This is a genomic window from Bradyrhizobium hipponense, from assembly GCF_008123965.1.
Classification (GTDB): domain Bacteria; phylum Pseudomonadota; class Alphaproteobacteria; order Rhizobiales; family Xanthobacteraceae; genus Bradyrhizobium; species Bradyrhizobium hipponense.
The window spans coordinates 55459-166146 of sequence record NZ_VSTH01000018.1; the positions used below are offsets into that span (position 1 = coordinate 55459).

Here is a 110688-nt window from a genome sequence, read left to right on the forward strand (position 1 = left end):
GCAATCGGTTTATCGGCAACGAAGTTGTCGACGCCTCTCGAAAAGGGCAGTTGCTGCAGCATAGCGAAAGCCTACTCGCAGGAACGTATCAGCTATCGCCACAAGATGGGCACATTTCTCTCTTTTCCAGTTTCTTATCTGGAGCCAATCACTGTGAAATCATTCCTTCTTTTGTCTGTCGCCCTCGCCGCGACGACCTTGGTCTCGTCACAAGCGGTTGGGCGAACCATTTCCGATGAGCAAATGATGAAGCTGGATCTCGGGGCCCGCGTCGAACAACGCTGCAACAGGCGCGCGATGGGTCTTGTTGGACGCGAGCACCGGGGCTTCCACCCGGACGAACTCGTTGCCTACGCTTACGGCGATCCTCGAAGCTCAGGCGCCGTTGTTGATGCGTCAGGAGCGGCTGTCCGGAGCGGCAACGCCTGGTATCACCTCGCCTATTCGTGCCAGACCTCAGCCGATGGCCTCAAGATCGAACGGTTCAAATACTCGCTCGGCGGTGCCATCCCCAAAGGCGATTGGGCCGAACATTACCTCGTTGCACCTTGAGCCTACGTTGTGAAACGCCGGTTGACGCGTTTCTCCTGGTTAGGGCCGGTCGTGTTCGGGCTGGTAGCGGCGTCGTGGCGCTGCGTTTGCGATTGATCTCGTTCTGCCGCTCACCATGCGCAAGCATAGCCCTAGTCCGACGCATTCTGCCTAAAGAACCTTCTGGGATGCCGCAGAGTGTCGGTCGTGGCTCGACGGCCGCTCGTGGGCAAGCAGGGTCGACATGAGCACATTCGAGTGGTACAAACACCAAATCTTCCGTTGGGTTAAATCGTTGATTTTGTTGGAGTTTGGTGGATTGATGTCCAGTCCGCCCCTGGGCACGACAGCTCTTCTAAGAGCCCGATATCAAAAGCAATTCAGTAATTTCAACGGCTGTGGGCAAGCGCCACGAAGCCCGATGCCATGCACGCCACGCGCCGCTCGGGCGTCAACTGCAAGTTCGCGTCAGTTGTGTTGCTTGTCATCGGAGGCGCGGGTTGATCACCAACGATCGAAAGGAAATGGCCCGCTTCGACGGGCCATTTCTGTGCGCAGCTTGCTGCATGATCGGGCTCACCAGTAGGGATCTACAACGACATCCGTCGCGTAGCGGTATCCCGAATAGGGCGCCAGTGGCGCGAGGTGCGAATATACAGGGGCGGGCACATAGGCGGGACGGCCTACCACAATGCGCTCGCGCACGATCGCTGGCGGCGCAACGAAAGGCGTGGGCGCGATGTACGCGCTGCCCGGGGCTACTACCACAGGGTAGGGCTGAACATAAGGGTCGACATATAGCGCCTGCGCGGACGCTCCGGTAGCGCCGATGCCCAATGAGCCGGCTATTGCAAGGCCGGCAATCGAGAGCTTGTTCGCCGTTGCTGTCATATTCCGCAACTCCTTTGCTTCTTTTTGCGACCTCCATCCGAAACCAACAGTGCGCATCGTGGTTCCCGGTTCCGCCTTGTTATTCCAAGGTTATTGAGTGTCATCTTGTTGTGGCAGCCTCGCTGCCAGGATCGGCCAGGATGTCTCGGCAGGAGAAGTCCAGACGGCACCAGTCGCGACGGCTTACGCTGCTGAAGTCAGCCACGACGCTTCAGCTGGTCGGCCGCGGCGCGTCTCGCCGCTATTGCCATCCAGTCCCGCAACAGTCCCTTGTCCTCCCTTGAAAAGGAGGCTCGCCGCTTAAGATCCTCCAGCGTCTCACCGGGATGGCATCGCTCGAAATCTTCGCGGATCAACGTCTCAAGGTAAGCCCGTTCCTCTTCAGAGACTGAGCGGAGACCGTAATAGGAGTTGGTCGGCATGATCGGCCGCCACGATCAGGCGGTCAGGTATTGCGATATGTCGCTGATGGTGAGGCCGGTCAGGTCCTTCGCAATTTCCGCGACGACGCGCTTTTCAACTGCGGGAGAATATGATCGGCGCAGGTCCGCGAGCGTCCGCGGCGGCGCTACAATGACAATCCGCTCCAAATGTGACTCTTCCAAAACGCGATCCAGGGCGCTGGCGACCGTGCGGGCGAACCGTTGTTTCCCGATGTTGTGCCAGTCGGTCTGCTCCATCGCGCTGCGGTTCGGCTCGGTGCCAGACAGCGCTCGTCCCGGCCTGTCTGATCCTTGTTCATGGGTCGGCGGGTTCTCATCTTCAAACACCTGCAGGACTTTCAGGCGTGGCTCTAGGCCGGTCCCTTCATTGAGGAGAAAGAGAGCCTTGCGGCCGTCTCCGACAAAAACAACTGCGCGATGTGGCAGCCTGATGTACGGCTTTCTGTTCGGCATGAACGCCTCGCGAACTTCAGCTTTCGATCGCGCGCCGCGAAGGCGCTGTCGCGATTGCGGGCTAGACTTCCAGATGGCGTGCACTCGCACCGACATCCTTCTTCTTCTTGATCTATTTGCCTCCCATTCGTGACGGCTCCCCTGTTATCGGCCATGCAAGTCTCCCTGCTCATGGACAATAACCGTGAGGGGGCGAGGTCTGTTCCGCCACCCTCAGACCCCGCGTTACTGGCGGCCGAGGGCGTCTTGAAATTCTTCACGCCGTTCCCACATCTCCGGCCGTCGAGGATCGGTTTGCCCAATCTTGACAGAACGGATGTCCGGCATACGAATCGAGGTGGCTTGGGACCCATCTCGCTTAAGCCACCTCCTGAAGAAAGGTGAAGCCATGGCGCGCCGGCTAGAGGGCGGTCTCGGCGGCGACACGCTTTATGATTTCCTGGACGGGTGGGATCCAGACGACTTCTTGTATCCCGCCTACGCATTCGAGCACCGATCTCACGTCGTTAGTGATCCTGACCTGACGCTCAGTGAAGATGGGGCAATTCTTGCGTCGTCGGCGTCGGATGCCCGCGCGCCAGAGGATATTCCTCACCTGCGCCGCTCTCCCGGCGGCAAGCGGCCGGTTCTGTTCTATGAGGGTGATGGAGGCTCTCCGCGCCTTGGACAAGCAGGTCATCTACCGCGAGGCCGCTGGCGGCGATAAGGCAAGTTGGGACCATGGCCGAGCCACGTGATTACTACGAGTTGCTCGGCGTTCCGCAGGACGCCGACAAGATGGCGATCAAAGACGCCTTCCGACAACTTGCGCTCAAATACCATCCAGACCGCAACAAGGAGCCGGGCGCGAGCGAGCGCTTCAAAGAGATCGCTCAAGCTTATGCGGTCCTGAGTGATCCCAAGACACGGGCCGAATACGATGCCCGCGGCTATGCCGGTGTCTCGGGCTTCTCGTCCGAAGATCTGTTCGGCGGGATCAATTTCGACGACATTTTTGGTGGGGTCGGATTCGATTTTGGCAGTCGAAGTGTGTTCGATCGGCTGTTCCAGCATCGCACTACGGCGCGCCAAGGCGAAGACATCGAAATCACCGTCACCGTCCCACTCGAGCGTGTGTTGACCGGCGGAGCAGAAATAGTTCACGTGAAGCGGCCTGCCACCTGCCAAGCTTGCAAAGGGTCAGGGGCCAAGGTCGGCACAAAACCGCGAACCTGCAACAAATGCGGTGGCAGCGGGCAACGCGTGCGCAGCCTAGGCAAGCAGGGACTTACCTTGCGGCAGATTATGACCTGTCCGGACTGCGCGGGCAGCGGCACTATCCTCGATAGTCCGTGTCCGGAGTGCAGCGGCATTGGGCAAGTCGTGCGCAATGAAGCAATCACAGTGCGGATCCCTGTGGGGGTAGAGGACGGCATGACGCTGCGCGTGCCCCGCCGTGGGCAGCCCGCCGACCAATTAGGATTGCCGGCCGGCGATCTTTTTGTTGTCATTCGCACGGCTGACGATCCGCGTTTCGAGCGTCATGGACGTGACCTCTATCGGATCGAGACAATTGATGTGGTCGATGCCGTGCTCGGGACGGATATTGAAGTTCCCACACTTGAGGGTCGAGTTCCGGCCAAGGTCGAACCGGGTACGCAACCCGACACGGTCCTGCGTCTGCGCGGTAGGGGCCTGCCGCAATTCGGTGGCGGTGCCCGTGGGGACCTCTACGTGCGCGTACATGTCCACATCCCTCAACGCCTATCCGATCAACAGCGGCGCCTGTTTGAGCAATTGCGGGCGACCGCGAATCGCAAGCCTTCTTCGGCCTAATTAAGCCTGCGCCGGATCGGGCCGCTCAAGCAGGTCGCATTCCGTCGTTAGAGTTAGACACAGCGCTTGCCGATATAAACGCCTCAGCGCCACTCCACCTTATCGATCTTATAGGCCCTGGCACCGCCGGGCGTGATGACCTCGACGAGCGCGCCTTTGGTCTTGCCGATCAGCGCGCGGGCAAGCGGCGAAAAGACCGAAATCTTACCTCTCCTTGCGTCGGCCTCGGACTCGCCAACGATCTGCCACATCCGCCGCTCGCGCGTGTCATCGTCGGTCAGGGTCACAGTGGCCCCGAACTTGATTGTTTGGCCAGAGAGCCTCGATACGTCGATCACCTCCGCACGCGCGAGCTTGTCCTGTAGCTCCGCGATGCGCGTCTCATTGAGCTCCTGTTCGGATTTGGCGGCTTGATAGTCCGCATTCTCAGGTAAGTTGGTGTCGTCCGCCTTGGCATCCTGGATGCGTTCGCCGATGCGCGGGCGCTCGATCTTGATACGGTGCCTCAGCTCGTCTTGCAGAGATGCGTAGCCGTCGGCTGTCATCGGCAGCCGCTCAATCGGTGCTTCAATAGCCTTGTTCATTGGACTGCGCACCTACTCTGCAGGGGACGCAGCCGGGCAATCGTTGGCCTCGTTTCGCTCAGGCTGGAGCATTGCGCTCTCCATGATCATCCTCCTTCCGCATATTTGCTGACGGCACAACTTCAGGTGAAAACGCTCCGAGTGGATGTTCTTGTACCTTCGGGACGCGCACCAGGCCCGATCTGACTGGTAAGACGATTCTTTGTCCATCAAGCTCGCGGTAAATGCCTTTGGTGAACAGCGAGTGGTAAACGCCGATGTAATCCCCGGCCATCCGGCTGGCCGAGAAGCGTTCCTCGAAGCGCCGGCGCACATCGCGACGATTGAGCGCGATCACGCGCGGAACTGCGTTGACCGCTTCATCAACGGTGTCAACGACAACCCCTGTCGCCCCCGGCTCCACAATCTCCGGAACGGAACCGCAGCGGAACGCCAGAACCGGCGTGCCACATGCCATCGCTTCGATCACGACAAGGCCAAAGGGCTCCGGCCAATCGATCGGAAACAGCAGGGCCGCTGCGTCCCCGAGGAATGCACCTTTGGTGCGCTCGTCGATCTCCCCGACATACTCAACATCAGCTCCATCCAGGAGCGGCGCGATGACATCGTGGAAGTAGTGTTCATCCGCCTTGTCGATCTTGGCGGCGATCTTGAGTGGGATGCCGCAGGTCCGCGCGATCTTGATAGCGAGATCGGGTCGTTTTTCAGGACAGATCCGACCGAGAAACGCGAGATAGCCCCCGCGCGGATCGAGCGTTGGTCGATACAGATCGATGGGGACGCCGTGGTGAATCGTTGCTACGAAATTCGCGGTCGCGAGCGGAGCACGCTGCGCATCCGAGATCGAGACCAGCGGCATATTGTCGATCGCCCGATGGAGCGGCTGCAGATCGGGGATATCCAGGCGGCCATGAAGAGTCGTCAGTGTCCGGGCGGCCATCGGCCGAAAGATCGGGAAATGGAAATAGTCGATGTGGAAGTGAAGGATGTCGAACTCGTTCGCTCGCTCCCGCACCCTGTCGAGCATCACCATGTAATGCGGATTGGGGTCGCGAATAGCCGGGTCAAGTCGCAACGCCTCTGGCGAGCACGAGACCAACTCGGCCGAGGTCACGGAATCGCCACTTGCAAACAAGGTGACGCGATGACCCTGCCGTACCAGCTCTTCGGTCAAATACGAAACCACTCGCTCGGTCCCACCGTACAAACGAGGTGGAACACTTTCGAACAGCGGCGCGATTTGCGCGATCCTCATTACTGAGACCCCCAGGCGCACGCGACGATAGCCAGCCGCGCAAACCAACGGGCTGACGGAATGATATGCCGCCGTCGCTCACGGATCTCGCAACCAGGACCCGATCACGATCAAGACGGAGAACGGGCCAGGCCGACGCCCGGCCCGCGTCCTTATCGTCGAGCGGTCACCTGTGGCGGCGTCTGATGCATGAACCATAGCTTCACGCCCGCCAGCAGATTTGCTCCTTGCCTCATGCCGCGATGTCCATGTCACTCATTCCGGCGCCCGGTGACGGCGGCTGGGCTTTCTTCTTTGGCAGCTCGGCGACCATGGCTTCCGTGGTGATCAGCAACCCCGCCACCGACGCGGCGTCCTGCAACGCAGAGCGGACCACTTTGGTCGGATCAATGATCCCCTTGGAAACAAGGTTGGTGTATTCGCCGTCCTGCGCATTGAAGCCATAGGCATAGGTGTCCTTTTCCAGGATCTTCCCGACGACGATGGAGCCGTCCTCGCCTGCGTTACGCGCGATCTGGCGGGTCGGCCAGGCAAGCGCCTTGCGGACGATCTCGACGCCATGGCGTTGGTCGTCGTTCTCCGGTTTCAAGCGCTCCAGTGCCTTCACTGCGCGCAGCAGCGCGACTCCGCCGCCCGGCAGGATGCCTTCTTCGACCGCAGCGCGGGTCGCGTGCATCGCGTCGTCGACGCGATCCTTTCGCTCCTTGACCTCGATCTCGGTGGCGCCGCCCACGCGGATGACCGCAACGCCGCCTGCGAGCTTGGCAAGCCGTTCCTGGAGCTTCTCACGGTCGTAATCCGACGTCGTCTCCTCGATCTCGGTCTTGATTTGCTTGATGCGCGCCTCGATGTCCGCCTTCTTGCCGGCCCCTGAGACGATGGTGGTATTCTCCTTGTCGATTTCAACCTTCTTCGCGCGTCCAAGCATGTTGAGAGTCACGTTCTCGAGCTTGGCGCCCAGATCTTCCGAGATGTAGGTGCCGCCCGTGAGGATAGCGATGTCCTGCAGCATGGCCTTGCGGCGGTCGCCGAAGCCCGGCGCCTTTACGGCGGCGACCTTGAGCCCTCCGCGCAGCTTGTTCACCACGAGTGTCGCCAGCGCCTCGCCCTCGATGTCCTCGGCGATGATGAGGAACGGCTTGCCGGACTGCACAACCGACTCGAGCAGCGGCAAGAGCGGTTGCAGCCCAGACAGCTTCTTCTCGTGGATCAGGATGTACGGGTCTTCCAACTCGACCCGCATCTTGTCGGCATTCGTGACGAAGTAAGGCGAGAGGTACCCGCGGTCGAATCGCATACCTTCCACGACTTCGAGTTCGGTTTGCAGGGACTTTGCTTCTTCGACGGTGATCACGCCCTCGTTGCCGACCTTCTTCATGGCGTCGGCCAGGAAGCGGCCGATCTCGTCGTCGCCGTTGGCCGAGATCGTAGCCACCTGGGCTATCTCGTCGTTTGTGATGAGCTTTTTCGAGTTCTTGCTGAGGTCCTTGACCACCGCCTCAGTCGCGAGATCGATTCCGCGCTTGAGGTCCATCGGATTCATGCCCGCGGCTACCGCCTTGGCGCCTTCGTGCACGATCGCATGAGCGAGCACTGTCGCGGTGGTGGTGCCGTCGCCGACCTGGTCGGAAGTCTTAGATGCGACCTCGCGCACCATCTGTGCACCCATGTTCTCGAACTTGTCTTCGAGTTCGATCTCCTTGGCGACGGTAACGCCGTCCTTGGAGATGCGCGGCGCGCCGAACGACTTTTCAATAACCACGTTGCGGCCCTTCGGGCCGAGCGTCACTCTCACCGCATTGGCGAGAATATCGATCCCGCGCAGCATTTTCTCGCGCGCCTCGGTGGAGAATCTGACTTCCTTCGCGCTCATATTCGTAGCTCCTCAAAGATCCATTGTGTTCTCCCAGTCCGGTGGAGCCATCTGGTCCGCTCCGTGGATCCGGAGCCCGGCCGCTCAATGCGGTGCACCGATGGCTCAGTCGGGGTCAGGCCGCTTTCTTCTTGGCCGCCGGCTCTTCAAGCACGCCCATGACGTCGCTCTCTTTCATGATGAGATATTCGGTCCCGTCGAGCTTGACCTCGGTGCCTGACCATTTTCCGAACAGAACGCGGTCACCGACCTTCAGGTCGATGGGGATCAACTTGCCGGTGTCGTCGCGGCCTCCTGGCCCCACGGCGATAATCTCTCCCTGCTGCGGTTTCTCTTTGGCCGTGTCGGGGATGATGATGCCGCCGGCGGACTTTTCCTCGGCTTCGATACGCTTGACGACCACACGATCGTGGAGCGGGCGGAACTGCATGCATTCCTCCATTCTGCAAGACCGAATTGTCACAATGCCGCGCCAGGGAGGCAAAAGCCCTAGCTCGGGCAAAGATTGTGTAGGAACGCCAAAAATCGGTTTCAAGATGCGACTCGAAAAAAATTGGCACTCCTCTCCCTCGACCGCTGCCAGGTTCATAAGCGACTGGGGCTGCGAGGGGCCGAAGGTCGGAGGTCCGGTTCGGAGATTCCGGGCGGGGTCGGCATGGATTTCCAGGATTCGGCCGCCGGCCCTGGACCTTAGCTGTACGCGCCAGGCCGCCGCTGATATACTTCTCGCCATTGGACGATAAAACGGCAGTTCGCCAACTGTACCCTTGCGACGCCGGCCTTCTGGTCGGATTTCGATCCCGCGCGCTTTCTCGACGTCACGAACTATCAAGCGGCTGCCTCGTCCCCTGCTTATTTTGGGAGATGTACCATGGCTGCATCGGATTGGCGTCTCGAAGGCGAATGGCTGAAGAATTGCAATTGCGCGTTTGGCTGTCCCTGCGACTTCAATGCTCGGCCGACCCAGGGTTATTGCAAGGGATTGGTCGGCATGAGGATCACCAAGGGACATTTCGAGGGGACCAGGCTTGACGGCCTGTGCTTTGCGGTCACTGTCGATTTCCCGGGCGCGCTGCATGAAGGCAACGGCAAAATGCAGCCGATCGTTGATGAGCGCGCAACACCGGAACAGCGCCAGGCGCTGTTTGACATTTTTTCCGGCAAGCATTCTGCCGAGGGCACGCTGTTCCACATTTTCAGCCTGATCGTGACCACGATCCACGATCCGGTCTTTGCGCCGTTCGAATTTTCCTTCGACAAGGACGGACGGGTCGCCAAGCTCGTCGCCAAGGGCGTGTTGGAGACGGAGGTCGAACCGATCAGGAATCCGGTGACGGGTGCTCCGCATCGCATTCAGGTCGTGATGCCCGAGGGTTTCGAGCACCGAGCTGCCGAGATCGCGTCTGCCGATATCCATTCGACGGGGGCGATCAAGTTCGACACCAAAGGGACGCACAGCTCGCTCGCGACCGTGGTGCAGACGCCCGAGGGCGTCGCCGCCTGATGTGGCGCCGAAGCTTAGTCATGGACCGGCGACATCCTGAGCACGGGAAAGGCGATGAGCGGGTATCTGGCGCTTGAACACCTGCTTCGGCGCGACCGCTTGATCGTGGTGGTCGGGACCGCCGCCGTGGCAGCGCTGGCCTGGGCTTATCTCGCCAGCGGCGCCGGCATGGACACCGAGATGATGGCGGACATGCCGGACATGGCACCGATGCCATGGACGCCGCTCTATGCTGCGCTGCTGTTCGCGATGTGGTGGGTGATGATGATCGCCATGATGGTGCCGAGCGCGGCGCCCGCCATCCTGCTCTATGCGACAATCAAGCGGAGGCGGGAGAACACGTTCGGCGCCATGGAGACATGGATCTTTCTCGCCGGTTATTTGCTCGCATGGGCGGGGTTCAGCCTCGTTGCGGTCCTGGCGCAGTGGGCGCTCGAGCGGACCGGATTGTTGTCGATGGCCATGGCAAGTACGAGCGCCAGTCTTGGCGGCACGCTGTTGTTGGCCGCGGGGCTCTATCAGTTCACACCGCTGAAGGGCGCCTGTCTTCGCTCGTGCCGAAGTCCGCTGCTGTTCCTCAGCAGGTACTGGCAGGCCGGCGGAGCCGGAGCACTGCGCATGGGACTTCGCCACGGCAGCTACTGCGTCGGCTGCTGCTGGTTCTTGATGGCGCTGCTGTTCGTCAGCGGCGTGATGAATCTGGCCTGGATCATCGCCATCGCGCTCTATGTCGCCAGCGAGAAGCTGCTGCCGTTCGGCCGATCGCTGAGCTACGCGGCGGGCGTTAGCTTGACCTTGGCCGGAACGATAGTTCTTGCGCGCGCGCTGTGAGAGGCCCAGGCGCTCGCGAAAACCACCGCTGTCGAATACCTTGATGCCGCCACGCGGCTCAAATACAGCTGGCCTCCGTGATCTTACGGGTATTGCGAAGTGAACAATTGAGCGTTCCCCCAACCAAAACTTAAGGCTGTCGCCTCTAGGCTCGCGCGCTGGGATGCCGGAGCGTGCTTGCGGCCGTGCCGTCCCCCGAGAAGTCGAGGCGGAGACGGTCGATGCGGGAGTGTGCAGTGTGATTTTCGCCAGATCAGTTCGCAAGGCGACCAAGACGATTCTGCGGAATGCTCCGCTGCAGATTGCATTGTTCTTCCTGCCGCTGCTCTGGATCGGGTATTTCGCGATCACGTCCTCGGAACGGACCGATGCAGTCGCGCAGGCGCGGTCGCACGGCAACAGCGTCGCGGAATTGTTCGAGGAAAACACCGAACGCATCTTCGAGCGTGTGGATCAGTCGCTGCTGGTGGTGCGAGCACTTTACGCCCAGGATCCGCTGACCTTCCGCCTTAAATTCTGGTCCGACAAGGCCCGCATCGCGACAGGCGACGTGGTTCAGTTCTCCCTGATCGGGCTGGACGGCTATATGGTCGATACCACGACAGGCTATTCCGGTGCGCCGCTCTATATCGGCGATCGCGAGCACTTCATCAACGTTATGGCGCTAGCCGATGATCGTCTCTACGTCGGCAAGCCCGTGCTGGGGCGGGCCTCGCACAAATGGACCATCCAGCTTGCAAGAAAGCTGTTCGACCTCGCCGGGAATCCGGCGGGCGTGGTCGTTGGCTCGATCAGTGTCGACGTCGTCGGCAGGTTCTACGGCACCGCAAAGCTCGGCGACGGCGGAACGCTGGTTCTCAGAAATGCGAACTATGTGGTGCTCGCCGCGCGGGGCGTGGACCAGGGCGCCGTGCTGGGGCAGCGCACGTCGAACCGCGTCGAAGGCGAGCTACGGGACGGCTTCTATGCACAATATTGGAACGAAAACCGCCCTAACCGCAGCGACAGGCTGATCACCGCGCGCAGGTCGCGCGCCTTTCCGCTGATCTTCACCGTCGGCATCTCGGAGCAGGAGATCTATTCCCGCTCCGATTTCAGGCAGAAGATCTATCTGGGCGGCGTGCTGCTGCTGACCTTCATCATCCTGACCGCGACGTTTTTCCGCTGGCGGCGCCAGCAGGCGCTCGATCGCGCCCAGCGCGAGCTGCGCGATTTTGCCAGCAAGTTCGAAGATGCGCTCAGAAATCTACCGCAGGGCTTGAGCATGTTCGACGGCAGCGACCGCCTGATCGCGTTCAATCGACAATGGCTCGAACTCTACGGGCTTGTTCCGGAAGAGATTCGGATCGGCATGGACTTCCGGGAGATTTTCGCAAAGCAGACCGCCGTGCTCGACGTCGAGGCTTACCTTGTCGATCTGAAGAACCGCCTCGTCCAGTCGGAGCACATCTCGAACACAGTGCAGTTTCCAGATGGGCGGGTTGCCTATATCTCCTACGGACGGCGGGAGGGCGGCGGCTGGGTCGCCACCCATGAGGACATCACCCAACGCAAGGCGTCCGAAGACCGAATCGAGAGACTCGCGCATTACGACAGCCTGACCGGCCTTTCCAATCGCAACCTGTTCAAGGAGCGCATCGACAAAGCGCTCGCGAGGTCTCCCCCGCAGGAGGCGTCGTTCGGCGTGCTCCTGCTCGATCTCGACAAGTTCAAAGCCGTCAACGACGCGCTCGGTCACCAATGCGGCGACGCGCTGCTGAAGCAGGTTGCCGGCCGGATCACGGCGCAGATTCGTGACGTCGATATTGCGGCGCGGATCGGCGGCGACGAGTTTGCCGTGATCGTGGCGCCGGGCCGGGCCGCGATGCAGGACGGCGCCGCAAGCCTCGCGGCGCGGTTGGTTCAAGCCATCGCCGAGCCTTATCACATCGAGGGCCATCCCGTCGTGATCGGCTGCAGCATCGGCCTCGCCCTGGTCCCCGAGCACGGCACGCGAGTCGATGAGATCCTTCGCAACGCCGATCTTGCGCTCTACAAGTCGAAGAACGCCGGCCGAAGCTGCTTCCATATCTATTCGGCGCAGCTCAAAGCTGAAGCGGATCAGCGCAACGTGCTCGAGATCGAACTTCGTGAGGCGATCTGGCGCGAGGAGATCGAGGTGTTCTATCAGCCCGTGATCGAGCTCGGCACCGGCCGTGTGAAATCGGTCGAGGCTCTGGCGCGCTGGCACCACGCCACCCGAGGCGCCATTTCTCCTGCCGAGTTCATTCCGGTTGCGGAGTCAGGCGGACTGATCGTCGAACTCGGCAATCAGGTGCTGATCAGGGCGTGCCGTGATGCGATGACCATGCCGAGCGATGTCAAGGTCGCGGTCAACCTCTCGGCCCTGCAATTTGCCGGCACGAACCTTGTCGACACCGTGACGTCTGCACTGGCGCAGAGCGGACTTCCGGAAGCCCGGCTCGAGCTCGAGATCACCGAGAGCGTGTTTCTTGCCGATACCCAGGAAAACCTCAAGACCCTCCAGCGGCTCAAGGGGCTCGGCGTCTCCATTGCCCTCGACGACTTCGGCGTCGGTTACTCGTCATTGTCGTATCTGACGGCCTTCCCGTTCAACAAAGTCAAGATCGACAAGACCTTCATCGACAGGATCGATCGTTGCGAGACCGTCGCAGTGCTGAAATCAATCATGCAGCTTGCGAAGACACTGAAGCTCTCGATCGTCGCCGAAGGCGTCGAGACCTCTGAACAGGTCGGACGGCTCCACTCGCTCGGAATTCCGCTCGGCCAGGGCTTCTTCTTCAGCAAGCCCGTGCCCCTGGCCGACCTGTCATGGCCAAGCCCCGTCCCGCGGCGAAAGCGCCAGAACGCGGCGTAAAATCTGCGGACCGAGGCAGCGAAGAAGCGTGCCGGATGAACCTGCGGAGGTTCTTTGCGGTGTGCGGACTTGGGCCGCGCCCACTCGCGATAACATATCGATATTCAATGGCAGTGCACTCATTGCACGCTTGAGCTGATCGGCCCGTTTGATCGACTACAATCACTGCATCAGCGTACTGTAGTCCGTGGTCGTCCACGAGCACCAGATTGCGCTCGCTGCCGGGACGATGCCCGGCATCATCAGGCTGTCATCGTCCCGTCATTGGTGTTCCATTGATTACTGCTCCCTTCGCCGCGCATCGCAGAGGGTGGACATGCATCTGATCAAGTCAGTTTCTTCCGACCGTCGGTCGATCCTGAAGGGCCTTGCGGCCGCAGCCGTCGCGCCGCTGGCGGCGCCGGCCATGGCGGCGGAGGGTCTGCCGGCGCAGCCGACCGGATCGGCGGCCGCAATCGCCACCGACAAGGCCTATTGGACGGCCGTGAAGGGGCTCTATGCCGTGACGCCTGATGTCGTCAATCTGGAGAACGGCTTCTGGGGCATCATGGCCGAGCCCGTGCGGCGCGAGTTCATCCGCCTGTCCGACATGGTCAACTATCAGAACACCTATTACGCGCGGCAGCGGTCGGGCCTGGATTTCGAGGCCGTGCGGGCCAAGGTGGCGCAGGCGGTCGGCGCGGCGCCCGAGGAAATCGCGCTCACTCGCGGTGCGACCGAAGCGCTACAGCTGCTCATCAGCGGCTACAACAAGCTGAGGCCCGGCGACAGCGTGCTCTACGCCGACCTCGACTACGATTCGATGCAGTATGCCATGAACGCGCTCAAGGCGCGCCGCGGTGTCGACGTGGTCAAGTTCGATGTGCCGGAGCCGGCCACCCGTCAGGCCGTGCTCGACGCCTATGCCCGCGCCTTCGAGGCGAATCCGAGGACCAAGCTTCTCCTCCTCACCCATGTCAGCCATCGCACCGGCCTCATCATGCCGATCACCGAAATCGCCCGCATGGCCAAGGCCAAGGGCATCGACACCATCGTCGACGCCGCTCATTCCTGGGGACAGATGGACTTCAGAGTGGGCGAGCTCGAGGTCGATTTTGTCGGTTTCAATCTGCACAAATGGATCGGCGCGCCGGTCGGCGTAGGCTTCCTCTATATCAGAAAGGACCGCCTCGCCGACGTCGACCGCGACCTCGGCGACGAGGATTTCTCGGACACCGACATCCGCTCGCGGGTACACACCGGCACGGTCAATTTCGCGACGGTGCTGTCGGTGCCCGCGGCGGTCGAACTCCATCAGCAGATCGGTGCTGCGGCGAAACAGGCCCGCCTGCGCTACCTGCGCGACTACTGGGTCAGTCGCGTTCGCAGCTTCAAGGACATCGAGATCCTGACGCCGGATGAGGCCGGCCTGTATGGTGCGATCACGTCCTTCCGCCTCGCCGGCAAGACGAGCAAGGCCGACAACGACGCCACCGTGGCGAAGCTCAGGGACACCTACAAGGTCCTGACGGTTCGCCGGGCGGGCGTTGCCAGGGGCCAATGCATCCGCGTGACGCCGGCGCTCTACACCGAGGAGGCCGATCTCGACCGGCTCGTCGAGGCACTTGCCGCGATCACGGGTACGAAGGCGGGCTGAACCCGCGCGAGGCGGGAGGGAACGCACCTTCCGCGACGCAACAGGAGCGCCAAACGTCCCCTCGTCCTGGGCCGAGCTTTTGAGCCTGAAACGAGAACTGCGAGCCTCGCAGGGCGCGAAAACTCCAAAAATGGACTTGGACCGTCATTTCGCATTACAGTTGTCGAACTAATCCAAGATTGAGAAATTCAGGCTAAGTTCAAGAGCATGACGTCCGTTCGTCTCACTTTCCTGTCCGTCGCGGGGACCACCTTCGTTCTTCTCGCCGCGGCTACCTTCATTTTTGTCAACCCGCGCTCGCTTGTCCGGTCCGCAATCGAGGTTGGAACCTTCTCCTTCGACGGAAAGGAGCAGCCGCTCGAGTCGCCGGAACTGCTCGCCAAGCGTATACCGGCGGTCTATGTGCCGGCCGCTCTTGCGGTAATGGCGAAGACCGGAGCGCAACGATCGGCGCAAGACGCATTCCAGAACTCGTCGGCCGACAGCATCGGTCAGACCGTCAGCATCCAGACCATTGTCGACCCCGCCGCGGCCGACGAAGCCAAGGCGATCCATCAGAAGATCATCGATCAGATCTTGGAGGAGGAAGGCAGGCGCAACGACTTCGTGCGCGACGCCGCCGCCTTGCGGACGGTGCTGCTGAAGCAGATCAGCGATGGAGTGGATCAACAGATCGCTGCCTACGGCAAGTTGCTCGACCGCCTGGATGGACTCTTTCCCGAAACGGAGGGCGCGCTTCGCGCCAGACAGCTCGAACGGGGTTCGGAGCCCCAGCGCGCCGCGACGCAACCCGAAGGGGACAACAAGGCGAGCCCTGAATTTGACGGACGTCGCAAGGAAATAACGGGCTATCTGCAACTGCTGGGGGCCCTGAGCGAGGATCGTGCCCAATCCACCCACGATCTCACGGTGCTACGCGACCGGCACGATAGCCTTGCTTTGGCCCTCCTCGATGCACAGATCGCCGCGAGGGCGTTCAAGAGCACACGGATCATGCTCTCGCCCGAGGTCACCCCGCAACCGGTCGGCGCGAAGCGGCTCTCCCTCCTGTTCATCGCTGCGGTCGCCTCGATCCTGATCGCGTTTGGAGCGATCGCCTTTCTTCACGGCTTCGTCGTCAAGAACTCCTGACTGAACGGCCGGCCACGGTCTCGCGGCCACAATCTTCGCAGATGAGAGCGGCAAGTGAACGAAATCTCGAACCGCAGCCCCATCGAAGCCGACGCGAGCCGCAACGAGGGGCTGGGGCCGGTCTTCCTCATCTACCTGCACGTGGCCGCCTGCTTCGTCTCCATGGTCTATGTCGTGCAATATTATGCGCCGCTCATGCGCCTGACCGCCGCGAACAACGACAGGCTCTTGCTGGCCGCGCTGAGCGGCGCGCCCTTTGCGCTGCTCTCGATCCTATTCGCCATGTGCCGCTTCAGCTTCGGCTATGTCGTCGGCTTCTACCTGTTCACCATGTTGATTGGCTACCTCTGGCTGCTCCCCCTATCCACATTCTCTTACGATCATGCCGTGGCTTATGCCTCCGCATTCGCCTCGGGGATGGCGTTCCTCCTTCCCGCCATGCTGATGTCGATACCGGCCAGGCAGAGGTTTGTTTTGTCAGAGGTCGCCTTTCAAAGGCTGCTGACCTGCATCCTGGTGCTCGCCGCCGCAGCACTCGGAGTCGGCGCGCTCTACAATGTGCGGCTGGTCGGGATCTCTGAGATTTACAATTTTCGCAACCAGCTCGAATTTCCGACCTGGCTCTCGTATGGACTTGGGATCACCTCGAATGTCCTGCTGCCGTTCGCCTTTGCCTTCTTCGTCGTCGACGGCGCCAAGTGGCGGGCCGCCCTGTGCCTGCTGCTGCTGCTCATGTTCTATCCGATTACCCTGTCCAAGCTTTCCCTTTTTGCGCCGGTATGGCTGATCATTCTGGCGGTCGCGTCACGGTCCTTCTCGGCGAGAACCGCGGTGATACTGTCTCTGCTGGTGCCGATCCTGTTTGGCATATTGCTGGCCAGACTGCTCGATCTGAACGCCATCTCGTTTCAACAGTTCATCGCCTATTTCAGCCTGGTCAATTTCAGAATGATCGCGCTGACCTCCAGCGCCCTCGACTTCTACAACGACTTCTTTGCCCATCATGACCTGACCTGGTTCTGCCAGGTGAATGTCCTGAAACAATTCATTGACTGTCCCTACGGCAAGCCCCTCGCGCTTGTGATGCAGGACGCTTACAATGTGGGGAATTTCAACGCCTCACTGTTCGCAACCGAAGGCATCGCATCGGTCGGCGTCGTACTTGCGCCGCTCGCCGCCTTCATTTGCGGTTTGGTCGTGGCGCTCGGCAACTCCGCCTCTCCCGGCCTGCCATCGCGATTTATCCTGCTGTCGGCCGGCGTGCTCCCGCAGATCTTCCTCAACGTCTCCCTCACGATCGCGTTCGTAACCAACGGCGCTGCACTGCTTTTCATACTCTGGTACGTGACCCCCCGGTCACTGTTCGGCAAGCCGGCATGAAAGCCGCGGAACGTGCCCTCGGACCGACCGGGCCTTCGGCCTCGTGATTGCTTCGTAGCGAGGACGCCGGCTGCTGTTTTGGGTTCACCTCATCGTCTCCTGGCCGTCGCTGGCCTATGTGGCCCGGTTCTGTGGTTACACCGGAACGGTCGCCTTGGTGCCAGCATGGTTGCCCACAGCGGCCTTCGCGGATCGTGATTCAAACAGTCCATCCGCGCATGGCTGCAACGCGGGCTGGCGTTTGCGAGTCATAGGTTGGAGCCATATGTCCATCCTCGTGATATTGCGTGTTTCGCGCATCCCCCACGAGGCCCTTGCCCATGCTCCCGATTCCCGCCGACATCTTCACCGAGCCCGACGACGTCTCGCCCGACGGCCTTACCAATCTCGGGCCGCTGCGGCGTCTGGCCGGCGTCTGGCAGGCCGACAAGGGCATCGACATCAATCCGAAGGCGGAGGGGCCGGAGCGGCGGGTGTTCATCGAGCACATCCGGATGGACCCGATCGATCCGCAGGCCAACGGGCCGCAGCTGCTCTACGGGCTGCGCTATCACATCCACATCAATACGCCGGAGGAAGACATCACCTTCCACGATCAGGTCGGCTACTGGCTGTGGGAGCCCGCGACCGGGGTGATCATGCAGACGCTGGCAATTCCGCGCGGGCAGGTGTTGCTCGCGTCGGGCAAGGCTACGCCGGATGACAGAAAGATTTCCGTCACGGCCAAGCGCGGCGACACGGCCTACGGGATCTGCTCGACCGATTTTCTGGAACAAGCCTTCCGCACCGACAGTTACCGCTGCGACATCAGCTTCAACGATGATGGCAGCTGGACCTATCTGATCCAGACCGAGCTCTTTGTGAGAGGCGCGCCGTTCGACCATCGCGACACCAACACGCTCAAGCTCGTTGCGCCGCCCAAGCTCAACCCGCTGGCGGTGATCGTGAACGATCGCGCCAAGAGCGAAGGGAAGGCCAAGGAGAAGGGCGAAGGGAAGGGGCCGGCGGCCTGAGCAGCGGCTGCGGAGGATTGCATGAAACCCTACGTCATCTGCCTGATGGCCTCGAGTCTCGATGGCCGCACGCATCCGAGCCGCTGGCGGCCAAAGGGTACGGGCGCAGACTGGTTCGAGAAGATCCATGACGAGCTCGGCGGCGATGCCTGGGTGATCGGCCGTGTCACCGGCTCGGAGTTCGCCAAGGGCAAGCCGTATCCCGCAACGACCGAGACATTCCCGCGCCAAAACTGGTTCGCGCGGCGCGATGCGAATACTTATGGTGTCGTGCTCGACGCGCACGGCAAGATCGGCTGGGGCCGTTCGGACATCGGCGGCGATCCGATCGTCGTGGTGCTGACCGAAGGCGTGCCGGATTCGCATCTTGCAGGGCTGCGCGGCGAAGGCGTGTCCTACATCTTTGCCGGCAAGTCCGAGATCGACTCCGAGATCGACCTGGCACTGACGCTGGACGTCCTCAATCGCGAGCTCGGCGTGAAGCGCCTGCTGGTGGAGGGCGGCGGCGTTGCCAATGGCGCGTTCCTGCGCGCCGGCCTCATCGACGAATTCAACCTGATCCTCTGTCCCGCGGTGGACGGCGCCAGCGGCGCGCCTTTCGTATTCGACTCGACGGACGCCGACAGCGACCGGCGCGCTCCCCTTGCCGCGATGACGCTGGAGAGCACGCGGCAGCTCGGCGGCGGCGTGCTGCTGCTGCGCTATCTGATCCAGAACGAAGCGGGCCAGTAAAGCGCGGGCATGGCTGACAGGTCAGAGCACATCGTCATCGTCGGCGCCGGCGCGGCGGGGCTGATGGCGGCGCGCGAGCTCGCGCGTGCCGGCAGACGCGTCACCATCCTGGAGGCGCGCGACCGCTGCGGCGGGCGCATCCATCCGTTGCCCGCGGCGCTGTTCGGCTACGCCGCCGATGGCGGCGCCGAGTTCGTTCATGGCGAAGCGCCGGTCACGCGCGGCCTGATGCGCGAAGCAGGGCTATCTCTTCAGGAGATCGAAGGCACGCAATGGAGCTTTGACGGCACAAAGCTCTCGCGCGAGGACCGCGACGATCCGCATGAGGCCGAGCTGCAGGCGGCGCTGAGAGAGTTGAAGGACGACATCACCGTCGCCGATTTCCTGCGCCGCCATTTCGCCGGCAACGACTACGCGCGGATGCGGCATTCCATCGCGCGCATGGTCGAAGGCTACGACGCCGCCGATCCCGAGCGCGCCTCGACGCTGGCGCTGCGCGAGGAATGGATGGATGGCGGGCACGCTCCGCAGGGGCGCATCGTCGGCGGCTACGGCGCGCTGATCGATTTTCTGGCGGCCGAGTGCCGCAGGCACGGCGTTGCGATTCGTCCTGGTTGCGTGGTGTCGGCGGTCAAGCGGGCCGGCGGCGCGGTTTCCGTCCGCTGCACCGGCGGCGGTGTCCACGCCTGCGATCGTGTCATCCTCACCGTGCCGCTGCCGCTGCTGCGCGAGATCGCACTCCCGCAAGCTGCGCGCGATAAGGCGGCCGCCGCCGATCAGATCGGCTTCGGCAATGTCATCAAGATCATGCTGCGTTTCAAGCGGAACTGGTGGCGCGACCGGCGGGCCGAACTCGCGGACATGACCTTCCTGCTGTCGGACGAGATGATCCCGGTGTGGTGGACGCAGCGTCCCTTCGAGCAGCCCGTGCTCACCGGCTGGTTCGGCGGGCCGCGGACGGCGAAGCTTGCGACGCTGGATTCGCAGGCGCTGGTCGACGCCGGGCTCGATTCCCTCGCTGCAATCTTCGGCCTCTCACGCGAGGACATCGCGCGCGATGTCGTGGCGGCCGCAGCGACCAACTGGGCGCAGGATCCTTTCGCCCGCGGCGCCTATTCCTGGGCGACGCCGCAGACGCGCGCGGCGCAGGCGATCCTCGCCCGCACCGACGGCCCGGTGCTGTTCTCCGGCGAGGCGCTCTATCGCGGCCGCGACATGGGCACCGTCGAGGCGGCGCTGGCGAGCGGCTTGGAGACGGCGGGGACAATCATGCACGGATCATAAAAAGGCCCGCAGACTTGCGGGCCTTTCGGTGATCAGCGACAGCCCGTCTTACCAGCGTCCGCCGCCGAAGCCGAACGTCACGCTGGGGCCGCCGCCGTAATAGCCGTACGGCCCGCCGCCGTAATAGCCATGGCGCCGCGGATAATAGCCGTAGCTGCGGTAGCTGCGGTAGTACGGGCGATGGTAGCCGTAATGGCGCCAGTGATGGCGATATCCGTGGCCGTGATGGTACCTGTACTGCGCGCTGATGTCGGTTGATTGTCCGGCCGGCGCGTTCTGCTTGGCCTTTTCGCTGCCGGCCGCGTGAGCCGCGGATCCGCCGGCCAGCGCCGCAGCACCGACAGTCATCGCGACCAAGAGATACTTCATGTCGTCACTCCAGTTGAAACACCAAGCGACAACACATGGGGGCCCGGCGCGTTCCGGACAGAGGGGCGTCGAAACGACGCAGTAACAATTGCGGCTCGCGCGAAATGCTGAACGTCGCGAGAGTTATTGTCGCACCATCGATGTCACCGCGGTTCCGCCATCACCTCGCCGCGAATGCGGCGATCACATCATCCGTGGTCACGATGCGGGCGAACTCGCCGTTGAGGTTCGACAGCGTCATGGCGTGGATCTCCTCGGCGGAATACTTTTCGCCATCGGGCCCGACCCGATCGAACGTCCATGTCGCGTCGCGCACGAGGCGGGTGTCGAAGCCGAGATTGCCTGCCATCCGCGTCGTCGTCTCGACGCAATGATTGGTGGTGGCGCCGCAGATGACGATGGTCGCGATGCCGGCTGCGCGCAGCCGGCTCTCGAGGTCGGTGCCGATGAAGGCGCTGTTGACGTGCTTGACGACCACGGGCTCGCCAGGTGCTTCGCGCGCCTCGTCCTTGACCGCGTAACCGGAGCCTCCAGGGCGAAACGACGAGGTCGGCTTGGTGCCCTCGTGGCGGATGTGGAAGATCGGCGCGCCGTTTTGCCTGAATGCCGTCAACAGATCGGCGATGCGCGCCACCGCGTCGGGATTGTTGCGCCGCTTCCCCGCCGCCTCCCATTCATCGAACGCGCGCTGGACGTCAACGACGATGAGGGCGGGGAGAAATCGTGGGCTGGTCATGGAGGGGGATCTCGACGCTTGTTGAGCGGGATATGCGAGGCGATGACGACAACACGCAATGTCAATCTTCCCTCGTTTCGAGCCGCCATGACAGGTGCCATGACAGGTCCTGTAGCCTGGATGGAGCGTAAGCGTAATCCGGGGCCGCGGCATCCTCTGCGAGACTTTCCCGGATTACGCTGCGCTCCATCCGGGCTACAAGCCTTTACGGATGCGGATCGGGAAAGCCGTGGCGCTCGGAGAGTGCGGCGAGGATCGCATCCTTGTCGGCGATGAAGGTGCGGCCCCGATGGCTGCCGGTCTGGTGCGACGACGTCGCCCCGTCCGCCAGCACGAGCAGCGGCAGCGACTGGTTCGCCTCGCCGAGCAGCGCAATCACCGCCTGCCGCGGCCGCGGCCACGGGATGCGGTGGACGTCGAGCGTTGCGGCTAGCGCCGGAAACGAGGCGAGCACGCCTTCGATCAGCGCACAGTGCCAGCAATAGAATCGGCGGTTCGGAAAGGCCGGGTCTTCGAAACCGGGGCGCAGCAGAAACAAAACGTCGCGTGACATGGGTCTCTCCGAAGCATGGCCGGCAATTCGACGAGCAAACGATGACGTGACGAAAGGACGCCATGACTGGGTCGATCAGTCAACCATGCGGGAGAGGCAGAAGAGGCGCCGTACCTTTCGGCCTCTCAACTCGACGTGATCGGCGCGTCCATCGCACTTGATCCAGCGCAAGCTGCACGGCCGTTCGCCAATGCAATGTCGCCAGCGAAATTCGAACTGAAGATCGAGGCGAGACATGAAGGCGTATTTCATCGGCGGTGGCGTTGGGTCGCTCGCGGGCGCGGCGTTCCTGATTCGTGATGCGCAGCTGCCGGGGCGCAACATCGTGATCTACGAGGCGCAGCCGCTGCTGGGCGGCAGCCTCGACGGCGTCCAGCTTGCGAACGGCGCCTATTCGCTGCGCGGCGGCCGCATGCTCACCACCGATCATTACGAATGCACCTGGGACCTGCTATCGAGTATTCCTTCGCTCGAACGTGCCGGCATGAGCGTGCGCGAGGAGACCGTCGCGTTCAACCAGGAGAACCCCGCGCATTCCCGGGCGCGTCTGGTCGACCGCAACCGCTTCAAGGTCGATGTATCGACCATGGGGTTTTCCGCGCGCGACCGGCTCGAGTTGTTGCGGCTCACGGAGGCATCCGAGGGAAAGCTCGGTGCCAGCCGCATCACCGACTGGCTATCGCCCGGATTCTTCGAGTCCAATTTCTGGTACATGTGGCAAACCACCTTCGCCTTCCAGCCCTGGCACAGCGCGGTCGAGTTGAAGCGCTATTTGCACCGCTTCATGAACGAATTTCCGCGCATCGAGACGCTCGCGGGCGTCAAGCGCACGGCCTACAATCAGTATGACGCGATCGTGCGGCCGCTGACCGACTGGCTGAAGGAGCAGGGCGTGCAGTTCGTGCCGGGCACCCGCGTTACCGACATGGCGTTCGAGCGCGACGGCGAGCGCGTGCGCGTGCACCAACTCGTGCTCGATCGCGGCGGCCGCACCGCCAATGTCGGGATCGAGGATGGCGACCTCGTATTCTTCCAGAATGGCTCGATGACGGACGCATCGAGCCTCGGCAGCATGACCGAGCCGCCGCCGCGGCTGACCAAGGTCGACAGCCAGGGCTGGGCGCTCTGGGAAAAGATCGCCAGGGGCCGTCCCGAGTTCGGCAACCCCTCAGCGTTCAACGCCTCGATTCCGGAATCGTACTGGCTGTCCTTCACGGTGACCTGCCGTGACCCGCGCTTCTTCGACCGGATGGAAGCGTTCTCCGGCAACCGGGCTGGCACCGGCGGGCTCGTCACATTCAAGGATTCGAACTGGCTGATGTCGGTGGTGCTCTATCGGCAGCCGCATTTCGTCGGCCAGCCGGAGGGTGTCCAGGTGTTCTGGGGCTATGCGCTGCATCCGGACCGGGTCGGCAATTTCGTCGCGAGGCCAATGTCCGATTGCGGCGGCGCCGACATCCTGAAGGAGCTCTGCGGCCATCTGAACTTCGATGCGAGCGTGTTCGATGACGCGATCTGCGTTCCCTGCCGCATGCCCTACATCACCAGCATGTTCATGCCGCGGGCTGCGACCGACCGACCCCTGCCGGTGCCCCGGAATTCGGTCAATCTCGCCTTCGTCAGCCAGTTCGTCGAGATTCCCGACGATGTCGTCTTCACCGTCGAATATTCGGTGCGTGCGGCGCAGACTGCGGTCTACCAGCTCATGAAGATCGATCGCCCGATCCCTTCGGTGACCCGCCACGACAAATCGCTCGCGGTGATTTTTGCAACGCTGGAGAAGGCGTTCGCGTAATGGATGCCGCTATTTGAACGGATCCTGGATCGACGGCGCGGACTGCCGGATCCGGCGGACGCTGACCGGCCTGCCGTCGGAGACGAACAGCAGCTCGTACTTCCGGCCTTCGCTGTCGGTGGCCGAGCAGGTGACGTCCGAGACCTGCTTGGCGGCGAAATTGCCGGTCTGGCGGCAAGTTCCGGTGGAGGTCTGCTCGGCCGGTACCGGCAGACCGTCGATCTTGGGCCGGTTCTTGGAGTTGAGCAGCATGCGGTCGATCGGCAGCTCGTAGGAATTGTCGTCGGCCCGCTTGCCGTTCTCGCCCGAGAACGACACGACATGGTTGTCATCGCTGGGATCGTCGACGGCGACCGCGAAATTGACCCGTCCCTTGTCGCCATGGGCGTAGGCCACCGTCTTGCAGGCGAAGCTGCGACCGGCGACCTTCAGCGTCTTGCAGTGGCCGGACATCAGCGCCAGCAGGTCGACGAAGGGGTTATGCAGCACCGGATTGTTGACCGGAATCGGCGTGGAAGACCCGGCAAAACAAGGGCTTGCCAAGACGCTTGCCAAGGCTGTGATCGAGGCGACGAGGGCTGCTGCGAGGACCAGTCGGCAGAGGCGCATCGCGAGGTTCGTATGCCAGAGGACCACGGAACCGGGAAAGTTCCGTCCAACAACGATCGAGCCGTAAATTGGTCGCGGTCCCGTTTGTGTCACCAAGCCCGCCTGGAATACCACCGCGCCCACCTATCGGCGATTCGCCCGAATTGCCAATCTGTCTCGGCAAGCACTTGCCGTGACAGCCGTGTTTTTTTCGTGGCGGAGGCTGCCCAAGACCTACGCCCTTGCAAGTACTAGCCCATCGCCGCCTGCCAGCTCCTATCGCGCAGGGACGGGCGGCGGTGCAGGCGGGCATCGAGCAGGGCGCGGGCGCGCGGCAGCTCGCCGCTACGCATGAGGGCGACGATAAAAGTGTCTTCGATCAATTCACGCTGGGCGTGGCTGCCGCCGATGCGCACCACCTAGCTGAGGATGGGCGCGAGCGTATGCACGCAGGCCGCGTAATTCTCATCGGCAAAGGCTGCCAGGGCGCGGCAGATCGCGGGCACCACGGGGCCGGCCGGCTGCTTGCCATCGCCCAGCCGCTGCTCGATTACGGCAAGCCGCGCGGCGAGCGCCTCGCGGTTTTGCGTGGCCGCCGCGAACAGCGCCATGTGGACGTCGGCGAAGGGCAGGCCCGGCTTCGGAAACAGCCTTTGCGCGGCGGCGTCGGCGTCAAGCCACAGCGCCTTCGGCACGGCGTGGCCGTAAGCGGACAGGCGCCAGAGCAGCGAGGCGCCGTCGGTGATGACGTTGAGCGGCGGCGCCTGCGTGGCCGAGGGCTGAAGCACGTCGGCATAGATCGCCAGCGCCCGCGCGGCATCGCCATGCTCCAGCGCGCCGAGGGCCTGGTGCCATCGGATGTGGCCGTGCAGGATGCCGGCGCGGTCGTACGAAGGGATCCAGTCATCGACGAGGCGGTCGGCTTCGTCGATCGAGCCGTCCTCGAACATCGCATGCAACACGGCATGCGCGGCATGGGCGTTTTCGCGGCGCAGGCCAAAACCACGCTCGGTGACGCTGCGGCCGCGCGCGACATTGCCGTTCTCGGTCATCGCCCAGCCGTACAGGGTGAGGAACCACCAATCTTCGCCGTAGTGATGCGCGACCCTCTCGCACAACTCCTGCCGCGCGCGGTCGTGATCGGCCATGCCGGAGAAGGCGAACAGGCCGAACGCACCCAGCGGCAGCGACAGCACCACGGCATCGCGTGGCCAGCTCCCGACATGCTGTCGCATGGCCGCAATCGCATCGGGCAGCCGGCCCTCGATCGTCAGCGCCAGCGTCTCGACATGCGAGCGCTCGCGCTCAGTGCCGCGTTTGGCGACAAGCTCGCGCGCCAGCGCCGCCTTGCTTCGCGCCAGATCGCCCTGCTGGTAGAAGGCATGCACACGGGCGCGGGCAATGTGTGGAAGCGCGAAATCCGGATCGGCCGCAATGGCGCGCTCCAGCGTCTCCGCCGTGCCGGTCCAGCCTGCGAGCATCAGGTCGACGCCTTCGCGATAGGCCGATGCTGCCTCGTGCGAAGAGGTGGAGAGCGGCAGGCCATAGCGGTCTTCGAGGGCCATCGTCGTCTCCCGCTCTCACGCCGTTCGCGCGCGGCGTCCCTCGATCGGATAAGCCGGATCGTTATAGCCGGGCGTCGAGGGATGACCCGGCGTCACCAGGCGGTCGATCAGCGCCTCGTCATCGGCGGTGAAGCAGTAGTCGAGCGCGCGGATATAGTCATCCCACTGTGCCTCGGTGCGGGGACCGGCGATGACGGAAGAGACGAAGGCGGAGTTGAGCACCCAGGCGACGGCGAGCTGGCCGGCGGTGATGCCTTTCTTCTCGGCGTGGCTCTTGATCTCCTGCGCGAGCCTCAAGGATTCCGGCCGCCACTCCGTCTGCATCATGCGGGTGTCGTTGCGGCCGGCGCGCGTCTCCTTGTCCGGCGCTGCATCGGGACTGTATTTGCCGGTGAGCACGCCGCGCGCCAGCGGACTATAGGGCACGATGCCGAGGCCATAATAGGAGCAGGCCGGAAAGTGCTCGACCTCGGGCATGCGGTTCATCGCGTTGTAATACGGCTGGCTCGCCACCGGCCGGTCGATGCCGAGCCGGTCACAGATGTTGCAGATCTCTGCAACGCGCCAGGCGCGGTAGTTCGAGACGCCGAAATAGCGGATCTTGCCGGCGCGGATCAAATCGCCCATAGCGCGGACCGTCTCCTCCAGCGGCGTCGCGTGGTCCTCCTTGTGCAGGTAGTAGATGTCGATGTGGTCGGTGCCGAGCCGCGTCAGGCTCTCGTCCGCCGCCTGCAACACCCAGCGCCGCGACAGCCCGCCGCGATTGGGGTCGTTGCCCATTTCTTTATTCATGGGATTGGCGAGCTTGGTCGCGAGCACCCAGGCGTGCCGGTTGGTAGCGATGGCGCGGCCGACGACCTCTTCGGATGCGCCTTTCGAATAGGCATCCGCCGTGTCGATGAAGTTGATGCCGGCTTCGCGTGCGTTGGCAATGATGCGCTGTGAGGCGGCTTCATCTGTGGGACCGCCGAACATCATGGTGCCGAGACAGATCGGCGATACCTTCAGGCCGCTGCGGCCGAGCTGGCGGTAGTGCATGGACGATCCTCGATGGTTCGATGGGCGGTAGCATATCCACCTAGCTCCGTCATTGCGAGCGCAGCGAAGCAATCCAGAAATGCGTCCGCGGAAAGATTCTGGATTGCGTCGCTGCGCTCGCAATGACGAGGTCGCGGAAGCGCCGTCGTTGCAACGCCGGACGAAGGAGGGCGCGGCGCTACTCCGGTCCCTTCAAGATCTTGAACACGCCGTTTGCCATCACGACGCAGCGGTCATCCACATTGACCTCGGTGCTCATGAAAATCAGGCTGCGCGTCGTGCGCACCACGCGGGGGCGGGAGATCAGGATGTCGCCGATCTTGCCGGCCTCGACGAAATGGGTGTCGAGCTGCACGGTCGCCATGTATTGCTTGCCGGTCTCGTAGCGGGCGGTCATGCCGCAGGTGCGGTCGGCGAAGGTCATCATTACGCCGCCCTGAACCATGCCGCGGCGGTTGTGGTGCTTGTCCTCGGTCGCCAGTGCGAATTCGTAATGGCCGTCAACCTTGCGCTCCCAGAGCGGACCGATCAGGTGCATGAAGCCTGTGGTCTCGAGGATGGTCCAGCCGTCTGATTTAAGCTTCGCGGCGGTCTTGTCGATCATCTCAAGGTCCATCCCTGCACGCACATCTCTCTTCGTTTCATCAAGCGCGGTCCTGGTGTAGTCAAGCATGATGAGACCTTTCGACGATGCCACCAGACGGAATATCGCAGATGCCTGTGCGGCATTCGCGCGGCTGCCTGACGCGGCCGAACCGTCGACGCTGAAGCGCGCTGCGGTGGTGCTTGCGCTGACTGCATCCGGTGACGGCGACGACACCGCCTTCCTGCTCACGCTGCGCGCATCACATCTGCGCGCTCATCGCGGTCAGTGGGCCCTGCCAGGCGGCCGCTGCGATGCCGGAGAGACGCCGGTCGAGGCGGGGCTGCGCGAGCTCGACGAGGAGCTTGCGCTCAAGCTCACGACCAACGACGTGCTCGGCCTGCTCGACGACTACCCGACCCGCTCCGGCTATCTGGTCACGCCGGTCGTGGTCTGGGCCGCCGACGGCGCCACGATCCGGCCCAACCCGGATGAGGTTGCCTCCGTCCATCGCATCGGGCTCGCGACGATCGAACGCGATGACGCCTTCGACTTCGTCGCCATCCCCGAAAGCGCGCGCCGCGTGGTCCGCTTCCATCATCAAGGGAGTCTGATCCACGCTCCGACGGCAGCTCTGATTTATCAGTTCCGCGAGGTGCTGGCGGGGCGGCCGACCCGCGTGACCGAGCTGGAACAGCCGGTGTTCGCCTGGAAGTGACGATGGTAAACGGCGCGTTAACGTGACGGTTACCGGATGCCTGCTACAAGTGCGGCATGCATCACATCCCGATTCGACGCGCCCTGACACTGGTTCCACTTGCGCTCGTCCTGCTCGCGCCGGCGGCGCGAGGCGGCGACGCCGACGCGCTGCCGCTCGTCCTCAGGAACGCGATGGCGCAAGCCTCGCCACAGGCAATCGCGGACTATCGCCGCAAGCTCGCCGAGTACCAGGAGGCGCGCGCCGCCTTTGATGCCGAGGCCGGCGCCTATTGGAGCCAGATCTCGGAGAAGCGGCGCGGCCGTAATGCCAAGCGGCGCAGCGGACAGCAGGTCACGCTCGACGATTACGTGCTAGAGCACCCGCCGCTCTATACCGGGCCGAAGCGGCCGGTGAACCCGGAGCCGGAGGAAACGCCGGAGCGCCCCGTGCGAAAGCCTATCCCCGTGGTCGCCGATCTCCTGCGCGCGGCGCAGGAGCTCTACGAGTTCATTCCACAGCGGCCGGCGTCCGAGCTCGAGTTCAAGCGTGTCTACGCCCGCTACGCGCTGGCTTCAGGGCTGACGCGCGAGCAGGCGGTGCGGGTCTATGCATTCGAGACCGGCGGTACCGGCAGCTACGACGTGCAGGCGGGAATTGAACATGGCGGCAAGCGTGCGATCTCGACCGCGATGGGCTACAACCAGCTGCTGACCACCAATAGCGTCGAGCTGCTCGCCGAACAGGGCCATGAATTCATCCGCGCGCTGAGCGAGAAGGTGGCGCGAACCCCAGGGCCGGCCCGCAAGACGCTGGAGCACAAGCTCGGCGTTCTGAAGGGCATGGTGGCGCATGCGAAGTCGGTGCCGGATACCTGGTCGGAGCACGAGAAGATCGGCAACACCGCACAGGGCTGGGCCATGCATGCGATGGTACTCGACATCGATGTCGGCCCGATGCTGCAGACCCACAAGCTCTTGACCTCAGTGCTGTTCGCGCGCGCCAAGGGCTACACCCGTCCGCTCACCGCGGCCGAGCTCGAGATGATGAATCTCACCGGCGACGGTACCGGGCTCGACATGGTGACGATGCCGCAGGCGATGCGCGAGCAGGTGCCGACCTCGAACTTCTTCCAGCGCGGCGGCTATGAGCGCAACCCGGTCGCGATCCGCCACAACACGGTGGCGAAGTTGCTCGCGATAACCGATGCGCGGATGGACAGCAACGGCAACAATGCCGGTGCGCGGGAGCTGGCGGGGGCGTTTTAAAGGCACCGTCGTCCCGGACAAGCGCGCCTAAGGCGCGCGCAGATCCGGGACCCATAGCCACGGGATGTGGTTTGGCGAAGACTCGGTAACGCAAATCTCACGTCCCAATGTCTTCCGCTGGATATAGGTCCCGGATCAGCGCTCCGCTTCGCTCGCTTGTCCGGGACGACACCGAGCACGAGGTGCCGTCGCCGGACCCCTTACTGATCCGACCCGAACTTGAACTTGCCATCGCCTTCGAGATAAGGGCCGGTGCGCATGTAGAGCTGGCCGTTGTGGCCGATGAAGAACAGCGTGCCGCGGGGCACCTTCTTGGCGCCCTTTAAAAGTTCGCCGGCATTGCTGGTGCCCATCTTGTAGGAAAAGGTCTTGCCATCCTTGTCATAGGCGTAGCCCATGTCAGGCTTGAGATCCCACGGCATTGCCGCGGTCTGCGCGAGTGCGGGCGCAGCGAACGCGCCCAGCACGATTACCAGTGCAAATGTCTTCGTTGAAAATGCCATCATCCATCCTCCCCGCCATGGGGCGCCTGAACAAATCACGAACGCTATTTCGGGTCAATTTGCGAAAGCGCCGCAGCGCATCACGTCTTGCCCAGCAGCTTGTGATTTTCCCTTCGCCCCCTCACGACTATGGTCCGCTTTCCGTCTAGAACGCAATTCGACAAAAATATTGGTGGGGATGATTCGGATGAACCATGTCGTGAAAGCCTGCGGGGCCGCCGCACTGTTGCTGACGGCGCTGGCGCCGGCCGCCCGGGCTGATGATTACCAGCTCAGCCACAACCAGCGGATTTCGTGCAGCCGCGGCCTTGCCCCGGGCAAGCTGAACACAGCGACCTGTAAATCCTACACCTACCTCTTCAACACCAAGACCTCGGATTATTTCCGCTGCCAGGTCTCGCTGGCACTGACCCGCGACAACAAGGAAGTCATCAACGTCCAGACCGACGGCGGCTGCACCAAGAAGCCGCGCATCTTCGAGACCGACGGTCATTACGATTTCGACGCCACCGAGACCGAGCCGCCGAACACCAATTCGTTCTTCGGTCCCGGCGGCTACTCGGTCTGGGCCGCGGACGTGACCGCACAGAAGGTGCGCGGCTGCATCATCATCTCCTCCGGCCTCGGCTCCGACATCTCCAAGTGCCTGGACATGACCTTCCAGTGAAGGTGCGCTCACGCGTGATGGGGCCAAGCCCATCGTTGCCTCGTAAAAGGTGCGCTCCCTCCCCCGCTTGCGGGGGAGGGGTTGGGGAGAGGGTGCCTCCACAATGGGACAATCCCCTAGAGGACAGAACCCTCACCCGCGCCTTCGGCGCGACCCGCACGCGGGAGAGGTGACCGAGCCTGCCGCGCCAGCGAAGAGCCTCACCTAATTCGCCTCGGCTGCGCCACGTCGCCGCACCTGCCCGGTTCCCCAAAAATCGAGCCGCGCCAGCCGTTTACCGCATCCCTTTTTGGCCTATTGGATGGGTTGACCCGGCCCTCTCATCCGGCCAATTTCCCCGCCGGTTTGGGGAGTATAAAAATCATGAAACGGACCTTTTTCGGCGTGGCCGCGGCTGTTGCTCTGGCGGCGTCGGCACCTTGCGCGCAGGCGCAATCCTTCATCAACGTGCTGACCGGCGGCACCTCCGGCGTCTACTATCCGCTCGGGGTTGCGATCGGGAAAATCTACGGCGACAAGATTCCGAACGTGAAGACGCAGGTGCAGGCCACCAAGGCGTCGGTCGAGAACCTCATCCTGCTGCAGCAGGGCCGCGGCGAGCTGGCATTCACGCTGGGCGATTCGCTCAAGGCCGCCTGGGACGGCGAGGAGGAGGCGGGCTTCAAGACCAAGCTCGACAAGCTGCGCACCATCGGCGCGATCTATCCGAACTACATCCAGATCGTCGCGACCGCCGAGTCCGGCATCAAGACGCTCGCGGACCTCAAGGGCAAGAGCCTCTCGGTCGGCGCGCCGAAATCCGGCACGGAGCTGAACTCGCGCGCGATCCTCGCCGCCGCCGGCATGAGCTACAAGGACCTCGGCAAGGTCGAGTACCTGCCGTTCGCCGAATCCGTGGACCTCATGAAGAACCGTCAGCTTGGCGCGACGCTGCAATCGGCCGGGCTCGGCGTGGCCTCGCTGAAGGATCTCTCGACCTCAAGCCCAATCACGGTGGTCTCGGTGCCGAAGGAAACCGTCGACAAGATCGGCCCGCCCTTCATCGCGGCGACCATTCCCGCCAGCACCTATACCGGGCAGGACAAGGACGTGCCGACCGCGGCCGTGATCAACTATCTCGTCACCAGCTCGGCGGTGTCGGACGATCTCGCCTATCAGATGACCAAGCTGGTCTACGAGTCGCTTCCGGAATTGCAGAACGCCCATGCCGCGGGCAAGGAGATCAAGCTCGAGACGGCGGCCAGTGGCAGCCCGGTTCCGCTGCACCCCGGCGCGATCCGCTACTACAAGGAAAAGGGGCTGATCAAGTAGATCGGCTCTCGCAATCGGTCGTCATGGCCGGGCTTGTCCCGGCCATCCACGTTCTAAGGCCAGGTGAGAAAGATCGTGGATGCCCGGGACAAGCCCGGGCATGACGGTTTGGAGATGCTGTGCCAATTCGATAAGCGCTTGGGGACGAGTTGAAATGCTGGAAAAGGCAGAAGGCACCGAAGCGCCGATCAAGGTCGAGTTCGACAATTTCGAGCACGGCTTTCCGGAGGGTTTTGGTCCGGGTTGGTGGGGTCATCCCGCCTACTGGATCGGCATCGCCTTCGCGACCTTCCAGCTCTATGTCGCCGCCTTCAACTATCTGCCCAGCCAGGTCGTGCGCGGCGTCCATGTCGGCTTTCTCATTCTCCTCACCTTCGGCCTGATCGGCAATTTCACCGCCAAAAGCGATTTTGGCCGCGCGCTCGGCTGGCTGATCGGCGGCGCCGGATTTGTCTGCGGGCTCTATCAGTGGATTTTCTACGCCGATCTGATCGCGCGTGACGGCGATCCGACGCGGCTCGATCTCGTAGTCGGCACGCTGCTTGCGGTCCTGATCTTCGAGGGCACGCGGCGGCTGATGGGTGCGGCGCTGCCGCTGATGTGCGGCGCCTGTCTGGTCTACTGGTTCTTCGGCCAGTATTTGCCGTCGCCGCTCAACCATCGCGGCTATGATTTCGACCAGATCATCACGCATCTGTCGTTCGGCACCGAAGGCTTCTACGGCGTGCCGATCTACGTCTCGGCGACCTATATCTTCCTGTTCATCCTGTTCGGCTCGTTCCTGGAGCGCGCCGGCATGATCCAGCTCTTCACCGACGTCTCGCTCGGGCTGTTCGGCCGCACCCGCGGCGGTCCGGCCAAGGTCGCGGTGTTCGCATCGGGCATGATGGGCACGATCTCCGGCTCCGGCGTCGCCAATGTCGTCACCGTCGGCCAGTTCACGATTCCGCTGATGATCAGGTTCGGCTACCGCCGCGCGTTTGCAGCCGGCGTCGAGGCCACGGCGTCGATGGGCGGGCAGATCATGCCGCCGGTGATGGGCGCGGTCGCCTTCATCATGGCGGAGACGCTAGGCGTCCAGTACTCGGAAATCGTCAAGGCGGCGGCGATCCCCGCGGTGCTCTATTTCGCCTCCGCGTTCTGGATGGTGCATCTGGAAGCCGGCAAGCATGGCCTCACCGGCATGAAGCGCTCGGAAATCCCAAGCGCCTGGAAGGCGCTGGTGACGCGCTGGTATCTCGTGCTGCCGCTCGCGGCGCTGGTCTTCATGCTGTTCGAAGGTTTTACGCCGCTCTATGCCGGCAGCATGGGCCTCGCCCTGACGGTGGCGTTGATTCTGGGCGCCCGCATCACGGCGGGCGTCTCCCACACGGCGATCCGCTACATCTTCTGGATCGGGCTCGCGCTCGTCGTCGCCGCGCTGTCACGTGATGGCCTCCAGATCGTGCCGGTCGCTGGCATCGTCGTTGCCTTGATCGTCATCACCGCGTTCGTACGCGGCGGGTTTGCCGCCCTGCGCGCTTGCCGCGATGCGCTGGCCGAAAGCGCCAAGTCCGCCATCACCGTCGGCATGGCATGCGCCATTGTCGGCGTCATCATCGGCATGATGTCGCAGACCGGCGTCGGCACCATCTTCGGCGGCTGGGTGATCGGTCTTGGCGAGAAGAGCCTGTTCCTGGCGCTGATCATGACGATGCTGCTGTCGATCTTGCTCGGCACCGGCATCCCGACGATCCCAACCTACATCATCACTGCCGCGCTTGCTGCGCCTGCGCTGGCAAAGCTCGGCGTGCCCCTGATCGCCAGCCACATGTTCGCGTTCTATTACGGCATCATGGCCGACCTCTCGCCGCCGGTGGCGCTGGCCGCGCTCGCGGCGGCGCCGATCGCGAAGGAGAATCCGGACAAGATCGGCTGGGAGGCGATGCGCATCGCGCTCGCCGGCTATGTCATTCCCTTCATCTTCGTCTATTCGCCGGCTTTGATGCTGCAAGCCGGCGATCCCATGGCGGCAAAGCTCGGCTTCTACGGTGCGGTGGCGCTCGCGAGCCTCAAGGCGCTGGTGGCAATCGCGCTGTTCGGCATGGTCGCGATCGGCTTCCTGTTCACGCGCCTGACGCTGCTCGAACGCGTGGTCGCGCTCGGCGCCGCGTTATGCCTGCTCGGCGATTTTCCATTCAGCGACGCCGTGGGCTTCGTGCTCGCCGCCACGCTGGTGCTGTGGCAATGGCGGCAGCGTCCACCGACGCCGGTCGAGGCGATGTGAGCCTCTGCTTCGCAACAGCGGGAGGTGTGAAGGCGCTGGCGCTTTCCGCGTTCACGCTGGTGTGGACGCACTCGATCGAGAAGGTCGACTGGCAGGAGGATTGGCGCGTCACACCGGCCGGCCTCGAGCTCGTGCAGGCGCGGGTGAAGGGCACCGGCGCCGGCATGGAGCCACCGCCCGAAGCGCGGCTTGTCGACGGCTGGTTTCAATGGCAGCCGAAGCGCGGTCCGATGCAGGAGGTCGTGCTTGGCAATTCCGGTGCGGCCGGTGAATGGCGGCTATGTCATGACGGCGCGTGCCGGACGCTGTCGGAGATTGTCGGCCATCCCATCGGTGCTAACGTCACCACGATGAAAGTTTGTAACGATCCGTAGCCCGGATGGAGCAAAGCGTAATCCGAGGACAGTCGCCCCGGATTACGCTGCGCTCCATCCGGGCTACAATTAATAATGACCAGGGAGAAACGCGATGGATCGGCTCAAGGGCAAGGTTGCGATGGTGGTGGGAGCCGGCTCGATCGGACCGGGCTGGGGCAACGGCAAGGCCACCGCGGCGACCTTTGCGCGCGAGGGCGCGCAGGTGTTTTGCGTCGATCGCAATGGTGCCGCGGCTGAGGAGACCGCGAAGATCATCGCGGACGAGGGCGGCAAGGCGACCGCCTTCACGGCCGATGTCTCGCGCGCGAGCGAGGTCGAGGCGATGGTCGCGGCGTGTCTCAAAGCTTACGGCCGCATCGACGTGCTCGACAACAATGTCGGCATTGCCGAGATGGGCAGCGTGGTCGAGGTGACCGAAGAGAGCTGGGACCGCGTCTTCAGCGTCAACCTCAAGAGCGCCTATTTCGCCATGAAGCACGTCATCCCAGTCATGGTGAAGCAGGGCGGCGGCTCGATCATCAACATCTCCTCGATTGCCTCGATCCGCCACATGGGCATCTCCTACGTCACCTACGGCACCTCGAAGGCGGCGATGAACCAGATGACGCGCACCACCGCGATCGAGTTCGCGCGCCATCATGTGCGCGTCAATGCGATCCTGCCCGGCCTGATGAAGACGCCGATGGTCGCACATTCCGCCGGCCTCGCCGCCAGCTACGCCAAGGGCGACGTCGAAGCGATGTGGCGCGCCCGCGACGCGCAGGTGCCGATGGGCCACATGGGCGATGCCTGGGACGTCGCCAATGCGGCGCTGTTCCTGGCGTCGGACGAGTCCAAATACGTGACGGGCATCGAACTCGTCGTGGACGGCGGGATTACGTGCAAGGCGGGGGCGTAATCTCCGCACAGACCGCTGTCGTCCCTGACAAGCGCGCCCAAAGCGCGCGCCGATCCGGGACTCATAACCATGTGGCGGAGTTGTTTTGCTAGCCGGTAACTCCGAGTCTTCGTAACCACATCAGCCTGTGGTTATGGGTCCCGGATCTGCGCTCTGCTTCGCTCGCTTGTCCGGGACGACGGCGGAGCTTGTGGTGCTCACTGCGCCAGCGCCAGAATCCCGCCGGCGAAGGAATGCCACGCCGCCGTCTCGCTGATCGGCCAGTTCAGCACCTTCACCAACAGCATCGCCAGCGTGCCGTAGATGTAGACCGGATGCACTCGGCCTTCGGTGCGCCAGTCGCGCACCATGGCGACGACGAGCAGCAGCGAGGCGACGACGGCCGGCGCGATGGTCACGGGCACCGGCGGCGGACCGGGCGGTCCGGGAGGCGCGAGGAAGGTCAGGAACCAGCGCGCGATCGCGGCGTCGAGGATCGAGACCGCGGCGAGCAGCATCAGGCGCTTGTGAATTTCGGGCTTTCGCGTGTTCATGATCGCGAGCATGAACACCACGGCGAAGAACGCGATCCCGCTCATAGGCACGATAGAGAAGGCGATGCCGGCTTCTTTTTGCCCGAGCGCGGCGGAATGCTGCATCACATGCACTGAGGCGAGGAAGCCGAAGATCGTCATCGCGGTCGCGAGCGACACGCCGGCGATGCCGAGCGAACGGTGATTGGCCACGCGGCCCGAGGCAGCCAGCCAGGTCTGGAGCACGAAATAGAGGGTCCAGGTAAAGAACAAGAGTCCGTGAAAATGGATCACCGGGCTGGTGGAGAATGTCCGGTTGACGAGCGGCACCCAATAGGTCGGTGCGAAGCCGAGAAACGCGGTGGCCGCGCAGGCCAGCGCCATATGGAGATAAAAATATCGTGCAGGCGACGCATCACGCGCGCGTACACGACGGTCGTCAATCAGGGTCGTCATGAGGGATGAGTCTGGGGAGGTGGCATTTGGTTCAATGTTGTTCGCGGTGCAATGGGCTGCTGCCCCAATCCCGGCCGTCGTCCCGGACAAGCGTAAGCGCAGATCCGGGACCCATAACCACAGGCCGCTGCAATGGGCACTCTGGTTGCTCCAGCCTGCTTCAAATGGACATTCGGGGCTATGGGTCCCGGATCTGTGCGCGCTTTGGGCGCGCTTGTCCGGGACGACGGTGGAGTTTGGCGGTGGAGGGATTCATCCTCCCGCGCTCAATTCCGCGCGATCGAGCTCTTCCTCGATCCGGTGGAAGGCGTCGTCGCCGATCACTTCGGTGGCGCGCAGGTCGAAGATCGATTTTCGGGCGGCTTCGATGGCGCGGCGGCGCAGGGGGTCGGCGGGCAGTTCGCCATTGGCGATACCGCCGTGCGGATCGTCGTCCGTCTGCATCAGGATGGCGCGATATTCAAGCCGCAGGATTTCCGCCTCCTCCGACGGATCGTCCTCGATCGCGTCGAGCGCCGCGCGATAGGCGACCGCACGGGCACGCGCGACCTCGATGCCGACGGGATCGTCGTCCTTGAGGCCGAAGGCCAGGATCAGCGGCCGCAGCGTCAGCCCCTGCACGACCAGCGTGCCGAGCACGACTGCAAACGCACTGAAGACGATGAAATCGCGATAGGGAAAGCTTTCCGGCAGCGCGAAGGCGGTGGCGAGCGTGACGAGGCCACGCATGCCGCACCAGGAGATGATCAGCCCGCCCTTGGGTGAGGCGACGGCCTTTGGATCCTTCGGGTGATAGATCCCGTGCGCCATCAGCGCGCGCAGCGTCGTGCGGTAGAACGTTACCCAGGCAAGCCGCACCAGGATCACCGTGAGCAGGATCCAGGCTGCCGCCATGCAATATTCCCAGCGCACGTCCGCATCTAGCCGCGTCCAGATCGGCCGCATCTGCATGCCGATCAGCATGAAGGCGAGCACGTTGAGCACGAACACCATCGTCTCCCACACCGCATAGGACGGTACCCGCAGCCGTGCCGGCATGCGGGCCGGCGCCGTGCGTGCCATGGTGATGGCGTAGACCACGATGGTGAGGATGCCGGAGAGGCCGAGATGTTCAGCACCGATCCAGATCATGAAAGTGGTGGCGAATTGCACGATGATCGCGCTCGGCGCCTCCGTCACCCGCTCCATGAACAGCGGGATGATGCGGCCTGCCAGGAGGCCGGCGATGACGCTGCCGACTAGCGCCAGCGCAATCGTCGGCGCGACCTCGCTCCACTTCAGGTGCTCCATGACGATGGCGCCGACCGCGATGCGATAGATCAGCAGCGCGGTGGCATCGTTGAGCAGGCTCTCGCCCTCCAGCACCTTCACCATGCGGTAGGGTAGTTTCACTTGGCTGAGGATCGCGACCGCGGCCGCGGCATCCGGCGGCGCCACGATCGCGCCGAGCGCAACCGCGGCGGCCCAGGGAATGTCCGGCATCAGCCAATGCGCGACCAGCGCGACGCCGGCCGTGGTCATGCCGACGGCGGCCACGACCAGGGTCGAGACCGGAATCCAGTTGTTGCGGAGATCGCGCAGCGAAGTGTCGAAGGCGGCGTCCAGCAGCACCGGTGCGACAAAAAGGGCCAGAGCCAGGTCGGGCTCCAGCGTCCAGGACGGGCTCGATGGGATGAAGGCGATCAGCGCGCCGCCGATGGCGAGGAAGGTCGGGTAGGGGACCTTGATCCGCCGCGCCAGCGCCGATAATGCAACGGCTCCGAGCAGCAGCGCGATGATCCATTCGAATGTCGACAATTGAGAGCCCCGAAACCGATTTGAGCGACGCCACAACCTAGCATCAATCCGGCCGTATGATGGATAGTAAGGCCACAAAGCAAGGCTTCCGACTACAACAATGCGTTTCACCGTCCCGATCGAATTTTCCGGTGCCGTGCTGCTTTGCGCGCTCTTGCTCGGTGCAGCCCATGCGGCGACCGGCAGCGAGTCGGCTGCGGTGGCGCAGGTCGACATCGGGCCATGTCTTGCGGCTGCCGCCGCCGACGACATGGACAACGCGGGGCCAGCCTGCGCCGCGGTGATCGACAACGAGAAGACGGCGAAGCCAGACCTGATCAAAGCGCTGATTGCGCGCGGCGCGCTGCTGGCGCGACATGACCAGACCGACCGCGCCATCGCCGACGATAGCCGCGCGTTGCAGGTCGATCCGACGCTTGCCGATGTCTTCAACGCGCGCGGCGAGCTCTGGCTGAAGAAGGGCGACCGCCCGAGGGCGGTGCAGGATTTTGGCGCGGCGCTGAAAATCGATCCGAACCACGAGCAGGCCAAGGCCAATCACAAAGCGATGGCGCGTGAGCTGGAGCGGATCGGCGCGCAGATGGCGGTCGCCGGCAAGCCCAGCTTCAATTGCAGGAGCGCGCGCCGCGCCGTGGAGAAAGCGATCTGCGCCAACCGCGAGCTCGCCGATCTCGACCGCGAGGTTTTTGCGGCCAACGCGCGCGCGGTCCGCGAGGCGCAAAGCATGCGAAAGCCGGACCTCGATGCGCGCACGCTCCAGCGCGAGCAGGACGATTTCATCGCCCGCCGCAACGCGCAGTTTGGGCGACCCGGATACGATCTGAAGAAGGCGATGCAGGACAGGCTGCAGCGGCTAAATGGGATCGACGGATTTTGAAGTTCTTTGCCTCTCCCCGCCTGCGGGGAGAGGCCGGAGCGCATCGCAGATGCGATCCGGGTGAGGGGGAGCCTCCGCGAACTCAAGTTGTGCCGAAATTGCGGAAACAGCCCCTCACCCCAACCCTCTCCGCGCGAGCGAAGCTCGTCGCGGCCCCGTAAGAACGGGGCGAGGGAGCGCACCGCCGACGCAGTGACAGCTCGCTCTCTCCTCCAAAAGGCCCATCCTTTTCAGCTTGAACCGCGGCCCGTTCCCGGGAGAATACCCCCTAAACAATAGCCGGCGATTGATCCTGGTCAATGCGGGACGGATGTCCTGTCGTCAGGTCAAGGCAAGGCGGACGAAGGGAACGGGAGCGCAGGCATGAATGTCCAGGGAACCGTGGAAGGAAAGGGCCGCTATCACGAGGTCCATGCGCGCTCGCTGGCCGATCCCGAGGGCTTTTGGGCCGAGGCGGCAAAGGAGATCGATTGGATCGAGCCGCCGAAAAAGATCTTCGACGCCACCCAGGGAACCTACGGCCGCTGGTTCAGCGGCGGCGTCGTCAACACCTGCTACAACGCGCTGGATCGACACGTCGAACGCGGCCGCGCCGACCAGGTCGCACTGATCCATGATTCGCCGCTCACCAACGCGGTCACAAAATTCACCTATGCCGAGCTCCTGGACGAGGTGCAGGCGCTCGCCGCAATCATGCAGGATTTCGGCGTCGCCAAAGGCGACCGCGTTATCCTCTATATGCCGATGGTGCCGGAGGCGGTGGTCGCGATGCTCGCTTGCGCCCGGATCGGTGCAGTGCACTCGGTGGTGTTCGGCGGCTTTGCGGCGAAGGAGCTCGCAACCCGCATCGACGATGCGCAGCCAAAACTGATCCTGTCGGCGAGTTGCGGCCTCGAGCCCGGCCGCATCGTGCACTACAAGCCGCTGCTCGACGAGGCGATCAGGCTCGCGGGCAGCAAGCCGAAAGCCTGCACCGTGCTGCAACGTCCGCAGCACATCTGCGACCTGACGCCGGGGCGCGATTACGATTGGGCGAGCCTGCGCCGCAAGGCGATGAACGACGGCAAGAAAGCACCTTGCGTGCCGGTCGCCGCCACTGACCCGCTCTACATCCTCTACACCTCGGGCACGACCGGCATTCCCAAGGGCGTCGTGCGCGACAATGGCGGCCATCTCGTCGCGGTGAAATGGTCGATGTTCAACCTCTACGGCGTCAAGCCCGGCGAGGTCTGGTGGTGCGGCTCCGATATCGGCTGGGTGGTCGGCCACAGCTACATCGTCTACGGCCCGCTGCTGCATGGCGCGACCACGGTCATGTACGAGGGCAAGCCGGTCGGCACGCCTGATGCCGGCGCGTTCTGGCGCGTGATTTCGGAGCACAAGGCAGTCGCCTTCTTCACCGCGCCGACCGCGTTCCGCGCCATTCGCAAGGACGATCCGGAAGGCAAGTTCATCCGGCAATACGACCTCTCCAGATTCCGCACGCTGTTCCTCGCCGGTGAGCGCGCCGATCCGCCGACGGTGGAATGGGCGGAAGCGCAGTTGAAGGTGCCGGTGATCGACCATTGGTGGCAGACCGAAACCGGCTGGTGCATCGCCGGCAATCCGGTCGGCCTCGGCATGCTGCCGGTGAAGCACGGCTCGCCGACGGTGCCGATGCCGGGCTATCAGGTCGACGTGGTCGACGAAGCGGCGAAACCCGTCGGTCCCAACACCATGGGCTCGATCGTCATCAAGCTGCCGATGCCGCCAGGCTGCCTGCCGACGCTGTGGAATCAGGATGCGCGCTTCAAGGAAGCCTACCTCACCGAATTCCCCGGCTACTACAAGACCTCGGATGCCGGCTACAAGGACGAGGACGGCTATGTCTTCGTGATGGGCCGCACCGACGACATCATCAATGTCGCCGGCCATCGCCTGTCCACCGGCGGCATGGAGGAGATTTTGGCCTCGCATCCGGATGTCGCCGAATGCGCCGTGCTCGGCGTCAAGGACGCGATCAAGGGCGAGGTGCCCTGCGGCTTCCTGGTGCTCAAGGCCGGCGTCAAGCGCGCGCCTGGCGAGATCGAGAAGGAGATTGTCGCACTTGTGCGCGACAAGCTCGGCCCCGTCGCCGCCTTCAAGCTCGCCATCACCGTCGGCCGCCTGCCCAAGACGCGCTCCGGAAAGATCTTGCGCGGCACCATTAAGAAGATTGCAGACGGCGAGGCCTGGATCATGCCGGCGACGATCGAGGACCCCAAAGTGCTGGACGAGATCGGCGAGGCGCTGAAGGGGAGGGTGTGACGGCAGCGTTGGGGCTTGAATAGGCCGCATTTTTCCGCTCAACCCTCATCCTGAGGAGCGCGCCAGGCGCGCGTCTCGAAGGATGATGGCCCCGCTGTGGCATCCGGGCCTGCATGGTTCGAGACGCCTGCTGCGCAGGCTCCTCACCATGACGACGAAAGGCTGCCATGAATTCGAAGCCGTTTCTTGTGATCGCGTTTGCGGGCCTCATCCTGTCCGCCTGCTCCGCGCGCTACCAGACGCCGGTGGCGATGGGCGGTGACGACGATGACGCGGTGTGCCAGAGCCGCGGCTATGCGCAGGGATCGCCGGAATACGTGGCTTGCCGCAAGGACCGCGACGTCCAGCGCAACGCCGCGGTCGCCCGTTCCGACCGCCGCCAGCGCGATCTCGGCGAATACATGCTAAACCATCCGGAGCGGCCGTAAGCCGCCCGGTCTATGGAGGCCATCATGAACGAGGACCAGTTCAACGCCAGCCTGCGCAAATTCCTGAAGCGAGTCGGCGTCACCTCGCAACGCGAGGTCGAAAAGGCCGTGCGCGATGCGATCGCGGCAGGTCGGATCAAGGACCATGAGAATCTCAACGCGAAGATGGTGCTGACGATCGACAGCGTTGGACTCGTCTACGAGGTCAACGACACGATCGAGCTGGGCTGAATCTTCCGTGAGGCCTATGGGCGCGCTGTTCAACACAAGCCCAAACAAAAACGCGGCGAGTCACCCCGCCGCGTTCAAACCTGCATTCGCTAGCGAACGGAGAGCGGAGGATTACTCTTCCTCCTGCTCCTGCTTCTTGCCGCCGAGCGTCTTCAGCTTGGCGAAGACGGCGTCGACGTTGAGGTCGTCGCTCGACTTCTCCGCGCCTTCGAACTCGTCCTTCTTGGTGGTCTCGGAGGCCGGCAGCAACGTCGCGCCGCCATAGGCTGCGTCGATCGGCTTTTCCTTGGCCGCGCGCGCCACCTCGAAATCGAGCTCGATCTGCGAGCAGAGGCCAAGGGTCACGGGATCGATGGGCGTCAGCGACGAGGTATTCCAGTGGGTGCGGTCACGGACGCTCGCGATCGTGCTCTTGGTCGTGCCGACCAGGCGCATGATCTGGGCGTCCTTGAGTTCGGGATGGTTGCGCAGCAGCCAGAGGATGGCGCTCGGGCGCTCGTGGCGACGCGAGACCGGGGTGTAACGCGGGCCCTTGCGCTTGGGCTGGGGCGGCAGCACCACCTTGCTCTCCTGAAGGCGGAGCCGGGCGTCCGGATTCCTCTCGGCCTTCTCGATCTCCTCGCGGGTCAGCTGGCCGTTGGAAATGGGGTCCATGCCCTTGATGCCCTGGGCGGCGTCGCCATCCGCGATCGCCCGGATCTCAAGGGGGTGCATCTTGGTGAAATCGGCGACCTGGTCGAAGGTCAGCGCGGTGTTGTCGAGCAGCCAGACGGCGGTCGCCTTGGGCATCAGAGGTGCGTTGCTCATGGCAAATCTCCTTTGTGCTTCGCCCACCCCTTTGGAGGCGAAACCGGTGGTCATCAGCGATGACTGGGAATTCGCGCTATATAAGCCCGGAGGGGGTGGCCACGCAATGGTTCTGCTATAGATAGTGCCTTGACAGCGCCCGAAAGGGGGCCCAATTCCCTGTAAGCCCGCACCTAAGCCCTATTCATCCATCGACCGCTTCCCGCCCATTTGGCGAGGTGATTCGGTCCCGAGATCGCCCAATGTCAGCCAAACCAGACCTCAAGATCGTGCTTTGTTCTCCCCGTGGCTTCTGCGCCGGGGTGGTCCGGGCGATCGATACCGTGGAACGGGCGCTCGATAAGTACGGCGCTCCCGTCTATGTTCGCCATGAGATTGTGCACAACAAGTATGTCGTCGATGGGTTGAAGAAGAAGGGCGCCATCTTCGTCGAGGAGCTCGCCGAAATCCCGGAAAATACCACCGCGCCGGTGGTGTTCTCGGCCCATGGCGTGCCGAAATCGGTTCCGGCCGACGCCCAGTCACGCAACCTATTCTCGCTGGATGCGACCTGCCCGCTGGTGACCAAGGTGCACCGCGAGGCGGCGATCCACTTCAAGCGCGGCCGCGAGATCTTCCTGATCGGCCATTCCCATCACCCCGAGGTGGTCGGCACGCTCGGCCAGCTTCCGGTCGGCGCCGTCACCCTGATCGAGACCGCCGAGGACGCCAAGACCATCACGCCGAAGGATCCGAACAACATCGCCTTCGTGACCCAGACCACACTGTCGATCGACGACACCGCGGAGATCGTGGCGCTGCTCAAGGAGCGCTTCCCGAACATCAACGGCCCGCACAAGGAAGACATCTGCTACGCCACCACCAACCGCCAGCTTGCGGTGAAGAAGGTGGCGCCGGTGGTCGACGCGCTGATCGTGGTCGGTGCGCCTAATTCGTCGAACTCGCAGCGCCTGCGCGAGGTCGCCGAGCGCGAGGGCTGTCCGATCGCGGTGCTGGCGCAGCGCGCCGCCGACCTCGACTGGAAGCGGTTCGAGAACATCGCCAGCCTCGGCATCACCGCGGGCGCCTCGGCGCCGGAGGTGATCGTCGAGGAGATCATGGACGCCTTTGCCGAGCGCTTCACGCTGCATGTGGAGACGGTCTCGGCCGCGGAAGAGAACGAGTTCTTCCCGCTGCCGCGTTCGGTGCGCCCCGAAGCCGCCGCCGAGTAGACCTTTATGGCGGTCTACACCGATGTCGCCGCCGACGAGCTTGCGGATTTCCTTCAGCAATACGATCTCGGCGAATTGCTCTCCTACAAGGGCATCGCCGAGGGCGTCGAGAATTCAAACTTCCTGCTACACACCACCAAGGGCTCGTACATCCTCACGCTCTATGAGAAGCGCGTGGCCAAGAACGATCTGCCGTACTTCCTGGCGCTGATGACGCATCTCGCCGAGCACGGCATCAGCTGCCCGCTGCCGGTCAAGGCGAAGGACGGCGAGGCGCTGCGCGAGCTGTCGGGACGGCCGGCCGCGATCATCACCTTTCTCGAAGGCGTCTGGCCGCGCAAGCCGAACGCCACCCATTGCGCCGGCGTCGGACAGGCGCTGGCGAAAATGCATCTGGCCGGCGCCAATTTTTCAATCAAGCGCGCCAACGCGCTCTCGGTCGCCGGTTGGCGGCCGCTGTTCGATGCGGCCTCAAGCCGGGCCGACGAGGTCCAGCCGGGCCTTCGCGCTTTCCTCGCCACTGAACTCGATCATCTCTCGAGCGGCGTCTGGCCGAACAATTTGCCCGAGGGGGTCATCCACGCCGACCTCTTCAACGACAACGTCTTCTTCCTCGGTGACCAGCTCTCGGGGATCATCGACTTCACCTTCGCCTGCAACGACATGCTGGCCTATGACGTCGCGATCTGCCTGAATGCCTGGTGCTTCGAACCGGATCACTCCTTTAACGTCACCAAGGCGCGGGCCTTTCTCAATGCCTATGGCCGGGTGCGAAAGCTGTCCGAGGCGGAAGAGGCAGCGCTGCCGCTGCTGGCGCGTGGGGCTGCGATCCGCTTCCTGCTGACGCGGCTGGTCGACTGGCTCAACGTGCCGCCCGGCGCGCTGGTCAAGCCGAAGGACCCTCTGGAATATGTCCGCAAGCTGCGCTTCCACCAGAGTGTCTCGAGCGTGCGCGACTACGGGCTGATGCCGTCAGGACTGGTCGCTTGAGCGAACTTCCCATTGTCAGCATCTTTACCGATGGCGCCTGCTCGGGAAATCCGGGGCCCGGCGGCTGGGGCGCGATCCTGAAATTCGGCGACAAGGAGAAGGAGCTCAAGGGCGGCGAGCGCCACACCACCAACAACCAGATGGAGTTGATGGCGGCGATCTCCGCGCTGGAAGCGCTGAAGAAGCCCTGCATCGTCGATCTCTATACCGACAGCCAATATGTGCGGCAGGGCATCACCGGCTGGATCCACGGCTGGAAGCGCAACGGCTGGCGCACCGCGGACAAGAAGCCGGTGAAGAATGTCGAGCTATGGCAGCGGCTCGATGCTGCGCTGAAACAGCACGAAATCCGCTGGCACTGGGTCAAGGGACACGCCGGCCATCCCGAGAACGAACGCGCCGATCAGCTCGCGCGCGACGGCGTTGCGATGGCGCGGCTGCAGCAGCGGGTGAGGGAGTAGGCGAGCGCTGGCTCTCGCTGCTCGTCATGGCCGGGCTTAAGCGCAAAGCGCGTCTTCACGCAAAATGACCCGGCCATCCACGCCTTTCCCCATGACTCCAAAGAACGTGGATGCCCGGGACAAGCCCGGGCATGAGGCCGTCGTTACAGTCGTGAAGGATCGAACCTTACAGCTGCCCAAGCAGCGTATCGCCGCCGGAGACCTCGACCTTGCCGGGCATCGCCTCGAGGTTCAACTTCTTCACGACGCCGTCCTCGACCAGCATCGAGTAGCGCTTGGAGCGGATGCCCAGCCCGTTGCCGGAGGCATCTAATTCCATGCCGATCGCCTTGGTGAAGTCCGCATTGCCGTCGGCGAGGAAGATCGCCTCGTCGCGCTGGTCGGTGTCGCGCTTCCAGGCGTTCATGACGAATGCGTCATTGACGGAGACGATCGCGATGCTGTCGACGCCCTTGTCCTTGATGGCATACGCGTTGAGGAAGATGCTCGGCAGATGCATCTTGTGGCAGGTGCCGGTGTAGGCGCCGGGCACCGCGAACAGCGCCACCTTCTTGCCCTTGAAGATATCGTCGGTGGTCTTCACCTGCGGACCTTCCGCGGTCATCACGCGGAATTTCGCTTCGGGCAGCTTGTCGCCAAGTTGGATCGCCATCGTCTGTCTCCCTGAAAATCGATCCAGCCTTGTAGACCGTGCGACGGACCCGCACAATATTTCCGGCAGGGCAGGCAGTGGCGGCGGCTCTTCACCGTTACGTCATCAGCCGCCAAAACCACCCTCGTCGAGGAAGGCCTGCTCGTCCGGCGTGGTGGCGCGGCCGAGGAGGCGGTTGCGGTGGGGAAAGCGACCGAACCGGCGGATGATGTCGGCGTGGCCCCGGGCGTATTTCAGGCTCTCCTCATTGTCGGTGCCTTGAAGCAGCGCGACGCAGTGCAGCTGGTCGGATAGGTGCTCGGAATGCATGAAGGGCATGTAGAGGAATTCGAGCAGGGCTGGATCGACCTTTCGATCGGCGCCCCGATCGATCGCGCGGCGGGCGACGTCGCGCGCCAGCGCGTCGCTGGCGAAGGCGCAGGTGCTATCGCGGAACATGTTGCGGGGAAACTGGTCGAGCACGATGACGAGCGCCAGCGCGCCGTCGTCGCTGTTCTCCCAGGACGCCAGTCCGCCGGCGGCCGCCTTTTGCCACAGATCGAGAAAGCGGCGCCTGATGTCCGCATCGAACGCATCGTCGCGCTCGTACCAGCGGTCGCGGCCGGCCTCGCGCCAGAAAGCGAGAATGCCGGCCGGGTTGATGTCGGCGATGTCAGTCATGAATCCAAGAGGCGCCTTACGCCGCCTCGGCCTTCTTCTCGTCCCGCAGCTGCCGGCGCAAGATCTTGCCGACGTTGGTCTTCGGCAGGTCGGTGCGGAATTCGATGTGCTTGGGCACTTTGTAGCCAGTGAGCTGCTCGTGACAGAACTTGATCACATCCTCGGCCGTGAGATTGGGATCCTTCTTCACCACGAAAGCCTTGACTGCCTCGCCCGATTTGGAATCGGGGATGCCGATCACGGCGCATTCGAGCACGCCCGGATGGCTCGCGATCACTTCCTCGACCTCGTTCGGATAGACGTTGAAGCCGGAGACCAGGATCATGTCCTTCTTGCGGTCGACGATCTTGGTGTAACCTCTCTCGTCCATCACGCCGATGTCCCCTGTGCGGAAGTAGCCGTCCGCGGTCATCACGCTCGCGGTATCCTCCGGCCTGTTCCAGTACCCCGACATCACCTGCGGGCCCTTGGCGCAGATCTCGCCGGGCTGACCCAGCGGAACCTCGTTGCCGTCGTCGTCGCGGATCGAGATCCAGGTTGAGGGCACGGGGATGCCGATCGATCCCGAGAACTCGGTCGTGGTCGCCGGGTTGCAGGTCAGCGTCGGCGACGTCTCCGACAGGCCGTAGCCTTCGGCGATGAAGCAGCCGGTCACCGCCTTCCACTGCTCGGCGACAGGGCGCTGTACCGCCATGCCGCCGCCGTTGGAGATCTTCAGCTTGGAGAAGTCGAGCTTCTTGAAGTCGGGATGATTCATCAGCCCGTTGTAGAGCGTGTTGACGGCCGGGAAGCTGTTGACCTGGTACTTCGCCAATTCCTTGATGAAGCCGGCGATGTCGCGCGGATTTGGGATCAGCAGATTGCAGCCGCCGGCGCGCACCGCGAGCAGGTAGCAGGCCGTCAGCGCGAAGATGTGATAGAGCGGCAGCGCGCAGACGATCAGGAGCTGATCGATCTGCGGCGGCTGTGCCAGCGCTGGCTGGAGCCAGGCGTCGTTCTGCAGGACGTTGGCGACAATGTTGCGGTGGAGCAGCGTGGCGCCCTTGGAGAGGCCGGTGGTACCGCCGGTATATTGCAGGAAGGCGACGTCGCCGGGCGATAGTTTTGGCTTGTTGAAAGTCATGCCGCGGCCGGCCGATAGCGCGTCATTGAAGGGCACCGCGCCAGGCAGCGACCAGGCCGGCACCATCTTCTTCACGCGGCGGACGACGAGATTGACGATGACGCCCTTGAAGCCGAGCAGGTCGCCCATGCTGGCGACGATGACGTGCTTGACGGCCGTCTTGGCGATCACCTGCTGGACGGTGTGGGCGAAGTTCTCCAGCACGATGACGGCTTCGGCGCCGGAGTCCTTGAGCTGGTGCTCGAGCTCGCGCGGGGTGTAGAGCGGGTTGACATTGACCACCGCGAAACCGGCGCGCAGCACGGCGGCGGTCGCGACCGGATATTGCAGCACGTTCGGCATCATGAGCGCGACGCGCGCGCCGCGCTGCAGGCCGCGGCCTTGCAGGTAGGATGCGAGCGCCAGCGACATCTGGTCGAGGTCGCGATAGCTGATCGCCTTGTCCATGCAGATGAACGCCTTGCGGTCGGCGAACTTCGCGAAGCTCTCCTCCAGCAGGTCGACCAGCGATGCGTATTGGGTTGCATCGATGTCTGCGGGCACGCCGGGCGGATATTGCTTGAGCCAGATGCGCTCCATGGAAACTCCCCTCTCTTACCTGAGCCCGTTGTGTCTCGGGCTTGCCTCGTTGCCGACAGTATCGAGCCTGCCGGAACAGGTGGCAAGCGTTCGAGGATTATGGCAAAGGCCGGGAAGTGGCTACTGGAATCGTCGCTAACCGCTCTGCCGCAGGTGCGAAGGGCGGGCGCGCTCTCGCCTCGATGAGCCGTTAACTGTTGTTGGCCGGCTTGGCTGCGGGCTTGGTCGCGGCCTTGGGTTTTGCGGGCTTGGCTTGCTCAGCGTTTGCAGCGGGCTTCGCCGCGGCATCAGGCTTGGCAGCGGTGGGCTTGGCCGCGGCATGCTTGGTCCCGGCCGGCTTTGCCGCGCTCTTGGTGTCGCCCTTCGCGTCAGGCTTGGTATCCGGCTTCGCCGCTGCCGTCTTGGTATCCTTGCTCGCGTCCTTGTTCGTCTCTTTGGGCTTGTCGGCCGCGTCGGGCTTCCTGGCCACGCGCGACTTCTTGCCACGCGGCTTCGCCGTCGCCTGCTGGTCAGCGTCGGCCGCGACCGCTGCGATCAGGGCGGTGCCGGTGCGGGTCGGGCCGGTATAAACCAGCACGGGCTCGACGGACGCGGCGGCCGTGGCCATCAGCTCAGAGGCCTTCATCAAGGGCGGTTGAAGCCCGGCGGCGAAGAAGGTCACCTGGGCCTCACCGCCGGTGGCCGAGGCCGATCCGGTCGTGCCGCCATTGGTCGCGATCAGCGCGTCGTCATCGTCGCTGGCCGGCCGCTTGCGGTGGCCGCCGCACATGTCGTCGCGCAGGTTCGGCGGTGAAGCGTCGACCGGTACCAAATTGTCGACGGTGCCGAGCGAGGGACGCAGCCAAGACAGATTGTCCTGGCTGAAGCCTCGCTCCAGCAGCTGCGCCGCCTTCACGGCGCGCGCGGTGCCGGAGCTGGCGCCGAGCACCACCGCGATCAGCCGGCGGCCGTTGCGCGTCGCCGACGCGACGAGGTTGTAGCCGGAGGCGCAGATGAAGCCGGTCTTGAAGCCGTCGGCGCCGGGATAGCGGCCGATCAGCTTGTTGAAATTCCCCGTGACCCGTTTGCCGAAGCGAATCGCCGGAATGTGCACGAAGTATTCGTATTCCGGCAGGTCGCGCAGGAACGAGCGCGCGAGAATGCCGAGATCCCGTGCGGACGTGATCTGGCCGTCGGCCGGCAGGCCGTTGGGGTTGACGTAGCTCGTCTGCGTCATGCCGAGCTTCTTCGCGGTGTCGTTCATGATCGCCGAGAAGCCGTCGATCGAGCCGCCGATGCCTTCGGCAAGCACCACGGCCATGTCATTCGCGGACTTCACCATCATCATCTTCAGCGCGTTGTCGACGGTGAGCTGCGTTCCCGGACGGAATCCCATTTTCGAGGGCGATTGCGAGGCCGCCGTCGGCGACACCGTGAGCAGCGTATCGAGCGTGAGCTTGCCGTCCTTGACCGCCTTCAGCGTCACATATGCAGTCATGATCTTGGTAACGGAAGCCGGATACCAGGGAATGGTCGCGTTATCGGCCTGCAACACCTTGCCGCTGTCGGCTTCGATCAGCAGCAGCGCTTCGGCGCCGGCCGCGCGCGGGGCGAGCAGCGCAGCGCATGCGAGTGCCGCCGCGAACAGGTTGAACAGGGAATTGCGAAGCAGCGGGCGAAATGCGTGCACTATCCGATTCCGGTCCTGGGAGACCCGCCGGTTCCGGACGGCTCTCGTGATCTGAGTTTCGGGTTTGAATTCCTGCGCCGCCGCTTGCGGCGCTGCGAACCTATACTGGCTCATGGGTCGAGAACAGGGGGCTCGGCCGGGTATTCAGTGATGAAATAGGCCGAATTTCGACAGTGCTACGGGGACTTGACCGCAGTCGCAGCAGCCTCAGCCGCTGTCACGCGGGTCCGTGCGCTCTCCTGGACCATGAACTGGGCCTTGGCGAGCTCGGCAAAATGGCCGCCTTTGGCCACGAGTTCATCGAAAGTTCCGCTTTCGATCACCCGTCCGTTCTCGAACACCAGGATCCGTGTGGCATTGCGGATGGTGGAGAGGCGGTGGGCGATCACGAAGGTGGTTCGGCCCTTCATCACTTCGTCGAGAGCGGTATTCACCTTGGCCTCGGTGACGGCGTCGAGCGCGCTCGTCGCCTCGTCCAGGATCAGGATCGGCGGGTCCTTCAGCAGCGCGCGTGCGATCGACAGCCGCTGCCGCTCGCCGCCGGAGAGCATGCGGCCCCGCTCGCCGGCATTGGTTTCGAAGCCGCCGCTGCGCTCGATGAATTCGAGCGCCTGCGCGCGCTCCGCCGCCTTGCGCATCTCGGCTTCGGTCGCATCCGGCTTGCCGACGCGCAAATTCTCCGCGATCGAGCGGTTGAACAGCAGCGCCTCCTGAAACACCACGCCGATGTTCCGCCGCAGCGATGTCAGCGTCACGCCGCGCACGTCCATGCCGTCGATCCTGATGAAGCCGGATTGCGGGTCGAAGGCGCGATGCAGCAGCGCGATCGCGGTGGATTTGCCCGCGCCGGTGGCGCCGACCAGCGCGATGGTCTGGCCGGGCAGCGCAGTGAAGGAGAGGTCCTCGACCGCTGGCCGCTTGCCGTCGTAGGAGAAGGTGACGTCGTTGAATTCGACGAGGCCCGAAAGCCTGCCGGCATCGATCGCGTCGGGCCGGTCGTGGACCGCAGGCACCGCGTCGAGCACGTTGAAGAACTCGCGCAGCCGCGGCGCTTCCATGAAAACGTTGTTGATGAAGCTCACGACCTGCTCGAGCTTCTGGATCAGAAGCGTTGCAAAGCTCACGAACATCACGATTTCGCCGACCGAGGTCAGCCCCTGGTCGTGCAGCGCGATGCCGAGCGCGAAGATCGCGAGCACCGTGATGGTGGTGGAAGCCCGCGTGATGACGGTGACGAGCGCCCACCAGGACAGCACCGGCATTTGCGCCGCAAGCAATTGATCGGCGACGGAGCGCAATCCCTTCACCTCGGATTCGACGCGGACAAAACTCTGCACCAGCGCGACATTGCCGAGCGCGTCGGAGGCGCGCGCGGAGAGTTCGCTGTAGTGCTCCTCCACCTCCATCTGCATGCCGAAGGTCCTGCGCACGACGAAGGTCGTCAAGGCGGTGAAGACGATGCAGAGCACGAACAGCAGGATTGCCAGCCGCCAGTTCAGGTACAGCGACAGTGGCAGCAGCACCACGACTGAGAGGATCGCGGCAAAATGCTCGCGGAAGAAGCCGAGCCACAGCCGCCACAGCGCGTCGGTGCCGTTGAGCATCACCTTCATCAGCCGGCCCGAATGGGTGCCGGAGTGGAAGGTCAACGGCAGTTGCAGGATGTGCTCGAAATAATCGGTCAGCACTGCCTGGCGCTGGCGGTGCGAGAGCCGGTCGGCCTGCAGAGCAACGAGCGCGCTGCAGGCGATGGTGAACAGCCCGAACGCGACCCAGGCCATGAGGAAGGGCCAGGCCGAGTTCGATCCGGCCACCGCCATGCCGGAGAGCACGTCGACGATCCGGCCGAACAGCACGGGCTCGGCGAACTGCGAGGCGGCAAGCAGGAGATTGGCGAACGCCAGCAGCCAGCCGAGCCGCGCTTCCTTGCCGAGCAGTTCGAGAACGCGGGTGTAGAGGCTGAAAATGGACATGCTGTCGAGGAGCTCGGGCGGATCGGCGGAGTGAACTCGTACTCTAATCAGGGATCGCCCGCGAGATACAGCGGAAGCTGCAAGTTTTGCTCAATTGATCAGGCGCCCTTCGACCGGCGGCAGGAAGCGGTCGTCGAAGATATCACCCGCCGCGGGTTTCTTGCGGAACTTGAAATCCTGTGCGATCTGGCCGATCGAGCGCTCAAGGCGCGCCGGGTCGATGCCGCCGAGGCCGTTGCGGCGGACCTCGTCGGTCAGGATATTGTCGACGAGCACGGTGCGCAGGCGTTCCAGCTCCAGCTCGCGGTCGCCGTCGTCGATATGGCTTGCGGCCTCCTCCGCCGCGAGCGCCGGCTGCTTGACGGTGGCGTTGATGCCGGCAATCAATGCGCGAACAAATCCTTTCATTGCGCCAGGCTTCGCTGCGGCGAATGCGGGATTGGCCGCCACGGCAAAACCATAGGCTTCGCAGCCATAGTCAGCATAGCGCAGCACGACGAGATCGCCTCCGGGCACGCCGCGGTCGCGCAAGTTGACCGCCGACAGATAGCTGAAACCGGCGACGGCATCGACCTGGCCCGCGGAGAGGATAGGCTCGCGGACCGCCGCGCTGATCTTGCGGAATTTCACATGCTGCGTGTTGATGCCGTTCTGCTGCGCCAGCGCCGGCCACAGCCGCATCGACAGATCGCCGTCGGCAACGCCGACCGTCTTGCCGTCGAGGTCGGGCAGTAGGTGGATGCCGCGACTCCTGCGGGCGACGACGGCGTAAGGCGCGCGGTTGAACAGCACGAACACCGCCTTGACCGGCGCCGCATCGTCCTTGTCGCGAAAGCGGATCAGCTCGTTGATGTCGACGAGCGCAAGCTCGCTGTCGCCCTTGGCGACGCGTGCGAGTGCTTCCGGCGATCCAGCCACGGCGTTGAAGGACACGTTGAGATGTTCGGCGGCGAATTTGCCGTCCTTTGTTGCGAGAAAGAACGGCGCCATGCTCGCGTCGATGGGCCGGTCGAAGGTGAAGTGGATCGCGACGGACGGCGCGGCGGTCTCGGCCGCATCGACGTCGCGTGGGGCGAGCGCGGCAAACGAGATTGCAAGAGCCAGGACGCGGCCAAAGGAGATGGTCTTGAGTCCAAACATCAGTCGCGCCGGTCCGCATTGTTATGGTTTCGTGACGCTCGGAGCGCCGGCTCGCGATAAGTCTGTCCGCGCCAACATGAACGGCGGATGAGCGGCGGTTGCGTCACGATCACGCAATCCCGTTCAGCTTGTGTTGGGGTTCGGGAACCCAACATGGGGATGTGGTGTTTGAGGACATGAGCCTGTCTCAAGGCGCCATTGAAGGTCCCAAGGAGGGTCCAGGACATGTTTGACAGATTTTCAAAGCGTGCCGGCCGCAAGGCCGTCCTTGCGACCGCCGCAGTGCTGGCGCTGACTTCGGTCGCCCCAACCGCATCATACGCCGGCGGGCGCCACTGGCATGGCGGGGGCGGAGCGGCGGCAGCGGCAGCCATTGCCGGCATCGTCGGCACCGGCCTTGCGATCGCCGCAAGCCGCGACGCCTACGCCTATGACTACGGTCCCGCCTACTATGGCGGTCCGGGCTATTATGGTGGCCCAGCCTACTACAGCGGCCCGGCCTACTACGGCAGCGGGCCCTATTACGGACGTGATCCGGACTATCCGTATCAGGGATACGTCGGTCGCGACCCGTTTGCCACCTGCAGCCGAAGCGGTGCGAATTGTTGGTGACCCGTTGACCAAGAAAAGCTGGCGCGCTTGCAGCGCCAGCCTATTTTTCGTTGATTGTCGGACGTTAACGCCTCGACCATTGGTTTAGAGTAGTTTTGCGTACATGAGTGATTCGCTTGAGCGGCTATATCTGGCTGTGCTCGCGGCCAGGGACCTTGATCCGGCAACATCGCGCACCGCGCGGCTGTTTCAGCGCGGCCCTTCCAAAATGGCGAAGAAGCTGGCCGAAGAGGCCATCGAGGTCGTCATCGATGCGGTCAACGGCGATAGCGAAGCCGTGATCCGGGAAAGCGCCGACCTGCTCTACAATCTTACCGTGCTCTGGGCCTCGGCCGGCGTCCGCCCTGAAGATGTCTGGCGCGAGATGACGCGGCGGGAAGATATGCTCGGCATCGCCGAGAAACTACCGAAGTCGCCGATGAAGCTGCCCAAAGTTGCATCACCGCGCGTCGCCGCCAGGCGGCCAATTGTCGCGCTCGAAGGCCGCACCGCGCGTAAGCGCCACTAGAATTGGCGCAAATCGGTCCCATCTCGGCATGGACAAATCCATCCCATGGTGCTTCATCGCGGCGCCATGCTGAAAAGTATCTACGACTGGTGCATCGACGCCGCCCACAAGCCCTATGCGCTCTGGATCATGGGCGCCGTGGCTTTCGCTGAAAGCTCCTTCTTTCCCGTCCCCCCGGACGTGATGCTGATCCCGATGTCACTGGCGCGCCCGCAGCGCGCCTGGATCTATGCGGCGGTCTGCACCGCGACCTCGGTTGTCGGAGGCCTGCTGGGCTACGCCATCGGTGCGTTGCTCTTCGACTCGGTCGGCCATTGGCTGATCCAGGTCTATGGCCTTGGCGACAAGGTTGACGCGTTCCGCGCCTCCTATGCGGAGTGGGGTGCGGTGATCATCCTGCTCAAGGGCCTGACGCCGATTCCCTACAAGCTCGTCACCATCACCTCGGGCTTTGCCGGCTACAACATCGGCCTCTTCATCCTGTGCTCGATCGTTGCGCGCGGTGGACGTTTCTTCATCGTCGCCATCCTGCTCAATCGCTATGGCGACTGGATCCGGGTCAGGATCGAGAAGCATCTCGGATTGTGGGTGGCGATCGGTGCTACAGTGCTCGTGCTGGGCTTCGTGATCGCGATCAAGCTGATCTAGCGCATGATCCTGTCCGGAAGGGCCGCGTCGCGCAAAGTGTGAAGCGGCTTTCCCTCCAATTGCGGAACGCGTTTGCGCGGAGATCATGCTCAATCAATAACGTTACATCGGCGCTTTGCCACTGCGCCGGCTTCGGCTACGGTTGCCGTCATGATGGTTCGATCCGGCAATCCGGCGGTGCGGCTGGGGACGCTGACTTCAGCGCTGCTGCTGCTCCTGCTCGGCTTCAGCGCGACCGGATGGGCGCAATCGGCATCGGCTCCGGCGCTCGGCGTGCAGGACCAAGGACCGCCGCCATCGACACCCGCTCCACCGGGGCCGCCGGCGCGCGAGGAAAATTCCGGGCTGATCAATGAAATGGGCAAGCTGTTCGACAAGGTGCCCTCGTTCCTGCCGCCGCTCAAAAGCCCCAGCGAGACCATGAACGACCTGTCACGCCTGGCGAAGCCGTCCACCATGGTGTCGGGGCGCGCGGCCTGCCCGGTCTCGTCGAACGGAGGGCCGGACTGCAAGCAGGCCGCCGACCAGCTCTGCCAGAGCAAGGGCTACAAGGAAGGCAAGAGCCTGAACGCCGACTCGGCGGAAAACTGCTCGGCCAAGGTTTTGATCCCGGGCAGGACCCGCAAGCCGGACGATTGCCGCACCGATACGTTCGTCACCAGCGCGCTGTGCCAGAACTGATGCCAAGAACTGATGCCAAGAACTGATGCGATTGACGCCGCGCGCGAGCAACAAGGAGTGCCCATGAGCCGTACGGAGCAGGACTTCCTCGGACCGCGTGAGATCGCGGACGACATCTACTATGGCGTCCAGACCATTCGCGGGAAGGAGAACTTCCACATCACCGGCATTCCGATGAGCCAGGAGCCTTACTTCGTGAAGGCGCTTGGTTACGTCAAGAAGGCCGCCGCCATGGCCAATTGCGACCTCGGCGTGCTCGACGCCAAGGTCGCCGACGCGATCATCGTCGGCTGCGATCGCGTCATCGCCGGCGACATGATGGATCAGTTCGTCACCGACTTCATCCAGGGCGGCGCCGGCACTTCCACCAACATGAACGCCAACGAGGTGATCGCCAATCTCGCGCTGGAATCGCTCGGCTTTGCGAAGGGCGACTATCAGCAGGTCAGCCCAAACGATCACGTTAATTACGGCCAGTCGACCAACGACACCTATCCGACCGCCTTTCGACTGGCGCTGATCCTGCGGCTCGAGAGCTACATGACGGCGCTACGCCAGCTCCAGGAGGCCTTCTTCGCCAAGGGCAGGGAATTCGATCGCGTGCTGAAGATGGGCCGCACGCATCTTCAGGACGCCGTGCCGATGTCGCTCGGCGCCGAATTCCGCGGTTGGGGAACCACCATGGGCGAGGAGGTCGATCGAATCTCCGAGGCCCGCGCGCTGCTGCGCGAGATCAATCTCGGCGCCACCGCGATCGGCACCTCCGTCACCGCGGCGCACGGCTATCCCAAGCTCGCGGTCCGGCATTTGAGCGCGCTCACCGGCGTCGATTTCGTGCTCGCGGGCGATCTTGTCGAGGCGACCTCGGATACCGGTGCCTATGTGCAACTGTCCGGCGTGCTCAAGCGCACAGCGAGCAAGCTCACCAAGATCTGTAACGACATTCGTCTGCTCGCCTCGGGCCCGCGCGCCGGGTTCAACGAGATCAACCTGCCCCAGCTCCAGCCCGGCTCCTCGATCATGCCGGGCAAGGTCAATCCGGTGATCCCCGAGGTCGTCAACCAGACCAGCTTCCTCGTCATCGGGCTCGACACCACGGTGACGCTTGCAGCAAGCGCCGGTCAGCTCCAGCTCAACGTGATGGAGCCGGTGATCTCGTTCGCGCTGTTCTTCTCGATCCGTACGATGGAACGCGCGGTCAACAGCCTGCGCGAGAATTGCATCGTCGGCATCACCGCCAACGAAGAGCACACCCGCAACATGGTGCTGAACTCGCTCGGTATCGTTACGGTGCTGAAGCCGCTGCTCGGCTACAAGCAATGCGCCGAGATCGCGCGCGAAGGTTACAAGAGCGGCAAGTCGCTGCATCAGATCGTTGTGGTCGAACGGAAATTGCTCACGCAGGAGAAGTGGGACGAGATGTTCTCGTTCGAGCGGCTGATCAATCCGGATCTGATTGGGTAAGCGCAAGTGTTCGTCACGCGCAGGTGCCACACCTCTCCCAGAGGGAGAGGTCGGCGCGAAGCGCCGGGTGAGGGGTTACGCTGCGCAGTGGGACTTGATCCCCTCGCCCGAATTGCTTCGCAATTCGACCTCTCCCTACGGGAGAGGTGAGATACGAATTCCGCGGCTTGGAATTGCGGTAGCGGCGTCCGCCACGGCACATAACTCAATACTTGACAGTGGAAAGATTGCCTTGTTGGTATGATGCCCAACTTCGTTTGACCGGCTAACAAAGGATCGTTTCGCAATGTCCATGCCTGCCTTGTTCAAGGGGCGCCTGTCGATCCCGGTGATCGGTTCGCCGCTCTTCATCATCTCGGTGCCCGATCTCGTGATCGCGCAGTGCAAGGCGGGTGTGGTCGGATCGTTTCCGTCGCTGAACGCGCGGCCGCCGGAGCTGCTCGACGAGTGGCTAGCACGGATCACCGAAGAGCTCGCGGCCTATGACCGCGCGCATCCGGACAAGCCATCGGCGCCGTTCGCGGTCAACCAGATCGTACACAAGTCGAACAACCGGCTCGATCACGACATGCAGCTCTGCGCCAAGTACAAGGTGCCGATGATCATCTCCTCGTTGGGCGCGCGCGAGGAGCTCAATCAGGCCGTGCATGGCTGGGGCGGCATCGTCTTCCACGACGTAATCAACCAGAAATTCGCGCACAAGGCGATCGAGAAGGGCGCTGACGGCTTGATCCTGGTCGCGGCCGGCGCCGGCGGCCATGCCGGCACGATCTCGCCGCTGGCCTTCGTCGCCGAAACGCGAAAATGGTTTGATGGCCCGATCGCGCTGTCGGGCGCGATCGGCAACGGCAAGGCGATCCGCGCCGCGCGCGTTCTCGGCGCGGACTTCGCCTATATCGGCTCGGCCTTCATCGCCACCAAGGAAGCCAACGCGGTCGAGCGCTACAAGGAGATGATCGCGGGCTCGACGGCCGACGACATCGTCTATTCCAATCTCTTCACCGGCGTGCACGGCAACTATCTGAAGCCGTCGATCCAGGCCGCCGGCATGGATCCGGAAAACCTGCCGACCTCCGATCCCTCCAAGATGAATTTCGGCACCGACGCCTCTGGCGAACGCGCCAAGCCAAAGGCCTGGAAGGAGATCTGGGGCTCAGGCCAGGGCATTGGCAGCGTCGACGGCATCCTGCCCGCTGCCGAACTGATCGCGCGCTTCAAGAAAGAATATGACGAGGCGATCGATCCGCCGCTGTAACAACCGCAGTTGTGGCGCGCCTATTCTTTATCCGTCGTCCCGGCCTTCGCCGGGACGACATCTGATTTCGAACTCCGAACTTTCCAACCAATAGAGATTTGAGCGATGACCGCGACCTACCGCGTCGACGGCAACAACGTCGTCACCAGCCCGGATGCCGCAGGTCCCTGGGACCGGCGCATGCAGCACGGCTCCGCGCCCGCATCTCTGGTGACGTGGGCGGCCGAGCGCATCCCGACAGCGGTCGTCATGGATATCGCGCGCGTCACCATCGATTTGATGCGGCCGGTGCCGGTCGCGCCGCTCACGATTGCGACGGAGGTGTTGCGCGAGGGCCGCAAGATCCAGCTCTGCGAAGTCAAGGTGCTGGCCGACGGCGTCCAGGTCGTCGGTGCGACCGTGCTGAAGATCAAGCGCCAGGCGCTGACGCTGCCCGACGACGTCAAGGCGTTGCCGATCGAACTGCCCTCACCCGAGGATTCGCACGTCGAGGACGGCCACGCGGCCACCAGCCCGTTCGTGCGATCGGTCTCGATGCGTGCCGCGCGCGGCCGCTTCGGCCAGGCCGGCGCCGGTGCGATCTGGTTTCGCGTCGACCATCCCCTGATCGAAGGCGAAGCGGTCTCGCAGGCAATGCGCGCGGTGGTCGCCGCCGATTTCTCCAACGGCACTGCCTCGACGCTCGACTTCCGCGCCTGGACCTACATCAATGCCGATCTCACCGTGAGCTTTTCGCGCCAGCCGGTCGGCGAGTGGATTTTGCTCGACGGCGAATCCTGGATCGGCCCCGACGGCGCGGGCCTTGCGATGTCGCGGCTCGCCGATCGCCAAGGCTATTTCGGCCGCGCCGTGCAGAGCCTGGTGATCGAGAAGCGATGAGCGTGACGGCTCTTATGCGCGCCGCCAGCACAGTTAATCCCGCATAGCTCCGCCACGCTCCACTTAACGGCAGATTAACCATCGCCCGCCAACAATCCCCTCAAGGCGCCAATCAGGACCGAGAGGGACAGGCGATGGACTTCGATCTTCTCAACTCCAAGACACAGGCCTCGCTGGACGAAATCCGTGTCCGCGTGGCGCACGCGCTGGCCCGGCATCCGCTGTGCCGCACCGTGCGCTTCGACATCCTCAGCGTGCCCCGCACCCGCCGGGGCGGCAACTGGACGGTGACGCTGCAATCGGTCGAGCCGCGCGCGGTCTGGGAGGCCTCCGAGATCGTCGCGGACATCCAGGACGCCTACGATCTGGCGCTAGCTGCCTGATTCCATTTGGTTTTCCGGATGATGTCGCGACAGTCCGCGCGAATGCCGCCGCAATTGCACGGTTAAGCCTTAATTATCGCCCAGTCTCCGGACAGTGATCACGTGGACTTGAAGTCGGACGCGGAGAGACGTTTGTCGAAAGCCATCACCATCGTCGTGCTCACCTGCTTCCTCGTCCTCGGCGCCGCCGCCACCGCCATTCTCGGCCGGGACAGCGTGCCTAGCGTCAGCGCCGAGATGATCACGCAGGCCCCGGCGCCGAAGCCGCTCGCGGCCAATCGTGCCGCCAAGGCCGACCGGCTGGTTCCAACGCTGGCGCTTGCCTCGGCCGCGATCGAGCCGGTGCAGGTGGCGGCCGACAAGCTCTCGCAAACGCCCGTGCTGACCGAGCCGCTGCGCCAGGCCTTTGCCGCCGCCACGCCGTCCGATTTCCCGATGCCCAAGGCGAGCGTGAACGAGGCCCCGGCCGCTGCAGAGGCTCCGGCCGCAGAAGCCCCGGCCAAGCCGAAAGTCGTCGTAAAGCCGCAGACGCAGAAATCCTATTCGCTGCTCTCCGACGTTCAGATCGCGGGCATCAGGGATCGCCTGAAGCTGTCCTCGTCGCAGGAATATTACTGGCCCTCGGTCGAGAGTGCGCTGCGCAACGTTGTCCGCAAGATATCGGCAAACAAGCTCTCCAATCCGAACGCGCAGGGCGTGCCGATCGATCCGAATTGCGACGAGGTCCAGCAGTTGAAGTCGGCTGCGATGCCGCTGCTATTCCAGTTGCGTGACGATCAGAAGGAAGAAGTGCGCAAGCTCGCCCGCATCATCGGGCTGGAAAAGGTCGCGCAGCAGATCTGACGCGCTGGTTCCGTCAGGAACCTCCTCATATCAGGAACATCCGGCAATTCTCAGGCGTTGCCCGCTCCGAACACGGAGTGGATCAATGCGCGCTTTGACAGCCTATTTCGTCGGTGCCGGATCGATTGTCGCGGCCATCGCCATTGGTCTCGGCGGCGGCATCGTCGCCGGCAATATCATGCATCCGGTCCCGCCCAAGCAGGGCCCGGACGCCGGCAAGATGGAGCGGCGCGCCGAACCCGCGACCGCTGTGACGACGACGTCGAGCGCGCCGTCCGAGCGCGTCCAGTATCTCACCGGCTCGCAAACATTCGGCGCGATGATCGCTGCGCCCGCGCAGGCGCAGGACGAAGCGAAGCTCGAAGCCAAGTCCGAGGCCAAGCCCGAGGCCAAGTCTGAGGCCCCACCTGCTCAGGCAAGCGTTGAACCGCCGACAGCGCCGGCTCCCCAAGCTGCCGCGGTCGAGCCGCGGAATGAGCCGTCAAAACCCGCACCGCCTGCGCAAGCCGCCGAGCAACAGGCCTCGACGCAGCCATCATCCTCGCCCGACAACGCCAATGCCAAAACCAGGGATTCCGATGTGAAGCGTGCGGCTTCCGAACGGCGCCGGGCGGAGCGCCGCGAGCGCTGGGTCGAGCGCCGCCGCTATGACTATCGGGATTCCCGCGGGATGCGCGCGTCTCCCGATTGGGACGATATCGCCCGCAACGTCCGCGAAGATTCCGATACGCGCGATGTCGCAAGGCGTCCGCGCGGCGGTTTCCCGCAGATCAGGCTGTTCGGTCCCGACGACGACTGACCCTGTTGTCAGCCTCTGATCGGCAGGTCGGGGCGGCGTGGTGAGCGTGGTGACGCAGCGCGCTAGCAAGAATTACGCCTTGGATCCTGCCTCGTCGTCCCGGGATGCGTGCGCAGCACGCACGCCCGGAATCCATTCATCCGTAGCGACCGTGGCGAGATGGATTCCGGTTTCGCGCCCTAGGCGTGCCCCGAAATGACGTTTTCGCTCATCCGCCGTGCGACTCGACCACCTTGCGACAGCCGTCCGAGAGCTTCGTCTTGTTCTCGCGCAGGCATGCATTCATCTGCGGCGGCTTGCCGATATGTTCGGCGCAGAATTTGCTGGCGTCGCCGCGGCAGGTCATCTGCTCCTGCGGCGTGGGACCGGATTGCGCGGTGGCGGGCAGAATGGCTGCGGCGAGCAGTAGCGCGGCCAGAACCGAAGTCTTCATGGAATACCTCTTTGGAATTGTCGTTGGGCCCGATTGGGGATCGAGCGGGCCGACCATCCCGCAGAGACCCGTCGCCGGTCCATGCCATGTTCATGGCATCGGAGAAGCGGCTCATCGCGACGCGCCGCCGGCTACCCCCATCTTCATGGCATGTATCGGCGCGCCGTCCTTTGCCATTGAGATCGTACGTCGGCTGCGAGACCCGGTGATTGCATCGGGGTGCCGAACGGGAAGCAGGAGAGCAAGATGTCGAAACGAGCAGGGGCGCTAAGCGCCGGGTTGACGATCATGGCGCTGGTGGGCGCTGCAACGGTGTCGCTGGGCACAAGTCCGGCCCAGGCAGTGGTCTATTGCAAGACGGTCGGCGTGCCGAAGGGCTGCGTGGTGCGGCCGACCGCGGCGGTGGTGGTCGCACCGGTGGCGCCGGTCGCTGCGGCCGCGGTGATGACGCCCGGCGTCGGTGCGCCCGGCGTCGGCGTTCGCGCGGGGACACCGATGAATCGCGGCGGTCCCGTCAACCGCGTCGGCGTGCGCTGATAGGTCGTTGGTTTGAATTGATTGTGTCGCTTCGGGCTGGGATCCCTTGCGAGCGCCCCCCGTCCTCCGCAGGCAAAATCCCGCCCGATCCCTCTCTCCGTGCGCCCCACACGTTTCGGGGAGGGGGCTTTTTTCAGTCCGCGGCCGCATCGCTGTCGGGAAAACGCTGCGGCAATTGCAGCCGCACGCATGTGCCCGAGGTGCCCGAACTCAGATCGAGCGCCGCTCCGCAGCGCGCTGCGCGACTTTTCATGTTGCGCAAGCCGCGCGCCGTCTGGCCTGCGCTCACGGCTTCGCCGTTTCCGGTCTGCGCAAAACCGCCGCCGTCGTCCGCGACACTGATCACGCCATACGGCCCATGGCCATCCGCTTGGCCATCCCCTTGGCCATCGTCGAGCGTCTCGATGGTGACCGTGATGTGGCGCGCCTCGGCGTGCTTGACCGCATTGGTCACGGCCTCGTCGAGGACGCGTACGATCTGGATGACGTGCCATGGCCGCAACTCGGGGTGCAACGGCAGCCCTTGCGGCGTCGCAACCCGCCAGTCGAGGACGATGTCGTGCGGTCGCAATTGCATCGCTGCCCGCTCGCGCCAGGAGCCGAGCGCCAGCATCAGGTCGCCGCCGATGTCGTCCATGGAATCGATGACGAGGCGAAGATCCTTCAGCGCGGCGCGGGCCGCATTGGTGATGGTCGCGCCCTCGTGTCCGCGCTCGGAGAGCGCGACGATGCTGACGAGCTGGCCGCCGAGGCCGTCATGCAGGTCGCGCATCAGCCGCGTGCGCTCGTTGGCGAGCGCCGCGGCCCGCGCGCGCTCCTCCTCGCGGACGAAGCTCGCCTTCAGCCGCTCCTCGGCCTCGCGCACCCGCGTCACCAATTGCCCGGCAAAGCTGTCGACCTGGTTCAGCGCGCGGGCGAAGCGCCAGGTCAGCCCGGCGCCGATTGCGACCAGCATCGCCGAATAGGACAGCCGCGACAGGAAGATGCGCTCGTTGGGCATGATCTCGAAGACCGAAAGCATGTCGTGGATCCAGCACGTCAGCACGATGGTCACTGCGCAACCGAGCGTGAAGCTCGCCGCATCCCGCCGCCGCACCACCTGTGCCGCCGTGATGCCGGCCATCAGCAACAGGCAGATGCCGACCGTTGGAATGCCGAGGACCAGGAAGAGAATGCGCGGCAGCGGCGGACCTCCCAGCAGTCCCACCACAAACACCACGACGCCGGGCACGAATAGCAGCGTGGCGTAACGAGGCCAGCGCCAACCGAAGAACATCAGGGCGAACACGACGATCAGGGCGCTCTCGATCGGGGCCGACGCCAGCAGCACTGCGGCGAGCCGCGACGAGGCTGCCGGCGGCACCGGCGCCGGCAGGAATGCCTGGACGACGCCGAGCAGCATCGCCGCCGCCAGCACGCCATAGACCGGCTCGTGGCGCCGCATCAGCCACATGATCGCGAGGATGACGGCGAGGATCGATTGCCAGGCGGAGAACACCACCGGCAGCGTAACGAACAGCAGCGTGCGCGTCTCGTAGGCCGGGCGCAGGTTCGCATCCGGCCCGACATAGACGGCGTCGAGAAAGCCTTTCAGCGGTCCCCATACGAACAGCCGCACCGTGATCTGGTTGCTGCCGTCGCGAAGCAGCGAGGACGGAATCGGCGCAATCTGCGGCGTGTTGCGGTCGGGCCGGTTGGCATTGGCATCGCGCCGGGAGTCGAGCACGACGACGCCGTTGACGGCGACCTCAACTGCATTGCTGAAGCGCGGCAGGAAGACCGACCACCCCGGATCGCCGCTTTGGAAGGTGAAGGCGCCGCTGTAGAGCGGCGGGTCGGCCAGCGAATAGCGCGATGACGTGAAGTGCGGCAACGTCACGGTGCGTGTCGCGCCGTCCTCCCGCAATGAAAAGTCGTTCACGGCAAAATCGTCGGGGTCGCTCGGCTGAAGCAGCCGCAGTCCGAGAACGGTGGCGATCACGATCAGCGCCTGGAGCAGCAGATAAGGCACGAGGCGCGACATAAGCCGCCGGCGCCGCGCGCGGGTGGGGGCCTTCGCCGCGACTTCACTCACGGCCTGGCTCACAGCTTGATCAGGCCCTGCTGCACCGCCTCGAACACCGCCTCGCCGCGCGTATGCACCTCGAGCTTGCGATAGATGTTCTTGATGTGCCCGGGCACGGTCTGCCGCGACAGGCCGAGATGGCTTGCGATCTCGGCGTAGCTGAAACCTTTGGCGATGCCCCAGAGGATGTCGATCTCGCGCGGGGTGAGCTTTGCGGTGTTGAGCACGGGTCCGGGCGGCGGCTCGGCCGAGCCCTGCGCGGTACCCTGCGTCCTGCGCACGATGAAGCGCGCGATCGACGCCGAGATCGGCGAATGCCCGGCGACCAGATCCCGCACCGTGGTGGCGATGTCGGTCGGGAAGGCGTCCTTGAGCAAATAGCCGGTCGCGCCCACTGTGATCGCCGAGATCACACTCTCTTCGTCTCCGAGCGCGGAGATCACCATGATCTCGGTGTCGGGCAGGCGCCGCCTGGTCTCGCGGATCAGCTCGATCCCATGGCCGTCGGGCAGCCGCAGATCGGTCAGGAGCACGCGCGGCGCGGCCTCGCCGAGCGCCCTGCGGGCTTCGCCGAGCGTGCCCGCCGTACGCACTTCGTAACCGGCCTTGACCAGCGCGTCCTGAAGGCGCCAGCAGGTCGGCGCGTCGTCCTCGACGAGGAGGATGGTGATGGTCTCACCCGTCTCGCCCTGTTCGGTCATGATCATCGTCCCGCACCGCGTGTCCCCCACGGCGCAAGGCAAGTTTAGCCGCCGCGCGGATGCCGCGACACCCATAATCATGGGGTCGCGATGAGAGGGATCGCATATTTCGTAGGGTGACGTATCGTTTCCCGCCTCTTCTGTTTCTGCGGATAGAGACAGGTGGGTTGCGCGATGCCCACCCTATGAAACGTCAACCCGCGGCGGCGGATAGCGCCGCGCCAGCATCGACAGCGACAGCTGCCGCTCGTCCTCCGCCAGCTCCAGATAGGCCAGCACCAGCGGCCGCTTCCAGTCACCGACTCCGAAATCCATCGCCGTCCATTTCTGCGGCTCGGGTCCTTCGAGCCCCCGCACCCAGACGAAGAAGCGAGGAAGGTCGTCGGCGTCCGCTACCGTCGTGCGTCTCCTGGCCATCAAAACTGCTCGCTGCATCAACACGCGTTGCGGCACGATATAGGAAGCCGCCCGGCGAAGTCGAACCCGCGGAGGGGCGTCGTGCCGGCAAGTATGCCGTCCACTATGGGTGAAATGTACGGCGGCACGCTCGCGTCACTGCCAGAGCTCGCAGACCGCAACCCGATTGATGTCGGCGAGCCGCCGGCTCGCATCGCCCTCCAGATCGAGGCTCGCGACCAGCGTCAGCAGGCGATGATAGGCATTGCTGGCGATTTCGACCGGCAGCGGGGCTTCGTCGAACGTCTCGACATAGCTCCCGACGAGGCCGACGCCGCTGCCGAGACCAAATGTCCCTGACATCGCCCATCCGCAGGACGTCAACGGCGAGCCGCCGGCTGTTCTGAGGCTACGCGTGCCCATCGACCAAACACTCAAAGGCGCTGGCTTCAACGATGCGGCAGACATGCTTGCTGCATCCTCGTCGGACCGGGCCGCGCTCATGGCGGTCCGGGAGAGACGCCCGCAACCGGCACGTGACGAGAAGATGGTAGTTGTGAACGGGCTCGCAATCGCTGCTCTCGCGGAAAGCGGACGAATCCTGAACCAAGCGGAATTCGTCAGTTCGGCAAAAGCTTCCGCAGAGCGCCAGGTCGTGCGGCGTTGGCCCGGCGTCAGGTCGGTGCCTTCGAGGCCGAGCCACAAACCGAGCGCGACAAACCCATGCACCGTCAACTGGTGTGCCGTGGTCGGAACACCGCTGGTCTGGATGACCGGCTGCCAGTAGATCAACACAATCCACAGCGCCGTCGCGGGCGCAAGCCATAGCGGACTGCGCCATCCCTGGCGCGTGGAGCCTGTATCGGCCTGAACGATTGAGACTGTCATGTTGTCGCCTCCTCGTGGCAACTTTGCTAGTCAAAACCGGGGCCAACATGTCCCTTGCCAGATACCGGGCGGTCTCCAGGGCAATTTCCTGGTAGAGCGGCTTCTTGGTGAGCTGGAACGCCGTCGAATACAGTTGCCGGAGCTGCGCATTGTCGTACAGCATTTTCTCGAAATGCGGGACCGACCACGACGGCTCGGTGCTGTAGCGATGGAAACAGCCGGCAAGCTGATCGTGGATGCCGCCGAAGGCGACAGCATCGAGCGTTGCCAAGACGTTCGATAGAGCGCCCGGCGTGTGATTGAGCTGATAGTCGGTCAGCAGCAGAAGAAGTCGCGGCGAGTTGGGAAACTTGGTGCCACCGCGATCTGCAAACCCGCCCTGCAGCGCATCAAATTGCGGCAAGAGCTTATCGCGAGCCTTGGTTAGCCACGCGCCAGGATCAACCGGCGCGGTGCCTTGGCTGCTCATGGCTGACTGCAGGCGCCGTAGCGCGATCGTGACGTTTTCGCCAACGCCGAGCACTTTGGCCCGGTCGGACGCCCATGCCTGATTGAGCGCGGCGAGAATGGTTGGAAATCCCGGGCCGGCTCGCGGGTCATCCTTTGGCGGGAAATAGCTGCCCGCATAGAACGGCTTCAGATCAGGGGTCAGAAACAGATTGTTCGGCCAGCCGCCGCCGCCGGTCATGATCTCGCGCGCATGCATGTAGATGCGATCCACATCAGGCCGCTCTTCGCTGTCGACCTTCACGTTGATGAACCATCGGTTCATCAGTTTCGCGATGTCCGGATTCGAGTAGATCGTCCGCTCGGCAACATGGCACCAGAAGCACGTGCTGTAGCCAATCGAGAGGAAGATAGGTTTGTTCTCGCTTTTTGCCTTCGCGAAGGCCTCGGGACCCCAAGGATACCAGTCGACCGGATTGTGGGCGTGCAGCAGCAAATAGGGATCGTTGGAGTCGATCAGCTTGTTGGTGTGTTCGTATTGGGCGGTGGAACGATCGCGGGAAGTGTCCCCGCTTGCTGCATTGTCGGCCATCGCCGCATGTGTGTGAGGCCAAGCCATGCCGGCCACGACGGCAAGGCCGATGTGACTTGGCTTCAAAAGACGCTTAACCAGACCGACTACGGACTCCGTCATCCTGATCATCCTTGTTGATGACAGTCGGCACATGAAGCCTTTGGGCGACGTCACCCCCACGAGCTTGGACCAATCGTCGAGCGTCATATCAGGCGATGATCTTGACGCCCTTCCAGAACGCGACCTTGCCCGCGATCTTGGATGCTGCGGGCCTGGGGCTGGGATAATACCACGCGGGGTCGAGGTTTTCTCCATCTCCAACGACAACGGCACCCTACAGGTCCCTCACTTCGCCACGCGCGGGATAATGGTTCTTCAGAACATAGTCGATCGCAGCAAGAATGTCGGAGAAGTGCGGGCGCGCAAATGGCATGGTTTGGACGCTGCCGAAGTAGAGTGTGCCATCCGGCCGGATCAGGTAAAGCGCCGGCTCGGAGAAGCGCGGCGGCTCCTCAACCCCGGCCGAGGTCATGCCGCGTCCCGACGAAATGAACAATCCCCAGCTACGGGCGGTGGCGAGGTCGAGGCCATAGCCGATGCGCAGCCGGGACAATTCCCAGGCTTCCTTGGTCTGAATTGCTCGTTGCTTCGAGTCGGACGATATGGCCACCACTGCAACGCCGCGCTTATCGAACTCGTCAAGCTTCGATTCGAGTTCTCTTAGCTGGGTTTTGCAAATGGGGCAGTGAAGACCGCGATAAAACACGAGAAGCGTAAAATGCTGCGGCCTCTCGCTTCTGAGATCAAACAGACCACCGCCGGCTAGGTTGACATTGAGCGGCGGAACGGGCTGGCGTGGAAACAGTGGTACGAGATCAGTCATGTGATGTCATCCTTTCAGTGTCTTTCATCGATCAGAACCGTGCTTTGAGGCTCGCGATCCTGCTGACGTTTTGGCCGGATGTTGCCCAAGGAGAGAGGCCCGTTGTCAAGAACCGGTTCGAGTAGGCCTCAGTCCCGGGCATAAAGCGTTCGCGGCGCCACCCATCGAAACATTTTCCGGCCGAACACGCCCGCGAGCCCAACAAACAGGACCGCCGTGCCGAAGTTCCACATCAGGATCATCACCGTCGCATCGATGACGTGGAATAACGACAGCGCTGTTGCCGTGATGGCGGCGACCGCCAGGCTGCCCATGAAGGTCGCGGCAATCGGACGGAGCGGCGCCGCGTAACGCAGCATCACGAGCATGGCGAGTGACAATGGCAGGCTCGTGAGCACGAGCGTGGCGAAGCAACGCGTGGCCTCGCCAAGGCTCATGCCATCAGGTCCGATCGCAACCCATTGCGTGAGGCACTGATAGCCGACATTCGAGAGCCACACGATCAGCACAGGCATGGGCAGCAGAAGCCACATGCGCGACCGGTCGGGGAGGCTGACCAGGAAGGCGGCAATTGCCGCCAGCGCACCCGTCAGAGCTGCAGCTGACATGCTGACGACAAAGGCTGGCTCCTGCAGCCGCTGCACCAGGTCGGGGCGAATTCCCTGGTTGACGGCCAGCAGCGTCAAGACGACCGCTGCAAGCAGGAGCCAGCACGCCGCCCGCATCACCGGCGGCCGCAGCCGCCGCACCGGCGTGGCGTTCGCCGCAAGGGATGCAATGAGATCGGGTGTCTTGATCACGGTTCGCTCCGATTGAGCAGCATTTTTCGCAGATTCTTCAGCGCACGATGAGTATTCACTTTAAGAGACGTGATGGACATGCCGCTTACTGCTGCCGCTTCCTTTAATGACAGCTCCTTGAGTTTGAGCAACCGGAGCGCATTCTGCTGCGCAGGTGGGAGATTACTGACCATCCCCTCGAGCTCTCGCTCGCCCGGCCTCTCTCCTAGGTTCGCTGCGGACTCGCAAAAGGTTTCATGCTCGGCTGTCAAAGGTATTTCACGGTCCCTGGTGCGGCCCTGACGGCGCAGCCGATCAATGAATCGCCGGTTGGCGATAGCGACCAGCCACGGCGCAAACGGCCGGGCCGGATCGTAGGTCTGCCGGATCGAATGGACGGTCAGAAGGACGTCCTGAACCGAATCCTCCACATCGCCGCGGTCACGATGCCGCCGCGCGGCAAGGGAACGCAGATACGGCGTGATCTCTTGCAGAAGCCGGTGATAGGCGGCTCGATCCCCCTCCTGGGCGCGGGCCATGAGGATCGACCAGTCGACATCTCTGGCGACCTGGCTTGTTGGGTGCGCGCCGCTGCGATCGTCTTTCCCGACGAGCCTCAGCGACGGTCCGTGGTCGTGAGAATCGTGCGTCATCAGGCGCCTCCCTGGCGCCAGGGCCGGGGCAGCATCTCGAGCCAATGGTCGAGAGACAGCGTCCCCGGGCCAATGGCAATGATGGCCAACGCCAGGCCCGCCCACGGCAGATGAAAATTCGCCCAACCTTCCGGCACCACCAGCTGAATGACGCCGGTCATGACCAGGAGTCCGAGCGCGGAAAATCGGGTAGCTAGGCCAATCACGAGAAGAACAGGCAGCACGATCTCGGCGATGCCGTCGAGGTATGCGAACGCGGTAGGCAGTGGGAAGTCGTAAGCTTGACCAAAAATATGCAGCTTGAACTCGTCCTCGAATAAGTAAACCGCAGCCGGCGATAACGACAGGAAGCCATCCCACTTGGTCAGCCCCGATTTGAAGAAGGGCACGGCCAGTGCGATCCGCAGCACTGGCGGTGCAACGACCTGAGCGACGCGGGTAAGCCAATCCGCAACCTCTCGCACAACGTTCTCGACACTTGCGATGTTCATGTGCGTCGTGACCATGGTCATGGTCGCCTCGTGTCTGGCGCAAGGCGATAGCCGACCAGGGCGCCCGCACCCAAGAGATCTGAAAGGTTACCGGACAGGTCGAAACGAGAATTAGCGGTCAGAGCTGCCTCCAGCGCGGCGAGGACCGGTCTTCCGTCGCCTAGGGCCTGTATGAATTCCAGACTGCCCTCAGGAATAGACCTGACTTCGACATCGGCCAGGGGTCGAACGACCAGCACGTCCTCGCCGCCAGCGGCGGGATCCACCGGCGCTGGGATGCCGCCCGCGACATTCATCTGCCAAATCGTCAGTGCCGGAAACTCCGAGCGGACGACACGGAGCGAAGGGTGAAGCATGAGGCGCATCCCGGGAAGCTCGTCGGGCGCGATCGTTGTGAACGCCTTCGGATCAATCGGCGAGGCCTCGGGCGCGTGGTAGGCCTCGGTCCAGGCGCGCTCGATACGTGCAACATCTGCCAGATAAGGCAGCACCGCAGCCGGCTCGAACCCCTGGATGAAATCCGGGAAGCCGGCTCCATAATCGAGCATGATCGGCGAGCGCGGCGGCTCAACCATCACATAGGCGCGCGCCATAGCCCGGAAGAAATCCGCCCCAACGATGCGATGCACGGCCGGGAATGCGTCCTTCAGAGTCTCCGTCAGACCCACCACGACATTGTTTCGATAGACGGCAAACCGCCTCGGACTTGGTTCGCCGTCCGGCCCGATAAGGCCGATCGGCGCCGGCAGCGCAGGGGCGAGGAGCGCCGCAGCAAAGCTTCGTTGCCTTTCAGCGAGCGGCTGCATGGCGCAAGGCCTCCGATTTCGTTGCGAACATGATCGCCTCGGCGCGGTCGGCTTCCCACTTGAGCGTCGCCCAAACCGGCACGTCGGCGTCCCATTCGATCAGCGTGGGAACCGGACCGATAAGCGTGACGGCGTGGGCGTAGAGCTCCCAGACGATTTCGTCGACCGGGCGATTATGCGTATCGATCAGCAGCGGCCGTCCCTTTTCATCAGCTTCTCTCGTATAGCCGGCCAGGTGGATTTCCTGGACGTGGGCGAGCGGATAGGCATCGATATAGGCGATCGGATCCCACAGCTGGTTGGTCGACGCGACGTAAACATTATTGACGTCGAGGAGCAGGCCGCAGCCGGTACGTCGTACGACTTCGGCAATGAAGTCGATCTCCGAATAGGTGCTTTCCGCGAAGGCAAGATAGGTGGATGGATTCTCCAGCAACATTTGCCGCCTGAGAGAACTCTGGACCTGGTCGATGTGTTCGACGACGCGACCGAGCGTCTCGCCAGTGTATGGCACCGGCAATAGGTCGTTGAGAAATCCCGTGTCATGTGATGACCACGCCAGGTGTTCCGAGAACAGGCCTGGTCGGTAACGCTCGATGAGCCCGCTTAGGCGCTGAAGATGAGCTTCATCGAGCGGCAGATCCGCACCGATCGACAATCCGACGCCGTGGAGCGACAGCGGATATCGCTCGCGGATGGCCGACAAATAGCGGTGCGGCGGGCCTCCCGCGCCCATGTAGTTTTCCGCGTGGACCTCGAAGAAACCGATGTCAGGCCGCTGCTCGAGGATCGTGCGGTAATGCTCAGCCTTCAGGCCGACGCCCCCACGTGCGGGGATGCGGTCTCTCGCGCAATACGATGGAAGCGTCACGGCAACCTCCAATCTTAGGGAGAGGCGGGCGGCAGTTGCGCCGCCCGCCCTCGCAATGCGACATCAGGCCTTGGGCGTCAGGCTTCCCGGCCCCTTCGGCGTCTGCATGGTCACGCAGCTGCCTTTGGCCTCGAGCTTGAACGCGTTGCCCTGATAGTCGACCGTGCTGGTTCCGGCGCAGGTCGTCCCTGCCCCCGCATAGCAGTCGTTCTGGCCCTTGAGGGCCACGCCGAAGCACTTCTCCATCTTGCCGCCTTCCAGCGCCTTCATCGTCGCGGCCTGCTTCTCCTTCATCATTTTTTCCATCTCGGCCTTGCTCTGCGCCGGGGCCGGTGTGGCAGCGAGCGATCCCACGGCTGCGACGAAGGCGCCGGCGACGAGTGCGGATAGCGTGCGATTGGACATTTCTGTTCCTCCGATTGGCGGGTTGCGGTGCGAGCGTACGCAGTCGCCCGTGCGGCGGGCCGAGCCGGCCCGCTTAAGGGTAAATTCGCTCGGGAAGCGGAAAGGTTACGCCGCCAGAACCGAGGCTTGCGGTTCCCAATTCCGAAAATACGGTTCGCTGGAAGTGGTCTGAAGACCGCGGAGGAATTTGAGGCGCGTTTGATGCGATTTGCGTGCAGTGCCGCTTACCGCAGCGAAGCAATCTCAAGGAAATGGACGAGCTTCATCATCCGGCGCAGCACGACAATTTGGCGACGTCTTTGCCGAATGACAGGGCTGCCAGCTTCAAGCCCTCGACGGTAGTAAGATAGGAAAAATGGTATCCGCCAAGTCGGCAACGGTCAGCCCTTGTCGGATTGCGAGCGTGGCCGTCTGGATGCTGTCGGCACCTTCCGGAGCCAGGATATGCGCGCCGAGCAATCGGTCGCTCTGAGCGTCGGCCACGAGCTTGATCAGCCCACGGGTATCGTGGGCTGCCAACGCACGCGGCACCTGGTCAAGGCCGATCATGGAAACGCGCACGTCGTATCCCGCGTCGCGTGCCGCCATCTCGGCGAGACCGACACTTGCCACCTGCGGATCGGTAAACACGACGGCCGGCATGGCGCGGTCATCGTAGCGCTGGCTGTCGCCATTAAGGGCATTGAGCGCGGCAAGCTTGGCGCCATAGGCCGCCATGTAGACGAACTGGTCGCGACCGGTCACGTCACCAGCGGCGTAGACGCCCGTCCGGGTGGTCTGCATATGCACATCGACGACGATACCGCCCTTTGACGAGACCGCAATCCCGTGCTCGGCCAGCCCAAGGCCTTCGACATTGGGTGTGCGCCCGGTGGCGATAAGCACCTGGTCGGCTTCGATTGTTATGGATCGCGCGCCGCGCGAGGCCATAAGCGCAATACCTTCTCCGGTCTTCCGGATCTCGCGGTAAGCAACACCGGCGACCACATCGATTCCCTCGTCCTCGAAAAACCGAGTAAGGGCCGCACTGATCTCGGGCTCGGCCTCGGGGAGCAGGCAGGACCGGCACACCAGCGTCACCTCGACGCCGGCGCGAGCGAACATCTGGGCAAGTTCCGCCCCAACATAACCGCCGCCGATCACAAGCAGCGACTTCGGTAAAGTCTCAAGATCGAGCGCGGTCGTGCTGGTCAGATACGGCACCGTGTGCAGTCCGGGAATCGCCGGAACCGCCGGCCGCGCGCCGGTTGCGATGATGATCTTGCCAGTACGAATATATGTGCCAGCCACCTCGACCCCGGCGTCCACAATACGCGCCGGTCCTTCGCGAAAAGCGATGCCGCGGTAAGCCGGCAGCAGGTCGATGTATTTGGCCTGACGCAGTGCGGTGACGAGCGCGTTCTTCTGGCCGATCGTTGCCTGCCAATCTGTCACCGCGGCCTCAGCCGTGATCCCAGCGAAGCGCCCGGCCACGCGCGCATTGTGCAGTTGCTCCGCGGCACGGATCAACGTCTTCGACGGGACACAGCCGATATTGACGCAAGTGCCTCCGATGGTGCCGGAGCCGACAAGGGCCACGCGTGCGCCCTGATCGGCGGCCGTGATTGCCGCTGAAAATCCGGCCGAGCCCGCGCCGATAACGACAAGGTCATAGGCGTCGCCGCAGCTCGATTGGAGCCGACAGTTCCTTGTTGACGCGTCAAGCGTGCCGTAGCATCCGGTCTGTAGTGACTACAGGGTCAAGGGAGATCCTCCGATGCGCGCTCACACCGGCGCCAAGGGCATGCAGCGGGCCGAGCTCGCCCAGCGGACCGGCTGCAACCTGGAGACGGTGCGCTATTACGAAAAGGCAGGTCTTCTGCCGGAGCCGCCGCGTACATCGGCTCGCGTACATCGGCTGGCTACCGGAGTTACGACGCGACGCACGAACGGCGTCTTCGCTTCATATTGCGGGCTCGCGAACTCGGCTTTTCGCTGCACGAGGTCGGCGAGCTAATGCATCTTGCCGACGAACGCGAGCAGCCTTGCGCCGATGTGCGCGCGGTCGCTACTGCACACCTCGATGACGTACGGGCGAAGATCGCCGACCTGAAGCGCATGGAGCGGGTGCTCAAGGACATGGTTGCGCGGTGCGGCAACGGCACCCAGCCGGAATGCCCGCTGATTGAGACGTTATTCCGGGCCTCCTAAGGTCGGCGACGGGAGCCCGCAAGGTTGCAGTGCAACAGTAACCTTGTTGCACCATCAAGCGAACATTGAAAGTCGACGAAATCGACGCAGGTCGCGATCTGGAGGTGTTGAGGCGAACCAAAAATCCTCAACGGCGAGACTTTGAGATACGGAAGCTGCATCCGAGCAATAGTGCTGGCGCTGGTGGTGCTTGCCGCCCCGGCCATGATGGCTATTGGCGGAGGCGTGGCTGAGCCAGCAAGCTGGCGAGCAGAATGGCCCCACACTGATTTTTCGCATCACACTGTCCCACTGAACGAGCTCAAATCGGGCGGCCCGCCAAAGGACGGTATTCCGTCGATCGACACGCCTCGCTTCGAGCGGCTGAACGACGGCACGGCGTCAGGATGGGCCACCCGTATCGGCAATACCGAGCCCGTCATCTCGCTCGTCATCCGCGATGATGCGCGGGCGTATCCCCTGAGCGTCCTGATCTGGCACGAGATTGTGAACGATATTGTCGGGGGTACGCCTGTAGCCGTCACCTATTGCCCGCTCTGCAACAGCTCGCTCGTTTTCGAGCGCACGGTTGAGACTCGCATTCTCGATTTCGGCACGACGGGCAAGCTCCGAAACTCGGATCTGGTGATGTATGACCGTCAAACCGAGAGCTGGTGGCAACAGTTCGGGGGCGACGCCATCGTCGGTGTCATGAGCGGGAAACAGCTTCGTTCGGTTCCATCGCGCCTCGAGTCCTTCAGCCGCTTCCGTCAGCGTTTCCCCTACGGCCAAGTGCTGATCCCGAACGATCCCGGCGCGCGCAACTACGGCAGGAATCCTTATGTCGGATACGACGCAAGCGGGCAAAAGCCCTTCCTCTATGACGGCTCGTTACCCGACGGCATCGATCCGATGGAGCGCGTCATCGCAGTCGAAACCAGGCCGGGTTACCACGAAGCGTGGTCGCTGCCACTGCTGAGAGAGAGGGGCACGATCGAAGCCGGCGACATCGTTCTCACATGGGGAGCCGGACAAACCTCGGTGCTCGACAAGGCGACGATTGCAGGCGGCCGCGAGATCGGAAACGTGGTTGTGCAACGGCGGCAAGTCGGACAATTGTCCGACATTCCTTACGACGTCACCTTTGCGTTTTCATTCCACGCCTTCAGGCCCGACAGCCCAATTCACAAGAGAACATCGGTTGGCCCGGAAGATTGAAGGTCACGCTCGCCGCTGCGCATTGCCCCGCACGTAACCTTTTCGTGCCTGACCGCGAACCTATCGCCAGGGGCTACCCGCTTCGCTTCGACGCGATCGTCGAATCCCCGACCGGTCGCCGTGACAGCGGCGGCCGTGAATGACGTTGAAGTTTCAACCCCACGGGAGAATTGCGATGAAATCGCTAAGGACTTCGCTCCTAACCTTGAGCTCCATCGCCGCACTCGGCGGGCTTCTCGCAGCGGCTTCGGTGCCGACCGTCGCGCTGGCCGCAAACCCCTGCGCTCCGAAGGCAACCAAGGCGACCAAGGCGGCCAATCCGTGCGCACCGAAGGGACATAAGGCCGCGAACCCCTGTGCGCCGGCAGCAAAGAAGATGACCAATCCGTGCGCACCGAAGAAGTAGCGAACGTTGGTGGGTCGGTTGGGTCTATGCTCGACCATGATACCCCGCTCGCTAAAGCTGTGCGATGCTACGATATTGGACAAGCCATCTTCCCGGAATCTGATGGGCGTCTCGCGAACTCATCTGAGGGTCATCGGATTCCTGCTTTGCCTTTCGAGCGGCATTGCGCTGGCGGAAGAACGGCTACCTACGCATTTTTGGCGCCAGCCGCTCGCGCCGCAGGGCGAAGCGCCACGCACATGGTCAACCGAAGAACGTTCGCTCGCGCCGGAGAGCTGCGGCGGCTGCCATAGCGACAAGCTTGAGGAGTGGCGGACATCCTTCCACGCCAAGGCGTTCTCGCCGGGGCTCGTCGGCCAGCTCCTCACCTACGACGCGGGCGACAGCGCGGCCTGCATGGAATGCCATGCGCCCCTGGCGGAACAGCGCCAGGCGTTTGAAGCGGCGCGCCGACGGGCCGAAACCGAGCCTGGCGCCGGGCATGGCCTTGCGGACGCCGGAAACTCCTGCGGCGGCTGCCACCTGAGAGGCCATCGCCGCTTCGGCCCGCCGCAACGCGAGACCGGCGCCGTCGGACAGAGCGACGCCTCCGCTCCGCACGGTGGCGTGATGCGCGTCCCGGAATTCGAGAAATCGGAGTTCTGCGCTGCGTGCCATCAGTTTCCGCAGAGCCAAGCCATCAACGGCAAGCCGCTGGAGAATACGCTTGTCGAATGGAAGCAGAGCCCGGCCGCGCGCAGCGGCACGACCTGTCAGTCGTGTCACATGCCCGAGCGCAAGCATCTATGGCGCGGCATCCACGATCCCGACATGGTGCGATCCGGCCTCACGCCGGAGTTCGTCGCCGAGCACGCAACAGCACGGTTTCGCCTGACCAGCACCAGAATCGGGCACGCATTCCCGACTTACGTGACACCAAAGGTCATGATGAAAGGGCTCGCTCTCGACGAGGCTGGAGAGCCGGTCCCCAGATCAGAGGTTAGCCACGTCATCCAGCGGCAAGTGGAATCGGTCGATGGTGACTGGATCGAGCGCTCCGACACCCGGCTGCTGCCGGGGCAGTCTGCGATGCTGGAAATTGCCTGGCCGAAGAGCGGCCGGGTAAAGTTCTGGTTGGAGATTTACCCCGATGATTTCTATCACCAGCACGTATACAGCAACTTGTTGCGCGAGCTGGCGGCCGACAGCGCCGCAGCCAAGCTGATCGCCGAGGCTGACCGTACCGCTCAAGGAAGCCATTTCACTCTTTTTGAAACGACGGTCCAACGGCCGTGACGCCGGTGTGTCGCGCGGGCTCGCGGCGGCCGTGACATTGTAGCACCCTGACTGCCGGCCTACTCCGCCCGCCAGCGGCTCCTTCGATCGCCATTGCCTTGGCCGTGGCGCGCCTCTATCTGGACGCGCATCGTGCCCGCTCATTCGCACGGTCGTTCTGCTTGCTAACGTTGTGCGGCGTCCCGTGCCGGACCGGCAGATGCCGCCGTTACCCACGGCGCTCCTTCATCGACAACGCAGGACAGGCCATCAGACCGCGACAAGAGGATCGTCCAACTGCCACCCGGCGAAACGAACACCTCCACCAGATGGCCTTTGCTCGACAACCCCTGAGCCATCAAGATCTCGCCGAAATGATCCTTGAGCAGGGCGACCAAATCGGACCGGCTAGCGCAGGGCTCCGCCGCGCCGGCCGTAGTCGCCGCCAACGGGACGATCAAGGCGATCGCTGCCAACCGGATGTATCGCAACACGGCGCCCTCCTTCGGGACGGCCATCATCACACACTAAGAATGATTCCTGTGGCGATGGTCGCGTAGTTCGTAGGAATCACGTGGTGCTTGAAGCCGCGAATATCAAGAGCAGTAGCTTGGCTAACGCGTGCGTTGTCCGCGCACAGTCTCCCCAATCCGGTCCTCGAGCTTATGGTCCAAGGCTTGCGATCGCCTTTCAAGATGGCTGCGTCACGTCGCCGTGAGAGCGTGGGCGCGATGGCGTTCTTGCCACCGGGCAAGAGCCATGCGAAGCGGCACGGTACGCGCTAGTATCGCTTCACCGGCATCGATGAAGGAAGATGATGACGCATTCCAAGGCCCCGCTGCCGGGTGCCGGCCCGGCGGCGGCATTCTTGCCGCGAACGTTGCTTTGGCCTTGGTAATCTTGCGCCCACACATCAGCGAACCTCTGCTTGCATCGAGCCCCCGTAACGCGCGGGTTGATCACGTCTCTGGCGCCGGTTGCGAGAACAGTGCGGCCACGGACAAGCCTTGGCTCAAGAGCACAGCACGTAACGAAATATCCCGTGCACCATGCGTCCAAGGAACTGGCTGCCAGAGTGCGCTTCTGACGTCTTGAAGCGAGGAAGTTACGATGCGTAACGCACTGGCAAGGATCGGCAGGAATCTCGCGAGCTTTCTAAGCAGGGAACGCCACGTCCACGGGGCAACTCCGCCCACTCCGCCGGATCGACTGCTCTCCTATCTAGAGCCTGCCGACGTTTTGCTGGTCGACGGCAATTCGCAGATCAGCACGGCAATCAAATATTTGACGCAATCGACCTGGTCGCACGCCGCCCTCTATATCGGTGCGCATGGCGACGGTCGCCTGACCGAGTCGACGCACTGCTTCATAGAAGCGGATCTCTTGGAGGGCGTTCGCAGTGTCGGGGTCGAGGCGTTCGCCGGCGTGCCCTCGCGCATCTGCCGGCCGGTGGGACTGAGCGAGGCAGAACGCCGCGCCGTCATCGGCTTTGCGATCCCCCACCTCGGACATCGCTACGATCTCAAGAACGTCATGGACCTTGCACGCTTTCTCCTGCCGACCCCGCCGGTCCCCACCCGAATTCGCCGCCGCATGATCGCGTTCGGAAGCGGCGATCCAACTCGCGCCATCTGCTCCACGCTGATTGCGCAGGCCTTCCAGGCGGTACAATACCCCGTGCTTCCCATTGTCGAATATCGAATCGCTGCAACCGAGGACTGTCCCGAGTGCATTGACGAGATCATGCACATCCGCCACCATTCCCTCTTCGTTCCGCGCGATTTCGATGTCTCGCCTTACTTTCGGATCATCAAGCCGACGATCTAAGGCAAATTCGATTTCAGAACGCTGAAATGGGCCCAGTCTTCGGGAGATATCGACGGACCGACTTGACCGACCAAACTCATCTCTACATCTTGCGCGCGGCTTCCGGAATGAAGATACCGGCACCAGAGCTCGGCGTCGGGCCTATTCCAGCTCACGACGTACACGCGATCAGGTGCCGCCCAATCATTTTTCCTTCGTTGCCGCCGCGGCAATCTTCGCGAATATTCCGTCAAGCTCGGCCGCAAGTCCCTTAAGTGCGTCTTTGCCTTCATCGGCGTACGGCGCAAACACGGTTGTCGGCTTCTTGTACGACAGCGTGGCTGTGCCATCCGGATTTTCGGTCACATAGAAGCGGATTGGCGCCTCGATGCCGGCGGCTACGCTTGCGTCCAGCATGCGCCTCGCGAAGTCGTTGCGAAATACGCCGACAATCCTGTTGCCGGCAATTTGAATGCCAGCCGCCTTTGCTCCCTCCGACGCGCTCGCCGAAGTGACGAGGCCCATGTGTTGATCTTTCACCGCAGTTTCAAGCCGATCAACGAGAGCGGAGAACGAGTAGCGCGTGTCGATCACGACCCATCCGTCTTGCGGCCTGATCGTACCCGCGATCGCCGCAGGCAGCGCGATCGATGCGGCAATGAGAAGTGCGAAAACGCGGTACATGGCTAACCCCTCCCTGGCGCGAACAATGCAATCGCCGGCGATCGGCGTGCTGCGATGGCATGGACTTCTTTGCGTTTGGATGCCGCGGCCGCTCCCTATTGGACCAACTCGCCTTCAAGTACGAACCGTCGCTCCGTCGGTCCCGTAGCCACCAGGTGGAAAGTCCCCGCCCCTTTAAGCTTCTCCAGCTTGCCGGTCCCGCTCACGACCTGCCACACACCGTTGTCGAGAAGCTTCGGCTTGCCGTCGGGGCCAGGAACGAAGATCGCCTGGATTGCCCACTTAATGTAGGCCTTGTCCCCATCGGGCTTGGTGAACTCGAGATAGCCACGGGGTTCTCCGCCGATACCCGGCACGATGTCGTGAGCGCCATATTCTGCGACCGTCGCGTCAGCGAGAACGCCTTGACCTTCGGATTTGCCTTCGCGATGGACAAGCAAAAAGAAATGCTTGCTGCCGTCGGCGAAGTCGAGACGAAGGGCTTCTTTCTGTGCGACCAGTGCGTCGAATTTGACCGTCTCCGCTTTTGCGGTGGACACGGCAACTGCCGTCAGTCCGACGATGAGTGCATATTTGATCGCAAGCTGTTTCATGGCTCTGCTCCTCGTTAAAACAATCGACAGATTACAACCGCGTCGTCACGGTCACCAGCCAGTCCGGCATGGCGCGCGTCAGGGCGGCCTCGACGATCTTGTCGAGGCCGGTAAGGACAAAGGCGCCGATCCCAACGAAGGTCGCACCCATCAGAGGCTTGCCGATGCACGACACGCGCGTCAACCAATCGCGCCGCGCAAAAATGGCTTGTCTTGAGCCGTAGGCGAGAGACAGGATCGGGGTTGCCGCGCCGAGACCGAAGCTGATCATGATGACGGCTGCGCTCGCGACGCTGTTGCCCTGGGCAGCGAGTCCCACCGCTGCCCCAAGCGTCGGACCTGAGCAGGGAGACCAGATCACTCCGAGCAGAGCACCAAGGACGAACTGGCCGCCGATCCCCGACGGCCGAAGTCGGTCAAGCAGGATTTGGCCCCTGGTCGCGACCGGCGTCGCGATGGTTGTCAGTCTGACCTGAAGCGCAGGAACGAGAAGAACAATCCCCAGGCCGGCCAGCAGGGCCGCAACGACGAAACGCAGCGTGGACGGATCAACTCCGACGCTAAAGCCGACCGATGCGATGACAATTCCCACGGCCGCGAATGAGGCCGAGAGGCCCGCGGCCAGCGCGAGCGGTCCCCATGCGTTCCGCTCGATCACACCGAAAAGGATGATGGGCAGAATCGGCAGCACGCAGGGCGATAACGTCGATAACGCGCCGGCAGCGTAGCCAAGCGCCAGGTTGCTGATACCGGCCACCATCAGAATGCCTTCTCGATCAATGCGTGGATGAGCGCCGGGTCGGTTTCGCCGGTCGAACGCGCAACCTCTTTGATGCCCCGGAAAACGATGAGCGTGCTCTGGTACTGGACGCGAAATCGCTTCAGCACATCCTTCGCTTTGTCGAAATCGACCTCATAGACAACGAGATCGGGCTTTTCCTTCTCGATCTTCTCGACGATCGGCCGCTGCCGCCTGCAGGTCGGGCACCAGGATGCGGTAACGTCGACGAGGATGGCCTTATTTGCGGCTTGTGCAGATCGAAACGCTTCGGCGTCAAAGGGTTGTCCTGCCCACGCGACAAGTGACGACATGAGAAGCGTCGCCGTCGCCAGCGAGGCCAAGTGGAATCTCTGATGCATGATTTTCGGTCTCCGTCGAATACCACCCGAGCCCCAAAGCTCTCGCCGCAGTAGTTCGCTCGGAAGGCAGAAAAGGTTACCAGGGCCGCATGAGAAAAATCGGTGCGTCGGAAGAAATCGGCGGACTAAGGCAAAGACCGCAGTTCGCCCGGGCGGACGACCCACGCGTTCCGCTAATTGTTGCGAAGGTATTCGATGAGGTCATTAGCAGCGGGCGATGACCAATCCGCAGCACCCGGGATGTATCCGACGATCAATCCCGAGCTTGAGATGAGATACGTGATCGGCATCCCGTAAAGGGCGAACGGCGCGCTCCTGCTATTGCCGCTGTCCGAATGCGCCACATAGCCGTTGGGATCCAGATAGATCGGAAGGGTTCGTAGCCCGAGCGTCTTGGTGAAGTGCTCGACCGTGTCTCGACTGCTCCTATCCTCGGAAACTGCTGCTACGTGCAGATTTCCCCGCCAGGCGCCTCTGTATTGTCTGTCCAGAATTGGCAGTTCCGTTCGGCAGGCCGCACACCACGACGCCCAAAGGTTCAGAAGAATTGGTTTGCCGCGAAGGGACGAGAGGTCAACGGTGCCACCGTCCAGGCGAAAGAGCCTGATCGAAGGCAACTCCTGTTGCGGCCGAACAATCGTAAATTGATATTTGTCGGATTCGAATGTCGGGATCTCCCGCGTTTGCGGTGCCGCAAACGTGGGGGCTGCGAGGGAAGCAGCGGTTCCGATCAGTATGGAGAGGATGAAATCCCGCCGCGACGGAAGATTGACATTGGGGCGGACCACAGCTGGACCGGATCGGCTGGTCAACATTGGAAGGAACTTCGCTTCCTGCGTGCTTCAGCCGATGATCTTTCCACTTTGGTGTCGATTGACGAGGACTTGGCTCTTATAAGTTCGCTCCTGACGCGGGAAGGTTACCCGAGGAGGCCGCTGAATGACCGTCAAGCCGGCGCCGCGATACTAGCCAAACCCGCCAACGCCTAGCCCGGGCTTCGGCTACCCATAAGATCGGTTTGCTCATAAGATTGGTCGATACCGACGTAACATTCGGCGGGCCAGGAACGAACGGGTCTAGAGCGCAACTTGCGGTTTCCCGGTGCGATAGGACCGGAGACCAAGCTGGTCTTTCATTTCCGAGCTACGCTCGCCTCACGCAAACCTCGACCGTCCATGAGTCGATGGAGGTAAGGCTATAATCACGAACTCGTCGGACACCGTGCGCGCCTGTGTCTTTGACGCGTACGGCACGCTCTTCGACTTTGCGTCCGCAGCGCGGCGTTGCCGCGACGCGCTTGGCGATAGCTTCGACAAGTTGACCACCCTTTGGCGCGAAAAGCAGCTCCAATACACCTGGCTTCGCGCCGCGCAAGGACACCACGCGGACTTCTGGCAGGTCACCGGCGATGCTTTGGACTTTTCGTTGGAGACCCTGATGTTGGATCAGCAGGGTCTCCGCGATCGTTTGATGGAGCTCTATTTAACGCTCGACACGTTCCCGGAAGTGCAAAGCGTTCTCAAGCAGCTGAAGGCTGCTGGGTTAAAAACCGCGATCCTGTCGAATGGAACACCCGCGATGCTCGATTCGGCTGTGAAGAATGCGCGGATCGACAGCTTGCTTGATGCGGTGCTGTCGGTCGAAGAAGTTGGCGTCTACAAGCCGGATCCTCGAGTCTATCAGCTCGCGGTTGATCAACTTGGCATTCCAGCCTCGCAAATCTCTTTTCAGTCTTCAAACGGCTGGGATGCATACGCCGCCTCGTCCTTTGGGATGAAAGTCGTCTGGTGCAATCGCTACCGGCAGCGCAAGGAGCGTCTGCCCGGAAACCCCGACCACGAAATCGAAACACTGGCGGAGCTGCCGAGAATCGTCGGAGCGGCCCGACAAATGTAAACGCAAGTTGGGAGATAGATGTTGTGTTGAGGCTCGCCTGTCGTTGTGCGTTCTCTGACGGCGTGCCTCGCCGTTCATTTCTTGTCGCCCTTGTTGTTGGGACGGTGCTGAATGTCATCAATCAAGGGGAAGCACTCTTTGGCGCAGCGCCAATCAATTGGATCAAGATAATCCTGACTTACTTCGTGCCGTATGCCGTTTGCACATATGGAGCGGTTTCCTTCCAGATTCGCAAAATGCGCCAAGAACAGTGATGTTTTTTGGACATTGATGCTGCTGGATGCGATCGTTCTCGGCGATTTCTGGCTTCTGAGACTGGCGAGCTTGTGACCGACATCGTCAGTTGTCAGTCAATCTCCAATCGGCGATGATTTTTTCAAGATTGCTTACTCGCTCGAATGAGACAGAAACCCGAGCTTCGGCTCGGACACGCATATTTCGCTGCAAAATAAAGAAAAATTGGTGCACCCGACACGATTCGAACGTGTGACCTTTGCCTTCGGAGGGCAGCGGTCAGGAGCGCAGACGATCTCTTGGTCGCGGCGTATGTACGGGCGGCGTTTATCTCAGGCGGCCAAGCGCAACGCGTTGCAAAGGCGCTGCGAAATCGATCCGCTTTTCGGCACGTCATACACAAGCGTCGACGACTATCACATGAGCTTGCCGCGGGTTGAATTGGACAACATCAACCAGCCTGATGATAGGAGATTCAAGCCTGAGCGCCTCCGTCGATCGGCATCGCCTTCTAGGGATCGAGCCAGTGGTCGATCCGATCAGCCCAATGCTGCATCAGCTTCGTGCCCGAGCCGAAAAGCGCGAGCGGTCCGTCGCTCATGTCGAATTTCGGTCGCGCGGCGCGGCAGCCGACGTCGGTCAGATCTGCTTTGGGTTGGCGCCCGCGCCATCGTTCTTGCGGGCCATCTGCTCGATTCCGTTGTTCGGAATCGCGAAATTCGCCGCGATCGTTTAATTTCCCGATGCCAACAAAAATACCAACAAAACGGACGGCTGCCGTGAACTTCTACATGTGTTCTCAATGCGCCGCAAAAAAATCAGGAATCGAATCTTAGGCTTAAGTTATTGTTATTGCTTGTATTTTCTGGCTGGTGCCCCTGGCCGGAATCGAACCAGCACTCCTTGCGGAACTCGATTTTGAGTCGAGCGCGTCTACCAGTTCCGCCACAGGGGCCCCCGGTCAGCCCCGAAGCGGGCGTCGCGAAGCCGGCGGACTATAGCCATGGACAAAGCCGGGTCAACCCGCGCCAAAGTGATGTCCGCCGTTCTCGACAGCCGCATGGGCGGGGTCTAGAGGCTTAAGGCCAAGCCCTGTCGGAAAGAGGCCGCCGTGACGACCCAGAGTGCCGCAATACCCGCGTTCAGGAAGGCCGGCGCCGGCCCCGCGCTGACCGCCTCGCTCGCGGTCACGCTGATCGCCGCAGTCACGATCGCCGGCGCTTGGTTCTTCCAGCTCGTGCTCGAGATCCTGCCCTGTCCGCTCTGCCTGGAGCAGCGCTACGCGTATTATCTGGCGATCCCGCTCGGCGCGCTCACCGCCGTTGCGGCGAGAAGCGGCGCGCCGCGGCCGCTGCTGCTCGCGGGCCTTGCGATCCTTGTGCTCGCCGCGCTCGCCAATGCCGGGCTCGGCACCTATCACTCCGGCGTCGAATGGGGTTTTTGGAAGGGCCCGACCGACTGCTCCGGTCCCGTCGTCAATCTCGGCAGCGCCACCGATCTGTTGTCGCGGCTCGACACCGTGAAGGTGGTCCGCTGCGACGAGGTGCAGTGGCGCTTCCTCGGCCTCTCGCTCGCCGGCTACAATGTGCTGATCTCGCTGCTGATGGCGGCGATTGCGGCGTGGGGATTCGTGCGGACGGCGAGGCGCACGTAGCTGCGTAGGGTGGGCAAAGCGCAGCGTGCCCACCATTTTTTAACGACGCTGCGGTTGCATGGTGGGCACGGCGCTACTGCGCCTTTGCCCACCCCTACTGGATCAAGACCACCTAATCATCCACGTCGTCCTGGGGGCGGCCGAACAGGTGCACGATGCCGGGGGTCGCGATCGTTACGAACACGAAGCGCGACAGATGATGGGCGCCGACGAAGATCGGGTCGATGTGCAGCGTCAGGGCCAGTGCCAGCATCGCGTCCATGGCGCCGGGCGCGAAGGCGACGACGACGTCGGACAACTTCACTTGCGTCGTGAGCGCCACGATCGCAACGAAAATGCCGGAGACGGCGATTGCGACGGCGAACGAGCCCAGCGCCGCGCTGATGTGGCCAGCGAGCGTCTTGATCCGCATCCGCGCGAAGCGGCTGCCGATCAGCGCGCCGATGCCGACCAGCGCCACGCCGCGCCCCCAGTCCGGCAGCCCGCCCTCGACCCAGCCTGCGCCATGCAGCACGCTCGAGCCGATCATGGCGCCGAACATCCAGCTCGCCGGAAATTTGATCAGCCGCAGGACCAGCGCCAGCGCCAGCGAGGCGGCGACCAGCTCGACGAGTTCGAGCGGCGAGGCGATCGTCGTCGTCAACGACGGCGCGGCGGAGGGCGTGATGCCTGCCAGCGCCAGCACCAGCGGCAATGCTGCCGTGAGGATGATGACGCGCATGGTCTGCACCACCGCGATGCCCGGCAGGTCTGCGCCGCGCTCGACCGCCAAAATCGTGATCTGCGACAGCGCGCCGGGGCTGCCGGCGAGGAAGGCCGACGTGCGGTCCCAGCCATGGATGCGCTGGAGATAATAGCTCGAGCCGAAGGTCGAGCAGAAGGTTGCGAGCGCCAATAGTCCGACGGTCAGCGGATAGGCGCCGACCTGCTGAATCAAATGGCGCGAGACGACGGAGCCCAGGGAAATGCCGAGCAGCACTAGCACGATCTGGGTCAGGAGCGGCGGCAGCATGAGCTGGCGTCCGGCGATTGCGGCGATCCCGACGGCAATCATGGAGCCCGAGATCAGCCCGCCGGGAAGGCCCGCGACGACAAACACGAGGCCACCAGCCGTGCCGATGACGATTGTTTCCGCCGTGCTCAAGACCTTGGCGCGGCTCGGCCATTCGAACGGCAGGGAGGCGGTGATTTGCTTCACGCCTCCTTATCGCAAATCGGCGAGGGGCGCACAATTGCAGCTATGTCATGCCGCAATGCGCGCGCGTCTCGTCGAAGCCGATGAGGATCGTGACGGATCTACTTCTTGTCGGTGGCCGGGGCGGCGGTACCGGCCTTCGCGGTCTTGATGCACTCGGAGCGGAATTTCTTGCGCTCCTTGCCGTGCAGGCCCTTGGCGTCTGCCTGCTTGGAGCATTCGAGTGACTCGGCAGAGTGCTCCTTCGGAGCCTTCTTGTCTGTGGGGGCGGCGGTTGTGGTCTTGGTCTCGGTCTTGGCTGCCGGCGCCGCAGTCTGCGCGAAAGCGGTGCCGGTGACCAGCAGCGAAGCGAGGGCGACGGCGGCGAGGCGAGAGGTGAAGGTCATGGTGTTGCACTCATCTTGCGAGAATTGGGAAGGGCGCGAAAGTCGGCTCGCGTTGCTGAACGCGACATGAATAATTCGGACCGCGGGATCAGTATATTTTTGCCGCGAACGCTATCGCTTCCTTGTCGGAAGCCGACGGCACGCTAGGATAGCAATCCTCGTTTCGCGTCCGTCGGGAAAGACCAAGGAGGAGACCTCAGGATGACCATTCAGACAAAATTGTTGTGTGCGATTGCGGTGTCGGCTGTCGCCGCATTGGCGGCGTCTGCGCCGGCACAGGCGCTGACCTCGCAGGAATGCAGCGCGAAATATCAGGCGGCCAAGAAAGACGGCTCGCTCGGCACCATGAAGTGGAATGACTTCCGCAAGGCCCAGTGCGGTGCGGATGCAACGCCCGCCGCTGCGCCAACCGCGGCTGCCCCGGCCGCGCCCGCGGCTCCGGCTGAGCCGAAGCAGGCCAAAAAGGAGGCGGCCCCCGCTGCCTCTCCAGCGCCGACCCTGCCGGCCGGACCCGCGATCTATCCGAACGCGGTGGACCCGAAATATGCCAAAGAGACCGCCGGCAAGGCCCGCCTGCACACCTGCGTCGACCAGTACAATGCCAACAAGGCCACGAACGGCAATGGCGGCATGAAGTGGATCGAGAAGGGCGGCGGCTACTACAGCGAGTGCAACAAGAAGCTGAAGGGCGCCGCCTGAGGCTTCGGGACGATGCGGAGGCCGGAGTTAAGCTCCGGCCTCTCTTGCTTCAGTCCAACAGTTTCTCGGCCGATTTGGTCACGAGCTGCGATCGCTTGCGCGGGCCTCGCTCGACGAAAAGCAGGCTCTGTCCGAAGATGAAGCAGTAGAACAGGAAGGCCTGCGCGTCGGCTTCCTCGGCCGCCAGCCCGGTGGCGCGATAGAGTTCGGCAACGTGCTTGAGCCGCGCCGCATCGACGCTTGTGACCGCCGCCGCCGCGCGCTCGTCCGAGCGGGCCCACTGCCGGATCGCAAGCTCGATCGCCATGCCGTCCGGGTTCAGACGCTCGGAATAGAGCTGGATCACGGCCCTCAATCGCTCGCGAGGGGCTTGTCCGTCGAGGCTCGTCTGCTGCGCGATCGCCGCCACGCGCCCCTCGCGCCACCGCTCCAGCATGGCACCGAGCAGCGCGGCTCGGTCGGCGAAGCGGCGATAGAAGCCGCCCTTGGTGACGCCCAAATTCTTGGCGAGCACCTCGACCCGCACCCCCTCGATCCCCGCGCGGGCAAGCTCGGCAAACCCCGCCTCGACCCAGATATCGTCCTTGCCGTCGCTCATGAAGAAGGCCTCACTGGTTCTTGATACGGTACCGTATTGCTAACGCGGAAGACGGCTGATACGCTACCGTATCAACGATCAAGGGTGGGAGTTGCGATGGAGCCGGAGGCGACCTATCGCGGCACGGTCTATCCGTGGCAATGCGACCACGTCGGGCATATGAACATCATGTGGTACGTCGGCAAATTCGACGAGGCCAACTGGAATCTGTTCGCCCGGCTCGGGCTGACGCCGAGCTATCTGCGCAGCTCCGGCCGCGGCATGGCGGCGGTGCAGCAGAACATCACCTACAAGCGCGAGCTGCTCGCCGGCGATATCGTCGAGATCCGCAGTATCCTGCTGGAGGTCCGCGACAAGTCGATCCGCTTCCGGCATGAGATGGCCAATGCCGAGACCGGCGAGATCGCGGCGATCTACGAGATCACGGGCGTGCACATGGACTGTCAGGCGCGCAAGTCGACGCCGTTCGCGGATGCCATTCGCGAAACTGCGATGAAGCGGCTCGTCGAGCGAGCCGAGGCATAGCGATGGCGTCATTCGAGCCGAAGAATCCCGGCTACGGCGCCGCTGCCACGGCAATGTTTGACGCCCAGCCGGCGATGCGCACGCTCGGCATCTCGATCGTCCGTCTTGCGCCGGGCGAGGTCGAGCTGGCAATGCCGCATTCGCCCGCCTACACGCAGCAGAATGGTTTCATCCACGCCGGCATCATCACCGCAGGGCTCGACAACGCCTGCGGCGTTGCAGCCTTCACCTTGATGCCGCGTGAAGCCGATATCCTGACGGTCGAGTTCAAGACCACGCTGCTCGCGCCCGCCCGCGGCGAGCGCTTCATCTTCAAGGCCGAGGTCGTCAAGCCGGGCCGGACGCTCAGTTTCTGCGAGGCCAGGGCCTTTGCCGAGCACGAGGGCAAGACAACGTTGATCGCTACCATGTCCGGCACGCTGATGGCGATGCTGCCGCGTGTTGCGGCTCCGCAGGCGCCGAACACGACGCACCCTTAGCGCGCCGATTGACAAGCCTGCCGGCGTATCCCTTGATGCGAGCGTCATGCTTTCGAGTCTCAGCCTCATCCTGCTCTGCCAGTTGATCGGCGAAGCCGTTGTGCGCGGGCTCGGCCTGCCCTTGCCGGGACCCGTGCTCGGCCTGCTGCTGCTCCTGATCCTGCTGCTTGCGCGCGATCGTTTTGTGCTGCTCGCACGCGGGCCGCTGCGCAACGAAGGCGTCGAGATGGCGAGCAAGGGGCTGCTGGCCCATCTCTCGCTGCTGTTCGTGCCGGCCGGCGTCGGCGTCGTGCAGAAGCTCGATCTGCTCGCATCGCACGGCATTGCCATCGTCCTGGTGCTCGCGCTCTCGGTGGTCGCGACCCTGCTCGCAACCGTGCTGACCTTCCGCCTGGTCAGCCGCCTGCTCAGGCAGCAGGATGCGCGATGACGGATAATCCGTTTTCGCTCTGGGTCTATCTCTCGCAGTCGCCGCTGCTGTGGCTGACCGTGACGCTGCTGGTCTATGCGTCCACCGATGCGGTGTCGCTGGCGACGCGGCGGCATCCGCTCGCCAACCCCGTGCTGCATGCGATGTGGATCATTGGCGCATTCCTGCTTTTGACCGGCACGTCCTACACGACCTATTTCGCCGGCGCGCAGTTCGTGCACTTCCTGCTCGGGCCCGCCACCGTGGCGCTCGCGGTGCCGCTCTACGAGAACCGCACGCGTGTGGTCGCCTCCATTGTGCCGATGCTGGTGGCGCTGGTCGCGGGCTCGGTCACGGCGGTGGTATCGGTGGTGCTGCTGGCAGAACTCGCCGGGCTGCCGCGCGACGTGGTGCTGTCGCTGGCGCCGAAATCGGTCACGGCCGGCGTCGCCATGGGCATCAGCGAATCCCTGCACGCCGATCCATCACTGACCGCGGTCTCGGTCATTCTCACCGGCATCATGGGCGCCATCATCGTGACGCCGCTGATGAATCGTACCGGTGTCACTGACTTCCGTGCCCGCGGGTTTGCCGCCGGCCTTGCCGCGCACGGCATCGGCACCGCGCGCGCTTTCCAGGTCGACGAGATCGCCGGCGTCTTCTCCGGCATTGCCATGAGCCTGAACGCGCTGGTGACCTCGTTCCTGGTGCCGCTGGCGGTCACGCTGCTGGTGCGGTGACATCGCCGCCGCGACACTCTATATGGTCTGTAACAATTTCCATGGTCTGTAACAATTTCCGGTTCTGAGCGTATCAATGGCGATGGGACCGAAACGGGACGAGATATGACTGGATTCAGAAAGAGCGGCAGCCTTGTGCCGACGCGACGTGCGGCGCTGAGACTGATCGGCGCCGGTGCCCTCGCAGCGGGCGGCATCAACGCGGCACTCGCGGCCGCCGAGAATGACGAGGTGCTCACCGAAGCCAAGGTGCTGCGCGATCCCGACGTCCCGGTCGCGGGCGATCCCGACGGCAACATCACGATCGTCGAATGGTCCGATTACAACTGCCCCTATTGCAGAAAGCTCGAGCCCGAGCTGCGCCAGGTCATCCAGGACGACGGCAAAGTGCGGCTGGTCATGAAGGATTGGCCAATCCTCGGGCCGGTGTCGGTCACGGCGGCGCGGATGGCGCTCGCGGCAAGATTCCAGGACAAGTACCACCAGGCCCATGAGGCCATGATGGGCGTCAGCTCGCGGCTGACCGAGCCGCGCATCAACGAACTTTTGGCGGGCGCCGGTGTCGACATGGACCGTCTCAAGCGCGATCTCGCCGAACACGCCAAGAACATCGACGCGGTCCTCAAGCGCAACAACGAGCAGGCCGAAGCCTTCGGCTTCCGCGGCACCCCATCCTTCATCGTCGGAAAGTACCGCGTGCCGGGCGTGCTCAGCATGACCGAGTTCGAGCAGGTCATCGCCGACGCCCGCAAGGCCAAGATGAACTGACGCGCCATCGCTGATCGGAGCCAACACAAAGGCGCCGCCGCGGATCGCGGCGGCGCCTCGTTCATTGTCCGGCAGCGTTATTTCGAGGAGATGCGGACCCAGTCCTTGTGGGCGCGGTCGCGCAACGCGTCCCAATCGGCCTTCGCGACATCCCAGTTCACGATAGTGCGCTTAGTGGTCGCGACCTCGCCATTGGCGACCGATGACGTCTGCATGGAATCATAGACATAGACGCCGCAGGCGAGCAGCAGCGCGCCCAAAATCATTCCGAAAAAAGTCTGCATGGCGAACCTCCGGTGACCGGCGATAACGTCGGCCCGGAGCGATGGTTCCGCAGCAGTGCGGCGCAGATAAGGACGGGTTGTTCATTCCTCATTCAGCCACCGCAACAGCTCCGCGTTGATCTCGCGCGGATAGGTATGGCTGAGATCGTCGATCTCGCGATAGGTGACGTCCGCGCCGGCGGCCGAGAGCGCTATCTGCGTCTGCCGCGCGGTCTGCACCGGAAACATCCAGTCGAGCTTGCCGTGGGTGATGAAGATCGGCAGGCCCCGCATGCGCGCGGCGTCGGCCATTTCCGCCATCAATGGATGGAAGGTCGCGGACACCGGCGCAAGATGTGTGAAGGGCGAACTGCCCTCCAGCCCCGTGACGTAGCAGAAGGTGCCGCCGTCGCTCATGCCGGTCAGCAGCAGGCGCGAGGCATCGATGGTCCAGCGGCTGCGCACGGTCTCGAGGATGCGCATGAGGTTGGGCGTGTCGGTATCATCGCCCATCAGCGCCCAGGTCTGGCCGCTTGCGGTCGGCGTCACCAGGATCGCACCCAGGCTGCGGGCCTCGCGCAGCCAGCTCCACAGGAATCCACGGCCGTTACCGCTACCGCCATGCAGCGCCATCACCAGCGGCCAGGCGCGGTCGTGCCTGTAATATTCGGGCACATAGACCGAGAAGCCGCCACGGCTGCCGGGCTCGTTGTGATCATGGAAGATGCCGGTGTGCTCGCCCGCGTCCGACGCGAGCCGGGCCAGCAGGCTCTCGTCCTCGCGGCTGGCAACGTTGAGGAAGAAGCTGCTTACCGGCGGAAACTGCGCCGCGAGCGGATAGAGCGCCTCCTGCGCGCGGGGAAAATGGCGCAGCGCGCGGAAGACCGCGACCAGGTCGCCGTTGCCGCGCTCGACATCGCGCAGCCCGGCGAAGGCGGCCAGTGTCTCGTCGCAGGCGCGATCCAGCTGGCTGCGGAGACCGGCGAACTGCTCCGGCCACTCCCCGATCGTCGCGCGTGCCGCTTGCAGCGCCTCCTCGGGCGCGCCGAACGCGTTCATCACGGAGGCAAAGACCGGCGGATGCAGGTTGCGCTGGAAGAAGCCGAGCGCTTCCAGTGCATTGAGCAACGGCGGCAGAACGGCCACGATGTCGTCGACCACGGCCTCGGTCATCGCCGCTTCCTCGGGCTTCAGGGTCAGTGCAGCTTGGGCGCCTTCAGGAGCTTGAAGCGGTCGGTAGACGTCACCGTCACGTCGAAGGTGACGCCCTCATGGTCCACGGTGAGCGGCACATCAATGCCGGCGGCGCCGAGCGCCCACATCTTCTTGTAGAATGCCGTCTGGCTCGTGACCTTGTCGCCGTCCACCGCGAGGATGACGTCGCCGGTCTTGAGTTCGGCGTGGGCGGCCGGACCGTTGGCGGAAATGCCGATCACCATCACGCGGTTGTCGATCTCGGTGGAGTACAGTCCGAGCCACGGCCGTGCCGGCTTGTTGACGCGCCCGAACTTGCGCAGATCGTCGAGGATCGGGCTCAACAGGTCGATCGGCACGATCATGTTGACATGCTCGGCCTTGCCGTCGCGCTCACGTTCGAGCTGGAGCGAGCCGATGCCGATCAACTCGCCGCGCTCGTTGAGCAGCGCCGTGCCGCCCCAATTGGGATGGGCGGGATAGGTGAAGATGGCCTCGTCGAGCAGATATTCCCAGTAGCCGGCGAATTCCTGCTTGGCCACGATCTGGCTCGCAACCGACCGCGTACGTCCACCGGCGCCGCCGACCACGACACGGTCACCGAGCCGGGTTTCCGCCGACGAGCCGAGCGGCAGCGGCGCGACGTCCAGTTGGCCGAGCGCCTGCACCAGGCCGAAGCCGGACTCGGAATCGAATCCGAGCACATGCCCTTCCACCACGCGTCCGTCGCCGAGATGCAGCCACACGGACTCCGCTTCGGTGATGAGATAGCCGATGGTGAGCACCAGCCCGTCGTCGATCACGACGCCGTTGCCGGCGCGCTCGGTGCCCAGCGTCTCGGCGCTGAAGGCGTCCGGGGGTATGATGGCGTGCAGGCCGACGACTGAAGCGAGCGCATGGTCGAGATCGAAGCCGTAATCGCTCGCACGCGGTTGATTGGCCGGCGGCACCCTCCATTCGGTCAAAGCGGGCATGGAGTTCTCCTGGCTGAGAGCATTGCTCCGCAAATTGCTGCGGACGATGCACGAAGCACGCATAATTTAGGCCGGAGAAGGCCGTCTTGAAAGCCTCGCTCCCAACTATTCCGGAGAACGGCGTGTGAAATCTTCGAAAGGCGGAGGAACAGTTCGTGCCCGGTCGGCAGGCGGCTTCCGATCCGGCATCGGCCGCATGGCTGCTGTTCGGCGAGGTGCTAGGCGGGGTGCAATGAAGCTGCTAACCATTGCCGCTTCGTTTTGACCAAGAGATCACGGACCGAAACATGGACAACCGCAGCGACATCTGGCGTGGCATTGACACGATCAAGGCACGTTTCATCGACCTTAGCGATAAGGTCTGGGGTATGCCGGAGGTCTGCTACACCGAGGCGCGGTCCGCCGCCGAGCATCTCGCCGAGTTGCGTCATCAGGGCTTCCGCATCACCGAGAACGTCGCGGGCATACCGACTGCGGTGATCGGCGAATGGGGCGAGGGCGGACCGGTCATCGCCTTCATGGGTGAATATGATGCGTTGCCGGGCCTTAGCCAGGAGGCGGGCGTCGCCGAGCATCGTCCGGTCGAGACCGGCGGCCATGGTCATGGCTGCGGTCATAATCTGCTCGGCTCCGCCGCGTTGCTCGCCGCGACCGCGGTGAAGGACTGGCTCGCCGAGAACAAGGTGCCGGGGCGGGTGCGTTATTATGGCTGTCCGGCTGAAGAAGGCGGCGCGGCAAAAGCCTTCATGGTGCGCTCCGGTGCATTCGAAGACGCCGATATCGCCATCACCTGGCATCCACACAGCTTCTGGGAAGTCGCGGTGACGCCGTCGCTCGCCAACACCCGGGCCGACTTCATCTTCACCGGTCGTACCTCGCACGCCGCGGCCTCGCCGCATCTTGGCCGCTCCGCGCTCGATGCGGTGGAGCTGATGAATGTCGGCGTCAACTACATGCGCGAGCACATGCCGAGCGACGCGCGCGTGCATTACGCGCTGCTCGACACCGGCGGCATCGCCCCCAACGTGGTGCAGGCCCATGCGCGGGTACGCTACTCCATTCGTGCCCGTGATCTGCCAGGCATGAACGAACTGGTTGGGCGCGTGAGCAAGATCGCAGAGGGCGCGGCGCTGATGACCGAGACCAAGGTGGAGATGAAGATCATCTCCGCGGTCTCCAACATCCTGCCGAATACCCCGCTGGAGCAGGCGCTGCACCGGGTTATGGAAGAGCTTGGACCGCCGCATTTCGACGACGCGGACAAGGGCTTCGCGACCCAGATCCGGGCGACGCTGACCGATAAGGACATCGAGTCGGTCTATTATGCGATCGGCATGGAGCCGACCGATCGGCCGCTGGCCGATTTCCTGGTGCCGCTCGATGCCAAGCGCAATCCGCTTGTAGGCTCGACCGACGTCGGCGATGTCAGCTGGGTGGTGCCGACCGTGCAGGTTCACGCGCCCACGGTTGCAATCGGCACCCCGTTCCACACCTGGCAGGTGGTGGCGCAGGGCAAGAGCGCGCACGCCCACAAGGCCATGGTGCAGGCGGCCAAGGCGATGGCCGCAATCGGCATCAAGGCGCTCACGGAACCGGAGCTCATTGAGGCTGCGAAGGCCGACCTTGAGAGGCGAACGGCCAAGACACCCTACGTGTGCCCGCTGCCGGATCATGTCGCGCCGCCGCTGGACATGTCCGTCGCGTAGAATTTCGTCTCGATACTTCGTCTGATCCGGCGAACAAATTTTCCGCAGCGCAATGTGGATTCCGGCGTGTTTTGCCGCCGGATTGCCGACCGCTTGGGCTGCGGAACGCACTTTTGCCCAACGGACAGCCAGAAGACCGTTTGCATACACACAGTCGCAGTTGACGCGCACCCCATTCGGTGTGCCATCTACCGCCAGCCAAACCCGGCGGCCGCCTCGCGCGGACGCCTGCATCCATACGGAACCAGACGGGGGACAACCATGCTGGATAAAAAACTGCGTTCGATGATCGGCGATGTGAAGGACGGGCGGATGGATCGTCGCGCCTTCATCCAGCGCATGGCCGCTGTCGGTCTGACTGCCCCGCTCGCCTACCAGATCCTCGCTCTCGGCGGCGTCGCCATGGCGGAGGGCCCCTCGACCTACAAGCCGACCAAGCGCGGCGGCGGCGGTGCGCTGAAACTGCTGTGGTGGCAGGGACCCACCCTGCTCAACCCGCATTTCGCCACTGGCACCAAGGACCAGGACGGATCGCGCCTGTTCTATGAGCCGCTCGCTTGCTGGGACCCCGACGGCAACATGAAGCTGGTTCTGGCGGCTGAAATTCCCTCGATCCAGAACGGCGGGCTCGCTGCGGATGGCAAGTCGGTGACCTGGAAGCTCAAGCCGGGCGTCAAGTGGCACGACGGCAAGCCCTTCACCGCCGACGACGTCGTGTTCAACTGGGAATACGCCAAGGATCCGGCGACGGCAGCGGTGAGCATCGCCGTCTATCGCGATATCACGGTGGAGAAGGTCGACGATCTCACCGTGCGCATCCTGTTTCCGAAGCCGACCCCGTTCTGGGCCGATGCGTTCGTGGGAGCCGCCGCCGGACAGATCATCCCCAAGCATCTGTTCAACGACTACAAGGGCGCCAAATCCCGCGAAGCGCCCAACAACCTCTTGCCGATCGGCACCGGTCCGTACAAGTTCCTTGAGTTCAAGCCGGGCGATCTCGTCCGTGGTGAACTCAATCCCGACTATCACATGCCGAACCGGCCGTATTTCGACACGCTCGAAATGAAGGGCGGCGGCGATGCCGTCTCGGCCGCGCGCGCGGTGATCCAGACCGGCGAGTACGATTTCGGCTACAACATCCAGGTGGAAGACGACGTGCTGCTGCGCCTGGAGAAGGGCGGCAAAGGCAAGGCCGTCTACGCCGTGGGCGGTGACACCGAGTTCATCGTGCTGAACTCGACCGATCCCAACACTGAGGTGGACGGCGAGCGCTCCTCGATGAAGACCAAGCACCCGCTGTTCTCCGACCCCGCGGTGCGCAAGGCGCTGTCGATGCTGGTCGATCGCGAGTCGGTGAAGAAGGCGATCTATGGCCGCGCCGGCCGCACCACCGCCAATTTCCTCAACGGTCCCGAAAAGTTCGTATCCAAGAACAACACCTGGGAATTCAGCATCGAGAAGGCTTCGAAGATCCTCGATGACGCCGGCTGGAAGCCGGGGGCGGATGGCATCCGCGAGAAGGACGGCAAGAAGCTGAAGCTGCTGTACCAGACCTCGATCAATGGCCCGCGCCAGAAGACGCAGGCCATCGTCAAACAGGCCTGCCAGAAGGCGGGCATCGACGTCGAGCTGAAATCGGTCGTCGCCTCTGTGTTCTTCTCCTCCGACGTCGGCAATCCTGATACCTACCCCAAGTTCTACGCCGACATGGAGATGTTCCAGATCCCAATGAGTCAGCCCGACCCGGCTCAGCACATGCGGCGCTATATCTCCAGCAACGTCGCGACCAAGGAGAATAAGTGGCAGGGCCCGAACTTCACGCGCTGGGCCAACAAGGATTACGACGCGATCATCGAAGCCGCGGAAGGCGAGATGGATCCCGTCAAGCGGGCGGCACTCTATATCAAGGCCAATGACCTCTTGATTCAGGAGGTCGTCTTCATCCCGGTGCAGCACCGTCTCAAGGTGGAAGCCGTTGCCAACAACTTGCAGTGCGTGATCAGCGGTTGGGCCAACGAGACCGATAACCTGTTCGACTGGTACCGGGAGGCATGATCGCGCGGGCGTAAACGGGACATTTCCCTATGAGTCAGTACGTCCTGCGTCGCTTCCTGATCGCGATTCCGAGCTTGCTCGGAATCTCGGTCGTGCTGTTCGTCGTGCTCGCGCTCGCTCCGGGCGATCCGTTCTCCGAGCTGGCGACAAACCCGAACGTGCCGCCCGAAGTGCAGGCCGCGCTTCGGGCCAAGTTCGGCCTCGACGACCCGATCTATCTTCGCTACCTGCACTGGCTCAACGCCATGTTGCACGGCGACTGGGGCTTCTCCTTCGTCAGCCGGATGGATGTCGACCAGCTCATCCTCCAGCGCCTGCCGGCCACGCTCTACGTGATCGGCTCGGCCCAGATCCTGGCGCTGTTGATCGCGATCCCGGTCGGCGTCTATGCCGCGACGAAACCTTATTCGCTGTTCGATCAGGTCGCCAATACGCTCGCCTTCGTCGGCTTTTCGCTGCCGACCTTCTTCACCGGCATCCTGTTCATCCTGGTCTTCTCGATCACGCTTGACTGGCTGCCCTTCGTCTACACGACCAATATCAAGGGCACCGGCATCCTCTGGGTGCTCGAGATGATCCGGCAGGCGATCATGCCGGTGGCGGTGCTCGGCCTGTTCCAGGCGGCGTCGATGACGCGCTTCGTGCGCTCGGCAATGCTCGACGTGATCCGGCTCGACTACGTCACCACGGCGCGCGCCAAGGGTCTTGGCCAAGCCAAGGTGATCGTCAAGCACGTCATGCGCAATGCGATGATCCCGGTGGTCACGCTCATTGCGTTGCAGATGCCGGCGGTGTTCGGCGGCGCGATCGTCACCGAGCAGATTTTTCGCATTCCCGGCATCGGTTCGCTGCTGATCTCCTCCATTCTCTCCAATGACACCCCGGTGGTGATGGCCGTGACCTTTGTGTTCGCCTGCCTGGTGGTGCTCTTCAATCTCATCGCGGATGTGCTGTATGGCTGGCTTGACCCTCGCATCTCCCTCCGCTGAGCGGCGGGTCTACTCGCCCTGGCGCGAGACGTGGCGGCGTTACAGCCGCCACAAGCTCGCCGTGGTCAGCGCATTCTTGCTGCTCATTCTCATTCTCGCCGTCGTGGTCGGTCCCTTCATCTGGCGCGTCAAGATCGACGACATCGATATCGTGGCGGGAATGCAGGGGCCCTCGCTCGCCCATCCCTTCGGCACCGACGATCTCGGCCAGGATATTCTGGCGCGCATGATCTATGGCGGGCGCATCTCGCTCGCGGTCGGGCTCGCGGCCATGCTGGTCTCTGTCTTCATCGGCACTCTCGTTGGTGCGCTCGCCGGCATGTCGCGCGGCGCGCTCGGCCACGGCCTGATGTGGCTTACCGACCTCTTCCTGTCGCTGCCGCAATTGCCGCTCCTGCTGCTGCTCATCTATCTCTTCCGCGACGGACTGAAGGTCGCATTCGGCCCCGAGGGCGGTATTTTCATCCTGATCGTGCTTGTCATCGGCGGCCTGCGCTGGATGCCGGTTGCGCGGCTGGTGCGCGCGCAGTTCCTGTCGATCCGCGAGAAGGAGTTCGTCGAGGCCGCCCGCGCCCTTGGCGCAAGTCCGGTGCGCCAGGTGGTACGGCACATCCTGCCCAATGCGCTCGGTCCGGTGATCATCGCCGGCACCATCGACGTTGCCGCCGCCATCATCGCCGAGTCCACGCTGTCCTTCCTCGGTCTCGGCTTCCCCCCGGATACGCCGACCTGGGGACGGCTGCTGTATGACGCCAAGGACTTTCTCGACATCGGCCCGCACTGGGCGCTGTTTCCGGGCGGCGCGATCTTCATCGCGGTGGTCGCCATCAATTTCATCGGCGACGGTCTGCGTGACGCGCTCGATGCGCGACGGGTGATTTGATGGCGCCGCTGCTGCAAATCAAGGGCCTCAAAACCCACTTCTCCACCGACGACGGCATCTTGCAGGCCGTCGACGGCGTCGACATCTCCATCAACAGGGGCGAGACGCTCTGCGTCGTCGGCGAATCCGGCTGCGGCAAGACGGTCACCGCGATGTCGATCCTGAAGCTGATCGCGATGCCGCCGGGCCGCATCGCGGCGGGCGAGATCATCTTCGAGGGCCGCGATCTGGTGCCGCTGACGAGCAACCAGCTCGACGAGATCCGCGCCAAGGAAATCGGCTTCATCTTCCAGGAGCCGATGACCTCGCTCAATCCCGTGCTCACCATCGGCGAGCAGATCGCCGAGAGCCTGCGTCGCCACGAGGCCGTCACCAGGAAGCAGGCGCTCGAGCGCACCATCGAGATGCTGAAGCTGGTGCAGATCCCCAACGCCGAAGGCCGCGTGCACAACTATCCGCACCAGTTTTCCGGCGGCATGCGCCAGCGCGTGATGATCGCGATGGCGCTCGCCTGCAAGCCCAAGCTGATCATCGCCGACGAGCCCACCACCGCGCTCGACGTCACCATCCAGGCGCAGATCCTCGACCTCTTGCAGGACATGAAGGAGCGCTTTGGCATGGCGGTGATGCTGATCACCCACGCCATGGGTGTCGTCGCCGAGACCGCGCAGCGCGTCGTCGTGATGTATGCCGGCAAGGTGGTGGAGGAGGCGGGCGTCGACGAGCTGTTCGCCGACCCGCGCCACCCCTATACGCAAGGGTTGATCCGCTCGATCCCGCGCATCGACCTCGACGCCGAGCACAAGACGCGGCTGGAGGCGATCGGAGGATCGGTTCCGATCCTGATCAATCCACCGGTCGGCTGCCGTTTTGCCGCGCGCTGCCGCCACGCAATGAGCATCTGCACCGAGAAGGAGCCGCTCTTGCGCGAAATCGCGCCCGGCCACCGCATGGCATGTCACTTGGGAGATTCGCATCTGGGAGACGCGGCATGAGCGAGCCCTTGCTGCAGGTCTCCAACCTGAAGAAGCATTTTCCCGTGCTCGGCGGCCTGCTGTCGCGCCAGGTCGGCAGCGTCTATGCGGTCGACGGCGTGTCGTTCTCGGTCAATCGCGGCGAGACGCTCGGCCTGGTCGGCGAATCCGGCTGCGGCAAGTCGACGACAGGGCGCTGCGTGCTGCGCCTGATCGAGCCGACCGACGGCGAGGTCACCTTCGACGGCCAAGACGTGCGCAAGCTCGGTGGCAACGATCTGCGCGCGATGCGGCGAAACATGCAGCTCGTGTTCCAGGATCCGTTCGCCTCGCTGAATCCGCGCATGACGGTCGGCGCCATTCTCGGCGAGGCGCTCGTCATCCATAAGCTCGGCGCATCGGCCAAAGAGCGTGAGGAGCGCGTCGCGAGCCTGCTCGTGAAGGTCGGCCTCAAGGCCGAGCACATGCGCCGCTACCCGCACGAGTTCTCCGGCGGCCAGCGCCAGCGCATCGTGATCGCCCGCGCACTCGCGGTCGAGCCGAAACTGATCGTCTGCGACGAGCCGGTGTCCGCGCTCGACGTGTCGATCCAGGCGCAGGTCATCAATCTGCTGGAAGATCTCCAGGCCGAGCTGAACCTGACCTATCTCTTCGTCGCGCATGATCTCTCGGTGGTCGAGCACATCTCCGACCGCGTCGCGGTGATGTATCTCGGCCGCATTGTCGAGCTTGCCAAGGCCAGCGATCTCTACCGCAACCCGCAGCATCCCTATACCAAGGCGCTGCTCTCGGCCGTGCCGGTGCCTGATCCCAAGCTCAAGCGCAGCCGCATCCGACTCAAGGGCGACGTGCCGAGCCCGATGAAGCCGCCATCAGGTTGTCACTTTCACACCCGCTGTCCGATCGCCCAGCCGCGCTGTTCGGAGAGCGCGCCGGAGCTGAGGGAAGGGGCGGGCGGGCATTTTGTGGCGTGCCATCTGGCGTGAGATGCGCGTCGGGCCGTTGTGTTTCCTATCGACGATTTACGCCCGCTGCTTGCCGCGGATGCGCTGAGCGCGCTTGATCGGATTGCCCGGACCTTCCGAGACGGTACGCAATGCGCCGCTCGGCGTATCCGTTCGTACCGCATCGACCAGCCAATCACGGAAGGCGCACATGCCAGCCGTCAGCTCCTTCGATTTCAGCCAGGTCAGCCAGTAAGATCCGGCCGCGACCTCTGCGGAAAAGGGCCGGGCGAGCCGACCCGTCTCCACCTCGCGCCGAAACATTGCGATCGGAACAAGGGCAATGCCGACGCCGCGCGCCGCGGTTTCGGCCATCGCGAGGGAGCTGTCGAAGATCGGTCCCTGGATCATCGGGCAGGGCGCGCCCGCCACCGCGAACCAGAGCGGCCACTCCTCGGCGCGATAGGATCGCAACAGATTCTGCCCCACGAGATCGGCCGGGTTTCGCAAGCGCGCCGCGATGTCAGGATGACAAACGGCCGAGAGCGGCGCGGCCATCAGATGGATCGCCTCTGTGCCGTGCCAGGAACCGTCGCCAAAGCGAAGCGCAAGATCGAGCCCGTCGCCTGCGATATCCACGCGATTATTGTTGGTGAGCAGGCGTAGGTCGACATAGGGATGCGAATGTCGAAAGCGATCCAGGCGCTGTAGCAGCCACCCCGTTGCGAAGGTGCCGACGCAGCCAACTGTTACGACCTCGCGCGTTTCCTTCGCTTCGATCCGCTCGATCGCGCCGCTGATGCGACTGAACGCATCCGCCAGGACCGGGAAAAGCGCCAGTCCTTCGTCCGTCAGTGTAAGCCCCCGTGGAAGGCGCCTGAAGAGACTTGAGCCCAACATCTCCTCAAGCTGCTTGACCTGGTGGCTGATCGCGGTCTGCGTCACCCGCAACTCGAGACCTGCCTTTGTAAAGCTCAAATGCCTCGCCGAAGCCTCAAAGGCACGCAGGGCGTTCAATGGAAGATGTTTGCGCACGGACATGATGACCAAGTTAAATTCATGGCTCGACATATAAATGATCGTTTGTGCGCCGTCACGACGTTGGCCATGTTCGCGCCGCCACGGGAGAATGAACATGCTGATGAGGCGGCAATTTGGACTTGGGTTTTTGGGCATTGCGGCTGCTCTGGTGTTGCCGCAGTCGAACGAGTCATGTGCCGCGGGGGAGCGGAAATCGCCCTTGGAGGAGGAACTCGCCCGCATCGAGCGCGACAGCCTCGGGCGACTGGGAGTCGCGGTTCTCGACACCGAAACCGGGCTTGAGACTGGCTTGCGCGCCGGCGAACGCTTCCCCATGTGCAGCACCTTCAAATGCCTGGCTTCGGCGGCCGTTCTGAAACGCGTCGATCGTGCGGAATTGGGGCTCGAACAACTCATTCGCTTCGAGGCAAAGGACGTCGTGCAGTATTCGCCTGCGACCAAGGACCGTGTCGCCGCCGGAATGACTCTTGCCGAAATCTGCGAGGCCGCGCTCACGCAGAGCGATAATACGGCCGGCAATCTGCTGCTGCGTCAAATCGGCGGCCCCGACGGCCTCACCAGCTTTCTGCGCTCGCTTGGCGACAACGTAAGCCGACTCGATCGATGGGAAGTGGAGCTGAACGAGGCGCTTCCGGATGATCCGCGCGACACCACCAGCCCGGCCGCAATGTTGCAGAATCTGCATCGCCTGATGGTCGGCGATGCGTTATCGGCGGCCTCGCGTCAGAGGCTGACGGATTGGATGGTCGCCAATAAGACCGGCGATACCCGTCTTCGTGCTGGCGTGCCCCGTGGCTGGCGCGTCGCCGACAAGACCGGCGCCGGCGATCGTGGCACGACCAACGACGTCGGTGTCTTCTGGCCGCCCGGTCGCAAGCCGGTCCTCGTTGCGGCCTATCTGACCGGCTCCCAAGGATCGCCGGAGAAGCGCAACGCTACGATTGCGGAGGTGGGCCGCCTTGTCGCGGAAACTGTTGTGGGACAGGCCGTCAAATGAGCGCAGAGAAGCCGTGCCCTTGCGGCTCGCGCGCGGCTTCCGTTTTGGTCAGGCGCTTTTTGCGATCGTGTCAGGACCCGTTCCATCAATTTCGAGCCGGTGGACCAGCCCCACCAGGATCGTATCGACAAGCTCGAAGGTGTCGTCGGCATGCTGGACTAGCGAATGCGCGAGATTGGCGACATCGACTTCGGCGTTTCTGAGTTCGGTATTGCGCGTTGCCCATTCGCGCCAGCCGCTCAAACCGAGGATGGCGAAGCAGGCGAGCATGACGAAACCCGCCGCCCAGAGCGGAAGACGCGTCTTTCCGAGGTCGCGGCCCGTACTCATCGGGGCTTGCTCCATTTCGGCGCAAACCTCTCACTTTGGCCTTAGCGGGCTGTTGCGTCTTCCGCGCTGATTGTGCGAACTCCGTATTCGGCCGGAGGCGCTCGTCGATATGTCGACGGATTATCGTTGAAGGATATTGACCACGGCGACCTCGCGCCGGATTCGTCTGGCGCCGCTGCTCATTTGTCCAGCGTAAATCCGACGCGCAGCGTCACCTGGTAGTGGCGCACGGCGTTGTTCTCGATGTGGCCGCGTGTCTGCACGACCTCGAACCATTTCATCTCGCGAACGGTCTTTGCGGCGCGGCTGATCGCGTTCTTGATCGCATCCTCGATCGATGTCTCGGACGATCCGACCAGTTCCAGGATCTTGTAGACGTGATCCTTCTCGGCTGTAGGCATCGTGAGCCTCCCTTGGTTGGCTGGTTGCGCTGCGGTGCCCGCCGCCGCGTGACCTCCCATCTGAACGGACGCCGGCCTCTCCAGTTCCGTCGTCCGCCATGACCCGCATGCCGGCGATCTGCGATGGCGCTCACGGTCGCGGCGTGACGCTGGCCTCTCGCGCGGGTTAGCGCGCGACGGGGAGCCGAGCTCGATCCCGGGCGCGGCTATCACGGTGGCCGGCGGCGCATTGCGCCACAGCATTCGAAGGAGCATCGCCAGCAGCACAATGAGCGCGCCGCCGGCCGCCGCGGCAGGCGCCGGCCAGCATGATGAGCCCGTACAAGAGACGCTGCGTCCGCACGACGTCGTGGCAAGGAATGTGATCGGGATGCAATCCGCGGCGCGAGCCCTACGGATCCAGCTCGGTATCCCAGTAGAGATAATCCAGCCAGCTATCATGCAGATAGTTCGGCGGGAACAGGCGGCCGTTGCGGTGGAGCTGGTGCACGGTCGGGGCGAAGGCGTGCTGGCGCGGAAACATTTTTGCCTGCACTGGTGTGAGATTGCCTTTGCGTAAATTGCAGGGCGAGCAGGCCGCGACCACGTTCTCCCAGGTGGTCTGGCCGCCTTTGCTGCGCGGGATGATGTGATCGAATGTGAGGTCTTCGGGCGAGCCGCAATATTGGCAGTTGAAGCGGTCGCGCAGGAAGACGTTGAATCGGGTGAAGGCAGGATGGGTGGTCGGCTTGACGAAGGATTTGAGCGAGACCACGCTCGGCAGCTGCATCTCCAGCGTCGGACTTCGAACCGCCTGATCGTAATGGGCGACGATGTTGACGCGATCGAGGAACACCGCCTTGATCGCGTCCTGCCACGACCAGAGAGACAGCGGGTAGTAACTCAGCGGCCGGAAGTCCGCATTCAGCACCAACACCGGCCAACTGCCTTGCGAGACATGTGCGTTCAAGTAACGCTCCTGGCCTCCACGTACGCTGCGAAGCAGCATGTATTGACATACTACATGCAGCGTGACGGGATTGTGAAGCCCGTTGAGCGACTTATTCAGGCGCAAGCAATGCGGCGGAGGGGTGGCAAAACGCTTGAAAACGCGCGATTTGGGGGATCCATGCGAGACCAGCGCGGAACTACCCTTCATTGCCACATGCCCCGTCGGGATGACGTTCCGGAGCTAGGGGCGCCTCAATGGGCAGTGTCGCTGCGCAACTACTCCCGTACCCGCTCCAGCTTCTGCAAACACCGCGTCGCGCGCACCACGGCCGGTGTCTCCTCGTCCGGGAAGCTCGTCTTCCAGTCGGCGACGCCGACCTCGCCGACATAGATGTCGCCCCTGGAATCCAGCGCGATGCCATGCGGCGCCAGAAACTTTCCGCTCATGACGCCCGGGCCTTCCTCGCCGCCGAGCCGCGCAATGCGTTTTCCCTTCGCGTCCACGATCGACAGCCGCGGGCCGATGTTGGGCACCTTGCGGTTGATCGCGAGCCCGGGCCCGAGCTCGCCAATGATGAAGGTCGGATTCTTGCCGCCGCCGCAGCACAGCGCGCAGGGCCGGTGCAGATTGTTCCACTGCGTCTCGTATTTGCCGTCGCCGTCGAACACCTGCACGCGATGGTTCTCGCGGTCGGCGACGTAGACCCAGCCGTCGGCGTCGGTGGCGATATTGTGTACGATGTTGAACTGGCCGGGATCGGTGCCGGGCTCGCCCCAGCTCTTCATCAGCTTGCCATCGGGCGTGAACTTGTGCACGCGGGCATTGCCGTAGCCGTCGGAGACGTAGATCTCGCCCTTCGGCGACAGCGCGCTATGGGTGCAGCGATGGAAGGGATCTCCGCTCATGAACGGTGTCGGCTTCTCGGGGATGCCGATCGTCAGCAGCACCTTGCCGTCGGTGCTGCATTTGCGCACGGTGTGGTCGCCGTCATCTGTGCAATAGAGATTGTCATCGGCATCGATATGCAGGCCGTGGGCGCGGGAGAACAGGCCTTCGCCCCAGCTGCGCAGGAAATTGCCATCGCGATCCAGCACCACCATCGGATGGGCGCCGCGGTTGAAAACGTAGATGCGATCCTTGCTGTCGACCGCGACCGAGGCGACGTCGGTAAGCTGCCAGCCGTCAGGCAGTTTCGCGAAATTGTCGACGACGCGGTAGCGGTGCTCGCCGGTGCCGAGAATGGCTGGCATTGGTTTCTCCTGTTGTCATTCCGGGGCACGCGGAGCGTGAACCAGGAATCCATTGTGCCGCGTGTCTCGGGGGCAGATGGATTCCGGGCTCGCGCTGGCGCGCGCCCCGGAATGACGAGGGTTATGTTTGCCCCAAAATCCCTTCCTCGATCGCCGTCATCGGGGCGTTTCGCCTGACAATCGAAGGCTATACTGGATCAGCCTATGTCAAAAGCGCTTTACCCGAGCAGTGAAAGCATGTGGCCCTGCTCGGGCGGAATACGGCCCTTCAGCGTATCGAGATAGACCTGCCTCACGGCGTCCGGCCCACGGCTCTCGACCACCGTCAGGCATCTCTCCAGCAGCGGCGCAAAACCCGACCATACGGCGCCAAAGCGCTGCTCGATGCCGCCCGGCCCCCATTCCTTGGCGCGCTTGCGGATCTGGTCGGGAGCGAAGAACCAGCGCGGCTTTGCACCGGGCAGTTCGCCCTCGTCGGCCTCGGTGGCGCGATGCGTCAATCCGACGCGCAAGGAGCATTTCATCTGGTTACCGAAATGCCGGTGCAGCTCGGCACGTAACGCGCTGTTGCCGGCCATGTCGACGAAGGCGACGGGCGCATCGGATGGCAGCGACGTCACGCGGTCATAGAGGACGACCTCGTCATAGCAGCCGAGCGAGGTGACGAAGCCGGCATTGCCGGCTGACGTCAGTCCGATCACCTTGCGGCCGCGCGTATGCAGGAGATGCGCAAGCCCGAACGCGGTCTTGCTCGAGGCGCTCGACAGCAGCACGCTGCGTGCAGCGAAATCGTCGTTCTCGGCGAGGAAGTCGTCGACCAGGAACGACAGCATGAACAGCGGCCGCAGCAGCGCCTGATAATCGCCGTGCCGCCCCGCGTAAGCAGGATCGCCGCTGACGCGGGCATAAGCGTTGTAGACGGGTGCCACGCCTTGGCGATGCGCGGCGCCGTCGCGCAGGCCGCGTCTGCTGACGTCGGTAGCTTCAATGACAAGATGAGTCGCCATCGGGAAATAGCCGAACAGGCGCTCGCCTACGGCGACGTTCGGATGCTTCGATTCGACCACCTCGCCAAAGCCCCATACCGGAATGTTGCCGAAGCCGCCTGGGGCTGGAAACAGCTGCCAGTATTTCAGTTCGTCGCCGAGCACCGCATAGGTAATGTTGTTGGCGGTGAAGGCGAAGCGGTCGACCTTCACCAGCAGGGCGTCGGGCGGCAGCGCATCCGCGCCGGGAAGCGCCGTCGCGATCGTCTTGCACTGGTCGAGGTCATCTTTGGCAACGACGAAGTCGATCGATGTCATGACTTGATCCCGGCTCTGTCCGCGCGGGCATCTCATCATTCATCGGCAAAGCTTTTGCAACAGCAACATAGTTTTAAACGCTGTTTGCAGCCGTTCATCACGCGCCGGCGCGTGCATGGCCAGTCCAATAGGGCTCCCGCAGCTTGCGCTTGAAGATCTTGCCGGTCGCCTCGCGCGGCAGCGCGTCGCGGAATTCGACGTCCTTCGGCACCTTGAAATTGGCAAGTTGCTCGCGCAGGAACGACTGGACCGCGGCGGATGAGAGTTCGGCGCCCGGCTCGGGCTCGACATAGGCGCACAGCCGCTCGCCAAATTCGGCGTCGGGTATGCCGAACACGGCGCAGTCGCGCACTCCCGGCATTCCAATCAGCGCGTTCTCGATCTCGGCGGGGTAGATGTTGACTCCGCCGGAGATCACCATGTCGCGCTTGCGGTCGCACAGGAACAGGTAGCCGTCCTCGTCGAGATAGCCGACGTCGCCGACGCTGACGAGCCCGTCGCGACCGGCCTCGGCGCGGGCCGCGGCCTTGCCGTGATAGTCGAAATCCGGCACCGAGACCTGCCGCATGTAGATTTCACCGGCTTCGTTGACGCCGCACGGGCTGCCGTCGGCGCGGAAGATCTTGACGATGCCACCCTCGATGGCGCGGCCAACGGTGCCGGGCTTCTTCAGCGCCTCCTCGGCGGCATGCCACACCGGAATTCCGGTCTCGGTCGAGCCGAAATATTCGTTGATGACCGGCCCCCACCAATCGATCATCGCCTTCTTCACGTCGGGCGGGCAGGGCGCCGCGCCGTGGACGACGAAGCGCAGCGAGGACAGATCGTAGCGCCGCTTCACCTCGTCGGGCAGCCGCAGCAGGCGCACGAACATCGTCGGCACCATGTGCATGTTTGTGACGCGATGGCGCTCGACCAGTTGCAGCAGCTCTTCGGGATCGAACCGGGCTTCCAGCACGATGGTGCAGCCGCTGCGATAGGCCAGCATGCCGTAGGAGTGCGGAGCGGAATGGTACATCGGGCCGTTGATCAGCACGACCTGACCCTTGTTCGGCTTGACGCCATAGGCGATCGCGCCGACGCGTTCGGAGGCCGCGACCTGATCGGGGCGCATCGGCATCCGCCGTACGCCCTTCGGCATACCCGTGGTGCCGGACGTGTAGAACATCGGCGCGCCGCGGAGCGGTGGCTGGACGAGTTCCGTCTGGCCGTCCCGCCATTCGTCCCAGTCGGTCAGTCCGCCCGGAACCTCTGTGAGCGCGGCCGGGATGTTGAATGCCGTGGCGATCTCCGGCGGCGTCGGCACGACCATCAGCGTCAGGCCGTCCGGCAGGCCGCCGCTGATCTGCGGCAGCAGGTCGGCGTGGCAGATCAGGATATCGGCGCCGCTGTCGGCCAGGATATAGCGGACTTCGGCGGCCTTCAGGTGCCAGTTGATCGGCACCACCGGTCTGCCGAGCGCGGCCGAAGCTGCGATCACCTCGAACAGCGCGAAGTCATTGCGCAGCATCATGGCGACCGGCGTGCCTTCTCGTGCGCTGAGCGCGCTGAAACCGCCCGCGGCCCGTTTGATCCGCGCATGAAGTTCTGAATAGTCGATCCGGCGTTCACCGCTGATGATCATGTCGTGTCCCTATCCGTCAGGCTTAGCGGTCGTCCAGCACATCGCCAAAACTCACCCAGCTCTTGCCGTTGAAGCGCCGCAGCTGAAGCTGCTGGAACGGCAGATAGTCGTCGGGGCCGGTCGTAACAGTCATGCCCGGCAGCAGCAGCGGCAGCTTGACGTCCTTGAGTGAAGCCGCCTGGCGCATGATGTTGTCGCGGCTGATATCGTCCTTGCACGCCTTGAGCGCCGTCATCAGCAGCGTGGCATAGTGATAACCGGCGGCGTAGTTCGAATTGGAGAGATCCGCGGTCGGCATGTATTGCTTCATGAACGCGAAATACTCTTTCACGCCAGCATCCTCGGCCCATTGCGGGTCCATCGTGTCCTTCTGGTTGCTCGACGAGATCAGGCCGACGGCATTGTCCAGCCCCGCCGGCTCCAGGAACGAGATCGAGGAGGCCGAGGTGGGCACGAAGAACAGCTCAGGCTTCCAGCCGATCTCGGCCACCCCCTTCACCATCTGCGAGGTGAACTTGCCGAGCACGACGCCGAACAGCACGTTGGCGCCTGAGGCCTTCAAGGTCGAGAGCTGCGAGCTGATCGTCGGCGCGCTGGTCTCGTAGCTTGCTTCGGCGATGATCATGCCGGCCGCCTTGGCCCCGAGCGCACGTTTGAAGCCCGCCACATAGTCGCGGCCGAAATCGTCGTTCTGCGACAGGATTGCGATTTTGGCGTCGGGCTTGGTCTGCAAGATGTATTTGGCATAGACCACGCCCTCGGATTCGTAGGCCGCCATGCCCGGCATGGTCCACGGGTTCTTCTGCGGATCGGCCCATTTGGTGGCGCCCGAGAGCACGAACAGCTGCGGCACCTTCTTGGCGTTGAGATAGCGCTGCACGGCGCTGTTGGTGGCGGTGCCGAGCGAGCCGAACATCATCAGCACCTCCTCCTGCTCGACCAGCTTGCGGGTTTGCTCGACCGTCTTCGGCGGCGAATAGGCATCGTCCAGCGTGATGAACTTGACCTTGCGGCCGTTGATGCCGCCTTCGGCATTGAGCTTCTCGAAGAACGCCTCCTGGGTCCGCCCGATCGCGCCGAAGCCCGAGGCCGGACCGCTGTAGGGCAGGGTTTGCCCGATCCGGATCTCGTCGGTGCTCTGCGCGCCGGCGGGGTCTGCGAGGAAGGTCAGCAACGCAATGCCAAACAGAGCGGCCGCCCGCATCATGATATTCTCCCGTCGTTCTTGTTGGTTGGGACCGAGCTATCAGGCGCTGGCGCGGATCAGCAAGTCCTGCCGTGCCTGGTCGAACTCCCGCTTCATCCGATCGACGAGCTCGGCGACCGGCGGCGCGTCGGTGATCTGGCCGATACCCTGGCCTGAGCCCCAGATGTCGCGCCACGCCTTGGATTTCGTGTTGCCGCCGGAGCCGAAGTTCATCTTCGTCTTGTCGGCGACCGGCAGATTGTCCGGATCGAGCCCGGCGGCGGCGATCGAGGGTCCGAGATAGTTGCCGTGCACGCCGGTGAACAAATTCGTATAGACGATGTCGTGCGCCGCATGCTGCACCAGCGCCGCCTTGTACTCATCGGCGGCGTTGGCCTCCGCGGTCGCGATGAAGCGGGTGCCCATATAGGCAAGATCGGCGCCGAGCGTCACGGCGGAGGCGACGCCGAAGCCGTCGCCGATCGCAC

113 protein-coding genes, 2 tRNA genes and 4 pseudogenes (2 of these 119 cut by a window edge) are annotated in these 110688 nt (G+C 63.4%); 57 read left to right on the plus strand and 62 right to left on the minus strand.

Annotated features, from left to right (window positions below):
* Positions 1 to 552, plus strand: the 3' portion of a protein-coding gene (locus FXV83_RS43875) for a DUF930 domain-containing protein (protein WP_235939315.1). Its footprint begins 180 nt before the window's first position; 552 of the gene's 732 nt are visible here — the last part of the coding sequence; the start codon falls outside the window, past its left edge; its stop codon occupies positions 550 to 552.
* 555 nt (positions 553 to 1107) lie between these two features.
* On the opposite strand, the gene FXV83_RS05580 is transcribed toward FXV83_RS43875, so the two are convergent.
* Both FXV83_RS05580 and FXV83_RS05590 read right to left on the minus strand, forming a co-directional pair.
* Positions 1108 to 1422, minus strand: a complete 315-nt coding sequence (locus FXV83_RS05580; protein ID WP_148738203.1) for a hypothetical protein — start codon at positions 1420 to 1422, stop codon at positions 1108 to 1110.
* 437 nt (positions 1423 to 1859) lie between these two features.
* A complete protein-coding gene (locus FXV83_RS05590; RefSeq protein ID WP_148738205.1) occupies positions 1860 to 2318 on the minus strand; it encodes a baeRF12 domain-containing protein in 459 nt (152 codons plus the stop codon).
* Between the two features lie 720 nt (positions 2319 to 3038).
* Between FXV83_RS05590 and FXV83_RS05595 the strand changes: the two genes are divergently transcribed.
* Positions 3039 to 4133 carry a DnaJ C-terminal domain-containing protein gene (locus FXV83_RS05595; protein ID WP_148738206.1) on the plus strand — a complete coding sequence of 365 codons (1095 nt, stop codon included), beginning with the start codon at positions 3039 to 3041 and terminating at the stop codon, positions 4131 to 4133.
* 83 nt (positions 4134 to 4216) lie between these two features.
* Here the strand turns inward: FXV83_RS05595 and greA are convergent, their stop codons facing one another.
* The 4 genes from greA to groES form a co-directional block, all read right to left on the minus strand.
* Positions 4217 to 4717 (minus strand): transcription elongation factor GreA, encoded by a 501-nt coding sequence (gene greA, locus FXV83_RS05600; protein ID WP_148738207.1) that lies wholly within the window; start codon positions 4715 to 4717, stop codon positions 4217 to 4219.
* A 58-nt stretch (positions 4718 to 4775) separates the two neighbouring features.
* The gene (locus FXV83_RS05605) at positions 4776 to 5972 is read right to left on the minus strand and encodes a glycosyltransferase family 4 protein (protein ID WP_148738208.1); all 1197 of its coding nucleotides are present in this window, start codon (positions 5970 to 5972) and stop codon (positions 4776 to 4778) included.
* Between the two features lie 232 nt (positions 5973 to 6204).
* Positions 6205 to 7845 carry a chaperonin GroEL gene (gene groL / locus FXV83_RS05610; protein WP_148738209.1) on the minus strand — a complete coding sequence of 547 codons (1641 nt, stop codon included), beginning with the start codon at positions 7843 to 7845 and terminating at the stop codon, positions 6205 to 6207.
* A 115-nt stretch (positions 7846 to 7960) separates the two neighbouring features.
* Positions 7961 to 8275 (minus strand): co-chaperone GroES, encoded by a 315-nt coding sequence (gene groES, locus FXV83_RS05615; protein ID WP_148738210.1) that lies wholly within the window; start codon positions 8273 to 8275, stop codon positions 7961 to 7963.
* Positions 8276 to 8716: 441 nt separating this feature from the next.
* Here groES and FXV83_RS05620 point away from each other — a divergent pair, with 441 nt between their 5' ends.
* The 9 genes from FXV83_RS05620 to FXV83_RS05660 all read left to right on the plus strand — a co-directional run bounded on the left by FXV83_RS05620 (position 8717) and on the right by FXV83_RS05660 (position 20234).
* Positions 8717 to 9349 carry a DUF1326 domain-containing protein gene (locus FXV83_RS05620; protein WP_148738211.1) on the plus strand — a complete coding sequence of 211 codons (633 nt, stop codon included), beginning with the start codon at positions 8717 to 8719 and terminating at the stop codon, positions 9347 to 9349.
* 54 nt (positions 9350 to 9403) lie between these two features.
* Positions 9404 to 10180: a DUF2182 domain-containing protein gene (locus tag FXV83_RS05625; protein ID WP_148738212.1), complete on the plus strand. Its 777-nt coding sequence runs from the start codon at positions 9404 to 9406 to the stop codon at positions 10178 to 10180.
* 238 nt (positions 10181 to 10418) lie between these two features.
* Entirely contained in the window at positions 10419 to 13058 is a 2640-nt protein-coding gene (locus FXV83_RS05630) for a bifunctional diguanylate cyclase/phosphodiesterase (protein WP_187435679.1), read from the plus strand.
* Positions 13059 to 13374: 316 nt separating this feature from the next.
* On the plus strand, positions 13375 to 14694 hold the full coding sequence (locus tag FXV83_RS05635) for an aminotransferase class V-fold PLP-dependent enzyme (protein WP_187435680.1): 1320 nt from the start codon (positions 13375 to 13377) through the stop codon (positions 14692 to 14694).
* A 423-nt stretch (positions 14695 to 15117) separates the two neighbouring features.
* Positions 15118 to 15825: a hypothetical protein gene (locus FXV83_RS05640; protein ID WP_148738214.1), complete on the plus strand. Its 708-nt coding sequence runs from the start codon at positions 15118 to 15120 to the stop codon at positions 15823 to 15825.
* Positions 15826 to 15879: 54 nt separating this feature from the next.
* Entirely contained in the window at positions 15880 to 17205 is a 1326-nt protein-coding gene (locus tag FXV83_RS05645) for a hypothetical protein (RefSeq protein WP_148738215.1), read from the plus strand.
* Positions 17206 to 17525: 320 nt separating this feature from the next.
* Complete coding sequence (locus tag FXV83_RS05650) at positions 17526 to 18218, plus strand: FABP family protein (RefSeq protein WP_148738216.1); 693 nt, start codon at positions 17526 to 17528, stop codon at positions 18216 to 18218.
* A 21-nt stretch (positions 18219 to 18239) separates the two neighbouring features.
* Entirely contained in the window at positions 18240 to 18950 is a 711-nt protein-coding gene (locus FXV83_RS05655; RefSeq protein ID WP_148738217.1) for a RibD family protein, read from the plus strand.
* A gap of 9 nt (positions 18951 to 18959) precedes the next feature.
* Positions 18960 to 20234 (plus strand): flavin monoamine oxidase family protein, encoded by a 1275-nt coding sequence (locus tag FXV83_RS05660; RefSeq protein ID WP_148738218.1) that lies wholly within the window; start codon positions 18960 to 18962, stop codon positions 20232 to 20234.
* Between the two features lie 48 nt (positions 20235 to 20282).
* Here FXV83_RS05660 and FXV83_RS05665 read toward each other — a convergent pair whose 3' ends face one another.
* From FXV83_RS05665 to FXV83_RS05675, 3 genes are all read right to left on the minus strand, one after another.
* The gene (locus FXV83_RS05665) at positions 20283 to 20603 is read right to left on the minus strand and encodes a hypothetical protein (protein ID WP_148738219.1); all 321 of its coding nucleotides are present in this window, start codon (positions 20601 to 20603) and stop codon (positions 20283 to 20285) included.
* 160 nt (positions 20604 to 20763) lie between these two features.
* Complete coding sequence (locus FXV83_RS05670) at positions 20764 to 21339, minus strand: cysteine hydrolase family protein (protein ID WP_148738220.1); 576 nt, start codon at positions 21337 to 21339, stop codon at positions 20764 to 20766.
* A 205-nt stretch (positions 21340 to 21544) separates the two neighbouring features.
* Positions 21545 to 21892 carry a DUF3088 domain-containing protein gene (locus tag FXV83_RS05675; RefSeq protein ID WP_148738221.1) on the minus strand — a complete coding sequence of 116 codons (348 nt, stop codon included), beginning with the start codon at positions 21890 to 21892 and terminating at the stop codon, positions 21545 to 21547.
* Positions 21893 to 22127: 235 nt separating this feature from the next.
* Here FXV83_RS05675 and FXV83_RS05680 point away from each other — a divergent pair, with 235 nt between their 5' ends.
* On the plus strand, positions 22128 to 23687 hold the full coding sequence (locus tag FXV83_RS05680) for an oleate hydratase (RefSeq protein WP_148738222.1): 1560 nt from the start codon (positions 22128 to 22130) through the stop codon (positions 23685 to 23687).
* A 9-nt stretch (positions 23688 to 23696) separates the two neighbouring features.
* On the opposite strand, the gene FXV83_RS05685 is transcribed toward FXV83_RS05680, so the two are convergent.
* From FXV83_RS05685 to FXV83_RS05700, 4 genes and pseudogenes are all read right to left on the minus strand, one after another.
* Positions 23697 to 24296, minus strand: coding sequence for a hypothetical protein (locus FXV83_RS05685; protein WP_148738223.1), 600 nt, complete (start codon positions 24294 to 24296; stop codon positions 23697 to 23699).
* 230 nt (positions 24297 to 24526) lie between these two features.
* Positions 24527 to 25840, minus strand: a pseudogene (locus FXV83_RS05690) (tetratricopeptide repeat protein).
* A 15-nt stretch (positions 25841 to 25855) separates the two neighbouring features.
* A complete protein-coding gene (locus tag FXV83_RS05695; RefSeq protein WP_187435681.1) occupies positions 25856 to 26878 on the minus strand; it encodes an aldo/keto reductase in 1023 nt (340 codons plus the stop codon).
* Positions 26879 to 27056: 178 nt separating this feature from the next.
* Entirely contained in the window at positions 27057 to 27482 is a 426-nt protein-coding gene (locus FXV83_RS05700; RefSeq protein WP_235939316.1) for a PaaI family thioesterase, read from the minus strand.
* A 67-nt stretch (positions 27483 to 27549) separates the two neighbouring features.
* On the opposite strand from FXV83_RS05700, the gene FXV83_RS05705 reads away from it, so the two are divergent.
* Together FXV83_RS05705 and FXV83_RS05710 are read left to right on the plus strand one after the other, a co-directional pair.
* Positions 27550 to 28179 carry an NUDIX hydrolase gene (locus FXV83_RS05705; protein ID WP_148738225.1) on the plus strand — a complete coding sequence of 210 codons (630 nt, stop codon included), beginning with the start codon at positions 27550 to 27552 and terminating at the stop codon, positions 28177 to 28179.
* A gap of 56 nt (positions 28180 to 28235) precedes the next feature.
* The gene (locus tag FXV83_RS05710) at positions 28236 to 29426 is read left to right on the plus strand and encodes a hypothetical protein (protein ID WP_148738226.1); all 1191 of its coding nucleotides are present in this window, start codon (positions 28236 to 28238) and stop codon (positions 29424 to 29426) included.
* A 200-nt stretch (positions 29427 to 29626) separates the two neighbouring features.
* On the opposite strand, the gene FXV83_RS05715 is transcribed toward FXV83_RS05710, so the two are convergent.
* Positions 29627 to 29929 carry a hypothetical protein gene (locus FXV83_RS05715; protein ID WP_148738314.1) on the minus strand — a complete coding sequence of 101 codons (303 nt, stop codon included), beginning with the start codon at positions 29927 to 29929 and terminating at the stop codon, positions 29627 to 29629.
* 187 nt (positions 29930 to 30116) lie between these two features.
* Here FXV83_RS05715 and FXV83_RS05720 point away from each other — a divergent pair, with 187 nt between their 5' ends.
* From FXV83_RS05720 to FXV83_RS05740, 5 genes are all read left to right on the plus strand, one after another.
* Positions 30117 to 30596 carry a hypothetical protein gene (locus FXV83_RS05720; RefSeq protein WP_148738227.1) on the plus strand — a complete coding sequence of 160 codons (480 nt, stop codon included), beginning with the start codon at positions 30117 to 30119 and terminating at the stop codon, positions 30594 to 30596.
* Positions 30597 to 30959: 363 nt separating this feature from the next.
* On the plus strand, positions 30960 to 31907 hold the full coding sequence (locus FXV83_RS05725; protein ID WP_148738228.1) for a TAXI family TRAP transporter solute-binding subunit: 948 nt from the start codon (positions 30960 to 30962) through the stop codon (positions 31905 to 31907).
* A gap of 154 nt (positions 31908 to 32061) precedes the next feature.
* Positions 32062 to 34173: a TRAP transporter permease gene (locus FXV83_RS05730; RefSeq protein ID WP_187435682.1), complete on the plus strand. Its 2112-nt coding sequence runs from the start codon at positions 32062 to 32064 to the stop codon at positions 34171 to 34173.
* The gene (locus FXV83_RS05735; RefSeq protein ID WP_148738229.1) at positions 34134 to 34547 is read left to right on the plus strand and encodes a DUF1850 domain-containing protein; all 414 of its coding nucleotides are present in this window, start codon (positions 34134 to 34136) and stop codon (positions 34545 to 34547) included. The genes FXV83_RS05730 and FXV83_RS05735 overlap by 40 nt, the downstream gene beginning before the upstream one ends.
* 94 nt (positions 34548 to 34641) lie before the next feature.
* Positions 34642 to 35448: an SDR family NAD(P)-dependent oxidoreductase gene (locus FXV83_RS05740; RefSeq protein ID WP_148738230.1), complete on the plus strand. Its 807-nt coding sequence runs from the start codon at positions 34642 to 34644 to the stop codon at positions 35446 to 35448.
* Positions 35449 to 35645: 197 nt separating this feature from the next.
* On the opposite strand, the gene FXV83_RS05745 is transcribed toward FXV83_RS05740, so the two are convergent.
* Both FXV83_RS05745 and FXV83_RS05750 read right to left on the minus strand, forming a co-directional pair.
* On the minus strand, positions 35646 to 36416 hold the full coding sequence (locus FXV83_RS05745) for a hypothetical protein (protein WP_148738231.1): 771 nt from the start codon (positions 36414 to 36416) through the stop codon (positions 35646 to 35648).
* Positions 36417 to 36668: 252 nt separating this feature from the next.
* Positions 36669 to 38213, minus strand: a complete 1545-nt coding sequence (locus tag FXV83_RS05750) for a cation:proton antiporter (RefSeq protein WP_148738232.1) — start codon at positions 38211 to 38213, stop codon at positions 36669 to 36671.
* A gap of 100 nt (positions 38214 to 38313) precedes the next feature.
* On the opposite strand from FXV83_RS05750, the gene FXV83_RS05755 reads away from it, so the two are divergent.
* The 4 genes from FXV83_RS05755 to FXV83_RS05770 all read left to right on the plus strand — a co-directional run bounded on the left by FXV83_RS05755 (position 38314) and on the right by FXV83_RS05770 (position 42035).
* Positions 38314 to 39090: a hypothetical protein gene (locus FXV83_RS05755; protein ID WP_148738233.1), complete on the plus strand. Its 777-nt coding sequence runs from the start codon at positions 38314 to 38316 to the stop codon at positions 39088 to 39090.
* 363 nt (positions 39091 to 39453) lie between these two features.
* Positions 39454 to 41376 (plus strand): propionyl-CoA synthetase, encoded by a 1923-nt coding sequence (locus tag FXV83_RS05760; protein ID WP_148738234.1) that lies wholly within the window; start codon positions 39454 to 39456, stop codon positions 41374 to 41376.
* Positions 41377 to 41543: 167 nt separating this feature from the next.
* On the plus strand, positions 41544 to 41804 hold the full coding sequence (locus FXV83_RS05765) for a hypothetical protein (RefSeq protein ID WP_148738235.1): 261 nt from the start codon (positions 41544 to 41546) through the stop codon (positions 41802 to 41804).
* A gap of 24 nt (positions 41805 to 41828) precedes the next feature.
* On the plus strand, positions 41829 to 42035 hold the full coding sequence (locus FXV83_RS05770) for a DUF6494 family protein (protein WP_148738236.1): 207 nt from the start codon (positions 41829 to 41831) through the stop codon (positions 42033 to 42035).
* Positions 42036 to 42146: 111 nt separating this feature from the next.
* On the opposite strand, the gene FXV83_RS05775 is transcribed toward FXV83_RS05770, so the two are convergent.
* Positions 42147 to 42842 carry a DUF1013 domain-containing protein gene (locus tag FXV83_RS05775; RefSeq protein WP_187435683.1) on the minus strand — a complete coding sequence of 232 codons (696 nt, stop codon included), beginning with the start codon at positions 42840 to 42842 and terminating at the stop codon, positions 42147 to 42149.
* Between the two features lie 242 nt (positions 42843 to 43084).
* Between FXV83_RS05775 and ispH the strand changes: the two genes are divergently transcribed.
* From ispH to rnhA, 3 genes are read left to right on the plus strand one after another with little or no spacing between them, the layout of a single operon-like run.
* Positions 43085 to 44053, plus strand: coding sequence for a 4-hydroxy-3-methylbut-2-enyl diphosphate reductase (gene ispH / locus FXV83_RS05780; RefSeq protein WP_148738238.1), 969 nt, complete (start codon positions 43085 to 43087; stop codon positions 44051 to 44053).
* A gap of 6 nt (positions 44054 to 44059) precedes the next feature.
* Positions 44060 to 45043, plus strand: a complete 984-nt coding sequence (locus tag FXV83_RS05785) for a homoserine kinase (protein ID WP_148738239.1) — start codon at positions 44060 to 44062, stop codon at positions 45041 to 45043.
* Complete coding sequence (gene rnhA, locus FXV83_RS05790) at positions 45040 to 45504, plus strand: ribonuclease HI (RefSeq protein ID WP_148738240.1); 465 nt, start codon at positions 45040 to 45042, stop codon at positions 45502 to 45504. Before FXV83_RS05785 ends, rnhA begins: the two co-directional genes overlap by 4 nt.
* Before the next feature lie 166 nt (positions 45505 to 45670).
* Here the strand turns inward: rnhA and FXV83_RS05795 are convergent, their stop codons facing one another.
* From FXV83_RS05795 to FXV83_RS05820, 6 genes are all read right to left on the minus strand, one after another.
* A complete protein-coding gene (locus FXV83_RS05795; RefSeq protein WP_148738241.1) occupies positions 45671 to 46156 on the minus strand; it encodes a peroxiredoxin in 486 nt (161 codons plus the stop codon).
* 105 nt (positions 46157 to 46261) lie between these two features.
* Positions 46262 to 46816, minus strand: coding sequence for a DUF924 family protein (locus FXV83_RS05800; protein WP_148738242.1), 555 nt, complete (start codon positions 46814 to 46816; stop codon positions 46262 to 46264).
* A 16-nt stretch (positions 46817 to 46832) separates the two neighbouring features.
* Positions 46833 to 48518 (minus strand): long-chain fatty acid--CoA ligase, encoded by a 1686-nt coding sequence (locus FXV83_RS05805; RefSeq protein ID WP_148738243.1) that lies wholly within the window; start codon positions 48516 to 48518, stop codon positions 46833 to 46835.
* A 190-nt stretch (positions 48519 to 48708) separates the two neighbouring features.
* Positions 48709 to 50187 carry a D-alanyl-D-alanine carboxypeptidase family protein gene (locus tag FXV83_RS05810; protein WP_148738244.1) on the minus strand — a complete coding sequence of 493 codons (1479 nt, stop codon included), beginning with the start codon at positions 50185 to 50187 and terminating at the stop codon, positions 48709 to 48711.
* Between the two features lie 176 nt (positions 50188 to 50363).
* Positions 50364 to 52160, minus strand: coding sequence for a glucan ABC transporter ATP-binding protein/ permease (locus tag FXV83_RS05815; RefSeq protein WP_148738245.1), 1797 nt, complete (start codon positions 52158 to 52160; stop codon positions 50364 to 50366).
* 90 nt (positions 52161 to 52250) lie between these two features.
* Positions 52251 to 53300, minus strand: a complete 1050-nt coding sequence (locus tag FXV83_RS05820) for an ABC transporter substrate-binding protein (protein WP_148738246.1) — start codon at positions 53298 to 53300, stop codon at positions 52251 to 52253.
* A 225-nt stretch (positions 53301 to 53525) separates the two neighbouring features.
* Here FXV83_RS05820 and FXV83_RS05825 point away from each other — a divergent pair, with 225 nt between their 5' ends.
* From FXV83_RS05825 to FXV83_RS05870, 10 genes are all read left to right on the plus strand, one after another.
* Positions 53526 to 53912: a hypothetical protein gene (locus FXV83_RS05825; protein WP_148738247.1), complete on the plus strand. Its 387-nt coding sequence runs from the start codon at positions 53526 to 53528 to the stop codon at positions 53910 to 53912.
* A gap of 103 nt (positions 53913 to 54015) precedes the next feature.
* Positions 54016 to 54420, plus strand: coding sequence for a phosphoribosyl-ATP diphosphatase (gene hisE, locus FXV83_RS05830; protein WP_148738248.1), 405 nt, complete (start codon positions 54016 to 54018; stop codon positions 54418 to 54420).
* 45 nt (positions 54421 to 54465) lie between these two features.
* Positions 54466 to 55068, plus strand: coding sequence for a YqaA family protein (locus tag FXV83_RS05835; protein WP_187435684.1), 603 nt, complete (start codon positions 54466 to 54468; stop codon positions 55066 to 55068).
* A gap of 150 nt (positions 55069 to 55218) precedes the next feature.
* Positions 55219 to 55749, plus strand: coding sequence for a hypothetical protein (locus FXV83_RS05840; RefSeq protein ID WP_148738249.1), 531 nt, complete (start codon positions 55219 to 55221; stop codon positions 55747 to 55749).
* Positions 55750 to 55812: 63 nt separating this feature from the next.
* Positions 55813 to 57213, plus strand: a complete 1401-nt coding sequence (locus FXV83_RS05845; RefSeq protein WP_148738250.1) for an aspartate ammonia-lyase — start codon at positions 55813 to 55815, stop codon at positions 57211 to 57213.
* Between the two features lie 286 nt (positions 57214 to 57499).
* Complete coding sequence (locus FXV83_RS05850) at positions 57500 to 58468, plus strand: NAD(P)H-dependent flavin oxidoreductase (protein ID WP_148738251.1); 969 nt, start codon at positions 57500 to 57502, stop codon at positions 58466 to 58468.
* Positions 58469 to 58573: 105 nt separating this feature from the next.
* Complete coding sequence (locus FXV83_RS05855) at positions 58574 to 59347, plus strand: thioesterase family protein (protein WP_148738252.1); 774 nt, start codon at positions 58574 to 58576, stop codon at positions 59345 to 59347.
* A 134-nt stretch (positions 59348 to 59481) separates the two neighbouring features.
* Positions 59482 to 59730, plus strand: coding sequence for a hypothetical protein (locus FXV83_RS05860; RefSeq protein ID WP_148738253.1), 249 nt, complete (start codon positions 59482 to 59484; stop codon positions 59728 to 59730).
* A gap of 132 nt (positions 59731 to 59862) precedes the next feature.
* On the plus strand, positions 59863 to 60573 hold the full coding sequence (locus FXV83_RS05865) for a hypothetical protein (RefSeq protein ID WP_187435685.1): 711 nt from the start codon (positions 59863 to 59865) through the stop codon (positions 60571 to 60573).
* 85 nt (positions 60574 to 60658) lie between these two features.
* Positions 60659 to 61372, plus strand: a complete 714-nt coding sequence (locus FXV83_RS05870) for a hypothetical protein (protein ID WP_148738254.1) — start codon at positions 60659 to 60661, stop codon at positions 61370 to 61372.
* A 208-nt stretch (positions 61373 to 61580) separates the two neighbouring features.
* Here the strand turns inward: FXV83_RS05870 and FXV83_RS05875 are convergent, their stop codons facing one another.
* Complete coding sequence (locus FXV83_RS05875; protein WP_187435686.1) at positions 61581 to 61805, minus strand: hypothetical protein; 225 nt, start codon at positions 61803 to 61805, stop codon at positions 61581 to 61583.
* Positions 61806 to 62051: 246 nt separating this feature from the next.
* On the opposite strand from FXV83_RS05875, the gene FXV83_RS05880 reads away from it, so the two are divergent.
* Complete coding sequence (locus FXV83_RS05880) at positions 62052 to 62342, plus strand: hypothetical protein (protein WP_148738256.1); 291 nt, start codon at positions 62052 to 62054, stop codon at positions 62340 to 62342.
* Positions 62343 to 62475: 133 nt separating this feature from the next.
* Here FXV83_RS05880 and FXV83_RS05885 read toward each other — a convergent pair whose 3' ends face one another.
* From FXV83_RS05885 to merA, 14 genes and pseudogenes are all read right to left on the minus strand, one after another.
* A complete protein-coding gene (locus tag FXV83_RS05885; protein WP_148738257.1) occupies positions 62476 to 64416 on the minus strand; it encodes a sensor histidine kinase in 1941 nt (646 codons plus the stop codon).
* 8 nt (positions 64417 to 64424) lie between these two features.
* Positions 64425 to 65108: a response regulator transcription factor gene (locus FXV83_RS05890; protein ID WP_187435687.1), complete on the minus strand. Its 684-nt coding sequence runs from the start codon at positions 65106 to 65108 to the stop codon at positions 64425 to 64427.
* Between the two features lie 183 nt (positions 65109 to 65291).
* Positions 65292 to 65525 carry a hypothetical protein gene (locus tag FXV83_RS05895; protein WP_148738259.1) on the minus strand — a complete coding sequence of 78 codons (234 nt, stop codon included), beginning with the start codon at positions 65523 to 65525 and terminating at the stop codon, positions 65292 to 65294.
* Positions 65526 to 65660: 135 nt separating this feature from the next.
* Positions 65661 to 65867, minus strand: coding sequence for a hypothetical protein (locus FXV83_RS42440; protein ID WP_187435696.1), 207 nt, complete (start codon positions 65865 to 65867; stop codon positions 65661 to 65663).
* Positions 65868 to 65913: 46 nt separating this feature from the next.
* Complete coding sequence (locus FXV83_RS05900; RefSeq protein WP_187435688.1) at positions 65914 to 67620, minus strand: thioredoxin domain-containing protein; 1707 nt, start codon at positions 67618 to 67620, stop codon at positions 65914 to 65916.
* 1 nt (position 67621) lies between these two features.
* A pseudogene (locus tag FXV83_RS42445) lies at positions 67622 to 67729 on the minus strand (DUF427 domain-containing protein); the annotation flags it as partial.
* An 18-nt stretch (positions 67730 to 67747) separates the two neighbouring features.
* On the minus strand, positions 67748 to 68296 hold the full coding sequence (locus FXV83_RS05905; protein ID WP_148738261.1) for a peroxiredoxin-like family protein: 549 nt from the start codon (positions 68294 to 68296) through the stop codon (positions 67748 to 67750).
* Between the two features lie 128 nt (positions 68297 to 68424).
* Positions 68425 to 69096 (minus strand): NrsF family protein, encoded by a 672-nt coding sequence (locus FXV83_RS05910; protein WP_148738262.1) that lies wholly within the window; start codon positions 69094 to 69096, stop codon positions 68425 to 68427.
* Positions 69093 to 69728 carry a sigma-70 family RNA polymerase sigma factor gene (locus FXV83_RS05915; RefSeq protein ID WP_148738263.1) on the minus strand — a complete coding sequence of 212 codons (636 nt, stop codon included), beginning with the start codon at positions 69726 to 69728 and terminating at the stop codon, positions 69093 to 69095. The genes FXV83_RS05910 and FXV83_RS05915 overlap by 4 nt, the downstream gene beginning before the upstream one ends.
* Entirely contained in the window at positions 69728 to 70240 is a 513-nt protein-coding gene (locus FXV83_RS05920) for a DoxX family protein (RefSeq protein WP_187435689.1), read from the minus strand. The genes FXV83_RS05915 and FXV83_RS05920 overlap by 1 nt, the downstream gene beginning before the upstream one ends.
* On the minus strand, positions 70237 to 71025 hold the full coding sequence (locus tag FXV83_RS05925; protein WP_148738264.1) for an HvfC/BufC N-terminal domain-containing protein: 789 nt from the start codon (positions 71023 to 71025) through the stop codon (positions 70237 to 70239). The genes FXV83_RS05920 and FXV83_RS05925 overlap by 4 nt, the downstream gene beginning before the upstream one ends.
* Positions 71009 to 71896 (minus strand): MNIO family bufferin maturase, encoded by an 888-nt coding sequence (gene bufB, locus FXV83_RS05930; RefSeq protein WP_148738265.1) that lies wholly within the window; start codon positions 71894 to 71896, stop codon positions 71009 to 71011. Before bufB ends, FXV83_RS05925 begins: the two co-directional genes overlap by 17 nt.
* A gap of 63 nt (positions 71897 to 71959) precedes the next feature.
* Entirely contained in the window at positions 71960 to 72301 is a 342-nt protein-coding gene (locus FXV83_RS05935) for a BufA1 family periplasmic bufferin-type metallophore (protein ID WP_148738266.1), read from the minus strand.
* A gap of 265 nt (positions 72302 to 72566) precedes the next feature.
* Positions 72567 to 73939: pseudogene (gene merA / locus FXV83_RS05940) on the minus strand (mercury(II) reductase).
* 118 nt (positions 73940 to 74057) lie between these two features.
* Between merA and FXV83_RS05945 the strand changes: the two are divergent.
* Positions 74058 to 74491 (plus strand): annotated as a pseudogene (locus FXV83_RS05945) (MerR family transcriptional regulator).
* 171 nt (positions 74492 to 74662) lie between these two features.
* Positions 74663 to 75688 (plus strand): DUF3179 domain-containing protein, encoded by a 1026-nt coding sequence (locus tag FXV83_RS05950; RefSeq protein WP_235939317.1) that lies wholly within the window; start codon positions 74663 to 74665, stop codon positions 75686 to 75688.
* A gap of 153 nt (positions 75689 to 75841) precedes the next feature.
* On the opposite strand, the gene FXV83_RS43490 is transcribed toward FXV83_RS05950, so the two are convergent.
* Positions 75842 to 76132, minus strand: a complete 291-nt coding sequence (locus tag FXV83_RS43490) for a hypothetical protein (RefSeq protein WP_210250718.1) — start codon at positions 76130 to 76132, stop codon at positions 75842 to 75844.
* A 64-nt stretch (positions 76133 to 76196) separates the two neighbouring features.
* On the opposite strand from FXV83_RS43490, the gene FXV83_RS05960 reads away from it, so the two are divergent.
* The gene (locus FXV83_RS05960) at positions 76197 to 77369 is read left to right on the plus strand and encodes a multiheme c-type cytochrome (RefSeq protein ID WP_187435690.1); all 1173 of its coding nucleotides are present in this window, start codon (positions 76197 to 76199) and stop codon (positions 77367 to 77369) included.
* 164 nt (positions 77370 to 77533) lie between these two features.
* Here FXV83_RS05960 and FXV83_RS05965 read toward each other — a convergent pair whose 3' ends face one another.
* Positions 77534 to 77872, minus strand: a complete 339-nt coding sequence (locus FXV83_RS05965) for a hypothetical protein (RefSeq protein WP_148738269.1) — start codon at positions 77870 to 77872, stop codon at positions 77534 to 77536.
* Positions 77873 to 78458: 586 nt separating this feature from the next.
* Here FXV83_RS05965 and FXV83_RS05970 point away from each other — a divergent pair.
* Complete coding sequence (locus tag FXV83_RS05970) at positions 78459 to 79175, plus strand: C40 family peptidase (RefSeq protein WP_148738270.1); 717 nt, start codon at positions 78459 to 78461, stop codon at positions 79173 to 79175.
* 183 nt (positions 79176 to 79358) lie between these two features.
* Here the strand turns inward: FXV83_RS05970 and FXV83_RS05975 are convergent, their stop codons facing one another.
* The 5 genes from FXV83_RS05975 to FXV83_RS05995 all read right to left on the minus strand — a co-directional run bounded on the left by FXV83_RS05975 (position 79359) and on the right by FXV83_RS05995 (position 82386).
* Entirely contained in the window at positions 79359 to 79748 is a 390-nt protein-coding gene (locus tag FXV83_RS05975; RefSeq protein ID WP_235939318.1) for a DUF302 domain-containing protein, read from the minus strand.
* Positions 79749 to 79933: 185 nt separating this feature from the next.
* A complete protein-coding gene (locus FXV83_RS05980) occupies positions 79934 to 80431 on the minus strand; it encodes a hypothetical protein (protein WP_210250719.1) in 498 nt (165 codons plus the stop codon).
* Positions 80432 to 80462: 31 nt separating this feature from the next.
* Positions 80463 to 81191, minus strand: coding sequence for a cytochrome c biogenesis CcdA family protein (locus FXV83_RS05985; protein ID WP_148738272.1), 729 nt, complete (start codon positions 81189 to 81191; stop codon positions 80463 to 80465).
* Complete coding sequence (locus tag FXV83_RS05990; RefSeq protein ID WP_235939319.1) at positions 81191 to 81553, minus strand: thioredoxin family protein; 363 nt, start codon at positions 81551 to 81553, stop codon at positions 81191 to 81193. Before FXV83_RS05990 ends, FXV83_RS05985 begins: the two co-directional genes overlap by 1 nt.
* A gap of 191 nt (positions 81554 to 81744) precedes the next feature.
* A complete protein-coding gene (locus tag FXV83_RS05995) occupies positions 81745 to 82386 on the minus strand; it encodes a TlpA disulfide reductase family protein (RefSeq protein ID WP_148738274.1) in 642 nt (213 codons plus the stop codon).
* Positions 82387 to 82792: 406 nt separating this feature from the next.
* Here FXV83_RS05995 and FXV83_RS06000 point away from each other — a divergent pair, with 406 nt between their 5' ends.
* Positions 82793 to 83467 (plus strand): haloacid dehalogenase type II, encoded by a 675-nt coding sequence (locus FXV83_RS06000; RefSeq protein ID WP_235939320.1) that lies wholly within the window; start codon positions 82793 to 82795, stop codon positions 83465 to 83467.
* A 23-nt stretch (positions 83468 to 83490) separates the two neighbouring features.
* Positions 83491 to 83721, plus strand: a complete 231-nt coding sequence (gene nrtS, locus FXV83_RS06005; RefSeq protein ID WP_148738276.1) for a nitrate/nitrite transporter NrtS — start codon at positions 83491 to 83493, stop codon at positions 83719 to 83721.
* A gap of 206 nt (positions 83722 to 83927) precedes the next feature.
* On the opposite strand, the gene FXV83_RS06010 is transcribed toward nrtS, so the two are convergent.
* A tRNA-OTHER gene (locus FXV83_RS06010) sits at positions 83928 to 84026 on the minus strand.
* A gap of 545 nt (positions 84027 to 84571) precedes the next feature.
* A tRNA-Leu gene (locus FXV83_RS06020) sits at positions 84572 to 84656 on the minus strand.
* A 156-nt stretch (positions 84657 to 84812) separates the two neighbouring features.
* On the opposite strand from FXV83_RS06020, the gene FXV83_RS06025 reads away from it, so the two are divergent.
* Positions 84813 to 85355, plus strand: a complete 543-nt coding sequence (locus FXV83_RS06025; protein WP_148738277.1) for a disulfide bond formation protein B — start codon at positions 84813 to 84815, stop codon at positions 85353 to 85355.
* A 112-nt stretch (positions 85356 to 85467) separates the two neighbouring features.
* Here the strand turns inward: FXV83_RS06025 and FXV83_RS06030 are convergent, their stop codons facing one another.
* Positions 85468 to 86553: an AbrB family transcriptional regulator gene (locus tag FXV83_RS06030; RefSeq protein WP_148738278.1), complete on the minus strand. Its 1086-nt coding sequence runs from the start codon at positions 86551 to 86553 to the stop codon at positions 85468 to 85470.
* Positions 86554 to 86651: 98 nt separating this feature from the next.
* Positions 86652 to 86936, minus strand: coding sequence for a PsiF family protein (locus FXV83_RS06035; protein WP_187435691.1), 285 nt, complete (start codon positions 86934 to 86936; stop codon positions 86652 to 86654).
* 201 nt (positions 86937 to 87137) lie between these two features.
* Here FXV83_RS06035 and FXV83_RS06040 point away from each other — a divergent pair, with 201 nt between their 5' ends.
* Positions 87138 to 87635, plus strand: a complete 498-nt coding sequence (locus tag FXV83_RS06040) for a hypothetical protein (RefSeq protein ID WP_148738280.1) — start codon at positions 87138 to 87140, stop codon at positions 87633 to 87635.
* A gap of 49 nt (positions 87636 to 87684) precedes the next feature.
* On the opposite strand, the gene FXV83_RS06045 is transcribed toward FXV83_RS06040, so the two are convergent.
* Positions 87685 to 88233: a TetR/AcrR family transcriptional regulator gene (locus FXV83_RS06045; RefSeq protein ID WP_148738281.1), complete on the minus strand. Its 549-nt coding sequence runs from the start codon at positions 88231 to 88233 to the stop codon at positions 87685 to 87687.
* Between the two features lie 96 nt (positions 88234 to 88329).
* On the opposite strand from FXV83_RS06045, the gene FXV83_RS06050 reads away from it, so the two are divergent.
* The 5 genes from FXV83_RS06050 (at position 88330) to FXV83_RS06070 (ending at position 91154) form a co-directional block, all read left to right on the plus strand.
* On the plus strand, positions 88330 to 88758 hold the full coding sequence (locus FXV83_RS06050) for an acyl-CoA thioesterase (protein ID WP_148738282.1): 429 nt from the start codon (positions 88330 to 88332) through the stop codon (positions 88756 to 88758).
* A gap of 2 nt (positions 88759 to 88760) precedes the next feature.
* Positions 88761 to 89237, plus strand: coding sequence for a PaaI family thioesterase (locus FXV83_RS06055; protein WP_148738283.1), 477 nt, complete (start codon positions 88761 to 88763; stop codon positions 89235 to 89237).
* Between the two features lie 46 nt (positions 89238 to 89283).
* A complete protein-coding gene (locus FXV83_RS06060) occupies positions 89284 to 89667 on the plus strand; it encodes a CidA/LrgA family protein (protein WP_148738284.1) in 384 nt (127 codons plus the stop codon).
* Positions 89664 to 90386 carry an LrgB family protein gene (locus tag FXV83_RS06065; RefSeq protein ID WP_148738285.1) on the plus strand — a complete coding sequence of 241 codons (723 nt, stop codon included), beginning with the start codon at positions 89664 to 89666 and terminating at the stop codon, positions 90384 to 90386. The genes FXV83_RS06060 and FXV83_RS06065 overlap by 4 nt, the downstream gene beginning before the upstream one ends.
* A 105-nt stretch (positions 90387 to 90491) precedes the next feature.
* A complete protein-coding gene (locus FXV83_RS06070; protein WP_187435692.1) occupies positions 90492 to 91154 on the plus strand; it encodes a DsbA family protein in 663 nt (220 codons plus the stop codon).
* Between the two features lie 77 nt (positions 91155 to 91231).
* On the opposite strand, the gene FXV83_RS06075 is transcribed toward FXV83_RS06070, so the two are convergent.
* From FXV83_RS06075 to FXV83_RS06085, 3 genes are all read right to left on the minus strand, one after another.
* Positions 91232 to 91438 (minus strand): hypothetical protein, encoded by a 207-nt coding sequence (locus FXV83_RS06075; RefSeq protein ID WP_148738287.1) that lies wholly within the window; start codon positions 91436 to 91438, stop codon positions 91232 to 91234.
* An 81-nt stretch (positions 91439 to 91519) separates the two neighbouring features.
* Positions 91520 to 92590 carry a carboxylesterase family protein gene (locus tag FXV83_RS06080; protein WP_148738288.1) on the minus strand — a complete coding sequence of 357 codons (1071 nt, stop codon included), beginning with the start codon at positions 92588 to 92590 and terminating at the stop codon, positions 91520 to 91522.
* 23 nt (positions 92591 to 92613) lie between these two features.
* Positions 92614 to 93585, minus strand: a complete 972-nt coding sequence (locus FXV83_RS06085) for a S1C family serine protease (RefSeq protein ID WP_148738289.1) — start codon at positions 93583 to 93585, stop codon at positions 92614 to 92616.
* A 287-nt stretch (positions 93586 to 93872) separates the two neighbouring features.
* On the opposite strand from FXV83_RS06085, the gene FXV83_RS06090 reads away from it, so the two are divergent.
* From FXV83_RS06090 to FXV83_RS06115, 6 genes are all read left to right on the plus strand, one after another.
* The gene (locus FXV83_RS06090) at positions 93873 to 95291 is read left to right on the plus strand and encodes a M20 family metallopeptidase (protein WP_148738290.1); all 1419 of its coding nucleotides are present in this window, start codon (positions 93873 to 93875) and stop codon (positions 95289 to 95291) included.
* 261 nt (positions 95292 to 95552) lie between these two features.
* Positions 95553 to 97346, plus strand: coding sequence for a peptide ABC transporter substrate-binding protein (locus FXV83_RS06095; protein ID WP_148738291.1), 1794 nt, complete (start codon positions 95553 to 95555; stop codon positions 97344 to 97346).
* Between the two features lie 29 nt (positions 97347 to 97375).
* Positions 97376 to 98335 (plus strand): ABC transporter permease, encoded by a 960-nt coding sequence (locus FXV83_RS06100; protein ID WP_148738292.1) that lies wholly within the window; start codon positions 97376 to 97378, stop codon positions 98333 to 98335.
* Positions 98301 to 99218 (plus strand): ABC transporter permease, encoded by a 918-nt coding sequence (locus tag FXV83_RS06105; protein ID WP_148738293.1) that lies wholly within the window; start codon positions 98301 to 98303, stop codon positions 99216 to 99218. The genes FXV83_RS06100 and FXV83_RS06105 overlap by 35 nt, the downstream gene beginning before the upstream one ends.
* Positions 99218 to 100213 (plus strand): ABC transporter ATP-binding protein, encoded by a 996-nt coding sequence (locus FXV83_RS06110; RefSeq protein WP_148738294.1) that lies wholly within the window; start codon positions 99218 to 99220, stop codon positions 100211 to 100213. The genes FXV83_RS06105 and FXV83_RS06110 overlap by 1 nt, the downstream gene beginning before the upstream one ends.
* Positions 100210 to 101178 carry an ABC transporter ATP-binding protein gene (locus tag FXV83_RS06115; protein WP_148738295.1) on the plus strand — a complete coding sequence of 323 codons (969 nt, stop codon included), beginning with the start codon at positions 100210 to 100212 and terminating at the stop codon, positions 101176 to 101178. The genes FXV83_RS06110 and FXV83_RS06115 overlap by 4 nt, the downstream gene beginning before the upstream one ends.
* A gap of 36 nt (positions 101179 to 101214) precedes the next feature.
* On the opposite strand, the gene FXV83_RS06120 is transcribed toward FXV83_RS06115, so the two are convergent.
* Positions 101215 to 102177, minus strand: coding sequence for a LysR family transcriptional regulator (locus tag FXV83_RS06120; protein ID WP_187435694.1), 963 nt, complete (start codon positions 102175 to 102177; stop codon positions 101215 to 101217).
* A gap of 94 nt (positions 102178 to 102271) precedes the next feature.
* On the opposite strand from FXV83_RS06120, the gene bla reads away from it, so the two are divergent.
* Positions 102272 to 103174 carry a class A beta-lactamase gene (gene bla / locus FXV83_RS06125; RefSeq protein WP_235939321.1) on the plus strand — a complete coding sequence of 301 codons (903 nt, stop codon included), beginning with the start codon at positions 102272 to 102274 and terminating at the stop codon, positions 103172 to 103174.
* A gap of 48 nt (positions 103175 to 103222) precedes the next feature.
* On the opposite strand, the gene FXV83_RS06130 is transcribed toward bla, so the two are convergent.
* The 8 genes from FXV83_RS06130 to FXV83_RS06165 form a co-directional block, all read right to left on the minus strand.
* On the minus strand, positions 103223 to 103504 hold the full coding sequence (locus FXV83_RS06130) for a hypothetical protein (protein WP_235939322.1): 282 nt from the start codon (positions 103502 to 103504) through the stop codon (positions 103223 to 103225).
* A 179-nt stretch (positions 103505 to 103683) separates the two neighbouring features.
* Entirely contained in the window at positions 103684 to 103905 is a 222-nt protein-coding gene (locus FXV83_RS06135) for a dodecin (protein ID WP_148738297.1), read from the minus strand.
* A 391-nt stretch (positions 103906 to 104296) separates the two neighbouring features.
* On the minus strand, positions 104297 to 104854 hold the full coding sequence (locus tag FXV83_RS06140; RefSeq protein ID WP_045005774.1) for an HNH endonuclease: 558 nt from the start codon (positions 104852 to 104854) through the stop codon (positions 104297 to 104299).
* Between the two features lie 257 nt (positions 104855 to 105111).
* Positions 105112 to 106086 (minus strand): peptidyl-alpha-hydroxyglycine alpha-amidating lyase family protein, encoded by a 975-nt coding sequence (locus FXV83_RS06145; RefSeq protein ID WP_148738298.1) that lies wholly within the window; start codon positions 106084 to 106086, stop codon positions 105112 to 105114.
* 218 nt (positions 106087 to 106304) lie between these two features.
* Positions 106305 to 107390: a DUF2855 family protein gene (locus FXV83_RS06150; RefSeq protein WP_148738299.1), complete on the minus strand. Its 1086-nt coding sequence runs from the start codon at positions 107388 to 107390 to the stop codon at positions 106305 to 106307.
* Between the two features lie 97 nt (positions 107391 to 107487).
* On the minus strand, positions 107488 to 109014 hold the full coding sequence (locus FXV83_RS06155) for an acyl-CoA synthetase (RefSeq protein WP_148738300.1): 1527 nt from the start codon (positions 109012 to 109014) through the stop codon (positions 107488 to 107490).
* A gap of 22 nt (positions 109015 to 109036) precedes the next feature.
* Positions 109037 to 110221 carry an ABC transporter substrate-binding protein gene (locus tag FXV83_RS06160; RefSeq protein WP_148738301.1) on the minus strand — a complete coding sequence of 395 codons (1185 nt, stop codon included), beginning with the start codon at positions 110219 to 110221 and terminating at the stop codon, positions 109037 to 109039.
* Between the two features lie 39 nt (positions 110222 to 110260).
* Positions 110261 to 110688 carry the end of an NAD(P)H-dependent flavin oxidoreductase gene (locus tag FXV83_RS06165; protein WP_148738302.1) on the minus strand. It continues 547 nt past the right edge of the window, so the window shows 428 of its 975 coding nt (coding positions 548-975); its start codon lies off the right edge, out of view; it ends in the stop codon at positions 110261 to 110263.

What these genes read in the sequence shown, in the direction of transcription:
- FXV83_RS05635 (WP_187435680.1), top strand. Translation starts at nt 13,375, where the DNA reads ATGCATCTGATCAAGTCAGTTTCTTCCGACCGTCGGTCGATCCTGAAG.
- FXV83_RS06055 (WP_148738283.1), top strand. Translation starts at nt 88,761, where the DNA reads ATGGCGTCATTCGAGCCGAAGAATCCCGGCTACGGCGCCGCTGCCACG.
- FXV83_RS05760 (WP_148738234.1), top strand. Translation starts at nt 39,454, where the DNA reads ATGAATGTCCAGGGAACCGTGGAAGGAAAGGGCCGCTATCACGAGGTC.
- FXV83_RS05740 (WP_148738230.1), top strand. Translation starts at nt 34,642, where the DNA reads ATGGATCGGCTCAAGGGCAAGGTTGCGATGGTGGTGGGAGCCGGCTCG.
- FXV83_RS05745 (WP_148738231.1), bottom strand. Translation starts at nt 36,416, where the DNA reads ATGACGACCCTGATTGACGACCGTCGTGTACGCGCGCGTGATGCGTCG.
- FXV83_RS05925 (WP_148738264.1), bottom strand. Translation starts at nt 71,025, where the DNA reads ATGCAGCCGCTCGCTGAAAGGCAACGAAGCTTTGCTGCGGCGCTCCTC.
- FXV83_RS05970 (WP_148738270.1), top strand. Translation starts at nt 78,459, where the DNA reads ATGCGTAACGCACTGGCAAGGATCGGCAGGAATCTCGCGAGCTTTCTA.
- FXV83_RS06065 (WP_148738285.1), top strand. Translation starts at nt 89,664, where the DNA reads ATGACGGATAATCCGTTTTCGCTCTGGGTCTATCTCTCGCAGTCGCCG.
- FXV83_RS05670 (WP_148738220.1), bottom strand. Translation starts at nt 21,339, where the DNA reads ATGACCAGCCCACGATTTCTCCCCGCCCTCATCGTCGTTGACGTCCAG.
- FXV83_RS05850 (WP_148738251.1), top strand. Translation starts at nt 57,500, where the DNA reads ATGTCCATGCCTGCCTTGTTCAAGGGGCGCCTGTCGATCCCGGTGATC.
- FXV83_RS05915 (WP_148738263.1), bottom strand. Translation starts at nt 69,728, where the DNA reads ATGACGCACGATTCTCACGACCACGGACCGTCGCTGAGGCTCGTCGGG.
- FXV83_RS05695 (WP_187435681.1), bottom strand. Translation starts at nt 26,878, where the DNA reads ATGCACTACCGCCAGCTCGGCCGCAGCGGCCTGAAGGTATCGCCGATC.
- FXV83_RS05815 (WP_148738245.1), bottom strand. Translation starts at nt 52,160, where the DNA reads ATGTCCATTTTCAGCCTCTACACCCGCGTTCTCGAACTGCTCGGCAAG.
- FXV83_RS05720 (WP_148738227.1), top strand. Translation starts at nt 30,117, where the DNA reads ATGAACCATGTCGTGAAAGCCTGCGGGGCCGCCGCACTGTTGCTGACG.
- FXV83_RS06115 (WP_148738295.1), top strand. Translation starts at nt 100,210, where the DNA reads ATGAGCGAGCCCTTGCTGCAGGTCTCCAACCTGAAGAAGCATTTTCCC.
- FXV83_RS05900 (WP_187435688.1), bottom strand. Translation starts at nt 67,620, where the DNA reads ATGACGCTCGACGATTGGTCCAAGCTCGTGGGGGTGACGTCGCCCAAA.
- FXV83_RS05890 (WP_187435687.1), bottom strand. Translation starts at nt 65,108, where the DNA reads ATGACCGAACAGGGCGAGACGGGTGAGACCATCACCATCCTCCTCGTC.
- FXV83_RS05715 (WP_148738314.1), bottom strand. Translation starts at nt 29,929, where the DNA reads ATGGCATTTTCAACGAAGACATTTGCACTGGTAATCGTGCTGGGCGCG.
- FXV83_RS05805 (WP_148738243.1), bottom strand. Translation starts at nt 48,518, where the DNA reads ATGGAGCGCATCTGGCTCAAGCAATATCCGCCCGGCGTGCCCGCAGAC.
- FXV83_RS05680 (WP_148738222.1), top strand. Translation starts at nt 22,128, where the DNA reads ATGAAGGCGTATTTCATCGGCGGTGGCGTTGGGTCGCTCGCGGGCGCG.
- FXV83_RS05675 (WP_148738221.1), bottom strand. Translation starts at nt 21,892, where the DNA reads ATGTCACGCGACGTTTTGTTTCTGCTGCGCCCCGGTTTCGAAGACCCG.
- FXV83_RS06160 (WP_148738301.1), bottom strand. Translation starts at nt 110,221, where the DNA reads ATGATGCGGGCGGCCGCTCTGTTTGGCATTGCGTTGCTGACCTTCCTC.
- FXV83_RS05770 (WP_148738236.1), top strand. Translation starts at nt 41,829, where the DNA reads ATGAACGAGGACCAGTTCAACGCCAGCCTGCGCAAATTCCTGAAGCGA.
- FXV83_RS05620 (WP_148738211.1), top strand. Translation starts at nt 8,717, where the DNA reads ATGGCTGCATCGGATTGGCGTCTCGAAGGCGAATGGCTGAAGAATTGC.
- FXV83_RS05700 (WP_235939316.1), bottom strand. Translation starts at nt 27,482, where the DNA reads ATGATCGACAAGACCGCCGCGAAGCTTAAATCAGACGGCTGGACCATC.
- FXV83_RS05665 (WP_148738219.1), bottom strand. Translation starts at nt 20,603, where the DNA reads ATGAAGTATCTCTTGGTCGCGATGACTGTCGGTGCTGCGGCGCTGGCC.
- groL (WP_148738209.1), bottom strand. Translation starts at nt 7,845, where the DNA reads ATGAGCGCGAAGGAAGTCAGATTCTCCACCGAGGCGCGCGAGAAAATG.
- FXV83_RS05985 (WP_148738272.1), bottom strand. Translation starts at nt 81,191, where the DNA reads ATGGTGGCCGGTATCAGCAACCTGGCGCTTGGCTACGCTGCCGGCGCG.
- FXV83_RS06145 (WP_148738298.1), bottom strand. Translation starts at nt 106,086, where the DNA reads ATGCCAGCCATTCTCGGCACCGGCGAGCACCGCTACCGCGTCGTCGAC.
- FXV83_RS05860 (WP_148738253.1), top strand. Translation starts at nt 59,482, where the DNA reads ATGGACTTCGATCTTCTCAACTCCAAGACACAGGCCTCGCTGGACGAA.
- greA (WP_148738207.1), bottom strand. Translation starts at nt 4,717, where the DNA reads ATGAACAAGGCTATTGAAGCACCGATTGAGCGGCTGCCGATGACAGCC.
- FXV83_RS05735 (WP_148738229.1), top strand. Translation starts at nt 34,134, where the DNA reads ATGGCGGCAGCGTCCACCGACGCCGGTCGAGGCGATGTGAGCCTCTGC.
- FXV83_RS05835 (WP_187435684.1), top strand. Translation starts at nt 54,466, where the DNA reads ATGGTGCTTCATCGCGGCGCCATGCTGAAAAGTATCTACGACTGGTGC.
- FXV83_RS06155 (WP_148738300.1), bottom strand. Translation starts at nt 109,014, where the DNA reads ATGATCATCAGCGGTGAACGCCGGATCGACTATTCAGAACTTCATGCG.
- FXV83_RS05870 (WP_148738254.1), top strand. Translation starts at nt 60,659, where the DNA reads ATGCGCGCTTTGACAGCCTATTTCGTCGGTGCCGGATCGATTGTCGCG.
- FXV83_RS05995 (WP_148738274.1), bottom strand. Translation starts at nt 82,386, where the DNA reads ATGTTGACCAGCCGATCCGGTCCAGCTGTGGTCCGCCCCAATGTCAAT.
- FXV83_RS06100 (WP_148738292.1), top strand. Translation starts at nt 97,376, where the DNA reads ATGAGTCAGTACGTCCTGCGTCGCTTCCTGATCGCGATTCCGAGCTTG.
- hisE (WP_148738248.1), top strand. Translation starts at nt 54,016, where the DNA reads ATGAGTGATTCGCTTGAGCGGCTATATCTGGCTGTGCTCGCGGCCAGG.
- FXV83_RS05820 (WP_148738246.1), bottom strand. Translation starts at nt 53,300, where the DNA reads ATGTTTGGACTCAAGACCATCTCCTTTGGCCGCGTCCTGGCTCTTGCA.
- FXV83_RS05590 (WP_148738205.1), bottom strand. Translation starts at nt 2,318, where the DNA reads ATGCCGAACAGAAAGCCGTACATCAGGCTGCCACATCGCGCAGTTGTT.
- FXV83_RS05855 (WP_148738252.1), top strand. Translation starts at nt 58,574, where the DNA reads ATGACCGCGACCTACCGCGTCGACGGCAACAACGTCGTCACCAGCCCG.
- FXV83_RS05725 (WP_148738228.1), top strand. Translation starts at nt 30,960, where the DNA reads ATGAAACGGACCTTTTTCGGCGTGGCCGCGGCTGTTGCTCTGGCGGCG.
- FXV83_RS06050 (WP_148738282.1), top strand. Translation starts at nt 88,330, where the DNA reads ATGGAGCCGGAGGCGACCTATCGCGGCACGGTCTATCCGTGGCAATGC.
- FXV83_RS06095 (WP_148738291.1), top strand. Translation starts at nt 95,553, where the DNA reads ATGCTGGATAAAAAACTGCGTTCGATGATCGGCGATGTGAAGGACGGG.
- FXV83_RS06035 (WP_187435691.1), bottom strand. Translation starts at nt 86,936, where the DNA reads ATGACCTTCACCTCTCGCCTCGCCGCCGTCGCCCTCGCTTCGCTGCTG.
- FXV83_RS05755 (WP_148738233.1), top strand. Translation starts at nt 38,314, where the DNA reads ATGCGTTTCACCGTCCCGATCGAATTTTCCGGTGCCGTGCTGCTTTGC.
- bla (WP_235939321.1), top strand. Translation starts at nt 102,272, where the DNA reads ATGCTGATGAGGCGGCAATTTGGACTTGGGTTTTTGGGCATTGCGGCT.
- FXV83_RS05640 (WP_148738214.1), top strand. Translation starts at nt 15,118, where the DNA reads ATGGCGAAGACCGGAGCGCAACGATCGGCGCAAGACGCATTCCAGAAC.
- FXV83_RS05880 (WP_148738256.1), top strand. Translation starts at nt 62,052, where the DNA reads ATGTCGAAACGAGCAGGGGCGCTAAGCGCCGGGTTGACGATCATGGCG.
- FXV83_RS05795 (WP_148738241.1), bottom strand. Translation starts at nt 46,156, where the DNA reads ATGGCGATCCAACTTGGCGACAAGCTGCCCGAAGCGAAATTCCGCGTG.
- FXV83_RS06045 (WP_148738281.1), bottom strand. Translation starts at nt 88,233, where the DNA reads ATGAGCGACGGCAAGGACGATATCTGGGTCGAGGCGGGGTTTGCCGAG.
- FXV83_RS05580 (WP_148738203.1), bottom strand. Translation starts at nt 1,422, where the DNA reads ATGACAGCAACGGCGAACAAGCTCTCGATTGCCGGCCTTGCAATAGCC.
- FXV83_RS05845 (WP_148738250.1), top strand. Translation starts at nt 55,813, where the DNA reads ATGAGCCGTACGGAGCAGGACTTCCTCGGACCGCGTGAGATCGCGGAC.
- FXV83_RS06080 (WP_148738288.1), bottom strand. Translation starts at nt 92,590, where the DNA reads ATGACCGAGGCCGTGGTCGACGACATCGTGGCCGTTCTGCCGCCGTTG.
- FXV83_RS06040 (WP_148738280.1), top strand. Translation starts at nt 87,138, where the DNA reads ATGACCATTCAGACAAAATTGTTGTGTGCGATTGCGGTGTCGGCTGTC.
- FXV83_RS06060 (WP_148738284.1), top strand. Translation starts at nt 89,284, where the DNA reads ATGCTTTCGAGTCTCAGCCTCATCCTGCTCTGCCAGTTGATCGGCGAA.
- FXV83_RS05935 (WP_148738266.1), bottom strand. Translation starts at nt 72,301, where the DNA reads ATGTCCAATCGCACGCTATCCGCACTCGTCGCCGGCGCCTTCGTCGCA.
- FXV83_RS05730 (WP_187435682.1), top strand. Translation starts at nt 32,062, where the DNA reads ATGCTGGAAAAGGCAGAAGGCACCGAAGCGCCGATCAAGGTCGAGTTC.
- FXV83_RS06110 (WP_148738294.1), top strand. Translation starts at nt 99,218, where the DNA reads ATGGCGCCGCTGCTGCAAATCAAGGGCCTCAAAACCCACTTCTCCACC.
- FXV83_RS05655 (WP_148738217.1), top strand. Translation starts at nt 18,240, where the DNA reads ATGAAACCCTACGTCATCTGCCTGATGGCCTCGAGTCTCGATGGCCGC.
- FXV83_RS06070 (WP_187435692.1), top strand. Translation starts at nt 90,492, where the DNA reads ATGACTGGATTCAGAAAGAGCGGCAGCCTTGTGCCGACGCGACGTGCG.
- FXV83_RS05660 (WP_148738218.1), top strand. Translation starts at nt 18,960, where the DNA reads ATGGCTGACAGGTCAGAGCACATCGTCATCGTCGGCGCCGGCGCGGCG.
- FXV83_RS06075 (WP_148738287.1), bottom strand. Translation starts at nt 91,438, where the DNA reads ATGCAGACTTTTTTCGGAATGATTTTGGGCGCGCTGCTGCTCGCCTGC.
- FXV83_RS06090 (WP_148738290.1), top strand. Translation starts at nt 93,873, where the DNA reads ATGGACAACCGCAGCGACATCTGGCGTGGCATTGACACGATCAAGGCA.
- FXV83_RS05775 (WP_187435683.1), bottom strand. Translation starts at nt 42,842, where the DNA reads ATGAGCAACGCACCTCTGATGCCCAAGGCGACCGCCGTCTGGCTGCTC.
- FXV83_RS06085 (WP_148738289.1), bottom strand. Translation starts at nt 93,585, where the DNA reads ATGCCCGCTTTGACCGAATGGAGGGTGCCGCCGGCCAATCAACCGCGT.
- FXV83_RS05895 (WP_148738259.1), bottom strand. Translation starts at nt 65,525, where the DNA reads ATGGCCAGGAGACGCACGACGGTAGCGGACGCCGACGACCTTCCTCGC.
- FXV83_RS06135 (WP_148738297.1), bottom strand. Translation starts at nt 103,905, where the DNA reads ATGCCTACAGCCGAGAAGGATCACGTCTACAAGATCCTGGAACTGGTC.
- FXV83_RS06120 (WP_187435694.1), bottom strand. Translation starts at nt 102,177, where the DNA reads ATGTCCGTGCGCAAACATCTTCCATTGAACGCCCTGCGTGCCTTTGAG.
- FXV83_RS05705 (WP_148738225.1), top strand. Translation starts at nt 27,550, where the DNA reads ATGATGAGACCTTTCGACGATGCCACCAGACGGAATATCGCAGATGCC.
- FXV83_RS06105 (WP_148738293.1), top strand. Translation starts at nt 98,301, where the DNA reads ATGGCTGGCTTGACCCTCGCATCTCCCTCCGCTGAGCGGCGGGTCTAC.
- FXV83_RS05800 (WP_148738242.1), bottom strand. Translation starts at nt 46,816, where the DNA reads ATGACTGACATCGCCGACATCAACCCGGCCGGCATTCTCGCTTTCTGG.
- groES (WP_148738210.1), bottom strand. Translation starts at nt 8,275, where the DNA reads ATGCAGTTCCGCCCGCTCCACGATCGTGTGGTCGTCAAGCGTATCGAA.
- FXV83_RS42440 (WP_187435696.1), bottom strand. Translation starts at nt 65,867, where the DNA reads ATGTCAGGGACATTTGGTCTCGGCAGCGGCGTCGGCCTCGTCGGGAGC.
- FXV83_RS05685 (WP_148738223.1), bottom strand. Translation starts at nt 24,296, where the DNA reads ATGCGCCTCTGCCGACTGGTCCTCGCAGCAGCCCTCGTCGCCTCGATC.
- FXV83_RS05840 (WP_148738249.1), top strand. Translation starts at nt 55,219, where the DNA reads ATGATGGTTCGATCCGGCAATCCGGCGGTGCGGCTGGGGACGCTGACT.
- FXV83_RS05595 (WP_148738206.1), top strand. Translation starts at nt 3,039, where the DNA reads ATGGCCGAGCCACGTGATTACTACGAGTTGCTCGGCGTTCCGCAGGAC.
- FXV83_RS05920 (WP_187435689.1), bottom strand. Translation starts at nt 70,240, where the DNA reads ATGACCATGGTCACGACGCACATGAACATCGCAAGTGTCGAGAACGTT.
- FXV83_RS05875 (WP_187435686.1), bottom strand. Translation starts at nt 61,805, where the DNA reads ATGAAGACTTCGGTTCTGGCCGCGCTACTGCTCGCCGCAGCCATTCTG.
- FXV83_RS05625 (WP_148738212.1), top strand. Translation starts at nt 9,404, where the DNA reads ATGAGCGGGTATCTGGCGCTTGAACACCTGCTTCGGCGCGACCGCTTG.
- FXV83_RS05710 (WP_148738226.1), top strand. Translation starts at nt 28,236, where the DNA reads ATGCATCACATCCCGATTCGACGCGCCCTGACACTGGTTCCACTTGCG.
- FXV83_RS05765 (WP_148738235.1), top strand. Translation starts at nt 41,544, where the DNA reads ATGAATTCGAAGCCGTTTCTTGTGATCGCGTTTGCGGGCCTCATCCTG.
- FXV83_RS05650 (WP_148738216.1), top strand. Translation starts at nt 17,526, where the DNA reads ATGCTCCCGATTCCCGCCGACATCTTCACCGAGCCCGACGACGTCTCG.
- FXV83_RS05960 (WP_187435690.1), top strand. Translation starts at nt 76,197, where the DNA reads ATGGGCGTCTCGCGAACTCATCTGAGGGTCATCGGATTCCTGCTTTGC.
- FXV83_RS05905 (WP_148738261.1), bottom strand. Translation starts at nt 68,296, where the DNA reads ATGACTGATCTCGTACCACTGTTTCCACGCCAGCCCGTTCCGCCGCTC.
- FXV83_RS06130 (WP_235939322.1), bottom strand. Translation starts at nt 103,504, where the DNA reads ATGAGTACGGGCCGCGACCTCGGAAAGACGCGTCTTCCGCTCTGGGCG.
- FXV83_RS05980 (WP_210250719.1), bottom strand. Translation starts at nt 80,431, where the DNA reads ATGAAACAGCTTGCGATCAAATATGCACTCATCGTCGGACTGACGGCA.
- FXV83_RS06150 (WP_148738299.1), bottom strand. Translation starts at nt 107,390, where the DNA reads ATGACATCGATCGACTTCGTCGTTGCCAAAGATGACCTCGACCAGTGC.
- FXV83_RS05785 (WP_148738239.1), top strand. Translation starts at nt 44,060, where the DNA reads ATGGCGGTCTACACCGATGTCGCCGCCGACGAGCTTGCGGATTTCCTT.
- FXV83_RS43490 (WP_210250718.1), bottom strand. Translation starts at nt 76,132, where the DNA reads ATGGTCGAGCATAGACCCAACCGACCCACCAACGTTCGCTACTTCTTC.
- FXV83_RS05825 (WP_148738247.1), top strand. Translation starts at nt 53,526, where the DNA reads ATGTTTGACAGATTTTCAAAGCGTGCCGGCCGCAAGGCCGTCCTTGCG.
- ispH (WP_148738238.1), top strand. Translation starts at nt 43,085, where the DNA reads ATGTCAGCCAAACCAGACCTCAAGATCGTGCTTTGTTCTCCCCGTGGC.
- FXV83_RS05605 (WP_148738208.1), bottom strand. Translation starts at nt 5,972, where the DNA reads ATGAGGATCGCGCAAATCGCGCCGCTGTTCGAAAGTGTTCCACCTCGT.